The following is a 106735-nucleotide window of genomic DNA, read 5'->3' on the forward strand; positions in this document are numbered from 1 at the left end:
GCATCCAGGCGATCAAGGGCGTCGAGGTCGGCGACGGCTTCGAGCTGGCCCGGGTGCCCGGCTCGCAGGCGCACGACGAGATCGTCCCGACCCCCGAGGGCGTCAAGCGCACATCCGGCCGCTCCGGCGGCACCGAGGGCGGCCTGACCACGGGCGAGGTGCTGCGGGTGCGTGCCGCCATGAAGCCGATCGCCACCGTGCCGCGGGCGTTGCAGACCCTGGACGTGCGCACCGGCGAGCCGGCCAAGGCGCACCACCAGCGCTCGGACGTCTGCGCCGTGCCGGCCGCCGGGATCGTCGCCGAGGCGATGGTCGCGCTGGTGCTGGCCGACGCGGTGAACGAGAAGTTCGGCGGTGACCACGTCTCCGAGACCCGCCGCAACGTGCAGGGCTACCTCGACAACCTGATCATCCGATGACCGTTCCGGTCGTTGTGCTGGTCGGCCCGCCCGGCAGTGGCAAGTCCACCGTCGGGCGGGCCCTGGCCGAGCGCCTGGGCGTCGGCTTCCGGGACACCGACGCCGACATCGAGGCGCTGGCCGGCAAGCCCATCCCGGAGATCTTCATCGACGAGGGCGAGCCGCACTTCCGCGAGCTGGAGGTCCGGGCCGTGCGCACGGGCGCCACGGAGCACGACGGCGTGCTGGCACTCGGCGGCGGCGCGGTGATGGCCGAGGCCACCCGCGCCCTGCTGCGCGAGCTGCCGGTCGTCTTCCTGGAGGTCCCGCTGGCGGACGCGGTCAAGCGGGTCGGCCTGGACGCCCCGCGCCCGCTGCTGGCCATCAACCCGCGGGCCCGCTGGCGCGAGCTGATGGAGGCCCGCCGGCCCCTCTACCTGGAGGTGGCCACCGCCGTCGTCGACACCGCCGGCCGCACCCCCGAGCAGGTCGCGGACGCCGTACTGGAAGCACTGGAGCTGAAGACCCCCCATGACTGACCCCATCGTCAGGATTCACGTCGGCGGCAGCGCCGGCCACGACCCGTACGACGTGCTGATCGGGCACCAGCTGCTCGGCGAGCTGTCGGCGCTGATCAGTCCCCCCAGTCTGGGGACAAGAGGCGCCAAGCGGGTCGCGATCATCCACCCCGAGGCGCTGGCCGCCACCGCCGACGCCATCCGCGAGGACCTGCTCGGCGAGGGCTACGAGGCGATCGCGCTCCAGGTGCCCAACGCCGAGGACGCCAAGAGCGCCGAGGTCGCCGCGTACTGCTGGTCGGTGCTCGGGCAGACCGGCTTCACCCGCAGCGACGTCGTCGTCGGCCTCGGCGGCGGCGCCACCACCGACCTGGCCGGCTTCGTCGCCGCGACCTGGCTGCGCGGCGTCCGCTGGATCTCCATGCCCACCACGCTGCTCGGCATGGTCGACGCGGCCGTCGGCGGCAAGACCGGCATCAACATCGCCGAGGGCAAGAACATGGTCGGCGCCTTCCACCCGCCGGTGGGCGTGCTGGCCGACCTCGACACCCTGGCGACCGTGCCCAAGCACGACTACGTCTCCGGCCTCGCCGAGGTCATCAAGTGCGGCTTCATCGCCGACCCGGCCATCCTCGACCTGATCGAGGCCGACCCGGAGGGCGCCAAGACCCCGGACGGCACGCACACCGTCGAGCTGATCCGCCGCGCCATCCAGGTCAAGGCCGACGTGGTCTCCGGGGACCTCAAGGAGTCCGGCCGGCGCGAGATCCTCAACTACGGCCACACCCTCGGCCACGCCATCGAGCGCAACGAGCGCTACAAGTGGCGGCACGGCGCCGCGATCTCCATCGGCATGGTCTTCGCCGCCGAACTCGGCCGCCTGGCGGGCCGGTTGGACGACGAGACGGCGGACCGGCACCGCACCGTGCTGGCCTCCGTCGGCCTGCCGCTGCGCTACCAGGCGGACGCCTGGCCGAAGCTGCTGGACGCCATGAAGATCGACAAGAAGTCGCGCGGCGACCTGATCCGCTTCATCGTCCTGGACGGCCTCGGCAAGACCTCCGTCCTGGAGGGCCCCGACCCGTCCCTGCTGGTCGCCGCCTACGCGGAGGTCTCGGCGTGACCAGGGTCATGGTGCTCAACGGCCCCAACCTCGGGCGGCTCGGCAGCCGCGAGCCGGACGTCTACGGCGCCACCTCCTACGCCGGGCTGGTCGAGCGCTGCACCGCGCTCGGCAAGGAGTTCGGCTTCGAGGTCGAGGTGCACGAGACCAACTCCGAGCAGCAGATGGTGGAGTGGCTGCACGAGGCGGCCGACGGCAAGGTGCCCGTGGTGATCAACCCGGGCGCGTTCACGCACTACTCGTACGCGATGCGGGACGCCGCCTCGCAGCGCACCGCGCCGCTGATCGAGGTGCACATCTCCAACCCGTACGCCCGGGAGACCTTCCGGCACACCTCGGTGATCGCCGCGGTGGCCTCCGGCACCATCGCGGGGTTCGGGCTCGGCTCGTACGAGCTGGCCCTGCGCGCCCTGGCCGAGCAACTCACCACGCGCTGACGCCTGGTCAGCGGCCCGGCGGCGGACTGTGCCCGCCGCCGGGCCGCCGTGTAGTCTCCCCGCTGAGAGGTGTCGGGAGGTGACCGTGACGCAGTACGCCGGGGGTGGGCAGGTCCCGCCGCGTCCCGTCGCTCCGCCGGGGCCGCAGCCGTCGGGGGCCGCCGTGCCGCCGCCGGTGCCGCCCGCTCCGGCTCCTGTTCCCGCCGCCGCGCCGCCGGTTCCGGCCGCTCCGGTGCCGCCCGCTCCCGCTCCTGTTGCCGCGCCCGCCCCGGCCGCACCCGCGCCCGGCGCGCCGGTCCCCGTCGGGTCCACCGGGCACTTCGTGCTGCCCTCCGGCACGCCCGTGCAACTCCCCGCCCACCCGCCGCAGCGGCACGCGCCCACCAGTCCGATCGCCGTCCTGCTGATCGGCCCGGCCGGGGCCGGCAAGACCACCGTCGCCCGGTACTGGGCCGAGCGCCGGCCCAGCCCGACCGCGCACATCAGCCTGGACGACGTCCGCGAGTGGGTGCAGTCCGGCTTCGCCAACCCGCAGTCCGGCTGGAACAACGCCTCCGAGGCGCAGTACCGGCTGGCCCGCCGCACCTGCGGCTTCGCCTGCCGCAACTACCTCGCCAACGGCATCTCCTGCATCATCGACGACGCCGTCTTCCCGGACCGCCCGGCCATCGGCCTCGGCGGCTGGAAGCGGCACATCGGCCCCGGCATGATCCCGGTCGTGCTGCTGCCCAGCCTGGACTCCGTGCTGCACCGCAACGCCCGGCGCGGCGGCACCCGGCGGCTCGGTGACGAGGAGGTGGCGCGGATCCACGGCCGGATGGCCGGCTGGTACAACTCCGGGCTGCCGATCATCGACAACTCGTACCTGGACGTGGCTGGCACCGCCGCCGAGCTGGACCGCGTCATCCTGGCCCGGCTGATGGGCATGCCGGTGCGCTGACCTGCGACGATCCGGCGGTGTCGGTGCCGGCTGCGATGATGTGCGGGTCCTGTCGAACCACCCCGGGGGAGCTGACGCCCGTGCCGGAAGGCCACATCATCCACCGCCTCGCCGCCGAGAACCGGAAGGCCTTCGGCGGCCGTCCGGTCGAGGTGTCCAGCCCGCAGGGCCGGTTCGCCGACGAGGCCAAGGCCATCGACGGGCAGCTGCTCACCGCGGCCGAAGCCGTCGGCAAGCACCTGTTCCTCGGCTTCGAGGAGGGCGCCTGGGTGCACGTCCACCTCGGCCTCTACGGCGGCTTCGCCTTCGGTACCGGGCCCGCGCCCGAGCCGGTCGGCCTGGTCCGGCTGCGGCTGGCCAACGACGACGGCTACGCGGACCTGCGCGGCCCCAACACCTGCGCGCTGGTCACCGGCGCGGAGAAGGACGCCGTCGCCGCCCGGCTGGGCCCCGACCCGCTGCGCGCCGACGCCGACCCGCAGGCCGCCTGGCGCCGGATATCGGCCAGCCGGACGACCGTCGCCGCGCTGCTGATGGACCAGAAGGTGCTGGCCGGGGTGGGCAACGTCTACCGGGCCGAGGTGCTGTTCCGCCACGGGATCAACCCGCACCGCGCCGGCCGCGACCTCACCCGGGGCGAGTGGGACGCGATCTGGGCCGACCTGGTCGCCCTGATGCACGAGGGCGTCGGCGCGGGCCGGATCGACACCGTCCGCCCCGAGCACACCCCCGAGGCGATGGGCCGCCCGCCGCGCGTCGACGACCACGGCGGCGAGGTGTACGTCTACCGGCGGGCCGCGATGCCCTGCCTGGTCTGTGGCACCGAGGTCCGGACGGAGCAGCACGCCGCGCGCAACCTCTTCTGGTGCCCCGCCTGCCAGGCGGCCTGACCGCGTTCGAGGGTTGCTCCGGCCGGGCCCCGGCGCGTCCTCCGGAGGAGCCGGTCAGACGACGGCCGCGCTGGGCTCGTGGTGTTCGGCGGCGGCGCACGCGTCGAGGAGGGGGCGCAGGGCCTCGTCCACGAGCCGGTAGCGCACGATCCGCCCGTCCTTGTCCCCGGTGACCACGCCCGCGGTGCGGAGCAGCCGCAGGGCCTGGGACACGGCGGGGTCGCGCATGCCGGTGGCGACGGCGAGGTCGGAGACGGCGAGCGGGCCGGCCCGGTGGAGGGCGAGCAGGAGGGCGAGCCGCCCGGGGTCGGCGAGCAGGGAGAACCGCTCGGCCCAGGTGCGGACGTGCGCGGGGTCGCCGATCGCGGCGATGGCCTCGCAGACCCGGTGTCCGTCGATGGTGCGGTGGCCCGCGCGGTCGGCCGGTACGAGATGCATGCGCACATTGTTGCAGGAGGGGGCCTGTGATCCTGGACACCTGCGCAGGTGCGCAGCCTTGCAAGGGTGGGTCCTGGCCCCTACGGTGTTCCCCGCCGTGGTGCTCGGGAAGACCGGTGACGGATCCTCAGGGGTCCCAGTCCGGAGCGGCCCTCGCCACTGTGATCGGGCCATCGTGATCGTCGACGATGGAGAGACGTCCGTACCCACGACGCCACTGGGAGCCTCGCGCACCTGGGAAGGCGGGTACGGGACCCCCGTAAGCCAGGAGACCGGCCACGGCATCTCACGAAGTGTTTCCACGAGGTGCTGGAGCGTGACCCGAATGACCCTGCCCGAAACCGCCGCCGCCGAGGCGCCGGCGACACCGTCCGTGCTGCCCACGTTCCGCTGGAAGCGCGAGGACACCGTCCGCACGGCCGGGTTGATGGGGGTGATCCTGGCCATGCACGTGGTGGCCTTCGGGACGCTCGTCTTCCTGGTCGCGCCCCACAACTACGCGGTCGGCACCCAGGTCTTCGGGGTGGGCCTCGGGATCACCGCGTACACCCTCGGCATGCGGCACGCCTTCGACGCCGACCACATCGCGGTGATCGACAACACCACCCGCAAGCTGATGGCGGACGGCAAGCGGCCGGTCTCGGTCGGCTTCTGGTTCGCCCTCGGGCACTCCTCGATGGTGGTGCTGATGGCCGCCCTGGTGGCGGGCGGCGCGCAGCTGGCCAGCACGCTGATGGACGACGACTCGGCCACCCACAAGTGGCTCGGGATGGTCGGCACGACGGCCTCCGGCGCGTTCCTCTACCTGATCGGCGCGCTCAACCTGGCCGCGCTGCTCGGCATACTCAAGGTGTTCCGGGCGATGCGGGCCGGGTCGTACGACGAGGCGCAGCTGGAGGAGCACCTCAACTCGCGCGGCTTCATGGCCCGGGTGCTGAACCGGGCGACCCGGTCGATCACCCGGCCCGGGCAGATGTTCCCGGTGGGCATGGTGCTGGGGCTGGGCTTCGACACCGCGACCGAGGTCACCCTGATGGTGATGGCCGGGTCGGGCGCGGCGGCCGGGCTGCCCTGGTACGCGATCGTCTGCCTGCCGCTGCTGTTCGCGGCCGGGATGAGCCTGTTCGACACCCTGGACGGGACGTTCATGAACTTCGCGTACCAGTGGGCCTTCGCGAACCCGGTCCGGAAGGTGTACTACAACCTGACGATCACTGGGCTGTCGATCGCGGTGGCCTTCGTCATCGGCACCATCGAACTGGTCGGCGTGCTGCACGAGAAGCTCGATCTGACCGACCCGGTCACCGGCTGGATCGCGGGCATCTCGCTGGACAACGTCGGCTACGCGATCGCCGGGCTGTTCGTGGTGGTCTGGGCCGCGGCGATCGCCTACTGGAAGCTGGCCCGGGTGGAGAAGCGCTGGGTGGCCGCCGAGTAGCGACGGCTGCGATCAGCGACGGCAGCGATCAGCGACGGCGCCTCCCCCGGGATCCCGGGGGGAGGCGCCGTTTCGTCGCTGCGGGCCGGTGCCGGTCGTCGGGCGGGCGGGGTTCAGCGCTCTTCGCGGAAGTCGACGTGCCGGCGCGCGACCGGGTCGTACTTGCGCAGGACCATCCGGTCCGGGTCGTTGCGGCGGTTCTTGCGGGTCACGTACGTGTAGCCGGTGTCGGCGGTGGAGCGGAGCTTGATGACGGGGCGCAGTTCGCTGCGGGCCATGGGTGTCCTCCCGGGTTGGCGGGGTGTTCGGGGCTGAGGCGAAACCGTACACCGAAATGGAAGTCATTTTCATCTGGTGTAACGTGAGCTCCGTCCCGCCCATTCCCGGACGCCAGGGAGCACCCATGTCCGCCCACTGCCAACTCACCGGCCGCCAACCCGGATTCGGCAACGCGATCTCGCACTCGCACCGCCGCACCCGCCGTCGCTTCGACCCCAACATCCAGCACAAGCGCTACTGGCTGCCCGGTGAGGGCCGGTACGTCCGGCTCACCCTCAGCGCCAAGGGCATCCGCACCATCGACACGATCGGCATCGAGGCCGCCGTCGCCCGCATCCGCGCCCGAGGGGGGAAGGTCTGATGGCCAAGCAGAGCAAGATCGCCAAGAACGAGCAGCGCCGCGCCGTCGTGGCCCGGTACGCCGAGCGCCGCGCCGAGCTCAAGCGGATCATCGCCCACCCCGGCACCGCCCCCGCCGAACGCGCGGACGCCCAGGCCGAACTCGCCCGCCAGCCTCGCGACGCCAGCGCCACCCGGATCCGCAACCGCGACGCCGTCGACGGCCGCCCCCGTGGCTACCTGCGCGCCTTCGGCCTCTCCCGGGTCAACCTCCGCGTTCACGCCCACGCCGGCCACCTGCCCGGCGTCCGCAAGGCCAGCTGGTGAGCGGCGTGGACGGGATCAAACTGCCCGTGGTGGTCGTCGCCGGACTGCACGCCGACGAACGCCGCGCCGCCGTCCGGGAGTTGGCGGCGGCAGCGGTGGACGCGGTGGTCCTCCACCATGACCTGCGGGAGGCCTCGCAGGGCGTCGTCCACCGTGAACTGCGCGACGCGGGAGGCGGGTTCGACGCCGCCGACGTCCCGCTGGTGAACGACTGCCCCTGCTGCGCCCTGCGCGAGGACCTGCTGCCGCGACTGCTGCGGATCGCCGACGAAGGCCGGTACGGGCTCGCGATCGTCGAACTGTGGGGCGGTAGCGACCCGCACCCGGCCGTCGAGGTGATCGCCGGGGGAGAGGCGGACGGCCGCCACCTGGAGGACGCCGTCGAACTCGCGGGCGTGGTCACGGCCGTCGACCCGGACCGGCTGATCGGCGAACTCTCCGTCTCCGACGACCTGGTGGAGCACGGCGAGCACACCGCCGTCCAGGACCAGCGGACCCGCGCGGAGGCGCTCGCCCACCAGGTCGAGTACGCCACCACCCTCGCCGTCCCGCGCGCGACGGCGCACGCGCCCGGGCTCGCGTTGCTCCGCCAGCTCCACCCCACCGCCCGGGTCGTCCGGCTCGGCACCGGGGCGCTCACCCGGGCCGCCCTCGGCGGCTTCGACGTCGCCGCCGCCCGCGACCGGGTCAACCCGGCGATCGCGCTGCTCCCGCAGGAGAGCGACGAGGCCGGCGTCACCACGCTGGTCTGGGAGCGCCGACGCCCGCTGCACCCCGAGCGGCTGCACCGGGCGCTGGAACTGCTCGTCCCCGCCGCCCAGCGCAGCCGCGGCCGCTTCTGGCTGGCCAACCGGCCCGACCTGATGCTCGCCTGGGACGCCGCCGGGGCCAACCTCGCCGTCGAGGAGTGCGGCCCCTGGCTCACCTCCCTGCCCGACGCCGCCTGGGAGCTCTACCCGCCCGCCCGCCGGGCCGCCGCCGCCCTCGACTGGCACCCTCTGCACGGCGACCGGGTGCAGCAGCTCAGCTTCACCGCGGAGGGCCTCGACGTCGACGGCGTCACCGGGCTGCTCGACTCCTGTCTGCTCACCGACGCCGAACTCGCGGCGGGCGAACCCGGCTGGAAGGCCCTGCCGGACGCCTTCCGGGACCTGCTCGACCCCGTTCACTGAGGAGCCGTCACTGTGCGTAAGCGACCGAACCCGCCCAAGGCCCGGCCGAACCCGTTGTTCACGGCCGGCATCGAGTACATCGACTACAAGGACACCGACCTGCTGCGGCGCTTCGTCTCCGACCGCGGCAAGATCCGGAGCCGCCGCGTCACCCGGCTCACCGTCCAGCAGCAGCGCGCCGTGGCCAGGGCCGTCAAGAACGCCCGCGAGATGGCCCTCCTCCCGTACGCCGCCGGCACCACCCGGTAACCGGACCACCGTCACCACCGCCACCACCGTCACCACCCGACAAGGAGCCCCCGATGGCCGTCCCCAAGCGCAAGACGTCCCGCAGCAACACCCGGCACCGCCGGGCCCAGTGGAAGGGCAAGGCCCCGAAGCTCGTCCCGATCACCCTCAACGGCCGCGAACTGCTCGTCCCCCAGAACCTGGTCCCCGCCTACCGCCGCGGCCTGATCGACCCGGAGGGGGCGTAGCGACCACGGAGGGGGCGTGCGGGGGTGGGGGCGCGCCCTGTCGGGGGTGCTCGGCGGGCGGATCGGAGTGGGGGTTCGTAGGCTCGACGCATGTCTGATGCGTACGCGGGTCGGCGGGAGCGGGTGAGGGAGCACTGCAGTGCGGCCGGGGCCGATGCGGCGCTGATCACCCGGGCGGCGAACGTGCGGTATCTGACGGGCTGCGCGCCCTGCGGGGCGACGCTGCTGCTGACCCGGGAGCGGGTGCTGCTGGCAGTGCCGGACGATCTGCCGGCGGACGACACCGGGGAACACCTGATCGCGCCGGACGTCACCCAGGTACCGGTGGCGGCCTCGGCGGACACCGCCCTGGCGGCGGCCGCCGCCGCCGTGCGACTGGGCGTGGCGGACCTGGCGGTGGAGGAGCACGACCTGACCGTCAGCCGCCACCGCGCGGTGGCGGGCCTGGCGGAGGGGGCCCGGCTGGCCGACCTGGGGCAGGTGGTCGAGCGGCTGCGGGTGGTCAAGGACGAGCACGAGATCGCCGACCTGCGGATCGCCGCCGAGATCGCCGACCAGGCGCTCGGCGAACTGCTGGAGTCGATCCTGGTCGGCCGCACCGAACGGCACCTGGCGATGGAGCTGGAACGCCGGATGATCGACCACGGCGCGGACCGGGCGGCCTACCCGGTGTCCGTCGGCACCGGCAGCCACTCCGGCCAGCCCGCCCACCAGCCGACCGACCGCCGGGTGGAGGAGGGCGACTTCCTCACCGTGGTGATGGGCGCCCAGTACCGGGGCTACGGCGTCTCCACCGCCCGGACCTTCGTGATCGGCGCCGCGCCCGCGCCCTGGCAGGTGGAGCTGCACCGGTTGGTGTTCCGGGCCCAGCGGGCCGCCCGGGAGGCACTCGGGCCGGGCGTGGAGCAGTACGTGCCCGACCGGGCCGCGCGGCAGATCCTGGAGGCGGCCGGCCACACCGAGACCTCCCCGCACCCGGTGGGCCACGGCATCGGGCTGGAGATCCGGGAGGCGCCGCGCCTCGGTCCGTCGGACATGGGTAAACTGGACAGCCGCGTGCCGGTCACCGTCGGCCCAGGGGTCCACCTCCCGGGCAAGGGCGGTGTCCGGATCGAGGACACGCTCGTGGTGCGTCCCCCAGAGGAGGGCGGGCCCGAGCTGCTCACCATCACCACCAAGGAGCTCCTCGCCCTGTGACCGCGGCCGCCCGTCGGCCGTCGGCGGCAGGACGCAAGCCTTGGTTCCTTGACAGCTATATCCAGGAGTAAGTGCGCCCGTGGCTTCCACGAACGATCTCAAGAACGGCATGGTCCTCAAGCTGGAGGGCGGCAAGCTCTGGTCCGTCGTCGAGTTCCAGCACGTCAAGCCCGGCAAGGGCCCGGCCTTCGTGCGCACGAAGCTCAAGGAGGTCCTGACCGGCAAGGTCGTCGACAAGACCTTCAACGCCGGCACCAAGGTCGAGACCGCCAACGTCGACAAGCGCGGCATGCAGTTCTCGTACAAGGACGGCGAGAACTTCGTGTTCATGGACACGGACACCTACGACCAGATCGTGGTCGAGCCGGCCGTCGTCGGCGACGCCTCCAAGTACCTGCTGGAGGGCTTCGAGGCCCTGGTCGCCATGTACGAGGGCTCCCCGCTGTACATCGAGCTCCCGGCCTCCGTCGAGCTGCTGATCTCCCACACCGAGCCGGGCGTCCAGGGCGACCGCTCCACCGGCGGCTCCAAGCCGGCCACGCTGGAGACCGGTGCCGAGATCGCCGTGCCGCTCTTCATCGTCACCGGTGAGAAGATCAAGGTCGACACCCGCGACGGCAGCTACCTCGGCCGGGTGAAGTAAGTCCGTGTCGGCCGCACGTAGCAAGGCCCGCACCCGGGCCTTCCAGATCCTCTTCGAGGCCGACCACCGCGGGGTCGACCCGCAGCGGGTCCTCGCGGACTGGGTGGCCCGCGCCCGCGAGCCGAAGCCCGACGAGGGCACCCCGCAGGTCGGCGAGTACACCATGGAGCTGATCGAGGGGTACGTCCAGCACGCTCGCCGGATCGACGACCTGATCTCGCAGTACGCGGTGGGCTGGACCCTCGACCGGATGCCGATCGTGGACCGCAACGTCCTGCGGCTCGGCGCCTACGAGCTGATCTGGGAGGACGGCGTCCCGGACGCGGTCGTCCTGGACGAGGCCGTGGAGATCGCCAAGGAGTTCTCCACGGACGACTCCCCGGCCTTCGTCAACGGCCTGCTCGCCCGCTTCCTGGAGCTGAAGCCGAGCATCCGCCGGTAGGTCCCGACCACCGGCGGTGGTGAGACCCGCAGAACGGCCGCTGGACCCGGATTCCGGGTCCGGCGGCCGTCGCGCGTTTCACCCGGGCGGCGTAAGGTGGTGCCCTACTCGCCAGTAACTTGGCGTTCGGAAACCCGCAGTGAAGGGCAGGCCACCCCCATGACCACCGCGACCCGCAGCGAGTTCGACCAGGGCATCGCCCTGACCCGGCACCCTGACGAGCCCGGCCGCTACGAGGCCGAACTCGGTGCCGGCTGGCAGATCGGCGGCGGGGTCAACGGCGGGCTGCTGCTCGCCGTCGCCGGACACGCGCTGTCGCTGGAGCACGGCGACCACCCCGACCCGGTGTCGATCAGTGGTTACTACCTGTCCGCCTCCACGCCCGGCCCGGCCACCGTCCGCACCGAGGTGCTGCGCACCGGCCGCGGGCTCTCCACCGGCACCGCCTCGCTCAGCCAGGACGGCGTGGAGCGGCTGCGGGTGGTCGCCAGCCACGGCGACCTCTCCACCGCCGACGGCGAGGTGCGCACCAGCGCCGTGCCGCCGCAGCTGCCGCCGCCGGACCAGTGCGTCGGCGTCGAGCACGCGCCCCGGGAGCTGATCGCCCAGGCCGAGCTGCTGGAGCGCTTCGACCTGCGGCTGGACCCGGCCACCATCGGCTGGGCGCTCGGGCAGCCGTCCGGCAACGGGCGGATCCAGGGCTGGTTCCGGCTCGCCGACGGCCGCGATCCCGACCCGCTGCTGCTCCTGCTGGTCGCCGACGCGCTGCCGCCGGTGACCTTCGACCTGGGCCTGCCCGGGTGGGCCCCGACCGTCGAACTGACCGTCCACCTGCGGGCCAGGCCGGTCCCGGGCTGGCTGCGGGTCACCCACGCCACCCGCAACGTGGCCGGCGGGTACTTCGAGGAGGACGCCGAGGTCTGGGACGAGTCCGGCCGCCTGGTCGCGCAGTCCCGCCAGCTCGCCCGGGTGCCGCGGACGGCGTGAATCACATCGTCTTACCGTCGGTTACATTCCTGTGACACGCCGTACGTGTGCGGCGCGCGCGGATGGGGAGATAGACGGTCAGCGGCGAGCCGGCCGCTGACCGTCACCCGCCGACGGTACCCGTCGATGCCAGGAGCCATCCCGTGAGCGAGCGCAGCGAGCGAACCACCGAGAGGCGCGCAGGGGCGCATGCCCGTGCCGAGCGCAGCGAGGTGGGCGCATGAGCCGCAACGGCCGCGCCCGCCGCAACTCCGACTGCACCGCCGGCGGCCCGCGACCCACGGTGCGGGCGCCGCACCAGCGGCGGCGGGTCGAGGGGGCCGAGCAGGCGTTCGTCATCGGGATCCTGACCAGCGCGGCCGACTTCGCCCGGGCCCGTGCCTGGGGGCTGTCGAACGCCGCCGACCACGAGCACTACCTGGCCGAGACCGCCGAGCTGCTGGCCGACGCCCTGGAGCGCTTCGACACCGTGCGGGCCCGGATGTTCCACCCGCAGGACTTCGCGGAGTTCTGCGTGCTGCACGGGCTGGACCCGGCCGAGCCGCTCGCCCGCGACCGCTACCTGGTCAATCCGCCGTTGCAGACCCAGCTGTTGGCCTATCAGGGCGAGGAACTGGCCGGGGACTTCGTGCCGCGCCTGGTCCGGGCCCGGGAGAACGGGCTGACGCTCTGCCACGCCGACCTGCTGCTGGACGGCGGCCTGTCCGGGGCCGCGGGCGAGGTCGACGAGGAGCACGCCCGCTGGGTGCGCGCCGCCCGCCAGCGCGGCGCCGAGGTGTTCCGCCGGATGCTGGTCGGCGCGGGCGCCGGGGTGTACGAGCTGCGGCTGCGGGTGGACGCGCCGGGCGGGCGGCTGACCGCGGCGGCCCGGGTGCTGCAGTGGGAGGACGGCGTGGTCCGGATCAACGACGAGGACCTGGAGCTGGTCTGCGCGGTGCTGTGCGCCGGATTGGCGCTGGAGCTGCCGGGGGTGGCGGTGCTGCACGGCTCGCAGGGCTCGGTGGCGGCGGGCGGTGCCCGTGGCGGAGCCGCCGACGAGCACTTCCTGCCGGCCTCCTGGGCCTGGTCGAGCGGCGGGCAGGACTGGGCGCCGGCTGCCGGGCCGGTGCGGCTGGACGGCGTGGCGGCGCAGCCCGGCTACAGCCTGGGGACGGTCTGCTGAGCCGGCCGTGGACGCGCGACGGCGCGGCCCCCGGGATGCGGGGTGCCGCGCCGTGACGTTTCTGCACGGCCCGGGGCGTGGCCCGGACCGCGGACCGAGCCGGCGGGAGCCGGTGCGGCGAGCGTCAGCTCGCCTCCTCCTCGCGCACCGCGCGGCGCGCGTCGGGGTTCAGCACGCCCCAGGAGATCAGCTGCTCGGTGAGGATCGACGGCGACTGGTCGTAGATGACCGCCAGGGTGCGCAGGTCGTCCTGGCGGATCGACAGCACCTTGCCGTTGTAGTCGCCGCGCTGGCTCTGGATCGTCGCCGCGTAGCGCTGCAGCGGGCCGGCCTTCTCGGACGGGACCTGGGTCAGTCTCTCCAGGTCGAGCACCAGGCGCGGCGGCGGCTCGGCCGCGCCGCCGGGGGTGCCGCCGGGCAGCAGCTCCTGCACCGGGACGCCGTAGAACTCCGCCAGCTCGGCCAGCCGCTGCACGGTGACCGCACGGTCGCCGCGCTCGTACGAGCCGACGACGACTGCCTTCCAGCGCCCCTGGGACTTCTCCTCGACACCGTGCAGGGAGAGACCCTGCTGAGTGCGGATCGCTCGGAGCTTGCCTCCGAGTTGCTTCGCGTAGTCGCTGGACATTGATCTCCCCGGACGAGATTGCTTCGCGTTCAGTGGTGGGTCACGGACGATTGCCGACGCCGTTACCGGTGGGTTCGACGTCCGTCTCGTAACTCACTGTGAGGTTACGTAGAGTAAGGTAGCTGCGTCAAGCCGAATGGGGCAGTCGTGCGAATGGCCCGCATCCGCGGCGCGTCCGGGGCGTGAACCCGGCGAAGCGGAATGGTGCGTGTCCGGTTGCCTCCCGGCCCGCTGCTAGGATGGCTCGAAGCCCGCGCCCGGTCGGCGGGGGCAGTCCCAGACATCCTTTAAGGCCCGTCCAGTGAGGCGGGGAAGGAGGTCCGCTTCGGCATGACCACACACCAAGATTCGACGCCGCGACCGCCGCACCAGGTGCTGGACGGCACGGACATCGCCCGGGTCGTCACCCGGATAGCGCACGAGATCGTCGAGCGCGCCAAGGGCGCCGAGGACGTCGTGCTGCTCGGCATCCACACCAGGGGCGTCCACCTCGCCCGCCGCCTGCACGGCCGGCTGGCCCAGATCACCGGGCGCGAGATCCCGCTCGGTGCCCTGGACATCACCATGTACCGGGACGACCTGCGGCTCAAGCCCGCCCGCGCCCTGGAGCACACCGAGATCCCGTCCGGCGGCATCGACGGCAAGCTCGTCATCCTCGTCGACGACGTGCTCTTCTCCGGCCGCACCATCCGGGCCGCGCTCGACGCGCTGAACGACATCGGCCGCCCGCGCGCCGTCCAGCTCGCCGTCCTGGTCGACCGCGGCCACCGCGAGCTGCCGATCCGGGCCGACTACGTGGGCAAGAACCTCCCCACCTCGCTGCGCGAGGCCGTGCAGGTGCGCCTGTCCGACAGCGACGGCGTGGACGCCGTGCTGGTCGGCGACCGCGACTACACCGATGCGTCGCGCTCCGCGCGCGATGAACAGGGTTCGCAGGCCCTGGCCTCCCAGCCGTCCGAACCGCACCTTTCGGAGTAACCCGCGTGAAGCGCCACCTCGTCTCCGCCGCCGATCTCACCCGCGACGACGCGCTGCTGATCCTGGACACCGCCGAGGAGCTGGCCCAGCTCTCCGGACGGGCCGTCAAGAAGCTGCCCACGCTGCGCGGCCGGACCGTCGTCAACCTCTTCTTCGAGGACTCGACCCGCACCAAGACCTCCTTCGAGGTCGCCGAGAAGCGGCTCTCCGCCGACGTCATCAACTTCTCCGCCAAGGGCTCCTCGGTCTCCAAGGGCGAGAGCCTCAAGGACACCGCGCTCACCCTCCAGGCGATGGGCGCCGACGCGGTCGTCGTCCGGCACCACGCCTCGGGCGCGCCGGCCCGTCTCGCCCAGTCCGACTGGCTGCACGGCAGTGTGATCAACGCCGGTGACGGCACCCACGAGCACCCCACCCAGGCGCTGCTCGACGCCTTCACCATGCGCCGCCACCTCAACGCCGGGCTGGGCCACGACCTCGCCGGGCGCCGGGTGACCATCGTCGGCGACATCCTGCACAGCCGGGTCGCCCGTTCCAACGTGCACCTGCTGACCACCCTCGGTGCCCAGGTGACCTTCGTCGCCCCGCCGACGCTGCTGCCGATCGGCATCGAGAACTGGCCCTGCGAGGTCAGCTACGACCTGGACCGCGTGCTCCCCAAGACGGACGCGGTGATGATGCTGCGGGTGCAGCGCGAGCGGATGAACGCCGCGTTCTTCCCGACCGAGCGCGAGTACAGCCGCCGCTACGGCCTGAACGGCACCCGGATGTCCCAGCTGCCCGAGCACGCCATCGTGATGCACCCCGGCCCGATGGTGCGCGGCATGGAGATCACCGCCGAGGTCGCCGACTCGCCGCGCTGCACCGTGGTCGAGCAGGTCGCCAACGGCGTGTCGGTCCGGATGGCCGTCCTGTACCTGCTGCTCGGGGGAGCCACCCTCAACGACGCCCGCACCGACTCCGTGGAGACCGCTCAGTGACCACCTACCTGATCCGCAACGCCCAGATCCTCGGCGGTGCCCCGCAGGACCTCCACCTCGCCGACGGTGTGATCAAGGCGATCGGCACCGACCTGGCGGTCGAGGCGGACATCGAGATCGACGCCGGCGGCCTGATCGTGCTGCCCGGTCTCGTCGACCTGCACACCCACCTGCGCGAGCCCGGCCGCGAGGACGCCGAGACCGTGCTCACCGGCACCCGGGCCGCCGCGATGGGCGGCTTCACCGCCGTGCACGCGATGGCCAACACCACCCCGGTGGCCGACACCGCCGGCGTGGTCGAGCAGGTCTGGCGGCTCGGCCAGGAGGCCGGCTACTGCGACGTGCAGCCGGTCGGCGCCGTCACCGTCGGCCTGGAGGGCAACAAGCTCGCCGAGCTGGGCGCGATGCACGAGTCCGCCGCGAACGTGCGGGTCTTCTCCGACGACGGCAAGTGCGTGGACGACGCGGTGCTGATGCGCCGCGCCCTGGAGTACGTCAAGGCCTTCGACGGCGTCGTCGCCCAGCACGCCCAGGAGCCGCGGCTCACCGAAGGCGCCCAGATGAACGAGGGCCAGGTCTCCGGCGAGCTCGGGCTCGGCGGCTGGCCGGCCGTCGCCGAGGAGTCGATCATCGCGCGGGACGTGCTGCTCGCCGCGCACGTCGGCTCCCGGCTGCACGTCTGCCACGTCTCCACCGCCGGTTCGGTCGAGATCATCCGCTGGGCCAAGGCCAAGGGCTGGGACGTCACCGCCGAGGTCACCCCGCACCACCTGCTGCTCACCGACGAGCTGGTCCGCTCCTACGACCCGGTCTACAAGGTCAACCCGCCGCTGCGCACCGCCGAGGACGTCCAGGCGCTGCGCAAGGCGCTCGCGGACGGCACCATCGACGCCGTCGCCACCGACCACGCGCCGCACCCGGACGAGGACAAGGACTGCGAGTGGGCCGTCGCCGCGATGGGCATGGTCGGCCTGGAGACCGCGCTGTCGGTCGTGCAGCAGACCATGGTGGACACCGGCCTGCTGAACTGGGAGGGCGTCGCCGACCGCATGTCGCACCGCCCGGCCCGGATCGGCCGTCTCGCCGGACAGGGCCGTCCCGTCTCGGTCGGTGAGCCGGCCAACCTGGTGCTGTTCGATCCCGCGTACCGTGGTGCCGTGAACCCGGACAGCTTCGCCACCCGTAGCCGCAACACCCCCTACAAGGGCCTTGACCTGCCCGGACGGGTGCACGCCACCTTCCTGCGCGGGCGCGCCACCGTGCTGGCCGGCGAGCTGGCCGAGCAGGGTGGGGCGGCGTGACCGGCCCGGCCGCGCTCGCCCAGGAGCAGGCCAAGGTCACCAACTGGCCCGGGTACATCGGCTGGGCCGTCGGCCTGCTGATCGTCATCGGGCTCGTCTACTGGCTGATGCGGCAGGGCTGGAACTGGCGGCGCACCCTCCAGTCCGGCATCCCGCCGCTGCCCGCCGTGCCGGCCGGCGCCGGGCGGACCATCCTGGAGACCAGCGGGCGGTACCACGGCTCCACCACCGCCGGGAACTGGCTCGACCGCGTCGTCGCGCACGGCCTGGGCACCCGCAGCCGCGCCGACCTCACCCTCGGCGAGGACGGCCTGCTGGTGCGGCGCCCCGGTGACGTCGACCTCTGGATCCCGGCCGGACACCTGACCGGTGCCCGCACGGACTCCGGGATCGCCGGCAAGGTCGTCCCGGCCGGGCTGCTCGTCGTCACCTGGACGCACGAGGGCACCGAGCTGGACTCGGGCTTCCGGGCCGACCACCCGGACGAGCACGCCGCCTGGGTCGAGGCGATCGCCCAACTCGCAACACGTACGAAGACGAAGACGGAAGAGGCCGCTCAATGACCGCACCTGCCCCCACCACGCAGCGCCGACGGCGGGAGCGCACCCCCGCCGTGCTCGTCCTGGAGGACGGCCGGACCTTCCGCGGCGAGGCCTACGGCGCGACCGGCGAGACCTTCGGCGAGGCCGTCTTCAACACCGGCATGTCCGGCTACCAGGAGACCCTCACCGACCCGTCGTACCACCGCCAGGTGGTCGTGATGACCGCCCCGCAGATCGGCAACACCGGCTGGAACGACGAGGACGACGAGTCCAAGCGGATCTGGGTCGCCGGGTACGTCGTGCGCGACCCCGCCCGGGTGGCGTCGAACTGGCGCTCCACCCGCTCGCTGGACGAGGAACTCGTCCGCCAGGGCGTCGTCGGCATCAGCGGCATCGACACCCGGGCGCTCACCCGCCACCTGCGCGAGCGCGGCGCGATGCGCTGCGGCATCTTCTCCGGCGAGGCGCTGACCGACCAGGCCGAACTGCTCGCCCGGGTGCAGCGGTCGCCCGAGATGAAGGGCGCCGACCTGTGCGCCGAGGTGGCCACCACCGAGGCGTACGTCGTGCCCGCGATCGGTCCCGGCGGCGAAGCCCTGCCCATCGGCACTGCGGAGTTCACCGTCGCCGCGCTGGACCTCGGCATCAAGGGGATGACCCCGCAGCGGATGGCCGAGCGCGGCATCGAGGTGCACGTGCTGCCGGCCAACTCCACCCTGGAGGACCTCTACGCGGTCCAGCCGGACGGCGTGTTCTTCTCCAACGGCCCGGGCGACCCGGCCACCGCCGACCACCAGGTCGCCGTCGCGCAGGGCGTGCTGGAGCGCGGGACCCCGTTCTTCGGGATCTGCTTCGGCAACCAGATCCTCGGCCGCGCGCTGGGCTTCGGCACCTACAAGCTCAAGTACGGCCACCGCGGCATCAACCAGCCGGTGCAGGACCGCACCACCGGCAAGGTCGAGGTGACCGCGCACAACCACGGCTTCGCCGTGGACGCACCGCTGGACCGGGTGAGCGACACCCCCTTCGGGCGGGTCGAGGTCTCCCACGTCTGCCTCAACGACGACGTGGTCGAGGGCCTCCAGGCGCTCGACGTCCCCGCCTTCAGCGTGCAGTACCACCCCGAAGCGGCGGCCGGCCCGCACGACGCGGCCTACCTCTTCGACCGGTTCGTCGAGCTCATGCGAGGCGACGACAAGCACAGCGTGAAGCTCATGGAGGGCCAGCGTGCCTAAGCGCACTGACATCAAGTCCGTCCTGGTGATCGGGTCCGGCCCGATCGTGATCGGCCAGGCCGCCGAGTTCGACTACTCGGGCACGCAGGCCTGCCGCGTCCTCAAGGCCGAGGGCCTGCGGGTCGTGCTGGTCAACTCCAACCCGGCCACGATCATGACCGACCCGGAGATCGCCGACGCCACCTACGTCGAGCCGATCACCCCGGAGTTCGTCGAGCGGATCATCGCCAAGGAGCGCCCCGACGCGCTGCTGCCGACCCTCGGCGGGCAGACCGCGCTCAACACCGCGATCTCCCTGCACTCGGCCGGCACGCTGGAGAAGTACGGCGTCGAGCTGATCGGCGCCGACGTGGTGGCGATCAACAAGGGCGAGGACCGCCAGCTGTTCAAGGGCGTCGTCGAGGCGGTCAACGCCAAGATCGGCCACGGCGAGTCCGCCCGCTCGGTCATCTGCCACTCGATGGACGACGTGCTGGCCGGCGTCGACACGCTCGGCGGCTACCCGGTCGTCGTGCGCCCCTCCTTCACCATGGGCGGCGCCGGCTCCGGCTTCGCCCACGACGAGGAGGACCTGCGCCGCATCGCCGGCCAGGGCCTGGCCCTCTCGCCGACCACCGAGGTGCTCCTGGAGGAGTCCATCCTCGGCTGGAAGGAGTACGAGCTGGAGCTGATGCGCGACAAGAACGACAACGTCGTGGTCGTCTGCTCCATCGAGAACTTCGACCCGATGGGCGTGCACACCGGTGACTCGATCACCGTCGCCCCGGCGATGACCCTCACCGACCGTGAGTACCAGATCCTGCGCGACATCGGCATCGCCGTGATCCGCGAGGTCGGCGTCGACACCGGCGGCTGCAACATCCAGTTCGCCGTCAACCCCGACGACGGCCGGGTCATCGTCATCGAGATGAACCCGCGGGTGTCGCGCTCCTCCGCGCTGGCCTCGAAGGCGACCGGCTTCCCGATCGCCAAGATCGCCGCCAAGCTGGCCGTCGGCTACACGCTCGACGAGATCCCCAACGACATCACCGAGCAGACCCCGGCCTCCTTCGAGCCGGCCCTCGACTACGTCGTGGTGAAGGTCCCCCGGTTCGCGTTCGAGAAGTTCCCGAGCGCCGACGCCACGCTGACCACCACCATGAAGTCGGTCGGCGAGGCCATGGCCATGGGCCGCAACTTCCCCGAGGCGCTGCAGAAGGCGCTGCGCTCGCTGGAGAAGAAGGGCTCCCAGTTCTCCTGGACCGGCCCGGTCGGCGACAAGGCCGAGCTGCTGGTCAAGGCAGTCGTGCCGACCGACGGCCGGATCAACACCGTGATGCAGGCCATCCGGGCCGGCGCCACCCCGGAGGAGGTGTTCGAGGCCACCAAGATCGACCCGTGGTTCGTCGACCAGCTCTTCCTGCTCGACGAGATCGCCGGCGAGCTGACCGAGGCCGCCGAGCTCACCCCCGAGCTGCTGCGCCACGCCAAGCGGCACGGCTTCTCCGACCAGCAGATCGGCGAGATCCGCGGTCTGAAGCCGGACGTCGTCCGCGAGGTCCGGCACGCGCTCGGCATCCGCCCGGTGTTCAAGACCGTCGACACCTGCGCCGCCGAGTTCGCCGCCAAGACCCCGTACTTCTACTCGTCCTACGACGAGGAGAACGAGGTCGCCCCGCGCACCAAGCCGGCCGTGATCATCCTCGGCTCCGGCCCGAACCGCATCGGCCAGGGCATCGAGTTCGACTACTCCTGCGTGCACGCCTCCTTCGCGCTGGCCGACGCCGGGTACGAGACCGTGATGGTCAACTGCAACCCGGAGACCGTCTCCACCGACTACGACACCTCCGACCGGCTCTACTTCGAGCCGCTCACCCTGGAGGACGTGCTGGAGATCGTCCACGCCGAGCAGCAGGCCGGCCCGCTGGCCGGCGTGATCGTCCAGCTCGGCGGCCAGACCCCGCTCGGCCTGGCCCAGGCGCTCAAGGACAACGGCGTGCCGATCGTCGGCACCCAGCCCGAGGCGATCGACCTCGCCGAGGAGCGCGGCGCCTTCGGCCGCGTGCTGCGCGACGCCGGCCTGCCCGCCCCCAAGCACGGCACCGCCTTCTCCTTCGCCGAGGCCAAGGCCATCGCCGACGAGATCGGCTACCCGGTGCTCGCCCGCCCGTCGTACGTGCTCGGCGGCCGCGGCATGGAGATCGTCTACGACGAGGCCTCGCTCGCCTCCTACCTGGAGCGCCACGCCGGCCTGATCTCCGAGCACCCGGTGCTCATCGACCGCTTCCTCGACGACGCGGTGGAGATCGACGTCGACGCGCTCTACGACGGCACCGAGCTCTACCTCGGCGGCGTCATGGAGCACATCGAGGAGGCCGGCATCCACTCCGGCGACTCCGCCTGCGCGCTGCCCCCGATCACCCTCGGCGGCTACGACATCAAGCGCCTGCGCACCTCCACCGAGGCCATCGCGCGCGGCGTCGGCGTCCGCGGCCTGATCAACATCCAGTTCGCACTGGCCGGGGACATCCTGTACGTGCTGGAGGCCAACCCGCGCGCCTCCCGCACCGTGCCGTTCACCTCCAAGGCGACCGCCGTGCCGCTGGCCAAGGCCGCCGCCCGGATCTCGCTCGGCGCCACCATCGCCGAACTGCGGGCCGAGGGCCTGCTCCCGGCCGAGGGCGACGGCGGCACGCTGCCGGCCGACGCGCCGATCGCGGTCAAGGAGGCCGTGATGCCGTGGAGCCGCTTCCGCGACATCCACGGCCGCGGCGTGGACACCGTGCTCGGTCCGGAGATGCGCTCGACCGGCGAGGTCATGGGCATCGACAAGGTCTTCGGCACGGCCTACGCCAAGGCCCAGGCCGGCGCCTACGGCGCGCTGCCGACCAAGGGCAAGGTCTTCGTCTCGGTCGCCAACCGTGACAAGCGCAACCTGGTCTTCCCGGCCCGCGCGCTGGTCGGCCTCGGCTTCGAGGTGCTCGCCACCGCCGGCACCGCCGAGGTGCTGCACCGCGGCGGCATCCCGTCCACGCTGGTGCGCAAGCACAGCGAGGGCGAGGGCCCCAACGGCGAGCGGACCATCGTCCAGCTGATCCACGACGGTGAGGTCGACCTCATCATCAACACGCCGTACGGCACCGGCGGGCGCCTCGACGGCTACGAGATCCGCACCGCCGCCGTGTCCCGCGGCGTGCCCTGCCTGACCACGGTCCAGGCGATGGGCGCGGCCGTCCAGGGCATGGACGCGCTGCTGCGCGACGAGGTCGGGGTGATGTCGCTCCAGGAGCACGCCGCGCTGATCAACGCCGGCCGCAAGTAGCACCACCGCAGTGGGGGGCACCGAGGCCGGCCGGGTGCCCCCCACTTCCATGCCCTGATCCGGGTGCTCACGCCCAGATCCGGGCCCTGATCCGGGAGTTGGGTTTTTGTACAAGCTGCTGTTCGACCTCGTCTTCAAGAAGATGGACCCCGAGAAGGCCCACCACCTCGCCTTCTTCTGGATCCGGCTCGCCTCCTCGGTGCCCGGCCTGCGCACGCTGGTGCGGCTGGTGCTCGCCCCGCGTGACCGGGCGCTGCACACCACCGCCCTCGGCCTCGACCTGCCGGGGCCGTTCGGCCTGGCGGCCGGCTTCGACAAGAACGGCGTCGGCATCGACGGCCTGGCGATGCTCGGCTTCGACTACGTCGAGATCGGCACCATCACCGGCGAGCCCCAGCCGGGCAACCCGACGCCCCGGCTGTTCCGCCTGGTCGAGGACCGCGCGCTGATCAACCGGATGGGCTTCAACAACCAGGGCTCGGCCCGGGTCGCCGCGCGCCTCGCCGCCCGCCCGCACACCAGCTCCACCCCGGTGATCGGCGTCAACATCGGCAAGACCAAGGTGGTCGAGGAGGCCGACGCCGTCGCCGACTACGTCAAGTCCACCGAGCGGCTGGCCAAGTACGCCGACTACCTGGTCGTCAACGTCAGTTCGCCGAACACCCCCGGGCTGCGCAACCTCCAGGCCGTGGACCACCTGCGCCCGCTGCTCTCCGCCGTCCGCGAGGCCGCCGACCGCACCACCGCGCACCACGTCCCGCTGCTGGTCAAGATCGCCCCCGACCTGGCCGACGAGGACGTCGACGCGGTCGCCGACCTCGCCCTGGAACTGGGCCTGGACGGCATCATCGCCACCAACACCACGATCGGCCGCGAGGGCCTGCGCGCCGACGCCGCCCGGGTCGAGGAGATCGGCATGGGCGGCCTGTCCGGCGCCCCGCTCAAGGCCCGCGCCCTGGAGGTGCTCCAGCGCCTGCGCGCCCGGACCGGGGGCCGGCTGACGCTGGTCTCGGTCGGCGGCGTCGAGACCGCCGAGGACGCCTGGCAGCGGATCGTCCACGGCGCGGACCTCGTCCAGGGCTACAGCGCCTTCATCTACGAGGGCCCGTTCTGGTGCCGCCGGATCCACCGGGGCCTCTCCGCCCGGATCCGGGCCGCGGGCTTCCGCGACCTGGCCGCCGCCGTCGGCAGTGCCGTCGACGGCACCAGGGCCGCCTCCTGAACCACCGTGCGGCCCCGGCTCGTACGACGCCCCGTACGAGCCGCGCACGACCTCCCGTACGGCCTCCGTGCGGCCTCCCCACGACCTTCCGGAAGGACGACATGACCCTCGCCCCGTTCGGCGCCCGGCTGCGCCAGGCCCTCGACACCCGCGGCCAGCTCTGCGTCGGCATCGACCCGCACGCCTCCCTGCTCGCCGCCTGGGGGCTCGGCGACGACCTTGCCGGCCTGGAGACCTTCAGCCGCACCGTCGTCGAGGCGCTGGCCGACCGGGTGGCCGTGCTCAAGCCGCAGGCCGCCTTCTTCGAGCGCTTCGGCAGCAAGGGCGTCGCGGTGCTGGAGAAGTCGGTCGAGGAGGCCAGGGCGGCCGGCGCGCTGGTCCTGATGGACGCCAAGCGCGGCGACATCGGTTCCACCATGGCCGCCTACGCGGAGGCCTTCCTGTCGCCCGGCAGCCCGCTGTTCTCGGACGCCGTCACGGTCAGCCCGTACCTGGGCTTCGGCTCGCTGCGCCCGGCCCTCGACCTGGCCCGCGCGCAGGGCTGCGGCGTGTTCGCGCTGGCGCTCACCTCCAACCCGGAGGGCCACGAGGTGCAGCGGGCGGTCGGCGCGGACGGCGAGTCGGTCGCGGCCTCGGTGCTGCGGCAGCTGGCGGCGGAGAACGGCGACGCCGCCCCGCTGGGCTCCTTCGGCGCGGTCGTCGGCGCGACGCTCGCCGACGCGGGCGTGGAACTGGCCATCAACGGCCCGCTGCTGGCCCCCGGGATCGGCGCCCAGGGCGCGACGATGGCCGACCTGCCGCGGGTGTTCGGCGCCGCGGTGATCAACGTGGTGCCGAGCGTCAGCCGGGACGTGCTCAAGCACGGTCCGTCGGTGGCGGCCCTGCGCTCGGCGGCCGAGCGGTTCGTCGGCGAGTACGCGGACGCGGTGAAGTAGCGGCGATCGAGGGCGCGAGCGCGTAGCGGGGCGATGACCCTGCGCAGTGTGCGCAGCCCGGCGAGGGTCCCCGGACCTCCCCGGAGTTGACGTGAGCGCCGTCACATTGGCGGTGTCAAAGTTTCGCAATCGCGGTCATTTTGCCCTGGAAAGTCCTGGTCGGCCTTGGCTGACCAGGACTTTTCGTGTTCTTTTCCTGACGTGGCGCCGCAATCCGGGTAGTGTCCGGCGATAGGTCATCGGCGAGCCGCGAAACCCGTAGCTCCCGCAGGTCAAGGGCCCTCTGGTTCCCCTTGCGGACGGTGTCCTGGGATCCAAACCAGTCATAGCTCAATCCCTTCCTTCCACACCCTGAGGTGAACGGCGTGGCTCTTCCGCCCCTTACCCCTGAACAGCGCACCGCCGCGCTCGCCAAGGCCGCCGAGGCTCGCCGGGAGCGCGCCGAGGTCAAGAACCGGCTCAAGCACTCCGGCGCCTCCCTGCACGAGGTGATCAAGGCCGGAAAGGCCGAGAACGACGTCATCGGCAAGATGAAGGTCTCCGCACTGCTGGAGTCCCTTCCCGGCGTCGGCAAGGTCCGTGCCAAGCAGATCATGGAACGCCTCGGCATCAGCGAGAGCCGGCGCGTCCGCGGCCTCGGTACGAACCAGATCGCCTCCCTGGAGCGGGAGTTCGGCGGCGGTGCCGCCTGACCGTGCCCCGTGGTCCCGGGACCGTCCGCGATCCGGGATAATCGGTGCATGAGTGAGCGTCCGCGGCTGACCGTGCTCTCCGGCCCTTCGGGGGTCGGCAAGAGCACGGTCGTCGCTCATATGAGGAAGCAGCACCCCGAGGTCTGGCTCTCGGTGTCGGCGACGACCCGGCACCCGAGGCCGGGCGAGCAGAACGGGGTCCAGTACCACTTCGTCGACAACGACGAGTTCGACAAGCTGATCGCCAACGGCGAGCTGCTGGAGTGGGCCGTCTTCGCCGGCAACCGCTACGGCACCCCGCGCTCGGCGGTGCTGGAGAAGCTGGAGCGCGGCGAGCCCGTCCTGCTGGAGATCGACCTCCAGGGCGCCCGCCAGGTGCGCGAGTCGATGCCCGAGGCGCAGCTGGTCTTCCTGGCCCCGCCGAGCTGGGACGAGCTGGTCCGACGGCTGACCGGTCGGGGCACGGAGTCGCAGGACGTGATCGCGAAGCGGCTGGAGGCGGCCAAGGTCGAGCTCGCGGCCGAGCCCGAGTTCGACACGACCCTTGTCAACACCTCCGTCGAGCAGGTAGCGGCCGAACTGCTAGCCTTGCTCGGTGTAGCCTGACCTGTCTGTCTTTTCCACCCTTTCGGAAGGTTTTCGCGTGTCCTCTTCCATGACCGCGCCCGAGGGCATCATCAACCCGCCGATCGACGAGCTGCTTGAGGCCACCGACTCCAAGTACAGCCTCGTGATCTACGCCGCCAAGCGCGCGCGCCAGATCAACGCGTACTACTCCCAGCTCGGTGAGGGCCTGCTCGAGTACGTCGGCCCGCTGGTCGACACCCACGTGCACGAGAAGCCGCTGTCGATCGCGCTGCGCGAGATCAACGCGGGCATGCTGACCGCCGAGGCGATCGAAGCCGCCTGAGGCGGTCTCCGAAGCTTGTGGAAGGGCCCGGCGGAATCGTTTCCGCCGGGCCCTTCGGCGTTCCCGGGGGCTGTGGGATCGACCACGGTGCGCGCGGTGGCTGAGGGGCCGTAGGGTGTGCACGTCCCAGGAGTGGAGGAGAGCGGGAGTATGAGCGCGACTTCGGACCGGAGCGGGTCGGCGGACGCGCCGCGCGTCGCCCTCGGCGTCAGCGGCGGCATCGCCGCCTACAAGGCGTGCGAGCTGCTCCGCCGGTTCACCGAGTCCGGCCACCAGGTCACCGTGGTGCCCACCGAGGCCGCGCTGCACTTCGTCGGCGAAGCCACCTGGGCCGCGCTCTCCGGCCGCCCGGCCGCCACCGAGACCTGGGAGCGCGTGCACGAGGTGCCGCACGTGCGGATCGGCCAGCAGGCCGACCTGGTCGTGGTCGCCCCCGCCACCGCCGACCTGATCGCCAAGGCCGCCCACGGCCTCGCCGACGACCTGCTCACCAACACCCTGCTCACCGCCCGCTGTCCGGTCGTCCTGGCGCCCGCCATGCACACCGAGATGTGGGAGCACCCCGCCACCCGGGACAACGTCGCCACGCTGCGCCGCCGGGGCGTGATCGTGCTGGAGCCGGCCGTCGGGCGGCTCACCGGCAAGGACACCGGCAAGGGGCGGCTGCCCGAGCCGTCCGCGATCTTCGACGCCTGCCGGGCCGTGCTGCGCCGGGGCGGGGCCGCCCCGACCGACCTGGCGGGCCGACACGTGGTGGTCTCGGCCGGCGGCACCCGCGAGCCGCTGGACCCGGTGCGCTTCCTGGGCAACCGCTCCTCCGGCAAGCAGGGCTACGCGCTCGCCGTGACGGCCGCGGCCCGTGGGGCGCGCGTGACGTTGGTCTCGGCCAACGCGGAGCTCGCCGACCCGGCCGGGGTCGACGTGGTGCACGTCTCGACCGCGCTGGAGCTGCGCGAGGCGGCGCTGAAGGCGGCCGCGTCGGCCGACGCCGTGGTCATGGCCGCGGCCGTGGCGGACTTCCGGCCCGCCGAGTACGCCAGCGGCAAGATCAAGAAGGTCGAGGGGGTCGAGCCGGCGCCGGTCGCCCTCGTCCGCAACCCCGACGTCCTGGCCGAGCTGGCGGCGCACCGCGCCCGTTCGGGCCAACTCGTGGTGGGTTTCGCGGCGGAGACCGACGACGTGCTCGCCAACGGCCACGCCAAGCTCGCCCGCAAGGGCTGCGACCTGTTGGTCGTCAACGAGGTGGGCAACGGCAAGGCCTTCGGGACGGACGTCAACGAGGCCGTGGTACTGGGCTCGGACGGCAGTGAGACGGCCGTTCCGGTGGGCCCGAAGGAGGCGTTGGCGGACGTGGTCTGGGACCTGGTCGTCAAGCGGCTGGAAACGATCGGCGGCTGATCAAGCCCTGCTGGAGATCGGTCGCGATTTCCGGAAGCGGGTGACGTTCGGCGGAGGCATCCCGTTAGACTCCAGGAATCAAGTCTTTCCGGATGTCCCCGGTTCGCCGGGGGCCTTCAGTCAGCAGCCGCTGCAACCCCAGGGAGCGCTGTGTCTCGCCGCCTGTTCACCTCGGAGTCCGTCACCGAGGGACACCCCGACAAGATCGCTGACCAGATCAGCGACACCATCCTTGACGCTCTCCTCCGGGAGGACCCGACCTCCCGGGTCGCCGTGGAGACGCTCATCACCACCGGCCAGGTGCACGTGGCCGGCGAGGTGACCACCAAGGCGTACGCGCCGATCGCCCAGCTCGTCCGGGACAAGATCCTGGAGATCGGCTACGACAGCTCCAAGAAGGGCTTCGACGGCGCCTCCTGCGGCGTGTCGGTGTCCATCGGCGCGCAGTCGCCCGACATCGCCCAGGGCGTCGACACCGCGTACGAGGCTCGGGTCGAAGGCGACGAGGACGACCTGGACAAGCAGGGCGCCGGCGACCAGGGCCTGATGTTCGGCTACGCGTCCGACGAGACGCCCGAGCTGATGCCGCTGCCGATCACCCTCGCGCACCGCCTCTCGCGCCGCCTGACCGAGGTCCGCAAGAACGGGACCATCCCGTACCTGCGCCCCGACGGCAAGACCCAGGTCACCATCGAGTACGACGGCGACAAGGCCGTCCGCCTCGACACCGTGGTGGTCTCCACCCAGCACGCCAGTGACATCGACCTGGAGTCGCTGCTCACCCCGGACATCCGCGAGTTCGTGGTCGAGCCCGAGCTGAAGGCGCTCGCCGAGCAGGGCATCAAGCTGGTCACCGAGGGCTACCGCCTGCTGGTGAACCCGACCGGCCGCTTCGAGATCGGCGGCCCGATGGGCGACGCCGGCCTCACCGGCCGCAAGATCATCATCGACACCTACGGCGGCATGGCCCGCCACGGTGGCGGCGCCTTCTCCGGCAAGGACCCGTCCAAGGTCGACCGCTCGGCCGCGTACGCGATGCGCTGGGTGGCGAAGAACATCGTCGCCGCCGGCCTCGCCCGCCGCGCCGAGGTGCAGGTCGCGTACGCGATCGGCAAGGCCGAGCCCGTGGGCCTGTTCGTCGAGACCTTCGGCACCGAGACCGTGCCGGTGCTGACCATCCAGAAGGCCGTCACCGACGTCTTCGACCTGCGCCCGGCCGCGATCATCCGCGACCTGGACCTGCTGCGCCCGATCTACTCCCAGACCGCGGCGTACGGCCACTTCGGCCGTGAGCTGCCCGAGTTCACCTGGGAGCGCACCGACCGGGTGGAGCAGCTGAAGGCGGCCGTGAAGGACTGAACGGCCTGATCGTCCGGAAGCGGCGCCTACCCCCGGGCGGGGTGGGCGCCGCTTCTGTGCGTTCTGTCGGTGTGACCTGGTAGTACTGGGGGCGATGAGCAGCACAGGGGAGACGGAGAACACGGAGAACGGGGCCGAGCCGGAGCAGCTGGCGTTCATCCGGGAGACGGTCAAGCGGGCCAAACCCCGGACGTGGCGCGGCGCCAAGCGGGCCGAGCACCTGCCGGTGGCCCGGGTCGTGGTGGACAAGGGCGTGCTCACCATCGACAAGTTCTTCGACTACGAGGTGCCGGCCGCGATGGCCGAGGAGGCCCGCCCGGGCGCCCGGGTGCGGGTGCGCTTCGGCGCGCGCGTGGTGAAGGGCCAGCGCGAGGGCGGGGAACTGCACGACGGGTTCATCGTCGCCCGACTGGAGAAGAGCGACTTCCCCGGCCCGCTCGCCCCGCTCGCCCAGGTGCTGTCGCCCGAGCCCGTGCTCACCCCCCAGCTGCTCCGGCTCTGCCGGACCGTCGCCGACCGCTACGCCGGCACCCTCGCCGACGTCCTCCAACTGGCCGTCCCGCCCCGCCACGCCAAGGCCGAGGCCGAGGCCTCGCCGCCGGCGCTCCCGCGCCCCCCGGCCCCCGCCCCCGGGGGCTGGCAGCGCTACCCGGCCGGGCCCGACTTCCTCGCCGCGCTGGCCGACGGCGGCTCGCCGCGCGCCGTCTGGGCGGCGCTGCCCGGCCCCGGCTGGCCGTACGAGATCGCGCGCGCCGTCGCCGCCACGCTGGCGGGCGGGCGCGGCGCGCTCGTCGTGCTGCCCGAGGGGCGGTCGGTGGCCCGGGTCGACCAGGCGCTCACCGAACTGCTCGGCGCGGGCCGGCACGTGGCCCTGGAGGCCGACCTCGGCCCGCGCGAGCGCTACCGGCGCTGGCTGGCGGTGAGCCGCGGCTCGGTGCACGCCGTGATCGGCACCCGCGCCACCATGTTCGCGCCGGTGCGCGACCTCGGGCTGGTCGTCGTCTGGTCCGACGGCGACAACAGCCACAGCGACCCGCGCGCCCCGCACCCGCACGTGCGCGAGGTCGCGCTGCTGCGCGCCGCCGACGAGGGCGCGGCCGTGCTGCTCGGCGGCCACGCCGTCACGGTGGAGGGCGCGCAGCTGGTCAGCACCGGGTGGGCCCGCCCGCTGACCGCCGACCGGGAGACCGTGCGCCGGATCGCGCCGCGGGTGCGGACCGTCACCGACCAGGACCAGCACCGCGACGGCGCCGCCCAGGCCGCCCGGCTGCCCTCGGTGGCCTGGGAGGCCGCCCGGGAGTCGCTGGCCGCCGGGCGCCCGGTGCTCATCCAGGTGCCCCGGCGCGGCTACGTGCCCCGGCTGTCCTGCGGGCGCTGCCGCACCCCCGCCCGGTGCCGGCGGTGCGAGGGCCCGCTGGAGGCGCCCGCGGCCGACGCCGCGCTGAACTGCGGCTGGTGCGGGGAGGCGGAGACGGACTGGCACTGCCCCGAGTGCGGCTCGTTCCGGCTGCGCGCCCAGGTGGTCGGCGCCCGGCGCACGGCGGAGGAACTGGGCAAGGCGTTCCCGCGCATCCCGGTGCGCACCTCCGGGCGGGACGCGGTGCTGGCCACCGTCCCGGACGAGCCGTCGCTGGTGATCTCCACGCCCGGTGCGGAGCCGGTGGTGGACGGTGGTACCGGGTACGGGGCCGCGCTGCTGCTGGACGGCTGGGCGCTGCTCGGCCGGCCCGACCTGCGGGCCGGGGAGGAGACGCTGCGGCTCTGGTTGACGGCCGCCGCGCTGGTCCGGTCCGCCGAGGAGGGCGGCTCGGTGGTCGTGGTCGCCGAGCCGTCGGCGCGGCCGGTGCAGGCCCTGGTCCGCTGGGACCCGCTGGGCCACGCCGGGCTGGAACGCGACGAGCGGGCGCAGCTGCACTTCCCGCCGGTGTCGCGGATGGCGTCGGTCAGCGGCAGCCCGGCGGCCGTGGCCGACCTGCTGGGGCTGATCCGGCTGCCCTCGGAGGCGGACGTGCTCGGGCCGGTACCGGCCCCGGCCCTGCGCGGGGAGGAACAGGAGCGCGCGCTGCTGAGGGTGCCGCCCGGGCAGGGGGCGGCGCTGGCGGCGGCCCTCAAGGCGGCGCAGATCGCGCGGATCGCGCTGCGGACGCCGGAGGCGGTACGGGTGCGGGTGGATCCGACCGACATCGGGTGAGGCCGGCGGGGGCGGGGTGAGTGGCCACCCCGCCCCGGATGGCGCTGGTCGGACGGCGGCGTCAGCCGCGCAGCGGGATGCCGGTGCGGTCGACCGGGGTGCGCTCGGGGGTGGTGCGGTCGACCGGGGGGCGGTCGAGGGTGCCGCGCTCCGGGGTGGTGCGGTCGAGCGCGGTGCGCTCCAGGGTGCCGCGCTCCAGGGCGGTGCGGTCGAGGTTGCCGCGCTCCAGGGCGGTGCGGTCGAGGCTGCTGCGGTCCAGGCCGCCCTGGCGGGCCGCCGGGACGGTCGCCGCCAGGCCGCCGGACGGCGCGGCGGGCAGCTCCTCCGAGCGGTCCGGGCGGCTCTGGCCCGGGACGGCGCCGCTGGCGGCGAGGAGTTCGCTGGTCGGGCGGCGCATCCCGTACCGGCGGTGCACGGCCTGCTTGGTGACCCCGAGGGCCGAGCCCACCGAGTCCCAGGAGAAGCCCAGGGCCCGGTCGAACTCGACCGCCGCCGCGACCAGGGTCTCCACGCTCTCCCTCAGCTCCTGCGCCAGGCGCACGGTCGGCGCGGGCGCCCGCCCGTACACGACGAAGCCGGCCGACGTGCTGGGCCGGCGCGGACGGTAGACGTTGCCCAACTGGGCGGTGAGCGTCCGCAGCGCGTCGACCTGCCGCCTCACCCGCTCGATGTCCCGCACCAGCAGGTGCAGGCTCGCCCGCGCCCGGGCGTCGTGGTTGATCTGCTCGGCCATGGCCTACGTGCCACCTTCCGTACGGTTCGGCTCGGCCGGGGCGCGGTGTCCCGTGCGCCCGGCCCCGGTCAATCTCACTTGACCAACGCCGAAGCGGGGGCCGGGGTAACGCCGCCGGGCACACTCGGGATATGCCAGAAGCCGGTGCCGGGGTGGGGGAGGGGCGTTCGGGGCGGTGTGAGGAGCCGGGTGAGGGCATGGGCGGCGGGCGCGGTGCGTTGCATAGACTTGCCGGGAACCCGTAGTTGCCCGCAGCCCCGCACCCTCGACGGACAGGAGCCCGTACCCGTGGCGATCCAGCCGATCCGGCTCTTCGGAGACCCCGTCCTGCGGGCCACCGCCCAGCCGGTGACCACGTTCGACAAGGAACTGCGCACCCTGGTCGGCGACCTCACCGAAACCATGCTCAACGCCCCCGGCGCCGGCCTCGCCGCGCCCCAACTCGGCGTCTCCCTGCGGGTGTTCACCTACCACGTGGACGGTGTCACCGGGCACCTGATCAACCCGGACCTGTCGCTGACCGAGGAGGAGCAGGACGGCCCCGAGGGCTGCCTCTCGCTGCCCGGACTGCGCTACGACACCAAGCGCGCCTACGGCGTGGTCGCCAAGGGCTTCACCATGTACGGGGATCCGGTCACCCTGGAGGGCACCCAGCTGCTCGCCCGCTGCATCCAGCACGAGACCGACCACCTCGACGGCATCATCTTCATCGACCGGCTCGACCGCGAGCAGCGCAAGGCCGCGCTGAAGGCGATCCGTGACACCGACTGGGGCGGCGCGCCCGCGCCGGTCGTCAAGGTCTCCCCGCACAGCACGTTCGGCGCCGCGCGCTGAACCCTCTGATCTCCAACGTTCTTTTGCAGAAAGGCACTTGATGCGTCTCGTCTTCGCCGGCACCCCCGAGGTCGCCGTTCCCGCCCTGGACGCCCTGCTCGCCTCCGACCGGCACGAGGTCGTCGCGGTGGTCACCCGCCCCGACGCCCCCGCCGGGCGAGGGCGCAAGCTGGTCGCCAGCCCCGTCGCCCAGCGCGCCGAGGAGGCCGGGATCGAGGTCCTCAAGCCGGCGAAGCCCAGCGACCCGGAGTTCGTCGCCCGGCTCACCGAACTCGCCCCCGACTGCTGCCCGGTGGTCGCCTACGGCGCGCTCCTGCGCCCCGGCACCCTGGAGATCCCCAAGCACGGCTGGGTCAACCTGCACTTCTCGCTGCTGCCCGCCTGGCGCGGCGCGGCCCCCGTCCAGCACGCCGTGCTGGCCGGCGACGAGGTCACCGGCGCGGCCACCTTCCTGATCGAGCAGGGCCTGGACTCCGGTCCGGTCTACGGCGTGATCACCGAGGAGATCCGCCCGACCGACACCAGCGGCGAACTGCTCACCCGCCTCTCGGTGTCCGGCGCGCGCCTGCTCACCGCCACCATGGACGGCATCGAGGACGGCTCCCTGCACGCCCTCCCGCAGCCGGCCGAGGGCGTCACGCTCGCCCCGAAGATCACCGTCGAGGACGCGCGCGTCGAGTGGAGCCACCCCGCCCTGCGGATCGACCGCGTGGTGCGCGGCTGCGCCCCGGCGCCCGGCGCCTGGACGGAGTTCCGCGGCGAGCGGCTGAAGATCACCGGGCCGGTGAAGCTGCTGACCGACTCGTCCGCCCTGGCGCCCGGGGAGCTGGCCGTGGTCGGCAAGAACAGCGTGCGGGTCGGGACGGGCAGCCACGAGGTCGAACTCGGGGAGGTCCGCCCGCAGGGGAAGAAGGAGATGCGGGCGGCGGACTGGGCGCGCGGGGCGCGGCTGGAGTCCGGGGAGCGCTTCGGCTCCGAGGGCTGAGGCTCAGGTTTAGCGTTACTGTTCGTCCAATAACCACTGATAATCCTCTGATAACCACCGATAACCACCGCAGCACCTTGAGGCACCCTGTGACCACCCCCAGCGCCCAGCGCGCCCCCCGCCCGCACCGCCGCCCGAAGAAGGACCCGGCCCGGATCGTCGCGTTCCGCGCGCTGCGCGCCGTCGACGAGCGCGACGCGTACGCCAACCTGATCCTGCCGTCGCTGCTCCGCGAAGCCGAGCAGAAGGGCATGGACCGGCGCGACGCCGCCCTCGCCACCGAGCTCGTCTACGGCACCCTGCGCCTTCAGGGCACCTACGACGCGATCATCGCCGCCTGCATCGACCGGCCGCTCGGCAAGGTCGACCCGCCGGTCCTGGACGTGCTCTCGCTCGGCGCCCACCAGCTGCTCACCACCCGCATCCCCAGCCACGCGGCGGTCTCGGCCACCGTCGAGCTGGCCCGGGTGGTGCTCGGCGACGGCAAGGCCAAGTTCGTCAACGCCGTCCTGCGCCGGATCAGCGCCCACGACCTGGACGCCTGGATCGAGAAGGTCGCCCCGCCGTACGAGAAGGACGCCGAGGACCACCTCGCCGTCGTCCACTCGCACCCGCGCTGGGTCGTCTCCGCGCTCTGGGACTCGCTCGGCCGCTGGCAGCCCGACGCCTCCGGGCGCAGCGCCCTGGAGGACCTGCTGCGCGCCGACAACGCCCGGCCCGAGGTGACCCTCGTCGCCCGCCCCGGCCGGGTCGACGTCGGCGAACTCGCCGACGCGCTGCCCGAGGCCGAGCCCGGCCGCTGGTCCCCGTTCGCGCTGCGGCTCGCCGAAGGCGGCGACCCGGGCTCGCTGGAGGCCGTCCGGGACAACCGGGCGGGCGTCCAGGACGAAGGCAGCCAGCTGGTCGCCCTCGCCCTGGCCAACGCCCCGCTGGACGGCCCGGACCGGCTCTGGCTGGACGGCTGTGCCGGCCCCGGCGGCAAGGCCGCGCTGCTCGCGGCGCTGGCCGCCGAACGCGGCGCCGGGCTGGTCGCGAGCGAGAAGCAGCCGCACCGCGCGCGGCTGGTCGCCCGGGCGCTGGAGGGCAACCCCGGCCCGTACGCGGTGATCACCGCGGACGGCACCCGCCCGGCCTGGCGCTCCGGAGGCTTCGACCGGGTGCTGGTCGACGTGCCGTGCTCCGGCCTGGGCGCCCTGCGCCGCCGCCCGGAGGCGCGCTGGCGCCGCCGCCCCGCCGACGTCGCGGCCTTCGGCCCGCTCCAGCGGGACCTGCTGCGCTCGGCGATCGACGCCGCCCGGGTCGGCGGGGTGGTCGGGTACGCGACCTGCTCGCCGCACCTCGCGGAGACCCGGGCCGTCGTGGACGACGTGCTGCGGGCCGAGGGCGGCCGGGTCGAGTGGATCGACGCGCGCCCGCTGCTGCCCGGCGTCCCCGCGCTCGGGGACGGGCCGGACGTGCAGCTCTGGCCGCACCTGCACGGGACGGACGCGATGTACCTGGCGCTGCTGCGGCGGACGGCGTGATCCGGTGATCCCGTGATCCGGTGATCCGGTGATCCCGTGATCCGGGGGGACTGGGGAGGGCGGTGCGCTCAGCCGGGTGAGGGGGGCTGCGGCCGGGCGGGCGTGGGCCCGGGGAGGTCGGTGAGGAGGGCGTGGGCCTGGGCGCGGAGGCAGTCGACCGGGGGGTCCTCGCAGATCACCTCCAGGCCGAGCCCGCTCGCCTGCCCGAAGTGGTAGTACGACTGGTAGGCGAGGTAGGGGCGGTGGCCGTCGGTGGGGTCCAGCCCGACGGCGAGCGTCGCGAAGTGGGTGCGCTCGTTCTCGGTGCGCTCGAACTCCGTCCGGGAGAGCCGCCATTCGAACTCGTACGGCTCCGGATCGGACGGCAGGTCCAGCAGCGCCTGGGCGAGCCGGCGGACGTCGTCCGGCCCGGCGAACGGGAGCGACTCGGACCAGCGGGGCGCGGCGGCGAGCAGCTCCCAGCCGTCGCCGTTGCGGCTGACGGACAGTGCCCACTCGCCGTCCTGGTCGTGCCAGTGGCAGCTGAGGATCGGATCCATGGTGGTCAACCTCCCTGTGAGGCTTGGCCGTTCGGCTCTCCCCATCGTGGCACACCGGACCGCCGAAGGGAGCCGGGCGGCCGGCGGTGGGCGGGGGCGCGCGGGGCTTTCGGGCCGAGGGCGGGGGCCGGGGTGGTCAGTCGGTGGCCGGGGTCGGCGCGGGGTGCCAGGGGCGGTCGGCGCGGGTCGGGCGGGCCGCGGCGGTGAGGCGCAGGGCGTACACCTCGCGGTCGGTGGCCGGGTGCGGGACGGGGCCGAGGTAGTCGTGGCCGGTCAGGTGGCACCAGGCGGGCAGGTCGAGGGGGGCGGCAGGGTCGGTGGTGTGGATGTGCACCACCGCGCCGGCGGGCAGGTCGGCGATCCGGGCGCGCAGTCGCAGCAGCAGTTGGACGCAGAGCAGGCCGGTGCCGTCGACGGTCAGGTCGGGGGCGGGTTCCTGGCCGGGCTGCTGTCCGGGGGTGTGGGTCATGGGGTTGCTGCCCTTCGCGGTGGTGCGGCGGTGCCGGGGTGCAGGGGTGCCGGGCTCAGCCTAGGCGCCGGGACGGTGCGGTACGCGGCGCCGTTCGGGATCTGGCGGTTTCGTAGTCCGACAGTCCGACAGTCCGACGGTTCAACAGTCCGTTAGTCGCGGGCTGTGGCCGCCCCCGGCCGCTGGTCGGGGGCGGTGCCGCCGAGGCGGGTGAGCAGGACGGCGAGGCGGTCGAGGTCGTCGGGGCTCCACTGGTCGGCCGCGAAGAGGTCGGCGGCGACCTTCCGGGCCGTGTACAGCATCTCGGCGAGCCGGTCGCGGCCGGTCGGCGTCAGGGCCGCGTAGGCGACCCGGGCGTCGCGGGCCGCCGCCTCCCGGCTCACCAGGCCGATCCGCTCCAGCGGTGCCAGTCCGCGGGTGACGCCCGAGGCGGTGAGGCCGAGGGCCTCGGCGAGGTCGACCCGGCGCATCCGGCCGCCGGGGGCGTGGCCGAGGTGGAGCAGCAGGGTGAAGTCGGACAGGCTCACGCCGTGCAGGCCGCCGAGGCTCGCGTCGAAGCGCTTGGCCACGGCCGCCTGGGCGCGGACCAGCCGCAGGGCGGTGTCCAGCGGGTCGGGTCGGGTGCCCGGGTCGGCCTGTTGGTCGACCTGTGGGTTCGTGTGCGGGTCGGCGTGCGGATCTGTCATTGCTACCTCCTTGACTACTCAAGCATACCGGTGCGGCGAGCCGTCAAGGAGGTAGCGGGAGGGGGGAGGGGGCTAGCCGGCGTTGGCGGCGCGGCGCTGCCGCTTGCCGAGCGGTGCCTGCGAGAGGTCCTCGGCCTGGGACCGCAGGTTCTTGTAGCCGTAGCCGCGCTCGGCCAGCCAGGCCCGTGCCGCCTGCTCGGCCCGCTCGGCCGCCGCCAGGATGTCCTCCTCCGCCTCGCCCGAGTCGAGGAAGCGGAAGGTGAAGGCGGCCCGCGCGCCGAGGTCGTAGCTGAGGTGTCCCTCGCGGGTGAAGGCCGCGCGCAGCACGTCGTGTTCGGGCGCGCGGGCGAGGAGTTCGGCGTGCTGCTCGACGCTGAGGTCGTCGAAGACGCCGCGCACCATGATGCGGAAGGTTCGAGTGGTCATCCCCCGACCATAGGCAGGACGGACGGCCGACCGCCAACCCGATTTCGTGCCGCTCGCTGGTCGACAGTGGGTTCCCGGGCGGACCTAGGCGCGTCTGCCGGGCAGGCGGGTGCAGACGGTGCCGGAGGCGAGCGGGGCCGGTTCGGCCTTGAGGGCGTCGAGGGTGAAGTCCGTGGTGAGGGCGCTGATGTCGGCGGTCTGCCGGATGAGGTAGTGGTTGGCGCCGGGGGCTTCGTAGCGGGCGAGGTCGGGGACGACCGGGCGGGCCCGCAGGGCGTATTCGAGGGACTGGTTGGCGTTGGCGGCGCTGTGGTCGCCGGTGCCGTGGACGATCAGGACGCGTCGGCCGGCGAGGTGGTCGACGGGGTCGCCGCTGGGCAGCCAGGGCGCGATGCCGGCGACGCCGACGACGTTCGGGTGCCCGGCGCACCAGAAGGCGGCGCGCCCGCCGAGGGAGTTGCCGATGAGGACGACGGGTACGTCGCCGTAGCGGCGGGCGAGTTCGTCGAGGGCCCAGCGGGTGTCGACGGCGGTGTCGGCGTCGGCGCCGTTCCAGCCGCTGTAGCGGTAGCGCAGCAGGTGGACGGCGAGGCCGTGCGGGCGGCCGCGGTCGGCGAGTTCGGCGGTGAGGTTGCGCAGGCCCAGTTCGGCGACCTTCAGCGGTCCGCGCCGGCTGCGCAGGAACCCGCCGGGCAGTAGCAGGGCGACGCCGTCGACCCGCCCCGTCCCGTCGTCGCCGAGTCGTGGGGTCAGTTGTGCGGTGCGCGGCCGCTGCGCCTGGAACACGCGAAATCCCTCCCTGGTGTCTACCTCCGGATTCTACGGTTCGGCGGGCGGGTCGCGGTGCGCGTGCAGGGGCCGCAGGGCCCAGCCGGTGGCGCGGGTGCGGGGCCCCCGTGGGCCCGGCCTGGCGGGCGGGGGGAGGGCGTTGGGTGGGCGGGCCAACTCGCCTGCGGGTGCGAGGCGTTGGGGCGAGGTCAGGAGCGGCGGCCCGGCTGGTCGCCGCCGCCGGTGGAGCGGCTCCGGCCGGAGAGCAGTTCCTGCATGCTCGGGAGCTTCCGGCGCTGCGAGCCGGTCTGCGAGCCGGTCTGCGGGCCGCTCTGAAAGCCGGTTTGCGTGCCGGCGGGCGGGGCGATCGAGCGGCGGGGTTCGGGGGCCGGGCCGAGGCCGGCCTTGGCGGCCGCGTCGGCGAGGAAGTCGGAGGCCTGGCGGCGGGCGTTGTCGACCGTGCGGCGCAGGCTCTCGGCGTCGTTGCGCAGCTTGTCGGTCTGCCGGCGCAGCAGGTCGGTGCGCTGTTCGGCCTCGGTGAGCTGCTTGAGGCTGGCCGCCGCCCGGGCGGCGGCCTCCCGTTCGAGCTCCTCGCCACGTTGCTGGGCTTCGGCGACGATCTGTTGTGCCCGGGCCTCGGCGCGGGCCCGCTGGTCGGCGAGGTCCTGGTCGAGCCGGCGGCGCCGCTGGGCGATGCTGGTCTCGAATTGCAGCGCGACCTGGGCGGCCTGGTCGCGGGTGCGCTGGAACAGCGCGTCCGCTTCCTGCCGGCGGGCGAGGACGTACGGGTCCTCCTCGGCGGCGGGGACGTCCCGGACGGTGGCGTGGTAGCCGGCCGGGGGTCGTTCGGCCTGCTCGGCGAGGTGGATCAGGCGTTCGGCGACCTGGTCGGCGTGCGGCGGCCGTCGGTCGGGGTCCTTGGCGAGCAGTTCGAGGACGAGGGTGTCGACGTCGGCGGGCAGGCCGGGCCGGAGGGTGCCGGGGGCGGCCGGGTGGACCTCGCCGTGCTGGCGGATGAGTTCGTAGAGGGTGCCGCGGAACGGGGTGCGGCCGGTGAGGAGTTCGTACAGGAGGCAGCCGAAGGCGTAGAGGTCGGAGCGGGCGTCGAGGCCGCCGCTGTCGAAGCGTTCGGGGGCCATGTAGGCGGGGGTGCCGACGATGACGTTGGTGCTGGTGATGCCGTCGTCGGCGGTGCCGACCCGGGCGATGCCGAAGTCGACGACCTTGACCTCCCCGGACGACTGGATCATCACGTTGGCCGGCTTGACGTCCCGGTGGACGACGCCGGCCCGGTGCGCGGTGGCGAGGGCCTGGGAGATCTGGACGGCCCAGGTGAGGGCCTGGCGCAGGGGCAGCGGTCCGTCGCCGAGGTGGCGGCTGAGCGGGGCGCCGTCGAGCAGTTCCATGACCAGGAAGTAGAGCGGCCGGCCGGCCTCGTCGTGCCGGCCGAAGTCGTGCACGGTGACGATGGACGGGTGGTTGAGCGCGCCGGCGGTGGCCACCTCGCGGACGAACCGGGCCGCGTCCTTGGGGGTGTTGTTGCTGCCCGGGAGCATCACCTTGACGGCGACGAGCCGTTGGATCCGCGCGTCGCGGGCCTTCCAGACCGCGCCGAAGGCGCCCTCGCCGATCTGCTCGACCAGCTCGTACCGCCCGTCGAGTACGTCGCCCGGCTGCATCCCCGCCCCTTTCACGCCCCCGGTGCCGCGCCCCGGCCCCCGGGTCAACCTACCGTCCGTCGCCGGGGCCGGGAGTTTTCCGTTGTCTTTGTTCAGGATCGAGCCAGGCTCTGCGATCATCCGATGATCGTCGTTCGTGCGTGGGCGGCGCTTGACGGGGGAGTGACCGACATGGCCGAGGGGCCCGTGGACAGTGCCGCCGGGGCCGGGCGGGCCCGCAGGTCCGTCCGCCTCGCCAGGGGCGGGTTCGCCATGGACAAGGAGGCCTGGATGGTGGTCTCCGGCGGGGTGCTGGGGGCCATGTTCGCGAGCATGGGCCTGGCCGTGCTGATCGGGCCGTCCCAGGGGTACGGCGGCGAGAGCCTCGACATCATGGGCATCGTCAGCATCCTCGGCCTGATGCCCTGCGGGGCCGGCCTGCTGTGGGCGCTGCTCCACCCCCGGCGCGGCTTCCCCGCGGTCGCCGTCGGGATCCTGTTCGGGCTTGCCGCGTTCGTCTCCTTCGCCGGGACCGGCCTCAACGACGCCTGGGAGGCGCCGCTGGACCGGCCGTCGTCGATCCGCGCCGTCGGCAGCTGGACCAGCGGGGACGTGGTGGTGCGGGTCCGGCCCGACCAGGTGGTGGCCTACCGCGGCACCACCGGGCAGGTCGCGTGGCGGTGGACGCCGCCGGGCGAGGACTCCGTCTGCGCCATGAGCCGCGGGACGGGCCACGGCCTCGGACTGCTCGGCCACTCCCCGCACGACCGGCCGTGCGCGGCGGTGACGGCGCTCAACCTCGCCGACGGCAAGGCCGCCTGGACCGCCGCGGCGGACGCGCCCGGCCGCGTCGGGGACACGGCGGCGCCCGATCTGCTCGCCGTCGCCGGGGACGAGGCCGTCCTCCAGGAGCGGACCGGCTGGCGCGCGGTGCACCTGGCCGACGGGCGCGCTTCCTGGCGCGGCGACGCGGACGCCGGCTGCTCGCCGTTGCAGGTGGCGGGCGGGGCGGCGGAGGTGGTGACGGTCGCGCAGTGCGGCGACGCCGCGCCGGTGCTGCGGTCGCTGGCCCCGGCGGACGGGCGGGAGCGGACCCGGGTCGCCCTGCCGGTCACGGGCGGGCTGAAGGACGTCGCGGTGGTCTCCACCGAGCCCCTCGCGGTCTGGGTCGACGCGCAGGGCGAGCGCGGGACGCACGCCGTGCTCAGCTTCGACGGGGCGGGGCGGCAGCGGGCGTCGATCCCGGTCGCGGGGGACGAGTACGACCTCGACGTCATGCTGGGCGGCGCCCACGCGTACGACGCGTTCGCCGCCCGCCCGCTGTTCGGCGGGGTGGTCGTCGGCGACCAGCTGATCGTCCCCGGCGAGAAGCCGGACGACGTCCGGATCAGCGGGGGGAAGAACCCCAGCCGCATCGCCACCGGGCGCCTGGTCGCCTACTCGCTCGCCGACGGCGGTAAGCGCTGGACGTCCGGGCTGGACGACCAGGTGACGGGGCTGCTGGTGGACGGCGCGTCGGTGTGGGCGCTGACCCGGGACAAGCTGACCCGGGTCGACGCCGCGACCGGGCGGAAGAGCAGTGAACTGGACGTCAACGACTCCAAGTCCGTCCACCCGGTGGACCTGTCGGTCTCCGGGCCCGGCCGGTTCACGGTGGTGGCGGAGGACGGCACGCGGGACGAGCCGCCGGCCCGGGGCATGGGCTGAGCCGGCTCGGGGCCTGAGCTGAGCCTGCGGGGCGCTTGACCGCCCGTTGTTCGTCACGCTCAGTCACGGCCACGGCCCGGGGGTGCCGCCCCGAGCGGCTGTGTCAGGCTGGTGGGGGAGCACCGCCGAGATCGGGAGGCTCGTGATGGCCGAGATCAGGGTGAACGGGGTGTCGCTGCACTACGAGGCCCGTGGCGAGGGGCCCGGCGTCGTCCTGGTGCACGGCTCGTGGAGCGACGCCGACAGCTGGGCGCGCGTGATGCCGGGCCTGGCCGAGTCGACCACCGTCGTCGCCTACGACCGGCGGGGCCACAGCCGCAGTGAGGACCCGCTCACCCAGGGTTCGGTCCACGAGGACGCGGCCGACCTGGCCGGGCTGATCGACGGGCTCGGACTCGCGCCGGCGTTCGTCTGCGGGAACTCGTACGGTTCGCTGATCACGCTGCGGCTCGCCGCCGCCCGGCCCGACCTGCTGCGGGGGATCGCCGTGCACGAGCCGCCCGGCGCCGGCATCCTGCTCGCCGACCCCGAGCTGAGGCCGGTCGCCACCGCGCTCGCCGACCGGATCACCGCCGTCCGGGAGCTGCTGGAGCAGGCCGAGTCGGCCGCGGCGGCGGAGCTGTTCGTGGAGACGGTCACCTTCGGGCCGGGGGCCTGGGCGCAGCTGCCCGCGCCGGTGCGGCACACGTACGTGCGCAACGCGCCGACCTACCTGGACGAGCTGCGGGACCCGGACGCCCTGGACCTCGACCTGAACGCGTTGGCCCGCTTCACGGAACCGGCTCTACTCACGCAGAGTGACAACAGTCCGCCGATGTACGGCGAGGTGCTGGACATCATCGACCTCACCCTGTCGAAGGTGGAACGACACCTGTACCGGGGTGCCGGTCACGCACCGCACCTGTCGCAGCCGGAGGAGTGGGTGCGGGTGGTGCTGCCGCGCGCCCTGGCGTGAGCCCCCACTCCGGGAGCGCGCCCGGCCCGTTGCGTGTTGGGGCGTAACGGGCCGGGCGCAACGGGCCGACCGCACGCGTCAGTTGGGCGAGGCGCCCCAGCCGTCGTCCGGGAGGGTGCGGTCCGGCTCGGGGCAGTCGGTGTGGTCGTAGCCCCACAGCAGGGCCTTGTTCAGCAGCCAGTCCTCGGGCGGCGGCGCGTCATGGCCCTCGCGGTCCGCGTGGCCGTCGCGGGCCTGGTGACCGTCGTGGTCCGCGTGGCCGTCGCGGTCGGTGAGGACGAACGCCACCCGGACCTCCTCGGCCACCGCCACCTCCAGGGTGCGCTGATCGGGGACGTTCTCGTACGTCACGGTCTCCCAGCGGCAGCCGGCGGCGGTCAGCGCGGCGATCAGGGCCGACTCGGTGACGTGTGTGTCGAGTGTCACCAACCCGCCACCGGCCAGCGGGAGTTCGAGTTCACCGTGCCACACGGGCAGGGACAGCGACTGGAGCCGGCGGCAGTGGCAGAACACCGTCTGCACGTCGCCCCAGCTGAAGCCGTGCGGCCAGCGGGACTCGCGGTGGATCCGCCCGCCGTCCCAGGGATCGCCGTAGTGGGCGGCGAGTTCGGGCAGCGAGGCGTTGTAGCGCAGCCCGTCCGGACCGTCCAGGCCGCCGGTGGCCGCCAGCGCGGTGAGCCGCGCGAGGAAGTCCGTCACCCCAGGCATCCGCGCACCGCCTCGATCAGCCGGTTGGCGCGGGCGTCGCCGTGGCCGATCATCCGGTTGGCGACGTAGCCGAAGCCGACGCCGAACTCGTCGTCCCCGAAGGCGAACTGGCCGCCCGCGCCGTCGTTGCCGAAGCTGCGCGCGCCCAGCAGCGGGCGGAAGGCGGGGGAGTCGAGCAGCAGGCCGGAACCCCAGCGGGCGCCCATGTCGAAGCCCAGGAAGCCCGCGCCGGAGGAGACTTCGCGCACCGCGTCGGTGACGGTCTCGTGCGAGAGCAGGCGCGGGCCGCCGTCCAGGCCGGTGGCGGCCGCCGCGTACAGCCCCGCCAGCCCGGTGGCGGAGGCGACCGCGCCCGCGCCGGGCAGCTCGATCGCGTGCAGGGCCGGGTCGTTCCAGCCGTGCGGCACGTCCAGGCCGGGGAAGACCAGGGCGCCGTTCATCGTCACGATCCGGGTCAGCAGGTGCTCCGGGCCGGGCATCGGACGGCGGCCCTCCGCCTCCACCAGTCGGGCCAGGCGCGGGAGTTCACTCTCCGGCAGGCCGATCCGGACCGGCAGGCCGAGCGGCTCGGAGATCTCCTTGCGGAGGAACTCGCCCGGCGTGAGCCCGGTGATCCGGCGGATCACCTCGCCGACCGCGAAGCCCAGGACGTGGCCGTGGTACTCGTAGGCCGTGCCGGGCTCCCAGAGCGGCTCCTGCGCCTCGATCGCGCGGACGACGGGAGCCCAGCCGGCGATCTCCTCGAAGGACAGCACCGCGTCCAGGGCCGGGATGCCCGCGCGGTGGCCGAGGATCATGCGGGTGGTGATGTCCTGCTTGCCGTGGCGGGCGAACTCGGGCCAGTAGCGGGCGATCGGCGCGTCGAGGTCGAGGCGGCCCTGCTGGGCGAGCAGGTGGGCGCTGATGCTCACCGCGCCCTTGGCGCAGGAGAAGACCGGGACGACGGTGTCCTGCGTCCAGGCCCGGCCGGTGCGTTCGTCGGCCGTCCCGCCCCACAGCTCGACCACCTTGCGGCCGCCGGAGAACACCGTGACGGCGGCGCCGAGTTCGGGGAACTCGTCGAAGTTGCGGGCGAAGACGTCCGCCACGGCGCCGAACCGTTCGTCGGTCCAGCCCTGGTACTGCTGCATGGTGTTCCGCCCCGTTCCTTCGTTCACGTGGAGCCGCTGGCCCCAAGATCGTCGACCGGACCACGGTACGGCGTCGGGGCGGTCGGCACGACCGGTTTCCCACCCGGGCGGCGGTGGGGAGCCGGCGCCCGGGCGGTGGTCCGTCGCCCGCCGTCAGCTGCGGCCGGTGACGTAGAGGGGCTTCATGTCGACGACCGTCGCGGTGACGGTGTGCCCCAGGCCCTCGCGGGCGGCGTTGGTGAGCACGCCGGGGTCGGCCTCGGCGTGCTCGGCGAACAGGCCGCCGAGGCCCCGGGCGCGGGCGTACTCGGCCTTGGCGCGGACGGAGCGCGGGGTGTCGAGGGAGAGGAAGACGCCGGTGCTCGGGTTGTGGAGGTAGTCGGCGTCGGCGGAGATGTCCGTGTACAGCTCGAAGCCGTTGCGGCCCTCGCCCTGCTCCAGGTCGAGGTAGTTGCGCAGCACGTCGGCGTAGGTGCTCGTGCCGGGTGCGAAGGAGCCGACCGTCTGGCCCGACGCGGTGTCGTACGTGCCGCGCAGGGGCGAGCTGCGGGTGAGCCGGGCCTGCCTGGCGTTGCGGGTGGTGGTGGCGTAGCCGAGGTGGATGCGGTGGGGGGCCACGCCGGCGTGCTCGATCAGGTGGGTGACGGCGTTGTCGACGCAGTCCGTCTGGCTGCTGCTCGGGTCGCGGCGCAGCGAGGTGTGGTGCCCGAGCCCGGCGGACCAGGGGCTGCCGAAGAAGTCGAAGGACATCAGGTCCAGCCGGTCGGCGCCAGCCTCGACCAGGAGCGGGACGTTCATCGCGTCCAGTTGGGCGGCGGAGGCCGGCACCGCGACGGCGATCGTCGCGCTCCGGTCGGCGGCGGACAGCGCGGCCCTGGTCTCGCGGATGAGTTCGGCGAAGTTCCCGGCGTCCTCCGGGCCGTACCCCGCCTCCGGGGCGCCGGCCGAGCCGGGCCAGCGCCAGTCCAGGTGGAGGGTGGAGAACATCGGGAAGGCGCGGAAGATCCGTACCACGGACTGGGCGAACCGCCGCCGGGAGGCGGGCTCCTGCGCGATGGCGTGGAAGGCCTCGCTCAGGTCCCAGCCGCCGATGTGCAGTCCGACCGCGAGGTCCGGGTTGCGCTCCTTGAGGCGACGGGCGGCGCCCAGCAGGCCCTGGGCCTGCTGCTGGGTGAACAGGTCCTGGTAGTCGTTGGAGACCCAGCCGTCGAACCCGTAGCCGAGGTAGGCGGCCGCCGCGCTCCAGGCGTCGATGAAGGTCACGGCGCCGCGCTCGGAGGAGGCGATGCCGAAGTCCTGGGCGGCCTGGGCGGTGGCGGGCCCCAGGCTGCCCCGGCCGCCGACGAGGCCGACCAGGCCGACCACGATCTCGTCGAAGGCGCCGTTCGCGGCCTCCAGCCGGGTGACGTCCGCGCCCGGCCCGCCGGTGGGTCCGCCGGTGTCGTCGGTCAGGCGGCTGTCGTAGGCCCAGGTGGTGTCCAGGAAGCCGGACACGGTCTGCTCGCCGCTGCGCCGGTAGGTGTTGAAGGCGGGCTTGGCGACCCGGCAGGGGGTGAAGGAGAGCTTCGAGTCCTCCCGCGCCGGGTCGAAGCCGTTCATCTCGTACGTGCGCTCGGCCGCGTCCACCGCCTGGCCGTTGAGGCCGGGGTCGGACGGGTACACCAGCTCGCTCATGGCATGCGCTCCCTGTGGTGGGGATGACGGAATGCGCCCGGATCGACGCCGGGCGTGATCACGCTTGGGAGCGTAATGGCGGGAGCTGTGCGTGTGGGGCGGTTCGGACGAACTGGTTGACGGTCGATCAGATGAGCGGTAATGCCGACGCCGCTCACCGCAGGGCATGCGGTGAGCGGCGCAGGGTGGTGCGGGGCGGTGGCCAGTTAGGCGGTGAAGCGGGGGTCGCGGGCTTCGATGGCCTGGACGAAGGCGGTCCATTCGGCCTGGTCGAAGGCGAGGTGGGGGCGGCCGGGGTTCTTGTCGTCGCCGAGCCAGACGTCGCCGTTGGGGAAGCGGGCGATGATCACGCAGTTGCCATTGGAGTCGCCGGAGAAGGGGGACTTGGCCCAGTCGGCGTCGGCGGGGTTGTGGTTGTACGGGTCGCGCTTCTCGCTCACGTGATCTCTTCCAACTTGCGTTCAAGGGCGGCAATGGTGGCGGTCGGCGAAAGCGCGCACCGCTTCAGCCGAGCGAAGGCCCGCTCGGCCCGACGGACTTCACGTCCCGATTTACGCGGGAGCATACCGCCGACGGCTTCGACGAATGCGAAGCTCTCACCTGGCTCCCCAGGGAAGCGAAGAAGCGTAAGCCCCGACGCCAGAATCCCAGGTCGCCCAGCGCTGAGCGGAACCATGCGAAGGATGACGTTGGGGTACTGAGCCACCTTGAGAACGTGCCGGATCTGACCGGCAAGAACCTCTTCGTCGCCGCCGACGAGTAGGGCCACCTCGCCAAAGTAGGCGTCGAGATTGAGTAGTGGCGCTTTGGTGAGCCTGCGTTGGCGAAGAATGCGGATCTCGGCAGCAGCCTCGTTCTGGTCCTCGCTGAGACCGTCGAGACCGGCGGCGATCACCTCGCGTGCGTAATCCTCGGTCTGCAGCAGTCCAGGGAAGGCCGACAGGTAGTAGTCGAGCATCTGAGTGGCATCGGCCTCAAGACTGAGGTACTCGGCGAAAGCGGAGCTGATCGTGTCGGCAAACTCGTGATCCTGCCACCAGTGCCGTGAAGGGCCGTCAGTGGCCAACGCCTCGATCTCTGCCCTTTCCGGGCCGGTGATCCCGCAGTGGTCCATGAACGCGGCCAAGTCAGCTGCGGTCACCGGCAGCAGCGCCCTCTCGACCTTGCTGAGTCGAGCCGGGTTCCAGCCCTTCAGGCCGGCGGTCACGTCGGCGAGCGTCTTGTTGTTCTCTGTGCGCCATGCTCGTAGCTCGTCTCCGAGCCGGATCTGCCTGATCGCTGACGGGTCCTTGCTCAACGCGCCCCTCCCTTGGTCTGCGGCCCCAGTCTTGCTGGCCGTGCTACAGGGCTCAAGCCAAGTCCAAGATCAAATAATTTATTTTTCTCTTGGCATTGTTCGGGTTGCAAATTCGATTTTCGATGCCCCACACTCACTGTGACCGCACGAACACGCCACTGAAGGTGTGGGGTGACTCATGTCCACCTTGCGTAACCCGGTCCTCCGAACCTGGGAGACCACCCTCACCGAGCACGAGACCTCGGTCCGTACCGCCCGCCGCCTGGTCCGTGACCAGCTCACCTCCTGGGGCTGGGCCGGTGACCCGGTCGACGACCTCGTCCTCATCGCCTCCGAGTTCGTGACCAACGCCGTCGTCCACGCCTGTCACGGCGACGGCGAAGTCCGGCTCTACCTCCAGGAGTTCGACGGCGACTGCCGCCTCGAAGTCTGGGACCCCCGCAGTGACCTCCCGCTCCTGGAGCGGCGTCCGGGCCGTTTCAACGAGTGCGGCCGTGGGATCGAACTCGCCCGCCGGCTCGCCGTCGACTTCGGGGTGATCGCGCGGTGCGGCACGGGCAAGCGCGTCTGGGCGCGCGTCCTCCGTACCGCGAACAGCAACGTTCCCTCGCCCGAAAGTTGAGCGTCATCAAGCTTGCCACCACGGCTGCGATCACCGCCGCCAGCCTCGCCCTCGCCTGCTTCGCCTCGGACCTCGTTCCGCCGCGCGAGCCGGCCACCGCCGACGTCGTCTGGTGGACCACCCTGGCCGCCGCCCTGATGACCGGCATCAACCGCCACAGCGACAACTCCGACGACGACAACGACTGAACCGAGGCCGCTCACCCCATGACGACCATGCACCCCGCCGCCATCGCCTTCCGCGACCCGGCGGCCCTCCGCGCCCGCTGCGACATCGGCAACGTCCGCAGAGTCCACGGCGAGCCCGACTACGAGAACGGAGCCCTCGTCCCCGCCGGCGACTGGTCCCCGCTCCCCGAGGACCACCCCGAGCGCTACGCGCCAGGCCCCTTCACCAAGGACAGCGGCCTGGTCGAGTTCTTCCGCCTCCCCGGGACCGTCACCGACGTCCACACCGTCGCCGCGCTCGTCGGCCTCCTCGGCGATCCGCTGCACGTTGCCCTGGACGAGGCCGACGACCCGCCCGGCGAGTTGGTCACCCACCGGTTGCCCGAGAACGGCCTGTGCCTCGGCCTGCATGTCGACAACCACCAGAACCTGCCGTACCCGGACCGCGACACCGCCCGCCGCCGCCTCTGCGTCAACCTCGGCCCCGGCAGCCGCTACCTCCTGCTCGCGGACACCGACATCAAGTCCATCTGCCGTACCGTCCACGACCGTTACGAGACCCACTGCCCCCACACCGACGACCTGCGGATGTTCGTCGCCCTGCGCAAGCCGCTCAAGCTGCTGCGGGTCCGCATCGACCCGGGGGAGGGCTGGCTCGCCCCGACCGCCGTGCTGCCGTACGACGAGTCCACGGAAGGTGTGGAAGGTCAGGGCCGGTGGTCCACCACCGCGTCCTGGCTCGGCCACTGGGGGCGCGACCTCTTCGACCCGCTGATCTGATCGCGCGCCGATCACTCTCCGCACACACCCCGATCGGCGGGGCGGGCGCAGGCCGCACCGTTGCGCACTTTGGAGCGCGGCAAATCTGAGGGGCGCGCAAGAGGCACCACGCGCCTCTGTTCGCGCCCCTTTGAGGTCGAGAACCCTCGCACGCCCGGCCCCGACGATCCGGGGCTGCCAGCGACTATCTGACCGCGCGTTCGGGCAGGCTCGGGCGGACACCGATCGAAGGAGGCCGTGATGGCCGCAGTGCACGAATCCGTACTCGACGCGATCGGCGGGACACCGCTGTTCCGCCTCGCCCGGCTCGGCGCCGGACTGCCCGCGCCGATCTACGCCAAGGCCGAGTTCCTCAACATCGGCGGCAGCGTCAAGGACCGCGCCGCGCTGTCCATGGTGCTGGCCGCCGAGCGGGACGGCCTGCTGCGGCCGGGCGGGACGATCGTCGAGGCGACCTCCGGCAACACCGGCATCGGGCTGGCCATCGTCGGGCGGCAGCGCGGCTACCGGGTGATCGCCGGGGTGTCCGACAAGTCGGCGCCCGAGAAGTCCGACATCCTGCGGGCGTACGGCGCCGAGGTGGTGCTCGCCCCGACGGCCGTGCCCGCCGAGGACCCGGCGCACCTGTTCAACGTCGTGCAGCGGCTGGTGGAGGAGATCCCCGGCGCCTGGCTCGCCAACCAGTACGACAACCTGGCCAATCCTGACGCCCATGTGCGCACCACCGGTCCCGAGATCTGGGAGCAGACCGGCGGCCGGGTGACCCACTTCGTCGCGGGCGTCGGCACCGGCGGTACCGTCACCGGCACCGGCGGGTACCTCCAGCAGGTGTCCGGCGGCTCCGTGACCGTGATCGGCGCCGACCCGGAGTCCTCGATGTACGGGGGCGGGGACGGCAGCCCGTGGTTCGTCGAGAGCATCGGGCACTTCCTCCACCCCGGCACCGTCGAGGACCGCTGGCCGCAGGCCTACCGGTCGGAGGTGGTGGACGCCTTCGAACGCATCCCGGACCGCGAGTCGCTGCTGACGGCCCGTCGGCTCGCCCGCGAGGAGGGCATCCTGGCCGGTCCTTCCTCGGGCACGGCGGTGGCGGCGGCGCTGCGGGTCGCGCGGCGGCTCGGGCCGGACGACCTGGTGGTGGTGCTGCTGCCGGACTCCGGGCGCTCGTACCTGTCCAAGGTGCACAGCGACGACTGGATGCGGCAGTGGGGCTTCCTGGAGGAGTCGGAGGCGGAGGCGGAGTCGGAGGCGGCGAACAGCCTTCGGTCGCTGCTCGCCGGGGCCGGCCCGCTGGTCGCGGTCGACGCCGGCGCGACGGTCGGCGAGGCGCTGGAGGCGCTGCGCGCCGTGCCCGACGGGGTGGCGCCGGTGGTGCTGGCGCGGGCGGCGAGGCCGTACGGGGTGAGCGCGACGGAGGTGGTCGGCTCGGTGTCGCGGGCGGTGCTGGCGGCTGCGCTAGCGGACGGCGGCGCCAAGCCGGGCGATCCGTTGGGCGGTCCGTCGGGTGAATCGCCGGGTGATTCGCCGGGTGGTCCGTTGGGCGCACTGCTCGGGCCGGCGCTGCCGGCGGTGGGCGTCGGGCAGTCGCCGGCCGAGGCGCGGGCGGCGCTGGGGGGCGCGCACGAGGCCGTGTTGGTGCTGGTCGACGGGCGGGCGGTGGCGGTGCTGTCGCGGGCGCGGCTTGGGGGCGGGGCTTGAGGGCGCGGTTTGGGGGCGGGGCCTGAGGGCGGGGCCGTTCGGCGGGCTCAGCGGGCTCAGCGGGCTCAGCGGGGCGTCGGCGGGGCCAGGATGGCCGTGATCACCCGGTCCAGCGAGCGGTCGAAGGCGGCGTCCGGATCGGAGGGCGGTCCGGACGCCGCGAACGCCTGGGCCAGGTGCGGGTATTCGCCGCTCATGGCGGCCCGGGTGAGGTAACCGACCAGCTCCGCCTGCCACTTGGCGCCTGAGGCCGCCGTCTGCTCGTACTGGGCGTACTGGCAGACGAAGCCGTTGAACAGGGCCATGGCCTCCATCCGGGCGCCGCCGTCCAGGCCGGTGGAGGCGGTGACGGCGAGGAAGTGGTCGGTGTAGCGCAGGGCGTTGGGGCCGATGCCCGGGCGGGCGAGCACCAGGGCCGGCAGCCAGGGGTGGCGGCGGAAGATGGCGAGTTGCTGGCGGGCGAGCGCCGCCAGGTCGGCGCGGACGTCGCCGCTCGGCGCGGCCGGCAGCTCGTACTCGGCGGTGACGGCGTCGAGCATGAGGTCGAGCAGGTGCTCCTTCTTCGGCACGTAGTTGTAGAGCGACATGGTGCCCGCCCCGAGGGCGGCCGCGACCCGGCGCATGGAGGCGGCGTCCAGGCCCTCCGCGTCGGCGATCTCGACGGCCGCGGCGGCGATGGACGTCCGGCTGTGGGCCGGTTTCGGCCCGCGGCCGGTGCGTTCGGGGCGCAGCCAGATCAGTTCGGGCGCCTCGGGGGCGGCCGGGCGCTCGCTGGTGCTGGGGGGTTCGTTGGACGGCACTGGGTGATCACCTCGCCCCCCATCTTAGATACGTACGACGTACGTAGTAGCATCTGACCCACGCTTCTACGTACGCTGTACCTAGAGAAGGGGCAGAGCCATGTCCGACACCGCCCGACCCGCCATCGAGATGGCAGGCGTGGAGAAACGATTCGGGACCACCGAGGCCCTCCGCGGCCTCGACCTCGCCGTTCCCGCCGGCACCGTCTGCGGGTTGCTCGGCCCCAACGGCGCCGGCAAGACCACCGCCGTCCGCGTCCTCGCCACCCTCGTCGCCCCAGACCGGGGCACCGTCCGCGTCGCCGGCCACGACGTCGTCAGCGCCGCCGAGGGCGTCCGCCGGGCCATCGGCCTCGCCGGGCAGTACGCCGCCGTCGACGAGGGCATCACCGGGCGCGACAACCTCCACCTGTTCGGTCGGCTGCACCGCCTCGGCGCCCGCCGCGCCCGTGCCCGCGCCGACGAACTGCTCGAACGCTTCGACCTCACCGAGGCCGGCGACCGGCTCGTCCGCACCTACTCCGGCGGCATGCGCCGACGCCTCGACCTCATCGCCAGCCTGGTCACCAGCCCCCCGGTGCTCTTCCTCGACGAGCCGACCACCGGGCTCGACCCGCGCAGCCGTCAGGAAATCTGGGACACCGTCAAGGAGTTGGCCGACGGGGGCACCACCGTGCTGCTCACCACCCAGTACCTGGAAGAGGCCGACCGGCTCGCCGACGACATCGTCGTCGTCGATCACGGCGCCGCCATCGCCACCGGCCCACCGGCCCGGCTCAAGGCCGCGATCGGCAGTCAGCTGTCCGTCACCCTCGCCGACCCGGCCCAACTCGCCGCCGCCGCCGTGGTGCTGTCCACCCTCTCGGGCGGCGACGCGCACGTGGACGCGGCCGAACGGACCGTGACGGTGCTGACCCAGCCCGGCGTGTCCGTCCTGCTGCCCTCGCTGGTACGGGAGTTGGACACCGTCGGGATCACCGCCGAGGACGCCGCCGTACGGGCCCCCTCGCTGGACGACGTGTTCCTCGCGCTCACCCGCGAATCCGCCGAAACCCTGAGGAGGGCCGCCTGATGGCCGCCGTGTACGCCCCCGCGCCGATGCCGTCCCGCCCCGCCCGGCTGGCCGTCGACACCTGGACGTCGATGCTCCGCATCCTCCTCAACTACCGCCACTCGCCAGGCCTGTTGGCCGCCTCGCTGGGCGTCCCCGTGATCATGGTGGTGGTCTTCGGGTACGTCTTCGGCAGCGCCATGCGGATCCCGGGCGGCGGCGACTACCGCGAGTTCCTGATGCCCGGCCTGTTCGCCATGGTCGCCACCAACGGCGTCATGGTGACCATGGTCGGCGCCGCCCGCGACGTCGGCCGCGGCATCACCGACCGGCTGCGCTCCATGCCCGTCTCCCGCACCGGACTGCTGCTCGGGCAGACCCTCGCCGACCTGCTGGTCAGCGTCGTCGTCCTGACCCTCCTCGCGCTCGTCGGCCTCGCCGCCGGCTGGCGCGTGCGCGAGGGCGCCGGGGACGCGGCGGGCGCGTTCGCCCTGCTGCTGCTCTTCCGCTTCGTGATGACCTGGGTCGGCACCTGCCTCGGCCTGGCCATCGGCAAGGAGGACGCCGCCGGCCAACTCTCCGTCGCGGTCTTCCCGATCGCGATGGTCACCAACGCCTACGTCCCCACCGGCGGCATGCCCGGGTGGCTGCGGGTCGTCGCCGACTGGAACCCGGTGAGCGCCGTCGTCCAGGCCTGCCGCGAACTCTTCGGCAACCCCTCGGCGGCCGGCGACGCCTGGCCCATGCAGCACGCCGTCCTCGCCTCGGTGCTCTGGAGCGGTCTGCTGCTCGCGCTCTGCATGCCGCTCGCCGTACGGAAGTTCGCGACGCACGGGCGCTGATCGGGGCGGTCGGTCGTTCATCCGTCCGTCCGTCCGTCCGTAAGTCCGTCCGCTCACCCGTTTCGTCTGACGGAATGTGCTGGACACCGCTGCCGGTACGGTCGAAGGTGGGCGCCATGGAGTACACCCACCTCGGCCGCACCGGCCTGACCGTCTCCCGACTCTGCCTGGGCACCATGAACTTCGGCCCCCACACCGAGGAGTCCGAGGCCCACCGCATCATGGACACCGCCCACGAGCGGGGCATCAACTTCTTCGACACCGCCAACGCCTACGGCCGCGACAGCGAGGGCAACCTCAGGGGCCGGACCGAGGAGATCATCGGCCGCTGGTTCGCCCAGGGCGGCGGCCGCCGCGAACGCACCGTCCTCGCCACCAAGGTGTACGGGCCGATGGGTGACTGGCCCAACGAGGGCAAGCTCTCCGCCCTCGCCATCCGCCGCGCCGTCGAGGCCAGCCTGCGGCGCCTGAACACCGACCACATCGACCTCTACCAGATGCACCACATCGACCGGGACACGCCCTGGGAGGAGATCTGGCAGGCGATGGAGGTCCTGGTCGCCCAGGGCAAGATCATCTACGTCGGCTCCAGCAACTTCGCCGGCTGGCACCTCGCCCAGGCCCAGGAGGCCGCCCGCTCCCGGCACTTCCTCGGCCTGGTGAGCGAACAGTCGCTCTACAACCTCCTCGACCGCACCATCGAACTGGAGGTCATCCCCGCCCTCCAGCACTACGGCCTCGGCCTGCTGCCCTGGTCCCCGCTGCGCAGCGGCCTCCTCGGCGGCATCCTCCGCAAGGAACGCGAAGGCACCCGCGTCCGCGGCGCCCTGCCCCAGGCCGACGCACTCCTCGCCACCCACCGCGACCGCCTCCAGGCCTACGAGGACCTCGCCGCCGACCTCGGCACCGAGCCCGCCGACCTCGCCCTCGCCTGGCTCCTCACCCGCCCCGCCGTCACCGCCCCCATCATCGGCCCCCGCACCCCCGCCCACCTCGACGCCGCCGTCGCCGCCCTCGACCTGAAGCTCGACCAGAAGACCCTCGACCGCCTAGACGAACTCTTCCCCGGCCACCAGCCGGCCCCGGAGGACTACGCCTGGTAGCCGCGCACGGGCGCTGTCCTGCCCCGGCGGTACGGCCGGGGCAGGACAGCGGGGCAGGACATCGGCGAGGTCAACCGGCGCCGTTCGAGGAGGCGTCGGGCCAGTCGGTCAGGCCCAGCTGCGGCCATCTCGTCGCCGGTACCCTCCGGTTAGTCGATGGCCCGGGGCACGGCAGTGTGTGGACCGAACCCGAGTCGAGGACGCAGTACGACGACCAGCTCGCTGCCCGCGCCTCACCTGGGTCGACCAGCGTCACGGCCCAGAGCAGCACGCTGTCGTCCCCGGGCAGGCGGTCGACGGCGGATCCTGCGAGGAGGATGGCATTGGGCCCTCCGCCGGCGAACCCGGGATCGGTCAGTAGGAGGCCACCTGTGGACGGGTCGGTGAAGTCCAGATGGTGGCCGGTCCAGTGACCCCTGAGCGCCTCCGTGAGCCGGCGGCTTGGGACGGGCTGGGAGACCGGGTCGGCGAAGCGCCCGTACGCCGGCGGCCCGGCTTGGCTCCCCGGGTGATTGACGACGGTCGGCAGCGGGGCAGACCAGTCGACGCGCGGCACGCCGAACTCGGGTCGGGTGTAGTACTCCGCCAGGAAGCTGTGGCCCGGCCAGCTCTCCAGGGGCCGCAGCCGCCTCGGCACGCCGTCGCCCTGCGTCAACGCCCCGCTGAGTGCGCTCCGTGGCACCAGGTGTGACTCGACCCGCAGCACGGGAGGGATCCGGGGGATCCGGTGCGCGGGCGAGGCATGCCGCCAGGAGTCGGTGAGGCGGATGATGTGTGGCGGTAGATGCAGACGTGGCAGATCCTCCTTCGGCTGGTCCTCCTCGCTGCGCAGGTGGTGGAGGCCGTTGAGCAGCAGCCATGGTGCGCCGGTGGGATCGGAACGGATGAGCACCTCTGTCAGAGCTGCCGGAGGTCCGACCGTCGAGGCCCGCGCCTCGGCGGCCGAGAATGGCGGTGTCCACCAGTTCTCTGATCGTGCAAGGGTGTTGAGACGGGTTCTCCACCTTGCGCCAAGAGTCGGATCGACGGCGCGCCGACAGTATCGGGCCTCCTCCTGTTCTTCCGGATCCGGCGGGGACGCCGTCTGCAGGACACGGGTGGTTTGTTCGGCGAACCACTCCTGTTGAGCACGCTGGAGGGCCTTGGCCACGGCGGGGCTGGAGGTGTCGAACTCCCCGGCGTCGGTTCTGTGGAGAAGTCGGCTGGGCAGTCCGAGGGTGAGGAACCACGCCCGAGAGGCCAGCCAGGACTGACGGGGCCTCGGGCTTTCTTCCTCGAACGGACACCAGGAGAGCGTCGAGGCCGCCCGCGCGATGATTCGGCTGCCGAAGGGGAGGACCGCTACACGCGGGCGGCGCAGAGGGACCGCGGGGAAGGTGCTGTCTGCGATGGCGTCCGGGCGGAGCACCCCCCGGACGGAGAGGACCGCGTCGTGGATGCGCAGGTGCGGCCGAGCGATCGCACGCGTGATCGCAGCTGTGATCGGATCCGTGATCCGGTGGTCCGAGCCCGTGGGCGAGCTGCGGGCGAGGGCCCCGTATGCGGCGAGCCAAGTCGCCTCCGCCACGAGTTCGTCCCGGTGGTGGCCCGATCGGGTGAGCTGTCGGCCGATCAGTTCCGGCCGGTTCACCCAGAGGTCCGCCGCCGTGCGAATGCAGGCGTCGCGGAAGCTGTGGTGGCCGACGCCGGAGAGCCAGAGCAGCAGCGAGGTGACCTCTTCGACCACTGCGTCGCCCCGAGGGCCGATGGATTCGGCCCAGTGGACGAGCCTGCGGAGAAGGGCGATTCCGTTCGGATCGGCGAGGAGGTCGACGATGGGCCCCGCGAATCGGCGCTCAAACCGGCTACGGCGCCAGGCGGTCAGCTGATCCTGCAGGAACTCCACGCCCAGCGGGTGCTTGTGGCAGGTCGCGTTCACCAGGATGGAGTACAGCGCATTCGGGGCGGACCCGGGGTCGCGAAGCTGCCGGATCAGGAAGGCCCGGGATGAGCGGCCGGCCCGCTTCGGGTCCCGGCCCTCCAGTGACTCCAGAACCGCGCCGGCGACGAGGGACCGATGTCGACGGGGCACCAGGTCCGACAGCTCGGCGCCCTCGACGACATGCGGTGTCGCACCTGCCAGCGCCTCCAGCATCCTTTGGTGGTCGGCACGTTGGCCGGACTCCGGATCGCCGTCGCGCGCCCGGTGCGCCGTGTGAACGATCCGGGCGACGGCCCTGGAGGGACGTCGGCCACGAAGCAGGTTCACGGCTCGGACGTGTTCGGCGAACCGCTGGATCGCGAAGCGGACGTGCCGGGTGTTCGGATCCAGGGCCAGTACGCCCGCGTTCTCCAGCCAGCGCAGGAGCACGGCCGGATCGCTCAATCCGGGAGTGTCTGCCAGCACCTGGCAGGCTGCGCGGTATTCGAGGGTGCCCTCCTCTCCGACCCGCTCGGACAGGACCTCGCAGGCGAGGGTGACCAGGGGCGCCGGGGTCGGCGACGGACCGGCGCGGAGCGCGTGCGCCGCGTCCAGGTGTGCGGCGTAGTCGCCGTCGAGGATGAGCAGCCAGGACTGGAAGAGGTCGCCGACGGTCGGTGTGACGATCGGCCCAGGGGCCGGCTGAGGGGAGCGGTGCAGGCACCAGGCCAGCACGGCGAGCATCAGCGGTCGGCGCAGTTCGGAGACGTCCGGCGGGAGCAGCAGTTCCGGGAGCCCGTACATGTCCTGGTACACCCGCCAGGCCTGGCCTGGGCGGGAGATCCCGGGATTCCAGAGGAAGCCATGAACCCGGGTGACGGCCGCCTCCGAGGTGCCCACGGGGCCGGCCGGCCGGGTGTCCATCCGGACGGTGCCGACCAGAGTCACCAGTGGGTAGCGCCGCACCAGTTCGGCCAGGGAGGCGAACGCCGTCCGGACGTCCCCGTGCAGGTAGCGGACCTCGTTCAACGCGTCGATTGCGAGCACGGCGCGACGGCCGGTCAGCAGGGCCTGTTGTTGGAGGGCCGCGAGCAGGTCGCGCAGGCCGTGGGCCCGGGTGCCGGGTGAGACCCGATGGGGGAGTTGGGCCTCGAAAGCCTCGTCCGGACCGAACTCGTGTCCACAGACGAAGGCCGTGGGCGCGCCGTCCGTGATGCGTTCCTGGACCCAGCCGCCCAGCCCGTAGGACTTGCCGGTTCCCCAACCGCCGCCGACGAGGAGGGCGCCGGTCTGTCGGGCCGCGAGGGCGGGGTCGTCGCATACGGTCCGGAGCCGGTGCCCGCAGGTCTGGAGGTCGTCGAGCGCGGCGAGCAGACGGCCCACGGAAGCGCGTTGCACGTACGGGAGCGAGTCGAACGGTTTGGCGGCGCACACGGCGGCCAGCAGCTCGTCGTACATGGCGGTGATGCTCTCGGTCACCCGGCCGCAGAGTTGGAGCACCTGGTCGATCTGTCTGCGAACGGACTGCGGGTCGGTTCGGCTCTCCGTGTTGAGCAGGTTCGCGGTCGCGTCCAGCTGTTCGGCGCAGAGGGCGCGGTCGCTGTCGGAACGGGTCCATCTCCGGCCGGCCTGCGCTGCCGGACCGGCGGACGGTGCGGGCAGGTCGTCGAGCGCCGGGCGCCAGCCATCCCATACCCGAAGGACGGATGCGGTCTCGGCAAGCCGGTTCGCGAGTGCCGAAGGGTCGTCGAGCTCGGCGAGGGCGTCGGACAGGAAGGTGGCGAGCGGCGGAGGCTGGATGTCGACCCGTCCCCGATGGCGGCGAACGGTGCGGGCGGCGGCCGCGGCGTGCCGGTGAAGGTCGGACAGCCGCAGGTAGGCGGGGTCGAAGTACGCCGGAATGGCCTCCTCGGCGAGCGATACGAGGGCGCGCTCGATATCGCTTCTGGTGTAGGCGAGGAACCGCATGGGCGAACCGGGGCGCGCACGGTCGACCTGCGCCGCCCACCGCTCGGCCGCCGCCCGCCACTGCTTCGTGCCAGGTGCGGCGCCTCCCCCGGCGGTGAGGTCCTGCGGGAGGAAGACCAGGAGGTCGGTGAGGTCAGGGTGGTGGGTGAGGGCCGATTTGATGGACTCGTCCACGGCACCGAGCGCGGAGCTCAGTTTTCCGTGGTACTTCGCCTGGATCCCGACCATCCGACCGTCCGCGAGCCGCGCGCAGGCCTCCAGTCCGCCGTCCGGGGGCCGGAGAGCCAGCAGCGTCCCGGCGATGGCGGGGGCGAAGTCGCGTTCGAGGATCGCGGGGAAGAGATGGACGCAGAGCTTCTCGAACACCTGGGCCGGTGCGGCCCCGAGGTCGCTACGGAGCCGGGTGAGATCTACTCCGAGAGGCAATTCGCAGTCCTTTCCGCGGAGCTTGGCCTGTGGAGGGGGACGGCGCGGGGAACCGACGGCCCCCGCGCCTCAGGTCACGCCAGAGAACGGGCGATGCGGTCCCAGGTCTCGACCTGGGCCATGGCATCGGTGACGAGGTCGAGCGCGGCGGCGATGTCTCGGCCCGGCCCGTGGAGAGTGGGAGCGGTGGTGGTGAGCCAGTCCAGGGTGATGCGGAGGAGCCGGAGGGTTTCGAGAGCCTCGCGGGCGAACCGGGACATGTCGGTGAGCTGGCGTGCGACGTCACGGTTCTGGATGTTGTCGCGGGTCTGTGGATGGTGGTCGAGTCTGCTGAGCGCGGTGTGTACGGCGGCATCGATGTCGGGGATCAGTGCGGCGAACTCCGCAGCGCAGGACCTGAGTTCCACGGCGGGGCGGGCGATCGCGGTGCTGAGGCGTTCGGCTGCCGTGCCGTCCGGTGCGGTGGCCAGGTCCGGCACGAGCTCCTCGGCGAGCGCGGCGATGTCGTTCACCAGCCCGGTGACCGCCTTGAGGCCCTCGGTCAGTGGGGGCATGGTCGTCTGGAACGTGGCGAAGAGGTTGGTCGGGGTGGTGACGGCGGTCGGCGTCGGCTCCTGCCGGGGACGGAGGCCGAGCAGGATCCGCACGGGGAGGAACGGCGTGAAGCCGTCCCGGAGGGCTCGGACCAGTGCGCCCTGGAGATCCCGGCGGGCGTGTGCGAGACCGGTCTCGGATCGCTCGAACACGACCCTGCCAGTGCGTGGAAGGCCGGGCGGTTGCCGATTGCGTTCACCGATCTGGAGGGTGGGCCGCCCGGTGGTGTGGCGCAGGCCGAGCTCGTACATGACGGACGGCCTGCCGTCGGTCACGTCGGCGATGACGATGTCGGCCCCGAGTACCTGCCGGTAGCGCAGCTCGTCCGGTTGGGCAGGGTCCGAGCGGAGTGGCCGGAGACCGAGGGTGGCACAGGCGGGGCGGACGATCCGCTGGTAGACCTCCAGGCCAGCGTCGTACGCGTTGCGGTCCCCGGCGGGACCGATCACGACACAGGTCAGGTGGCCCTGGGAAGGCTCCGGGACACTGGGCTTGGGTACCGTGGCCGCAGCGATCATGCGAGGTCCTTCCAGCTGAGCCCCGGGAGCGGTGGCGCAATTGTCAGGTGGGACAAGTCATCCTCATAGATGGGGAGTTCATCGATGCCGAGGGCGCTGAGCAGTCCGACGGTGGGCACCCGGTAGCGGTGCCCGGCGCGGACCACCGGGCAGGGGAAGACTCCGCGGTGAACGAGGTTGTAAGCGGTGCCCAGACAGATGCCGAACGCGCGTGCGGCGGTCCGCAGGTCGACGGCCAGCGGGAGCCCGAACAGCTCGGGGAAGGTGAGTGCCCCCTGGGCGTGGGTGGTCATCGGTCGGCCCCCGCCGGGCGGAGGGGGAGCGTCCCGAGCCGCGGGCCCCGGCGGCGCCGATGGGCGTGCTGGACGACCTCGCGCAGACCGAGATGGTCGGCGAGTTCGCCGAGCCGCGCGCCCTCGATCGCCGAGCGGGAGGAGAGGCGCAGCGGTGCGGTCAGGCCGTCTGGGCGGTCCGGCGGGGTGATCGCGAGATCCCACAGGTCCTCGGCCGACTCCGAGGTGCGGGCGTCGGCCACCGCGACGATGTCCTCGACCGGCCGTCCGCCCGAGGCCGAGCGGCGGGCGAAGTCCCATCCCCGGCGGCCCGCAGCCTTGAGCAGCTGCGGGCCGACGTCGGGGTCGTCCGGGGAGACCTCGGCCAGCCGTTCGATCAGGGCGAGCATGACCTCGGATTCGACATCGCGCCGGTCCGCGCCCAGCCGGGCGGAGGCCTGGCGGGCGACCCGCTGAAGCCGAGGCAGGGCGAGCCAGACCACGGCCTCGACCCACCCGGCTACCTCCGTCGAGCCGATGGCCATGGCCAGCGAGTCGTGCTGAGCGAGTGCGACGGCACGACGCCAGATCTCGCGGCGCAGCGACTCGTCAACCGGCTGCTCGTACAGGGCTGCGCGCGCCTGCGGCAGCTCGAGGAGGCGGGTTGTTCCGCCGACCTCGACCTGGAGAGCGTTCGGCCGCAAATGGGCGGCGCTGGTCACCCGCTGGTGGATGACGTCGAGCACACTGTTGTACGTGATCAGAGCCATGGGGCGGTTCCTCCAGTCGAACGGTGCGGGTCGATGTAGGGCTTGAGCGCCGAGTGAAAGCGGTTGATCGCTCGGGAAAGCCTTCCGACTTCCCTGGGCGGCTGGTGTGGGGCGCTGTCGGGGGCGATGAGGAGGTTGCCTGAGGGGGTGGGGATGTACAGCCACGCCCGACGGGCGAACTCCTTGTCGGGGACGGTCGCCAGGATGCGGCGGAACCGGTCGGGGTGCAGGCCGGTGTGCCGGGACACGACCGCGTCCTCGTACACCCGGTCGGAGACGATCGCCACCAGGTGCGTCGTCTCCTCGCTGGCCTTGGCCAGGACGGCCTTGACCTCCTGGGAGTCGAGCAGTCGGTGCAGTTCGTTCCTCGCGGGCCCGTTCCCCTCGCCGGGTACGCCTTCGGGCGCCACGTGGCCGGAGTGGACGCTGACCCGCATCCGCAGTCGGACGTGGCCCGAATCGGCGTTGTGCTTGGCGAGTTTCTCGTCGAGGCGGTCGAGGAAGGGGTGGACGACGAATCCCAGCAGTGTGGGATCGAAGCCGAACGTGACCCCGTCGCCGGAGTTGACGGGGAACCGCTTTGTGGTCCGGAGGTCGTCGAGGCCGGCTGCGGTGAGGGCGGCGTCCAGGATCTCCTCAAGGTAGGCACTGACCGGCGCGTGGACGGCGCCGGGCAAACTGGTGAAGCCCTTCAGGTCGACGCAGAGCAGGCCGGAGAGCGGCGGCAGGGGCCGACTGACGATGCCGGGGAGTGACGGGGGTTCGGGCATGGCGGTCTCCAGGAACGCAAGGTTCGGCGGTCGCCGGGCTGACGACGAAGAGTCTGCGGTCGGCCGGCGAGGATTAGGGGGCCCGCGACCCCTTAGCGGTGTGTCCTGCGCCACACCTGGTTCGTGGCCGGCGAAGGGGCGCGGCAGGGTAGCAGCCGGTGCCGGGCGGATCGCGCCTCATGCGCCAACTCGTCCTACCCGGGCCTTGGTTGGCGATCGCTCCCCTAATCTCCCGCCATGAACTTGTGCAACAACTCCTCGTCGGGGCTGCTCATGGGCCCGAACCGGACCTTTCAGGCGCTCGTGGGCCCGGCCGCGTGGAACGGCGTCCTCAAGGGCACCGAGCGGAGGAAGCTTCCGGCGGGCCGGAAGCTGGTGGGGCAGGGCGACGTGGGCGCCTTCGTGATCGTCGTGATCAGAGGTGTGGTGAGGGTCGACCAGATCGGGGGTCGTGCCGGTGCGGGTAAGCGGCTGCTTGCCTTCCGGCGTGGCGGCGACCTCATCGGGGATCTCGCGGTGCTCGGTTTCGGCGTGCGGACGGCCACGGTGACGGCGTACACCGACTGTGAGGTGGCGATCGTGCCCGGGGAGACGTTTCGGAGCCCCGGTTTCCAGCGCGACTACGGCTTGGCGATCTCGTCGTACATCGCCGGCCGACACTGGGAGGCCCAGATGCTGGCGCAGCCCGGCGACAACCGGGCCCGGGTCGCATGGGTCCTTGTGCCGCTGCTCGACCACGAGGAGGGGATTACGCGGAGTGTGGCGAATGACGTCCAACTTCCGGTTGTCCAAAGGGATCTCGCAAGTTGCCTGGGCATCGGCGCCAAGCAGGTACGGCAGGTCGTGTCGGTGACGCCGTTCGGCGGGACGCTGGCCGGTCGGCGGGGGCGGCTCGTGGTCGAGGACCCCGAGGGTCTGCGCGCCGCCGCCGCGCGGCTCGGCGGACTGTCGTGAGCGGTGGACGGCCGTTGTCACGTCGCGGCGATCAGGGCGGCGCCGGTCTCGAACACGTGGTGCCAGGCCTGGTCCAGGAGGTAGGCGCCGTTCATGCCGTGGTCGGCGAGCCGCACGAAGTCTCCCCGCCGGGTGAAGTCGGCCGCCCGGCGGAGGGGTTCGCGGCGGTCGGCGAGGTAGTGGGTGGCGGCGGACAGCGCGAGGGCGGCGAGGAGGCGGCGGGGTTTGGGGCGGAGGCCGAGGGCGCGGGTGCCGAGGAGGAGGGCGGCGGCCTGGGTGGCGGTGTAGGCGGCGACGTGTGCGGTGCAGGCGCGGCGGCCGGCCGGGGTGGGCCGGCCCTTGGTGCCGGCCTGGTGGTCGGTCTGGATCCAGTGGTCGGCGAGGGTGGCGGAGGCGCGGAGGAGGGCGTAGGCGGCGGCGAAGGCGGCGGCGCGGGAGGCGGGTTGGGGGGCGGAGGCCGGCGTGGGCATAGGCATGGGCGTAGGTGCGGGCGTGGGCATGGGGCTCCGATCGGTGGGGTGACGGTTTCCTGGTGGGGCGGCCTGCTGTGGTAGCAAGGCAGGCATGACGGAACGGCCTGGCGGGCGCAGCTCGTACCACCACGGATCGCTGCCGGAGGCGCTGGTCGCCGCGGCGTTCGAGCTGCTGGACGAGTACGGGCAGGAGAAGGTGAGCATGCGGGAGGTGGCGCGGCGGGCCGGGGTGTCGGCGGGGGCGCCGTTTCGCCACTTCGCGGACCGGCAGGCGTTGTTGACGGCGCTGGCGGACCGGGTGCTGGCGGACTTCGCGCGGTGCCAGGAGGCCGAGGTGGCGGCGGTGGATCCGGCCGGGGGGTCGGCCGGGGGGTCGGTGATGCGGGCGGTCGGGCTCGGGTTCGTCCGGTACGCGCTGCACCATCCGCACCGGTTCGATCTGGTGCGTTCGCGGGTGTTCGTGGCCTCGCGGGAGCCGGAGCTGCGGGATCAACTGGACGGCATGGACAGGGCGTTCACCGGTCTGATCGTGGCGGACCAGGAGGCGGGCCGGTTGCGCCCGGGGGATCCGGGGCTGATGGGGCTGGCCGGGCAGGCGCTGGTGTTCGGGCTGGCGCAGATGATCGTGGACGGCTACCTGCCGGAGGAGGAGGCGGAGGAGCTGGCCGGGAAGGTGCTCGACACCTTCGGCCAGGGAATCGCCAACCTTCCTTCGCAGTAACCGATTTGTGCGTGCAGTGAGCCTTGACCGGGTTTCCCGGCCCTGATGTAATCACCGATTACATGGGGTGCGGGAGGCTGAGATGTCCATGGGAACGACGTTCGTCCGATCGATGTTCGCCAAGCCGACGCCGGGCTACACCACCGCGGGCGCCACCGGCGACACCGTGGTGCTGCTGATCGGCATGCGGATCAACCGCTTCTGGGCCGTCCACCACTGGGGCCCGGTGATGTTCGCGATGTTCCGGATGCTGTACGAACTGGGGCGCAGCCCCGAGCGCGGCCTGCGCGGGCGGATCCTGCTCACCGCCTCGCCGCGCACGTACTACGTCGTCCAGTACTGGGAGTCGAAGGAGAAGCTGTACGGCTACGCGAGCGCGCCGGACGGCTTCCACCACAGCGTCTGGGGCATCGTCAACCGCAAACTGCGGGAGGGGAAGGCCCGTCGGCACGTCGGGCTGTGGCACGAGACGTACGTGGTGCCGGAGGGCGGGTACGAGTCGATCTACTTCGACATGCCGCCGTTCGGTCTCGCGGGCGCCACCGGCTCCCTGCCGCTCGAGGCGCGCGGGCGCCGCGCGTCGCAGCGGCTGGCCTACCGGTCGGGGGAGGGCCCGCAGGACGGCTCGAAGGAGGGCCGGCGGGAGGGCTCGAAGGAGGGCCGGCAGGAGGGCTTGAAGGAGGGTGCGAAGGAGGTCTCGGGGGAGCGGGTGCCCGAGTAGGGGTGCTCACCGGGCGCTCAGGGAGTGTCGCGGGTCGGCCCGGGCGCTGCGGCGTGAGAGCGTCGGGGGATGGCGGAGGAGCAGGGCGGGATGCCGGCGGGCGCGCCGAGAGGTGTACGGGCGGGCGCGCCGACCGGCGCATCGACCGGGGCACCGGCGGGCGCACAGGCGGGCGGCGCACCCACGGGCGGGCCGGTGGTGCACGAGGTGCCGTACCACGCGCAGTGGGAGTCGGCCGAACTGGTGCGGGTGATCATCGACGGGCAGGTCGACGCGGCCGAGGACCCTCGGTGGGGGCAGTCCGGTGCGGCCACCCCGGAGGAGTACGCGTGGTGGTCGTGGCGGCTGTGCGGGGTGGCCTGCCTGCGGATGGCGCTCGACCACTGGTGGGGCCTGGCGCCGCCGGCGCTCACGCTGGCCGGGGAGTGCGTGGCGGCGGGGGCCTACGTCCGGGACGGCGAGAGCCTGCGCGGACTGATCCACACGCCGTTCGCCGACTACGTCCGGCGGCGGTGGGGACTGGCCGCGCAGGCACGGGAGTTGGCGCCCGCGGAGCTGGCGGCCGAGGTGGCCGGCGGGCGGCTGGTGATGGTGTCGGTGCATCCCGCGATCCGGGAGCCGGCCGGTCCGGCACCGGTGCGGCGGGGCGGACACCTGGTGCTGGTGGTGGGCGCCACGGACACGGCGGTGGTGATCCACAACCCGTCCGGATTCCCGGGGGAGTCGCAGTCCTTCGCGCACGTGCCGTGGCGGTCGTTCGAGCGCTTCTACGCCGGGCGGGGGATCGTCCTCGGCCCGCCGGGCGCGGGTGGCGCGGGTGGCGCCCGATCGGTTCCCGACCAGCAACCGGTCGGGAGCTGACCGGCGGCTGGTCGGGACCTGATCAGCCCCTGATCAGGAGCTGATCGGGGGCTGATCAGGGGTTGTCCGGCAGGCCGGCCGGGTTGACCGGGAGCTGGCTGCGACAGAGCGCCGATATCGGCTTCAACGCGGCGGCCAGGCGGTCGAGTTCGGCGCGCGGGTAGTCCTCCCAGACCCGCGCGGCGGCCAGGTCGGTGGCGGCCTCCAGGGACTGGTGCCGGATCCGGCCGAGTTCGGTCACCGAGCCCGCCGTGGTCAGCCAGCCCCGCTCGACCAGGCGCGCCGCGGCCGCGTCCCACTCCTCGTCCGTCCAGCCGCGCATCGGCTGGAGCATCTCGCGCCGGACATCCATCGCGCACCGGACCACCAGCGCCTCGCACCCGTCCAGGCCGGCCGCCACCAGGGCCGCCACGTGGCCGTCCCCGCGGTGCTCGCGCATCACCGTGGCGGCCTGCCACAGCCGTTCGTACAGGCCGGAGGGGCGGGGCAGCGCGGCGTTGGCGGCGGCCAGCACCCGGCCGACGCAGTCGAGCCGGCCAGCGGCCCGCTCCAGGGCCTCCACCACCAGTTCGACCTGCGCCGGGTCCACGTGCTCCAGCAGCCGGGCCAGCGCCCCCGCCGAGCCCTTCAGCCGGGCGGCCAGCGCCTCCTCCGGGCTGGCGTGCGTCCACACCTCCGGCAGCGCGCGCTCGACCATCGCCGGGGAGAAGCTGAAGAACGCGGCGATCACCGGCGGCGCGTCCACCGCACCCAGCGGCGCCGACCGGCTGGCGAAGTAGCCGCGCCAGCCGCCGTGCAGTCCGGCCGCCTCGTAGGCCTCGCGGCTCTCGGGCAGGAAGTAGGTGACGGAGTGCACCGGTTCGAAGAGCCACCACAGGGCACGGGCGGGGTGGACGAGATCGGCCATCGAAGGACCTTCCTCGGAGAGGGGCGGGGCGAACCCGGCCGGACGGGGCGGCTCGGCGGGCGCCGACGGATCGGGCGCGCGCGGGCCGCTTCAGTGCTGATGACCACGGCGGCGGCCACGGTAATCCCGGACCGGGTGTGATGACGGTCACGGGGAGGTCCCGGTGTGCGCCCGGCGGGGCGGCGGCGCGAGATGATGGGACGAGGTGCCCGCTCCCGGGACGCCGCAGCCCTCCAGTGAACCCTCGTGTGAAGGTAGTCGGTAATGGCGCAGATCAACCCCAGCATCCTGTCCGCGGACTTCGCCCGGCTCGCCGACGAGGCCGAGGCCGTCAGGGGCTCGGACTGGCTGCACGTCGACGTGATGGACAACCACTTCGTCCCCAACCTCACCCTCGGCATCCCGATCGTCGAGTCGCTCGCCCGCGCCACCGACATCCCGCTCGACTGCCACCTGATGATCGAGGACCCGGACCGCTGGGCCCCCCAGTACGTCGAGGCCGGCGCCGGCTCCGTCACCTTCCACGTCGAGGCCGCCGCCGCGCCCGTCCGCCTCGCCCGCGAGATCCGCGCCAAGGGCGCCCGCGCCTCCATGGCCCTCAAGCCGGGCACGCCCATCGAGCCGTACGAGGACCTGCTGCCCGAGCTCGACATGCTGCTGATCATGACCGTCGAGCCCGGCTTCGGCGGCCAGGCGTTCCTCGACATCATGCTGCCGAAGATCCGCCGCACCCGGGAGCTGATCGCCAAGCACGACCTGGAACTGTGGCTCCAGGTCGACGGCGGCGTCTCCGCCGGCACCATCGAGCGCTGCGCCGAGGCCGGCGCCGACGTGTTCGTGGCCGGCTCGGCGGTGTACGGGGCCGAGGACCCGGCCGAGGCCGTGCGCAAGCTGCGGGAGCTCGCGACCAAGGCCTCGGCGGACGCCTGGTGGGCCTGCGGGCACTGAGCCCGGGCGGAGCCGTTCAGAGACGGAGCCGTTCAGGGGCCGGGCCGTTCAGAGACGGGGCTGTTCAGGGGCCGGGCCGGCCGTCATCCAGGGGCCCGGCCGGCCTGGCCCGCCCGGCGAGGGGTGGAGGATCCAGCGGTCGTCAGGGATGATCGTTGGCGAACGCCCCTCGCCCGGCCCCTCTCCGCACGGTGGTGGAACCGCACATGAGCAACTTCGACCGCAAGCCCTCCCCGACCACCTGCGGCCGCGAGGCCGACACCGGACCGGTCAAGGATCTGTTGACCGGACGTCAGGTCCAGCTCGGCGAGAGCACGATGGTCCGCCGACTGCTCCCCAACCTGGGCCGCCGGATGGTCGGCGCCTGGTGCTTCGTCGACCACTACGGACCCGACGACATCGCCGACGAACCCGGCATGCAGGTCCCGCCCCACCCCCACATGGGCCTCCAGACGGTCAGCTGGCTCCACCAGGGCGAGGTGCTGCACCGCGACAGCCTCGGCAGCCTCCAGACCGTCCGCCCGTACGAACTGGGCCTGATGACCTCCGGCCGGGCGATCTCCCACTCCGAGGAATCCCCGCGCCCGCACGCCCGCTACCTGCACGGCGCCCAGCTCTGGGTCGCCCTCCCGGACGCCCACCGGCACACCGCCCCCACCTTCGAGCACCACGGCGACCTGCCCGTCGTCACCGCCCCCGGCCTGCACGGCACCGTCATCCTCGGCACCCTCGACACCGCCACCTCGCCCGGCACCGCCTACACCCCCCTCGTCGGCGCCGACCTCGCCCTCACCGAGGGCGCCGACCTCAAGCTCCCGCTCGTCCCCGACTTCGAGTACGCCGTCCTCTCCATGTCCGGCAGCGTCGACGTCGACGGCGTCCGCGTCGAACCCGGCTCCATGCTCTACCTCGGCTGCGGCCGCCCCGAACTCCCCCTCCACGCCCGCACCGACGCCGCCGTCCTCCTCCTCGGCGGCGAACCCTTCGACGAGCAGATCCTCATGTGGTGGAACTTCATCGGCCGGTCCGGCGAGGAGATCAGGCAGGCGCGCGAGGAGTGGATGAACGGGACGAGGTTCGGCGAGGTGCACGGTTACGACGGCGCCCGGCTGGCTGCTCCGGAGGTACCCCAACTGCCCCTGAAGCCACGGGGGCGGGCGCGCTGACCTGGGCTTAGGTCCCTATGAGGCGAGGTGCTCAGTCGCGGTGGATCGCGGTCCGGGTTGCCTGCGATCCACCGCCCTGGAAGGGCGCTCGTGGTGCTGAACGATGCGTCTGGCGGTCGGCCGTGAGTCTCAGGTGTGGGCATCTGTAGCCGGGTTTAGTCAGACCAATGCTGACTCAATGCTGACTTAGCTGATGGAGTGTCAGATGTCAGCTTGAAGATCGCGCGCCCGCCGCGGCGTCGTCTCGGTCGAGGTGGGCGCCGGCTGACAAGTGCTCGGGAGGGGCTGTTGTCGCAGAGTCGCACGCGGTGGAGGAGGTGCGGATGAGGGCGGCTGGTGCCATATGGCGCACTTGTCAGTTGCCCACAACTCGCGCGCACGAGACGGCACGGGCGAGGTCTTCTCCGTAGAGAGCGCCTCGGCGTACTCCGAGTGGCAGATCCCGTGACGGAGCGATCACCAGGTCGAAGGACGACAGGATCGTGGCGCCGCTATGTGGGACTTTCAGTCAGCGCCGGCATCGCCCATGCGTACGGTTGACCCAGGTTCCGGCGAGGCTGAACCCTTGTCCATCCTGGCCGCCGGCGCCCTCGCCGAGTGCGATCGGACGGAGTTGGTGGAGCCGTTGTTGTCGGCGGCGAAGGTGGGGCCGACGGCTGCGGGCCGAGCCGAGCGCGGGCCTGGTCGATGCCCAGCCCCGTCTGCACCTCCCGAAGAGCCCAGGCCGGGAACCATCCCCGACCTGGGCTTCGGAGTCTTCGGTGTGCTGCTGTCAGTGGAAGGTGGTCTTCGAGATCCGCGTGAGCGCTGCCGTCGCCTGTACCGGGTCGGCGCGGAGCCAGGCGGTCAGGTGCTCTCGCACGGCTTCGGCGACGCAGGCGCGGACGGGCCCGTTGCCCAGGCGGTCGCGGGTGGCACCTTCGAACTCGGGGTGATCGAGCTTGACCGACACGACCGCCGTCAGGCCCATTCCGAGTTGGGCGGGGGTGAGATCGGGGTCGGACGGGGTGAGCAACTGCTGCTCCCGGGCGTAGGTGTTGAGCGCGGCCGTCAGGCCGTCGCGGAAACCGAGCTCGTGCGTGCCGCCGCCGCTGGTCTGCCGGCTGTTGGCGTAGCTTGCGATGCGTTCCTCGCGGGAGTCGCACCAGCGGAGGGCCACCTCGACGGTTCCCTCGATGTCGGGGTACTCGCGTTCGAAGCTGATCACATCCGGGTGGAGGGGGGTGCCCTGCTCGGCGATGTGGTCCCTGGGGCCGCCTGGGAAGCGGAAGCGGACGGCCCGGGGTGCCGCGGGGTTTCGGTCATCGGTCAGGGTGATGTCCAAGTCCCGGTTCAGGAAAGCCAGTTCCCTGAGGCGTTCGGCCAGCGCGTCGAACGAGAACTCCAGCGTCTCGAAGATCTCGGCATCGGGCTGGAAGGTGATCGCGGTTCCGCTGCCGTCGGCCGGTCCGGCGTGGGCGGGCGGCGCGACGGCTACGCCCTGCTCGTACTCCAGTGTCCAGCGGGCGCCGTCGCGTCGTACCTCGGCCGTCAGACGGCTCGACAGTGCGTTGACGACGGCCAGGCCCACGCCGAAGGAGCCACCGAACAGCGAGCGCCGGTTGGCAAGCTGTGCCCCGCAGCAGAGGACGGTCAACAGGCGCTCCAGTGACGGGTCGTCGCTGTGGCCCGCGTGACCGACTGGGAGGCCTGTGCCGTCGTCGGCGACGCGGATGCCGCCGTCGGCGGTGAGGGTGATCTCGACACGGCTCGCGGTGCCGCCGAGGATCTCCTCCAGCGCCCGCTCGGCGGCCTCGAACACCAGGTGGTGCAGGCCGCGTTCACCGACCGATCCGATGTACATTCCGGGTCGCTTCCGGACGGCCTCCAGGCCCTCCAGAACCACGATCGCGCTGGCGTCGTACGGGTTGGATTCCTCGTTCATGATGCCCCCTCCGAGGGTGTCCGACAGAGCTCCCCAGCCTACGAGATTTCCGGGAAAAGACCAGGTCAGCGCCGGTTTGATGAGGTCGTGGACGGGCTACTGCGGGGCGATCCGGAGCTTCCGGTCGTAGGGGGTGCGCACTGCTGCCGCACTGCCGCCGCGGCCCCCTGGAGACCGTCTGCGGCACTGTTGTGGGAGGCTGCGGGGGCGCGAATTTGAAGAACTTTTCGAGTCGGCCCGGTGTGCTCGTGGATGACGGGTCAGCGTCCGCGGTCGTAGATCGCCCGCAGCCACGGCTCCCTGACTGCGGGCATCCTTGCGAGCGTGTACCGGAACGCCTCCCAGGACGGCTGGACCGGGTACCACGGGTGCGGCGGCAGCGGGTCGTCCCGCTCCACGCCTTTCGGTAGCCCGCCGACCACCGGCAGTCGGGTCTGGTGCGGCGGGAAGGCGAGCTCGGCCCAGAGCGCGGCATCCATGGGTACCGGCACCGCCCTGGCGCGCGGCTGCCACACCTCCCCGGTCTGCGGATGGACCGGCACCAGCGCCAGGTCGGCAGCCGGCTCGCCGAACCCAGGTCCCGCCAGATCCAGCCGCTTCCGACCTTCCCCGGCGGGCAGCAACTCGCCGAGTGCGCGGCCGAGGAGCAAAGCGACCGGCCCGGGTGCAACCTCGACCGGCCCACCCTCGGCGGCCGCCACGACCTGGGCGAGAGCCACGCCCGCCGGGATGTCCCGGTAGTCGCTCAGGCGGTGCCACAGTGCACCGCTGGCCAGCAGCTCCGCCCAGTCCATGACCGGCCGCTCCAGCGGGCCGGGCAGCCGCACCACCGCCTGTGGGACAAGCCGGACAACCTGCCAGCACCCGCAGTCATCCATTCTCGTTCCGACCGGCAGATCACAGCCCAGGCAGGCAAGGTTCGGCCCGTCCCTCCCGTCGATCCCCATGCAGTAGCCCCCGGCCCGCTCGAGAATCAACCTGATGCCGCGCATGTCGCCGGGCGCGAGGAGGACGGTGCCAGACGGTCCGTCGGACAGCGCGCCGAACGATGCGAAGCGCCCCCGATCCGCCGCCTCGCGCGCCCCGACCTCGTCCCATTGCCGCCACGGCGGCCCGTACGGCGCGGGATCCACGGCGTACGACCCGGCCGCCAGCAGGGGTGGGTGCAGCTTCTCCCAGTGGGTATCGGCCAGGTGGATCGGCAACGCCACCTCCGACGCAGCCGCCGTCAGGACCGAACCGCAGCCCGCACATCCGAACACCGCCAAGCTGTCCCCTCACGCCGTCGAGCCCCTGCATCCCACCAAGCAGGCGGACGGGGAGCAAGGGGTTTTCAGGCGACGCCAATCGCCCTACCCATAAAGGAGAGCGGGCCTCGCTACCTGCAGGGGTGGCGGGTGGTCACGCGGTCGCTGCTCATTTTCGTGGTGGCGACGAGATGGGTGGGACGCAGCTGGGGCGGCATCTGATGCGTTACTCGGCCCCTGGCGAGGGCCAGTCCAGCGGGACGAACAGCGGGCCGGCCTCCAGGTAGCCGGCGAGCGCCCCGGCCGTACTGGGGAACATCGGCGTCGGCAGATCCCTGATGGGCGACCAGCGGACCTCCAGGTGCTTGTGTGGCTCCCGGTTGGTCAGCTCGCCGTGCCACCGCTCGGCGGCGAACAGGAAGTGGACGTACTGGCCGTGGCCGTCCCAGCCCTGGGCGACGTGCAGGACCCGGTCGAGGCGCAGGTCGGCCGGGGCCACGACCAAGCCGGTCTCCTCGTGCAGTTCACGCGCTGCCGCCCGGTCCGCGCTCTCGCCTGGGTCGACCTTGCCACCGGGCAGCGTCCAGGCCGGCTGAGGATGCCAGCTGCGCGAGCCGTAGTGGACGGTGACGATCCGGTCGAGTTCGCGGTCGTGGACCACGACACTGACCGTCAGTCGACTGGACACAAGGCCTCCTGATAGCACGGGCGTTGACGACGAACGCCCGTCGGAACTGGCCTGGAGTGACGATCCTGGCAGGGCCAGCCGACAACGGGCGGCGTGTCGCCGGACGCTTCACTCGATCGGGGCGACATCAGTTCGATCCCGGCGTGGTGCCGTGCCTTGCAGCCCTCGGGATCGCCGGCGGCGGATGCCGTGTGGGCTCACACCGGCGTGGAGTGGCGGTAGTCGAACGTTGGGTGGCGCTCCAGGCCGGCGAGCAACTCGTCTGAGTCCCATACGGAGTAGGTCAGCGCGTGGTCGGAGAACGGCAGCGGCACGACCGTGAAGGATCGCAGCGCGGGCAGCAGGGCTCGGGAGACGCGCTGCTGGTCGATGCGCTGGCGCGGGCCCTGGCGCCGGGTGATCTCGGGATGGAGGCTGGCGGTGGGGGCAAGGGCGTCCAGTTGCCCGAGGTGGCGCGCGGCGTGCACGGCGACGTCGTCCAGACCCACAGCGGTGAGGATGCGGTCCGGCTCGGTATCGGTCTCCACACCACCCCGGGTGCGGTGCTCCTGGTGGCCGCGGTCGAGCAGGTCCGGCCAACTGGGGAACGCCTGCAACTCGATGCCCGAGTTGCTGTAGGAGTTGAAGTCGCCGCCCATGATCACCGCCAGGTTGCGACGGTTCCAGGTCGTGATGCTGCGGGCCTCAATCTGCCGGCGCTCGGGGGCACGGGATCCCAGGTGTACGGAGGCGCGATGGATCGGCGTGGAGTGCTCAGCGAACTTCACCTGGATCGCGCAGGGCGCGTGCCACCAGTCGTTCTCCTGCGGCCACTCGCCGATGACGCGAAAGGTGTCGGGGCGGATGAAGATGCCCGGCGGGTTGGGAGACTCCTTCGTCTCGCTGGGAGCAAGGAAACCCCGCATGGCGAGCATACGTTCGGCCTCGAACAGCAGCCGCTTCCCGTTCTCCCGGGAGTGCGTCATCTCCTGACGGAACAGGATGTCGAAGGGGATCTTGCCGAGCTCCTCGTGCGCGGCATACCACTTGTCGAGGTGGCCGCCGCCCCTGCCGTCCGATGTCCAGCCGTCGTGTTCCACGTTGTAGGAGCCGATGGTGATGACGCTCATGAACTGGCCTCCGCGAGTGGGATGGTGGCGAGTGCTGTCGGTCTGTTGAGGTCAGGTGAGCTTGAGGGCGGCGGTGATGACATCCCGGGCGGCAGGCGCGCCCTGGGCGCTGTCGCGCAGCAACTCGAAGGCCCGCTGGAAGACGGCGACGCGGTCCGGGTCGGTGATGGTGTGGGGGCCGGCGTAGCCCTCGACCTCGACGCGGATCCCGTCGTAGATCGTGAAGGATCCGCCCGGGTAGACGCGCAGTTGGGCGCGTGCGGGGATGACGCTCACGCTCAGCCCGGGCGTTCCTAGGAGGCCGAGCAGGTAGCGGAGTTGGGCGCGCATCACCGCGGGCTCGGCGATGGCCGTCAGCAGGGCTTGCTCGCCGAGCACGACGTCGTAGGTGCGGCCGTCCGCACCGAGGTAGCCGGCCCGGGCGGTGCGGGCGCTGACGCCCTGCTCGACGTTGGCGGGCAGCTGATGGAGGCCTACGACGCTGCTCAGGACCGCGCGGGCGTAGTCAGGGGTCTGGAGGGTGCCGCTGATGAGTTCGGGGCAGTAGGCGGCCTGCGTCCGGGTTTCGCGCGCGAGGCCGAGGAAGCCTTGCTGGGTTGGGCCGGTGCCGTGCTTCAGCAGATCGTCGGTGCTGGCCGGGGCACGGGGCGGTTCGAGGGTCACGGATGGCTCCTGATGCTGGTGGGTAGAGGGGATTCAGCCGGCGGGCGGGGCTGACGGGCAGTGAGGGCCGGAGCTGCATCGACCCCGGGGACGGGTACCAGGCCTGCCCGTGCCGCGAGCACGACGGCGCGGTGGCGGCGCTGGGCGCCGAGCTTCTGGAAGATCGTGCGGGTGTGGCCCTTGACGGTGTCGATGCTGATGCCCAGCTGCGAGGCGATGCCACTGGTGGGCAGGTCGCGGGCCATGAGAAGCAGCACGGACAGCTGCGGGCCGGTCAGCTGCGGCGGGTCGGTGATCGGGCCGGGCCTGGTGCTGTCGATCTTGATGATGCCAGCGGCGAGCGCCAGCAGGATCGCGGAGGTCCGGCTGGTCGCGCCCAGCAGCGCTTACGTCCGCGTCAGGTGGCTCTTGATGGTGTTGGCGCTCAAGAACAGCTTCGCGGCGATCTGCGCGTCCGCGTCTCCGTCGGCCGCGAGCTGCAGTACCTCGAGCAGGCGCGGTGCGAGGTCCGGCGGTTCCTCAGGCCGGGTCAGGAGCCAGGCGAGGTGTTGTCGTGCCCAGTCGTCTCGGTGCGCGTCCCGGTCCCCGCACGGCATCGGTGAGGTCGGTTCGGCCTCAGCGGTGTCGGCCGCTCGGAGTTCCTCCTCGTCGTCGCGGGAGTGTGCGCTGTTGCCCGGTCCGGCGGTGGTCCGACCGGCTGGCAGGACGAGGGGCAGGCGGGGCACTTGGCCGGGCCGCTCGTCCTCGGCCTCGGTGACGACGAGGAGGTGCCGGCCCTCGCGCGCGGTGGCGCGCGCCACCAGGCTGGCCGCCCGGTGGTGGCAGGCCAACACCAGACTGCCGTCGATCGACAGGTGAGAGTCCCAGATGTCCGGCTCGTTGGTGCCCGGCCACTCAGGCAGCGCGCCGCGCAGGGCAGCGGTGGGACCAGCGGGGTGGTCGGGGTGGCCGGGGGCGGTCACTTCGGTTCGCACGTTCGTTCCCGGCCAGCGGGCCACCAGGCGGGTGTAGCGCAGCCCCCGCCCTCGGAGCGATGGACGGTGCCGGTGACCGTGGGAGTGCGGTCCCGGTCGTCGGCGAACTGCAGCAGCGCCACGGGGATGCCTGCGCGCTCGGCCCACTGCCGAGGAGTGAGGACGCCGCTGGGGCCGCCGCCGCGCGCCGGGGTGGTCATGCGCACTCCGGCTCGAACGGCCCGTCAGTGGAGTACGGCAGGCCCTGGGACAGGTCTCGGTTGTAGCGGGGCGAGGCCGCGGTGCGGGCGGTAAAGAAGTCGCGGTCGGCGGCCACGAGGTGCGGGTCGGGCCGGTGGGCACCGGGCGTGCGCACCGGCAGGGGCCGGATCGCGGACGCCTCCGAAATGGCTTCGCTGATCGGCCGCCACCTGCTGGTCTGGTCGGTCATGTCCTTCTCTCATCTGAACTGGCCCGTAGGCGAGGGGCAGTCGGGTACGGGCGCCCTACAGGTCCTTCGGTATCGGGAACTGGGGTGCGCCGAGGTGGAAGAGCAGGCGCCGGGCGAGGCGGGCGGCGCGGCCGGTGCCCATGATCAGGACGAGGTCGCCGGAGGCCGCGAGTGAGGCGATCAGCTGCTCCGCCCCGGTTGCCGCCCTGTCCTCCACGACGTGGACGTGCTTGGCCTCCAGGCCGTGGATGGTGATGGCGCGGGCGATGGCGGTGGTGCCGGCCCCGGCGTCGGGGTGTGCCTGCGATTGGGGGGTGTGCACCGGCAGGAGCACCACCTCGTCGGCCGGGGACAGCCGGGCCCCGATCTCCGCGCCGAGGGCGATGGTGGTGGCCCAGCCGGCGGGTTCCAGGACGGCGATGACGCTGCCCTCGGTGAGCATCCGGGCCGCGCGCAGGTCGTGCTCGATTTCGGCGGGGTGGGTGGCGAGGGAGTCGACCACGGTGATCCCGCCCTGCCGGTGGAGCGGTGTCAGGGACCGCTCGGCGCCGCGGAAGTTCTCGCTGATGCCGGCCGCCAGGTCCTCGCCTCGGGAGCCCAGCACGCGGCCGGCCGCGAAGACGAGGGCCGCGGCCTTCGCGTTGTGCCGGCCCGCGACCGCCACGATGATGGTGTGCCAAGATCCGTCGTTGTCCTGGACGGTCACTCTGCTGTGGGTCCCGTCCCAGGTGATCCCCATGACCCGCACGTCCGCTTCGTGGCACTCCCCGACCCGGATGACCCGTGGGCCCGAGCGCTCGGCCAGCCGCGTCGCCAGCGTGCACGCATGCGGGTCTCCGGTGGGAAGGACCACGGTGGAGCTGCGCCGGGCGGCGGCCTCCAGCTGGGCCAGCGCGGCGTCCTGGTCCCGGTGGCGGGGAGGGGCTTGGGCCGCGTTGAGGATGATCGTGACGGTGGGCCGCAGTGCCGGGACGGCGTTGTCCTGGTCTTCGTCCTGCGCGGCGGCGATCAGCAGGCTGCTGGCGCCGTGGTGTCCGTAGTCGCCGCCGAGCGGCGCGTCGTTGAGCAGGTAGGACGGGTTGCGGTGGTCGAGCGCGGCGACCAGCATCACGGCGGCGGTGGCGATGCTGTGGCTGCCCGTCACCACGACGGAGGCCGGGGCCTCGTCGGTGAGCAGCGCCAGGGCCTGCGCGTGGTGCAGGATGGCAAGCCGCATCTCCTCGGCGCGGCCGAGCTCCCGTTCCTGCCCGATGCCGCCTTCGGACCAGAGGACAGCGGAGCGGTCGGCCCGGACGTTCGCGCGGTCGAAGCTGTAGCTGATGCGTGCTCCGGCTTTCGCCAGTGCGGTGGTGATCTTGCTCTCCGCTGCGGCGGAGCCGGTGACGCGGGCGCCGCGTTGTAGGAGCAGTTGCGCCAGAGCCGGCATGCCCATCTCGTCGATCCCGACGAGGTGCGGTGCGCTGAGTCTGCCTGGTCCGTCGTAGCGGTAGGGGTGGTCCATCGGTCAGTTCCGTGAGGTTAAGGGCTCGGGGGTGGTCGGGTCGGCCGGGGGCTGGGGGCCGGCACGGGCAACGGCCAGCTCCAGGAGCGCCACCAGGACGCTCAGTGCAGCGGCGCGGTCGTGGACGTCGAGCACGACGAGCACCGTGTCCGTCCCCTCGCCCAGGCGAAGGCGGGCGCGGATCTGCCGGGCGCCAACCGGCTGCCCGCCGTGGCCGTTGACCGCGATGACGCACGGGATGCCGTGCTCCGTCAGGGCATGGATCGCGGTGCGCCCGTCGGCGGGGCGGTGGGCGTCGACCACGACGACGGCGCCGATCGCGCCGTGCAGCAGCTCCTCCCAGCGCCGCCACAGCCGGGCGTCGGCCGGGGTGCTGAGCAGCAGGACGGCGGCGTCCTCCAGGATGATCCGCCCGACGGCCAGGTTCAGGGTCGCGCCCGGCCCCGCCGGGTGGCCGGGCGCCGTGACGCTGACGTACTTCTCGGCCAGCCGGGGAGGGGTGTCGCTGAGCACGGCCAGCAGCGCGGACTTGCCGACGCCGCCTGCGCCCGCGACGAGGACCTTGGCCAGCGCAGGCGGGTCGCTCGGGCCAGCGGCTGCGCCGTCGGCCGGGCCGGGCCCGGCCGGGTCGCCGATCCCGATCGGGTGCGGGGCTGGCGGGGGTGCAGAGTCGGCATGGTCGCGGGAGCCCATGGTCAGCTGCTCCTCTGCTGCGGCAGCGCGGCGGCCGGGGCAGCCACCAAGGCGTGGGCGTGTTCGACGAGCGTGATCAGGGAGCGCAGCGCGGGGCTGTGCTCGGCGATGTCGGCCGTCACGAGGGGGATGCGCGGGTCGGCCAGGTACAGAGCCCGGCGGACGGTCGCCGCTGCGCCCAGCCAGGCGGGACCGGGCTGGTTGATGACCACGGCCAGGGGGATGCGGCGCCGGTAGAGGTATTCGGTCGTGGCCAGGGATGACCCCGGATCGTGGGGGTCGGCAATCACTAGCGCGGCGTCGGCTGCGGCCAGCAGTTCCTCCCAGCGGAACCACAGCCTCTCCTCGTCCGGGACGGCGAAGAGCGTGACGGTGGCCTGCTCCAGGGCGATGCTGCCCAGGCCGAGCGTCACCGTCGCCTCGGGGTCCTCGCCCAGGCCGCTACCGGGGGCGGTGACGCTCAGCGGCTCGGTGATCTGTCGCAGCGGGTCATCGCTCAGGACTGCGGCCAGGGCTGCGGCTGTGCCGTGCGGCCCGGCCACGAGAACGGTCAGGGACGGGCACGGGTCGAGCAGCAGACAGTCCTCGGCGGAGGGGTGGAGGGATCTCAACAGGTGTCTTCCTGCGTCGGGTCGGACAGGGATGGTCGGCGGCGAAGTCAGGCTTGGTCGAAGCCGCGCGTGACTTCGAGGTCGCTGACGTGCCGCTCATGGAAGTGAAGTTCGGCATCCGCGGCCATCGCGTAGTGCGCGACGAGCTTCTCGCCGAACAGGCTCCCGGCCAGGGCGCTTTGCTCGAAGGCCCCAACCGCTTCGGTGAGCGACAGCGGTACCAGCGGGGCGGTGGTCTGCCGGTAGGCGTCACCGGCAACCGGCGCCGGCGGCGCCAGGTGCTCCTCGATCCCCCAGCGAGCTGCCGCCGCGGCGGCAGCCACCAACAGATAGGGGTTGGCGTCCGCGCCGGGCAGCCGCACCTCCAGGTGGAGGCCGGGGCCGTGCCCGACCACCCGCACCGCGCAACCACGGTTGTCGTGACCCCACGCGAATCGCGTCGGGGCGAAGCTGTGATCGCGGTACCGCTTGTAGGAGTTGACGTACGGCGCGAGGAGCGGCATGAGGTCCGGGAGCGCGCCGAGCAGGCCGGCCACCACATGCTCGCCCAGCGGCGAAAGCTCCTCGGGCTGGTCGGGGTGGACGAGCAGCGGCCTGCCGTCGCGCCACAGCGATAGGTGCAGGTGCAGCCCCGAGCCCGTCGAGTCGTCGGGCGCCGCCATGAACGTTGCAGCCATGTGGTGGCGTTCAGCGACCGAGCGTGCGGCTTCCTTGAACAGCACGTGCTGCTCGCACGCCGCCATCGCGTCGCCGTGGGGGAAGGTGATCTCCAGCTGGCCCGGCGCGCCTTCCGACTTGACCGCCTCCACCGGCAGCCCGGCGTTGGACAGCGCCGACGTCAGGCGCGCCAGGTACTGGGCCACCTTCTCCGGCAGGTCGAAGGCGTAGTCCCGGCCCGGTCCGGTCACCGGCCGCCGAGTGAGCGCACCCGCGCCCTGCCGCGGCGCTTGGTCCTCGTCCGGCCAGTGGTAGACGACGAACTCGCTCTCCAGCCCGACCCTGATTTCCAGGCCGAGAGCCGCCAGGTCGGCGAGTTGCTCACGCAGCACCGTGCCCGGCGCGACCGGCAGGCGCTGCCCGGCGGTGTCCAGCGGATCGGCGAGCACCAGCGCGGTGTGCGGCACCCACGGCACCACCCGCACCGACCGGGTGTCGGGGGCCAGGCGTATGTCCCCGTAGCCGTCGCGCCACCAGCTCTCGGTCGGCACCATGCCCAGGTCGGTGGCCAGCAGATACCCGCAGCCCTCCATGCGCATCGTCCCGTTTAGCAGCTGTTCCAGGACGTATTCCGCTGGGAAGGTCTTGCCGCGCAGCCGGCCCTGCAGGTCGATGGTTGCGATCCGCACTTGGCGCACCTCGCCGATCCGTACCGCCTCACGGAACTGGGTCGGTGTCAGCGGGCCGCGCAACTGCGGGCCCCTGCCCGGTGTGGGCATCGGTGCGGTGGTCATCACACGACCTCGGCTTCAAGCTCGGCCATCGCCCGGTCGGCGACTGGGACGCTGTAGCGAGGGCCGGCCACCCGATAGCTGACCTCCGCGCCGACCAGAACCACCACCAAGGCGATACCGGCGTAGTTGAAGGAGTCGACTGTCACTGGGGATACCTGCGGCAGGCAGAACAGCAGCGTCACGCAGGCGACCCACACCACGGCCACGACACCGATCGGCTTGCTCCAGCGGCCCAGGCTTCACGGCCCGGGCCGAAAGCGCCGTCCCGCACGCAGGCGTAGGAACACCGGAATCGCGATCGCCGGCGTGATCCCGACGACGTTGATCGAGGTGACCGCCGCGTAGGCGCTCGGCGAGTACAGCACCGGCAGGGTGAGCACCAGGGCCACGCCCACCGACAGCCAGACCGCGGCCACCGGCGTCGCGGTCCTCGGCGAGACCCTGCGCCACCAGGCGGAGCCCGGCAGCGCACCGTCACGCGAGAAGGCGAACGCCATCCGGGCGGCGGCCGCCACCTCGGCCGCACCGCAGAACAGCTGGGCGCCGATCACGATCAGCAGCAGGAGCTTCGCGCCGGTCGAGCCGACCGCGTCCAGGAAGATCTGCGCGGGCGGCACCCCGGTCGCGGTGCCGACGGTCCCGGCGTAGTCCTGGATGGCGAAGGTCAGGCCGGCCAACAGGACCAGGCCAGCGATCCAGGACACCCAGATCGAGCGGACGATCCCGCGCGGCGCCGCCACCGACGCCTGCGTGGTCTCCTCCGACAGGTGCGCGGAGGCGTCGTAGCCGGAGAACGTGTACTGCGCCATCAGCAAGCCAATCGCCGCGACGTACACCGGGCTGTGCCAACCGGTCTGGTTGGCGAAGTGCCCGAACACGAAGGCTGCGGGCTGGTGGTGGGCCGGAAGCAGGGCGAGGACGGTCACGATCACGCCCACCCCCACCAGGTGCCACACCACGGATACGCTGTTCAGGACGCTGACCAGCTGCACCCCGCGCAGGTTCACCAGCGCGTGCAGCAGCAGGAACAGCGCAAAGATGACGAACAGCTTCCCGGGCGTCGGGGCGAAGGAGAACTGCATCTGCAGCAGAGCGCCTGTGAACTGCGCGGCGCCGTAGTCGATTCCGGCGATCGCCCCAAGCAGCCCAAGGAGGTTGAGCCAGCCGGTGTACCAGCCCCACTTGGGCCCGCCGAGCGTGTGCGCCTGGTAGTACAAGGCGCCCGATGTCGGATAGGCCGAAGTGACCTCGGCGAACGCCAGGCCCAGGAGCAGCACCATGAAGCCCACCCCGACCCAGCCCCACAGCATCACGGCCGGGCCGCCGGTGGTCAGGCCGAACCCGTAGAGCGTCATGCAGCCGGACAGGATCGAGATCACCGAGAAGGACACCGCGAAATTCCCGAAAGGCCCCATCCGGCGTACCAGGACAGGGGTGTACCCCAGGGACTTCAGGTGGGAGTCGTCATCGCTGGCGCTCAACGGAGCGGCGCGGTGTATGCGGGACACAATTCCTCCAACGAGGTTTCAGGAAAAGAGAATCGGGCGGCGCGGTGCTTTGGGCGCTTCGGGATCAGATGCGGGAGGCTGCCCTGGCGGCCTGGCGTCGAGCGTCCAGAAGCAGGGCATGACCGCTACCGGGCCGGTTCACCACGCTCTCCCAGGGCTGGTGGGAGCCCAGCGGCCCCAGGACCTCGAACACCTGGGCCGCTTGGTCCTTCTTGTTGCCGGCCCACAGGGCGTGGGCGAGGTGGCTCAGGTCAGGCACTGACCGCGCCTCGCTCGCCTGGCCCAGGAACCATTCCGCCCAGACCCACTCGGTGTCCCGGGTGCACGGCTCCTGCATCCACTGGTTGCGCAGCAGTGCCTCCCGCTTCGGGGCGTTGCGGTAACGCTCCACGTGCAGGTAGAGCGGCAGGAGCCGCAGGGGCGAGCCTGCCGGGGCGTGGCCCATCAGCCAGCTCACGAAGCCTTGTCCGAACCCCGGACGGCCGTGGTGCAGCCACCAGCGCAGCATTCGGTGATGCCCTTCGCGGCTGTACGGGTCGCGCCGCTGGAGCTGCGAGAGCAACCACCACGGGCCGGCAGGCAGCAGAGCATCCGGCGGCTGCCCGCCGTGCTCCTGAAGTACCTGGCTCGGGTCGAGGACGGCCAGTTCCAGTAGCGCCACCCACGGAACCGGATCGGCCGGTGCGACCCGCGTCGCGTGCCAGCACGCCTCACGGGCCGTCTCGTGCATCGCGCCGGCCTCGGGGCAGCGCGCTTGTGCGGCGGCCAGCGTTCGCAGTACCGCCACCCGCGCCCGCAGCACGGCGAGGTCGGCGCTGCCCGGGTCCTCACGGGCCCAGTGCTCCAGCACATCTGAGCGGGCCGCCGCCCCCGCGAGAACCTGGCTGCGTGCGGTTCGCAGAGGCCAGTCACTCCCGGTGCGGGCCAGCAGCTCGCGGGTGGACATCCACCGCCCCGCCTGGAGGTCCGTCACCGCCCCACGTAGGTGGGCGTCCAGCCCGGCCGGGTGGAACACCACGTCGTCCACTCGGACAGCCATCACCGCACCTCGCCCGCACCCGGCAGGCCCGGCCGGCCGATCGCCCCGTACCGCGACACCGCGGCATCGCCCAACTTGGCAAGTACCAGCGGATCCGGGCACCATCGATTGAGCGTCACCAGGCCCGGGGCGGCGAGCAGCATACGGTCGAGGAAGCCCGCGATCTGCTCCGTGCGCCGGGGGAAGATCTTGATCCCATGGGAGTGGTAGATCGTGGTGATCGTTTGCCACATCGCCGGCGCGAAGTCCGCCGTGGGGTGGGAGAGCACCAGCCAAGAGCCGTGCGGCAGCCCCTTCATCAACTCCGTGACCAATCGTCGCGGATCTTCCTCGTCCGGGATAAATTCCAGGACCGACTCCAGCACCACGGCCACCGGCCTCCCGGCGGCGAGCAGCGAGCGCACCGCGCTGGAGCCAAGGAGTTGCTGCGGATCGCGAATGTGTCCGCGGGCCACCGCCAGCCGGCCCGGCGGAGGGCAGGTCAGCTCGGCCCGCAGGTGGCTCAGCACGATCGGATCGTGATCGATATGCACTACCCGTGCCTGCGGAGCCTCCGCCTGGACCACCCCGTGCAGGTGCGGGAGGGACGGCAGCCCGGCTCCCAGGATCAGTACCTCCCTTACCTGTTCGTCCTGGGCCAGGTGCCGCAGCGCGCGTTCCACGAACTGACGACGAGCCTCCACGGCTTGGGCGAAACCGGGCACCGCCCTGGCCAACTGCTCCGCTACGGTGCGGTCAGCGCGAAAGCCGTCCTTCCCGCCGAGCAGCTGGTGGTCGATCCGCGCCGGGAGCGCTCGGTCGATGTCCAGCGCGGCGCCGGGCGCCCAGCCGCGCAGGTAGGCCGGCATCCGGGCACCGGCCGGAGCATCGCCGGAAGCCGACTGCCGTCTGGCCTGGGATGGTGTCTGCTGCGGGTTCTGAAGGGCGGCCATGGTGTCCTCGGCGGTATCTGGAACTGCGGGTCGGCTGGGTAGTGCACCCGCACGCCGCGACGGGGGTAGCACGGCGAGCGGGCGGTCAAAGGGATGGGGCCGCGCCCGTGAAACGACGAGCGCGGCCCGTACTCCTCGCTGCGGCGTCGAGTTGAATGACGCAACCGCCGCAGGAGAGCTTCGGGATCATCCATCGGCGTCGAGTTCATGCTGACTGTCGGGCGATGGACGGTGTCACCACGGAGACGGACGCCTTCGGGACGTCCCGGGACATTCCATAGACTGCTGAACGGGGGATGGATGAGCCGTCGTGCGAGGATCGGCTGAACGACATGGTCTGCGCTCGATCGCAGTTCGTTGCGGCGGATCACAGAGAACCACTGCCAAGTCGGTGGAAACAGAGCAAACTTGCTGCATACATGCGGTGTCCGTGCGACAAAGCTGCCCCTTGGCTGCGGCGTTGCCGGAATCAAGAAGTTGGGGAGGCAGCCGATGGTGGTCAAGAGAAGGCCAGCCCTGGTTGCCCAAAGGGAGTTGGTCGGCCACACACAGGAGTCCATCGCGGCTGCCCTCCATGTGGATCGCTCAACGGTTCACCGTTGGGAGACCGGGAAGGGCGACCCGCGGCCGTGGCTTCGGCCACGGCTGGCGGCAGAACTGGGCATTTCCGTAACCCAGTTGCACGGACTACTGACGGTCGATCAAGAACCAAGCACCGATGGAGATCGACACGGGTCGGCTCCGGCTGTGGACACCGCCCGTCCTGCTGAACCGCCGGCATCCGAGCCGCTCGACGAGCCGACGCACTCCGTTGCGGGCGAGCTCCGACTGACCGACGGTGATGCCCACGTGAGGGACTGGGCGTCCGGCTTCAGTTCCCCAGCAACATTGCTGACGGATGCCCATCTGTGGGTGACCGACGACGATGTCACGGTGGCAGAGGGCATGCTCACGATGTTCCGCCAGCTCGACCACACGCACGGCGCCGGCCCGTTCGCCGCTCAGTTGACCACCTACATCGACACCGAACTCGCGATGCTGCTCGCCCGCCCCGCAGCGAGCGACGACACCGTGCACGCCAGGGCCCGCGTAGCCACCGGCTTCCTTGAGCTGGCCGGCTACCAGGCCGTCGACGCCGGAGATCCGAACCGGGCTCAGGCCTACTACATGCGCGCGCTGGCATTGACCAGTGCGACCCACAACCACGCCTATGGGGCCTACCTCGTCGCGGTGAACCTCGGCCACCTGGCTTTGCACAGCCGCCAGCCGCGCCACGCCCTGCGCTGGGCCCAGTCCGCTGCCGCAGCGGTGAGCACAGCGGCGAGCCCCGCGACGCGGGCAGCCATCACCGCGGTCCAAGCCCGGGCCCACGCCCGGATGGGTCAGGAGCAGGAAGCCACCGCCCTGATCTTCCAGGCGGAGCGGCTGCTCGATTCGTCCGTTCCCGCGGACGAACCGTCGTGGATCAGGTACTTCACACCGGCCTATCTGGCGGACGAGGTCGCGCACTGCCTGCACGACCTCGACCGCTCCCCAGCCGCCAGGGGCCACCTGGCGGACGCCATCGAGGGCGTGGGGCGCGACAAGGTGCGACGTCTTGCGATCGACGCTGCCTTACTCGCCTCGACATGGCTGCGCACGGGTGACGTCGACCAGGCGTGTGCCGCCGGCCGCGATGCCGTGAACTACGCGGCCAGGACCTCGTCCGGGCGCTGCGTCCAGCGCGTCGCTGGCGTTCTGGCGGGGCTCGATACCCACGCCCGCTACGCGCCGGTGGTTGAGCTTCGTGAGTACGCGCGCCTTGTCCTACCGGCGGCGGACCGAGCCGCGACGGCTACGGCTCGCAGAGCATGAGCCTGTAGAAGTCGAGCTCGGCCAGCAGCGCACGCTCCAGGGCTGCCGGCGCGGACAGGTAGTGGCCGACGCCCTCCAGGAACAGGGCCTCGCAGGGGCGGCCGAGTGCCGCGAGGTCGTTGGAGAGTCGGCGGGTGTCGTCGGCTGCGGCGATCTCGTCAGCCGTTCCGTGGATCAGCAGGACCGGCATGCGGACAGCCTCCGCGCGGACCTCCCCGGCCGGGCCTGCCAGGATCGCCGCGTGGGGCCGTTGGAACCGCGGCACGGCTTTTTCCCAGCGCGTCGGGTCGATGATCGCGGAGGTGGCGGTCGCCGCGGTGAACGGGCCCTGGCGGCAGGCGGCCTGCAGTGCGGTGTATCCGCCGGCGCTGGCTCCGGTGATGAAGACGGCGTCTCGGCGCACCTGACCGCTCTCCAACAGGTGTCGGGCGACCGTCGCGCAGTCCTCGACGTCGTACTCGCCCCAGTGGCCGTGCAGGGACTGCCGGAAGGCCCGGCCCTGTCCGGTGCTGCCGCGATAGGCCACCTCCGCGACGGCGAAGCCGCGGCTGACGAAGAACTGCACGGCCCAGTCCAGGCGCAGGGGGACGTCGTCGGTGGGTCCTGGGTGGGCTCGGACGATCAGGGGAGCGGGGAGCCCTCCGTCGGGTTGGTGCAGCAGGTAGTGGATGGAGAGTTCACCCGAGTGGGCGGTGTGGATGGCCGGGTTCGAGGCGGACTGGGCAGGGACGCCGTCGATGCTGGGCTCGATCGGCAGCGCTGGAGGCCCGCCCGGTTCGCTGAGATCGATCACGCGCACGGACGGGCGGCTGGTGGGGGTTGATCCGATCAGGAACACCTGATTGCCGAGAGCGGCGACGTAGGGCTTGATCGAGGTCAGGTTCGTGGCGTGCCGGGTCAGCAGCCCGTCGCGGCCGACGGTCACCAGCTGGGTGCGGATGCCGTCGTGGACGGTCAGCACGATCTGCCCGGAGTCGGTGAAGGCGTACGACCTGTACCCGCCCTCCCACGGGGCGGGCGCGCAATCGGCCTCCATCGGCGCTACCGGCTCCACGGTTTCGCCTGTCCAGCGGTAGAGGTTCCACCATCCGGTGCGGTCGGACATGAAGTACAGCTGCCCGTCGGGGCCCCAGAGCGGCTGGACCACGGCTTCCTGATCGCTGCCTGCGACCAGGTGCCCCGGGCCCTTCCGGTCGGGCAGCACGTCGGTCAGCAGAAGTCGGGTGGAGTCCCACGGCATCCGGTCGGCGTCCCATTCCAGGTACGCGAGCGCCCCGCAGTGCAGCTGCGGGGCGGCGAGGAAGCCGGTCGAGCTGACCAGCACCCGGGCCTCGCCCTGCGGGGTGATCTCGACGATCTGGTCGCCCTCGTCGGTGCCCCGGACGGCAAGCAGGGTGTCCTCAGCGTGGTGCAGCTCGCCGTACTGGTACCCGTCGGCCACAGCGACGGCCGACTCCGGCTCGACGCCAGGCCGGAGCCGGTAGACCTTACTGTCCTCGGCGATCACCCACTGGGTGTCGGCGGCGACCGCGAAGGAGCCGCCGCCGTAGGCGTGAAGCCAGCCGCCCACTGATACTCCGGGCGGCGTCTGCGCCAGGGCCGGGCCGGATGGGCTCGCGCGCATCAACCGGCGGGCCCCGCCCAGGTCCGGGTCGGACTGGAGCCACCACAGCGCCCCGTCCGCGGTGAGCAGTTCATCATGCGACACCTGTTTGCGCGCCACGCACTTCGCTGCGAGCGGCCCGCCGTTCTCCCCGGTCATCCGTTCCCCTCGGCCGTCGATGTGCCCGGGCTCGAAGGCTACCCGTCCCAGCCGGTACTACCGCGGAGAAGGGCCTAAGCATCCCCCGTAACCGGCCGACCGTCGAACGGTCGACACCGGAGGCCTCGGCTGGGGATTCCGGTGTGAAGCCCATGCTCTTCCCGTGCTGGATGAACCACTCGCGGCTGCGCCCCATCGGCCACCACCCCCAGTGCGCCAAATCGTCCGTCGGCAGAACATGCCAGGCTGCGCCCGGGTTTCCCGCAGCGATGCCACATCAATGCATCAATTCTGCTCTGTTCCATCCTGGTTGGAGGCGCTTTGGTGGAGACCTGCCGCAGCCGGTCGGCTCGGCAGGCGCGAAGGCTGGGCCTCGGCTTGGTTCATCGCGCTCCACAGACCGGCACGTCCTGGGACGTCTCCAGGATGTCCCGAGATGGGGTCGTGCCGTCCCGGTACCGATCGCCAGCATCAACGGAGACCGGGAGAAGGCACAGGGCCGCAGCACAGTGCCTGCCAGAGCTGTCCGGAGTGAGCTGGCCGGGCGGTCGTCGGACGCGGTCACTCAAGACTTCCCGCTGGAACCCCGGCGGGATTACCCGATATGGAAGGAGCACAACAGTGCCCGAGAATACGCCATCCCCCACCAGGGGTGGCCTTCTGGTGGCCGTGGAAGTGCTGGCAAGCGTCCACGACCGGCATGACAGCGACCGCTCCGACCCGGGGACGGGCGGTTCGGGAGACGGCCCCTGGCCCGACGGTGATGGCCTGAACAACCCCGCCTGACAGGCCGGCGTCCTGGGGTGGAGGGTCCCGTCGACCAACTCGGCGGGATCCTCCGTCCCCTCGCGCTTCTGACTCGAAGGAAGAGAGAGACTGTGAAGCACCGTCTGGTACGTGCTGTTGAGGGAGCTCTGGGCTGGGAGGGCCCCGGGCAACTCGGGAAGCAGTTCGCTCGGGGCAGCCTCAGCGACACCGAGCTGGTGGGGCGAATGCTCACGCCCCAGGGACTTCTCGACATGGTGATGCGCCGGAGCCTGGCGAACCCTCAGTTCCGTTGCTTCCGTGGCGGCGAGGAGTTGCACCCCAAGGCCTACCTGAGCTCGCAGATCTCGCTCAGGGGCCAGAGTATTCCGATGGCGGATATGCGCCGACTGGGCAAACTCCTCCGCGAGGGCGCGACGATCGTTCTGGATCAGGCGAACGTCTTCGACCCCACGATGGAGGTGGCGTGTCGGGCTATGCAGTGGTGGTCCCGGGAGAACGTCCAGGTCAATGTCTACCTGACCACCAACGACGCCGCCGGCTTCGACCTGCACTGGGATGACCACGATGTCCTGATCATTCAATTGGCCGGTGAGAAGGACTGGGAGGTGCGCGGCGCCTCACGCCAAGTTCCGCTGTACCGCGATGCCGACCGGAACAACACGCCCAGCGACGAGGTCGTCTGGACGGGTGCGATGAAAACCGGTGACGTCATGCACATTCCGCGCGGCTACTGGCACAAGGCGTCCCGCGTCGGCCGCGGTCCGGGACAGAGCATGCACATGACGCTCGGCTTCGCCAAACGGACGGGAGTGAACTGGCTTACCTGGCTGGCAGACTGGTCCCGCGAGACCGAACTCTTCCGACATGACCTCGACCGCTGGGGCACCCCCGAAGAGCGAGAGAAGCAGCAACGGGAACTGGCCGCTGCTGCCGCACGCATCGTCGCCTCGCGGAGCCCGGCAGACTTCCTCGCTGCCCGCGAACGGGAGGCCATCGCACCCAGGCACGTGCCGCTCCTGGAGATCTTCGGGCCGCTGGAAGCCGCGGTGTGCATCACCGACTTCCAGCCCGTGATCGAGGAGAACGGCGAGACGGTCGACGTTCGTGCGGCCGGGAAGAAGCTCACCTTCACCGCCGAGGCCCTGCCCGCTCTGCGCATGCTTCTCGGTGGCCAGCCTGTGAGGCTGGACGAGGCAGCACGCCTTGTGGGCAGCGAAGTTGGGGACGTGGCGAAGATCCTGACGGAGGAAGAACTGTGCGCGAGCCTCACCCCCGAGTTGTTCTCGGGTTACACCGGTCTCGTTACGAACGCCGACTGCTGACGAGCGCCCTGGAACTGGGTATCACGGCGATTGACACGAGCTTCAACTACCGGGACTTCGGGGCGCACCGGAGGCTGACGGAGATCGGCGGCGACCTCCTTCCGCGCTTCACGTTGTCGACCAAGGTTGGATTCTTCCAGGGGACTGGCAGAGTCGAACACTCTCTCGACCCCGGCCGGTTACGGCTCGCCCTTGAGCAGTCGAATCGGGACCTTCAGCGAGTTCCGGACCTCGTCTTTCTGCACAACCCGGAACGCTCGCTACGCGAAGCCCCAGACGCCCGCGACACGCTGGCACAGGCATGCGCCACCCTCGACGACGCCACGGCGCAGGGACTGTGCGGATCTTGGGGCATCTCGTCATGGGATCCGTCCTCGCTGCCCGACCTGGTAGACCCCACGATGCTGAAGCCGTCCGTGCTCATGGTCCGGGTCGGCCTGCTGGTCGGGATCAGAACGCTGGACTCTGCCGACGACCTCGCCACCCGGTGGGGCTTGCAAGCCGATTCGATGTGGGGGATGAGCCCCTTCGGAGGCGATGCCAGAGACCCCGTGTGGGACATGCTCGATCCTCGTATATTCCTCCGGCACCAGGGGAGTTCGCTGTCCCGTCCGCAGGCAGCGTTCAGGGCCGCCTACCACCTCCCACAGGTCGGGACGTTGGCCGTCGGCTCGGACAATCCCGCGCACCTTCGCGAGCTGCTTGATGCCTTGGACAGCGCTGCGGACGAGCAGGTGATGCTCGAGTACCGGGATCTCCTGCGTGACCGGGCGAGCCGTCAACCCGCTTGAAGTTCCTCCATGATCCGGGCGGCCATGTGCCGGGCCGGCTGCACCCGGGGATCTTCCGGATGGGCGTCAGGTCCGATGATCTTCGAGCAGACGAACAGCGTCATCAGCCTGCCGTCCCGGCTCTCCAACTCGTCTCGGCGCTCTCGGCGTACGCGGTCGGCCAGTGCTGGGACAGCAAGCGAATTGGCCCACAGCGACGCCGAGTCCAGACCCCGCGGCGCGTTTCCCCAGTCCTCCCAGTCGAACAAGCAGAATCGCGGGCCGGTGACGTTCGCCCAGTTCAGGTCCGCGTGGGCAGGTGCCCACCGCGTGATGGTCGTCTCGAAGATGCTGGGAAAGGCGGTGCGAATGGCCTCGGTGACCACAGCTTGGGTGATGGTGACGGTGTCGGGGGTGGCCAGCCGCGTCGTGTGTTGCCCAGCCAACGCGTCCAGCGCGGAGTTCAGCGCTTGCCACCAGCTTTCAGGAAGATCCGGATCGACTGCGAGCACGCTGCTACCGACCGGGTTTCCCGGTAGGAGGCTGGTCTCGTCGGCCCGCCACATCGCCGTGTTCGATTCATCCCGCCAAGCCAGTCCCGCGTACCACGTGGGCTTGTCGATCACTGTCAGGGTCGCCGCGCATTCGGTGCCGTTCCAGCCCTGGCCATCGATCCTGTCGAGCCGGCGCCGTTCGATCCGGACCCAGGTATCACGCCCCGTCCGCGCGCCGACGGAGCGGCGCTTGCGCAGCACCGTGTCCCGCTCCAGGCGAACCTGGAGAGCCTGCTCAACGCGGTCGAGAACATCGTCAACCGGCTCAACCCGCAAGTCGACAGCACGGGCGGAGGACATCGGGAGCGTCATGCGTGTGACCGTAGCAGCGGGTCAAGCTCGGCTCCAGCTCTTGAACGAATAGGGCCTGGAACACCTCGCCAATTGTTGGCTTTCCAGAGGTCAGATGGGCTTCCCGTTCGCCGACGGCCAGGCGCGCTGCTGGAACAGATTTTGGATTCATAGACGGCCGCGCCGCGCTTCCGGTCCGCGGGCAGGTTTGGCTGACCAACCGGTGAAATGGGGGCTTTTCATGCCTGAGCACGCGCTCGACCTTCCGATGCCCGTGAGGGACCTCCGGCGCCGGATCGGTGATCTGTCCCTGCGGCTGCGCACGTCCGGATTGCAGGCGAAGCCGGGCGAGCCGCGGTTCGTCGACTTCGACAAGATCCGACTGCCGAGCGGTGAGGTGGTCGGTCGCAAGAAGGTGATCGTCATGTCCGGCGGTTGCTCGGTGCCGACGTGCACGATGTGCCCCTTCACCAACCTGAACAACTACGGCATCGAGGGCGGTAGGTCGGGGAAGAGCCTGCTGGAGCAGGTGCGGCTCACTGTGGTGCGGACCGAGGACGAGCCGTCGTACGAGGTGCTCTCCCTCTACAACGACGGCAGCTTCTTCGCGCCGAAGGAGATCCCCCGGGACGTCCAGGTGGAGATCGCTCACCTGGTCGCGGCGGCTGGGGTGAAGCGGCTGGTGGTGGAGTCGCTGCCGCAGTTCGTCACCGAGCCGGTGCTGCGCCCGTTCGTCCAGGCGCTGGGCGAGGTGCGACTGGAGATCGGCATCGGTCTGCAGTCCGCGGACATCCTGGTGCGCGAGACGCTGGTGAACACCCGGATCACCCAGAAGTCCTTCGAGCGGGCACTCGCGGTGATGGCCGACCTGGGGGTGGACCCGAAGATCTACCTGATGGTCAAGCCGCCGTTCCTGACCGACGGCGAGGCGGTGACCGACGTCGTGGAGTCGGTGAACTACCTGACGGGGCTCGGTGTGAGCGGGATGACGCTGTGTCCGACGCGGGTGTCGCGCAACACCGTGGCGTGGGAGCTGTGGCAGGCCGGGCAGTACACCCCGCCGAACCTGTGGACGGTGGTGGAGGCGATCCGTCGGGTCCACGAGCGGCTCGCAGTGTGGGTGGCGTGCGTGAATCTGAGGGGGTCGGATTTCGAGTCGGTGTTCCCCGACGCCTGCTCGGCGTGCGGCGCCGAGCAGCAGCGCGGCACCCGCGCTGACCAGCACGCCCTTCTTGCCGTTGGCCTCGGCCTGGTGACCGCCACTGTGGTGACCCCAGGCCCACACCCCGGCGCTGACCGCGAGCGCTCCAACCACGGCGATGAGCCCGAACAAGTTGATGCTGCCCATCACCTGCTTGAGGACCGCCAGGCCGGGCAGGCCGCCTTCGTTCGGGGTGATCCCGGGGTCGTACGCGAGCTGTACGGCCTTGTCAGCAAGAAACACTGCGAACTCCAGTTCGAATTTGGGCACGCAAAGGTGCGCCGTGAGGAAAGAAGAAAGGGAGGGGAGGGGAGAAGCGCCGGTCAGACGACTCGGCGGGCAGCGACGATCTGCGACTGCCAAGAGGCGAGCGTGTCGACGGAGACGACCGCGCCTGTATGCGGGGCGTTGATGATCAGCCCGGAGCCCATGAACATGCCCACGTGACCGGGGCTCGCGGCACTGCCGTCGCTTCCCGCGGTGAACACGAGATCCCCTGCCTGAAGTGCGTCGACCGCGACCGGCTTGCCCTCCGCGACCTGGGTGAAGGTCGTCCGGGTCAGGCTCATTCCGGCCGCCTTGTAGGCCATCTGCATCAGCGAGGAGCAGTCACAGCGCCCCATCGGATCCGGGCCGTGGGAATCCTTGCAGGAGCCGCCCCACTGGTACTGGGTACCGAGCTGGCCCATCGCCCAGCGGAGCGCGGTCTGGACCTGCGGCGGGGCGTCGGCCGGGATGGTGTACCCGGCCGGCGCCGAGCCAGGCGGGATGGTCCCGAAGTCCGTGCCGTTCCCACTGCTCGTACAGCTGCCCGGGTTGCTCGGCTCGGTGCTGCCGCTTCCACCGGAGCCGGACGGCGAAGGACTGGGTGACGCAGTGCTTGTCTTCGTCAGCAGCGGCTCGATTGCCTTCTGCAGCGCGGTCGCCAGCGGCTCCCACTTCGCGTAGGCGTCCGGCAGGCCCGACTTTTGCACGGCCTGGGCGGCCTGGGTGACGGTCATCGACTGCCACCCCGAAACCTGCTGGAGCGCCGCGTAGAACTCGGTGCTGGCGTGCACCGGGTCGAGGATCTCCGTTGCGGTGCCCCAACCCTGCGACGGCCGCTGCTGGAACAGCCCCAGGCTGTCGCGGTCGCCGTAGGTCAGGTTCCGAAGGCCGCTCTCCTGCGACGCGGTCGCCAGGGCCACGATCTGCCCGCGCGCCGGGATGTTCATCGCCACCCCGGTGGCCTGGATGGTCTTGGCGTTGGGCACCTGCTCGTCCGGATCGTCCAGGCCCGGATCGGAGACCGTCCCCGTGGCACCGCCGTCCAGAATCGACTTCACCTGCGTAGCGACGGCTGCGGTATCCACAGCTTGTGCGCCGTTGGGAGAGCATGCGGCTGAGGCGCTGCCAGCTGAGAAGGCAAGGATCGGAACGGCCAGCAGAAGCGGGCCGGAGGCCATGAGCCCGACGATGGCTCCCGCCGAGTTCTTCAATGCCGCCGCCGTTCGGCGGGGCGAACAGCCAGATTGGGCAGCGGGGTTGGACCTGGACGTGGATGTATCAGGGCATGCTGCATGGCAGCGGCTCCTCGCTGGTCGTAGGAGGCGCGGTGCCGGCTCCTCGTCGAAAGCCGCCGGCACCGCACTGTTGTGAATCCGCCCGTGAAGGGCGGCCCCGGGTCAGAGGAGTTGGTAGCTCCCGGACGCCGGTCTCGAATATCGCGCGGCAGCCAGCCGCGCTCGTAATCTCAGGTGGTACACAGAAGTCCTCACGGCAAGCCAGCGATCAGATGAGTGAATTCGGCTGCGCGGAAGTCCCGTTGGGACACGGCAGCACGGGTCGGCACGAGTGGGGCGAAGGCCTTTCCTCGGTGACACGGCGAGACATTAGACGGAGATTCCGGTCGCACCAAACGGCCGAGAAGTTGATCTCTAATCTGGCTGGCCACTCATTTGGTGCGACCGGAAATCGCGGCTAACGTCCGCCTCATCCCCATCCCGAGTGGCCGACCGCGCAGCCGTTCGGGGCGGGCCAGCCTCCGTCGTACTCAGGAGAGACCCAGCTATGAGCTGCAACGAATACCGAGATGACCTCCCAGCCCTGCCCGGGTCGGGCGCCTGTAACCTGCCCCGACCGGCAAGTCCATCGAGCCAAGCTGCCTCGACGCCACCCCATGCAGAGCTGACCCAGGGTGACTTCGATTTAGCCGGGCCCGAGGCGTGAACTGCGAAGAGCGTTGGCTGATCGAAAAATAGCGGGGCGGCGACTGCGCCAAGTTGACGGTGCAGTCACCGCCCCTGATGCGTGGCCGACTCGCTGTCAGATTCACCGGTCGGCGGAAATGCGATCTCTGGTGCTCTGTATGGGGAGTGCCATCACTCCGCTGGAGCGGGTGCCTGCTGTGGGAATGGCTCCTCAGTTCCCGGGGCATGAGTCGCTGTTGTTGGCGTGTTCGCAAGGAATGTTTGGGTGACGACTCCTGCGATCTCGCGGTTGCCGAGTCGATCGAGCAGGATGGCGATACGGAGGCAGTCTCGGAGTCGAGGATCCTCCAGCTTTGCGATTTCGCCTTCGACCTGTTTTGTCTCCTCGCTGCGCAACACGTCTGTTCGGAGCTTGTCGAGGTAGTTGTCCGCCCGCCTCTTGGCCTCGGTGTTCATACGGAGGAAGAGGAGCGTGATCGGCTGGATTCCGAGCCCCACCAGCAGGGAGAGCTCGGATCCGGCGCCAATATTTCCGACTGTGAGCGCATGGATGGATGCCGCGAGGATGATCAAGAGTCCCAGCGAAGACGAGCCAAGCGCGAACACATGGTTCGCATACGCTTGCGCCCTGGCTTGCGCGTAATACCGGCAGAGCACCTCGGTGCCAGAGGGGTGAGGTGGTGGCACCGGGATGAGCCGTCGAAACCGACGCCTGCGGCGGATGAGGTTGGCGCGCTCCAGCTCCGCCATGGTCGTGGCATAGGACGCCGCATGGACCGTTCCGTAACCCGCAGCCGAGAGCGCGATGGCCATTAGCAGGGCAAGCTCCTCCTGCCCCGCCGGCTGTGCTGCTGCGAGTTCCACGGCGATTTGAAGCACTGGACCGCTCCTCCCTCGGCGCCAGCGGCACGCTGGACACAAGGCGTCACGGTACTGCCTCAAAAAGTAGTCGCCAGCTGAGTGGTGCCACCGGATTCCCCCAGACGCGCCCATCACGCTGGCGTGCTTCCTGGCTGTGTGGCCGTCAGGCGGCGACACCGAGCGCTCCCTGAGGCCGATCAGCTCGGTTTGGCCCCGTCCAGCACAAGATCACGGAACCCGGCCGTCCTCGTCGTAATCACTCGTTCGGGGGATGTGTGGTGGCAGCGCGTGGACCGGGCCGCTTACCTCTCCGGTGGCAGTGCGAAGTCGGGGGGCAAAGTACTCGGCGTAGTCGGTGCCGCCCTCATTGGGTGCCCTGCCGCGTGGGTCGGTGAATAGCCTGCGGCATGGTCTACTGGACAGTAGGAACGATGGTAGGCGCGCTGGATGCGCCCGAGGCGGTGAATACCACCCGGTTCTCGCCGAAGTAGTCCCTCCTCCTGTCGGGACGAGTGTTGCGCAACCACCGCGGGGCTCCGATGAGGATGCGGCTGGCACCCTCCATCTCTCTCGCCGACGGGTGAAACGAGGTTCTGGATCACTTTCCGTGCCAGGGCCACGGACGGCGGATCAAAAGAGGGGCACCCTGCGATCTCTTGATCATCCTGACTACGGCTCGCGCTCGAACACGAGCAACAGCTGGGTGACGGCCGGTGTCTCAGCTGCTTGGGCCTGGACGCGGTACAGGCCCGGCTGGAGAAGGGTCACCGTGGCGAAGAGGTCGTTCTCACCGGCCGACAGGCGCGGCCCGGCCACACGGGCCTCTGTCTCGGTGTTCACGATCTCGCAGGTGACCGTGACGGGACTGTCGCGTCCGGTGATCCGCAACCGCCATGGCCGACCGGCGATCACGCACTCGTCCGGCAGGTCCAGACCGAGTTCGCCGGGGCCCATCGGCGGGCCCGCGTAGCCGTCGTCCTCGGTCAGCACGCCGTGGACGTAGCGCAGGGCGACATCACCCTTGCCCAGGGCGCCGTGCTGGAGGGGCAGGTACACCGGCCTGTCGGCGCCACCGCTGGCCGCGTCGCGGTACACCGTGCCGTCGCCCCAGCGGTCCAACCGCTGCGGGATGCCGTGCACGGTCCGCTTCAGGTCCCCGTGCTCGCCGGCCTTGAACGCCCAGTGCTGCGGATAGACCAGGCCGTTCTCGACGCGGATGCTCTGCACAGTCGGCTGCGCGACACCGACGACCGCTCGATGGCCCGGCAGAGCGGCGCTGCCGTCGGAGCGCATCGTCAACTGGAAGGCCATAGCGGCCCTGGCGAGGTCCGGATCGCCTCCGATGCCGGCCACCGCCTCAGGGGTGAGGCGCGAGACCTCCAAGCCCTCGTCGACGCAGCGGTAGTCCGGCAGCAGGTCGTGCACGCCGGGGAGGGTCACTGCCAGGGCCTGCAGGCGGTCCAGGACGCGGCCGCTGAGGCCGCCGCTCCGACGCCCGCCGTTGAGCATCAGGGCGGCGTTCGCCGAGCCTAGGAACGGTGTTCCCAAGGTGATGACGGTCCGGGTGTCCGCCCGCAGGTCCCCGTGCCGGCCGAGCGCGGCCCGGGTGACCAGGCCGCCCATCGAGTGCGCCACGAACACTAGTTGCGGCATCCGGTCCTCGCACAGCGCACGCAGATCAGGCGTGGCCCCGACGGTCGCGGTCCACGCCTCCAGGTGCCGGCGCGCCGCATCGGCGAGCAACCGCCCGTTGTGCTCGACCGACAGACGCCAGTCGTACGGGAACGGCAGGACCGCTTCCGGCCAGGCAACCGTGTCGCGCACCATCGTGAGGAGCTCGTGGTAGGGCTCGATGCCGTTCAGCAGGGGAACCCAGGCCGGCAGGCGCAGCAGGGCGGACGGCCGCACCCGTGTCCCCTTGCCCTCCCGTTCGGCTTCGGTGACCTGCAACGCCTCCAGACCGTCCGTGCGGCTGAACGCCCGGCGCAGCATGGCCGGTTTCAGCCCCCACAGCAGGCGGCCGCTCTCCCCGTCGACGAGTTCGCTGCCCATGATGCCGGGCACCACGACGACCGCGTCCTGGGTGACGTCCCGGCTCCGCGGTGCTCCCGGTTGCCAGATACTGCCGACGGCTTCGCGCATCCTCTGCTCCCCCTCGTTCCGCTCTCCGGCACACTAGCGCCCATGGACAGTGGGAGGGGGGCCGTTCCCTCGGCAGCCGACGGAGCGCGTCGCAGGCTGCTGACCGTCGTGGTGCCGGGCTACCAGGACGAGGACCCGGACTTCGCCGACGGGGTGAAGGAGCAGCTCCAGGTACTCGACACGTGGTGGTGCGATCCGGCCCTCGGCATACGGGCTTTCACGCATGAACCGGCGCCCGACCTCCAGGAGCGCCGGCAGGTGGAGGCGTTCCTGGAGGAGACCGAACTGCGGGAGGCCCCTCGGGAGGACGCCATCGTGCTGTTCATATCGGGGCACGGTGAGGCCAGTGGCTCCGGGAGCCACTTCCTCCTGCTGCCGTCGACCGACCGCAAGCGGCTGCTCGCCACTGCCTACCGCACCTCCGACCTGATCGCCGCGGCCCTGGACTCCCACGCCCAGCACGTGTTCGTCATCGTCAACACGTGCTACTCCCGCGGCGCCGACATCAACCTTGCACAGGTGACCCGTGATCTGAACCGGCAGCGGTCCAACAGCCCGACGCTGGCGGTGCTGGCGGCCACCGACTTCGGAACCACCGTCGGCGTCCGCGAGTTGAGCGCGCTCCTGACGCAGGTACACAAGCAGCTGAGTACGTCGGCCGAACTCACTTCCGAGTACCTGAGTTTCGCCGAGTTCATGGAGCAACTCCGCGACGCCGCCCGGGCCACCGGGTACCAGGCGCCGTTTCCGTTACTCGGCCTGGACGGTGCCAGCACGCCGCACCTGTGCCTTCCCAACCCCGGCTACCGGCCCACCACGCATCTGGTGGCTCCCCAGCGCAGCCAAGTCGCCGCCACCGAGGAGGACATGCGCTACTGGATCAGTCGAGCCAGCGGACGGCCGAACCGGAAGGATCCGGGCTGGTACTTCTCCGGCCGCCGGCCCCTCACCCGTGCCCTGGCGAGCTTTCTCACTGACGGGCCACCAGCAGGTCACAGTCCGTCGTTGATCGTCACGGGCACGGCCGGCAGCGGCAAGTCCGCGGTGATTGCCCGCGCCGTGACGTTGAGCGACCCGGGTCTCCGTGCCAACCCGGCCTACGCCGGCGCCATCGCGGACTCCCCGGCCGACACGCTTCCCCCGGAGGGTTCCATCGACGTCGCGGTCCTGGCCCGCCAACGCACCGCCGAGCAGGTCGTCACCGCCCTCCTCGAAGGCATCGGTCACAAGGCACCACGGCCCGACTCCCTCACGGATCAGCTCACCGCCATGCGCGGACACTTGACGGAAACCCTGCGCAGGTTGGCGGTCATCGGCCGCACCGCCACCTTCGTCATCGACGGTCTCGACGAGGCCGACGACCCCTACCTCCTGGTGAGCCAGGTCATCGCACCCCTGGCCCAAGCAGGCCAGGCCGCACCTAGGTTGGTGATCGGCGTCCGCAGCCACCACACCGACGACGCACAAAGTGTCCCGGACAGTACGGAGCCCGCCCCGGACACGGCTCTCCTCGACCACATCAGACGGGCCCTCACCCTGGCCACCGACTTCTCCCGGTCGCAGCTCCCGCCCGTGGAGCTGCGGACCGACGGACCGGAGACGGTCGACGACATCCAGGCGTACCTGCAAGCCCTGCTCGACGACAGCCCCGACAGGCCGTTCGACCCCGCGGCCACGGCACGCCAGATCACCGAGCGGATCCCGGCCGTCTCCTTCCTCGACGCCCGCATCGCCGCCAACCAGCTCCGCGAACACGACTCGCCCGCTGACCTGCTGGACGACCCGCAGTGGTGGGACTCCCTCGGCGACGGGCTGGTCGGGATGCTCCGTCGGGACCTGCGTGCCCTGAACACACCGCAGCTGACCCCCGACACGGCCCTAGGCCTGCTGAGGGCGGCCGCGTTCGCCCAGGGCGCCGGCGTGCCTTGGGGCCCGATCTGGCCGGCCCTCGCCGAAGCCGTCCTGGATCGGCCGCTGCCCGATGCCGAGGCCGCGATCAGCGCCCTGCGGAGCAGCCGACTGATCGGCTACCTGGCGCAGGACACCGAGGACGGCCGCACCGTCCACCGCCTCGCGCACGAACGCCTGGCCGAGGTCCTGCGGACCGAGCCCCACCGCCTGCACACCGCCCCGAAGGAGCCGCAGTCGTGACCCCAGCGCCGCAGCCGGACTCGCCTGCCGACATCCACCGCCGCATCGCCCACCGCCTCACCGGGCTGGCCGACACCGCGGACGGCGTCCCACCGCACCCCTACGTCCGGCGCCACCTCGCCCAACACGCGGATCTCGGCCACGTCCTGGACGACGCGACCCTCCCAGCCGCGTTCCTGCCCTGGGACACCGACGGCAAGCTCCGCGGCCGCCTCGGCCTGCCCAGCACCCCCGGTGACGACCAGACCGCAGTGGCCGCCTGGGCCGAGATCGAGCCCTTCCTGCACGACGCCGACCACCGGACCCGCCAGGTCAGCCTCGACTTCGCCCTCGCCACCAGGGCTGCGCCCCCCAGGGCGCGCACGGCGGTCTGGCCTCGGCATGCCCGCTGGCAGACGCCGAACAACGTGGTGGTGGACGCCGGTGCGGTGCTGACCAGCCTCGCCCTGTTCCGCTCGCCGGACGGCCGCCCGCACCTCGCCGCCGGCGGCCGGGACGGCGTTCTGGTGGTGGATCCGGCGCAGGGTGCGCAGGTCGGTGAACCACTCCGCGTCGAAGGAGGAGTCCGGGCCGTGGTGGCGTTCACCGCGCCGGAGGGGCGGCCTCTGCTCGCCACCGGCGGCCGAGACGGGGTGGTGCGGATCTGGGATCCGCTGACCGGCGCCGAGACCGGTGAGCCTCTGCACGGTCACGAGGGAGCCGTGTCAACGATGGTGGCGTTCACCGCGCCGGAGGGGCGGCCTCTGCTCGCCACCGGCGGCCGAGACGGGGTGGTGCGGATCTGGGATCCACTGAACAGCACCGAAGTCGGTGAGAGGTTGCAGAGTCACAAGTTCGAGGTACGCGCTGTCGCGGCGTTCCAAGGCCTCGGAGGCCGACCCCTGCTCGCCACCGGCGGCCGAGACGGGGTGGTGCGGATCTGGGATCCACTGACCGGCGCCGAGGCTAGTGCACCGCTGCACGGCCCTGGGGGTTACGCATCGACGATGGCGGCGTTCAACGGGCCAGAGGACGGGCCGCTGCTGGCCACCGGCGGCCGAGACGGGGTGGTGCGGGTCTGGGATCCATTGGCGGGCCGGCACGTCGGGGAACTGATGCACGGTTACGAGGGCGCCGTGTTGGCGCTGGTGGCGCTCCCCGGGCCGCAGGGCCGGCCGCTGCTGGCCACCGGCGGCAGGGACAAGGTGGTGCGGGTCTGGGATCCGCTGAAGACCGGAGCGGGTGCGTCATGGCCCGGCCACAAGGCCGGGGTACGGGCGGTGGCGGTGTTCGATGGGCCGGATGGCCGGCCGCTGCTGGCCACCGGCGGTGGTGACGAGGTGGTGCGGATCTGGGATCCGCTGACCGGCGGCGAGGCAGGCGCTCCGCTCCGCAGCGCCGACGGCGTGGTACAGGCTGTGGCGGTGTTCGATGGGCCGGATGGCCGGCCGCTGCTGGCCACCGGCGGCAGCGACGGGGTGGTGCGGATCTGGGATCCGCTGACCGGCTCAGCGGTTGGCCAGTTGCTGCACACCCACGGGAGCTCGGCAGCAGCTGTGGTGTCGTTCGGCGGCCCCGAAAGTCGGCCGCTGCTGGCCGTCGGCCACCTCAACGGGGTGGTGCGGGTGTGGGATCCACGGACCGCCTCCGAGATCTGCGAGCCGGTTCGAGGGCCCAGGTCCACAGTGGCGGTGCTGGTGGCCTTTGCCGGACCAGGAGACCAGCCGCTGCTCGCCACCGGGGGTGAGGACGGGGCGGTGCGGGTCTGGAATCCGCTGACCGGCGACCCGGTCGGCCGGCCGCTCAGTACTCCTGAGAGTGCGGTGCGAGCCATGGCGGCGTTCGATGGACCGGATGGCCGGCCGCTGCTGGCCACCGGCGGCAGCGACGGGGTGGTGCGGATCTGGGATCCGCTGACCGGCGAAGCTGCCGGCCCGCCGCTGCAGGGCCACCAGGACTCGGTGGCTGCCGTGGTGGCGTTCGGCGGCCCGGGGGGCCGGCCGCTGCTGGCTAGTGGCAGCAAGGACCGCAGCGTGCGGGTGTGGGACCTCGATGGGGGCCAGTGCTTGCTCCGCATCGTCACCGCCAGCCCCATCCACGCTCTGCTCCCGGTAAAGGGGAACCGGACGGGCGCGTCAGGTCTGTTGGTCGGTGCCACGGCCGGATTCGCCTTCGTCGATGTTGCGATGCCCGAGCGCTGACCGCCGTTGGCCCCCATCCCAGCGGCGGCCCGGCATGCCCACCGCACCCCCCGAGCCGCCGGACCTCAGCCGCGAAGGCCCACCGAGTTCGCACGCGACCTCGAACAAGCCCCCACAACGCAAAGGTCCCGCCCGATCACATGGACCGGACGGGATCTCGTGACCATTCACGAGTCAGACTCGTGACCAGTCGACGTTTGCGGGAAGAGGGAGTTGAGGAAGCTTTGGGTCTCGCGGTCAGTGGAGTAGAGGCGGGTGGCGTGGATGCCGCGGGTGAGCAGGACGTGGTAGATGTTCAGCGCCAGGCGTAGGTAGTCGCCGGGCTGTACGTCCCGCATGGCTCGGTCGCGGCTGTACTGGGGCCTTGGCAGCCAGGCGTCGTCGCGGCGTACGAGGTCGGGGCCGATGATGACCCCGCTGTAGGCGTACTCCAGGCCTTGGGCGGTGTAGATGCAGCCGATCTGCCGGTGGCCGCCGGGGGCGGTGGCCCAGAAGTTACGGTGTGGGGCGGAGGCCGAGCGGATCTCCTGGAACGCGTTCCACGGTGCCTCCCAGAGCTGTTCGGTCCCATCGGCGTCCGTCCAGGGGATGGCGACCTCGGGTCGGAGCTGGGAGGTGTCGCGGGCCCAGGGCCAGCAGAAGCCGGCCGCGGTGCGGGCACGGCGCCCCTGCGCGGTGTGGTGGTCGATCCAGGCCTGCAGGTCTTCCGGGTTCGCGCTCAGCCGCAGGTCGTAGTCGGTGTCCTCCCAGCTGGTCGGTGTTCCGTAGAGCAGGTCGGTGACCCAGCCCATGTAGTCGGCGGAGGAGCTGGTGCGGAAGCAGCCGGCGAGGCTGTGGTGCTTGAACGCCGCCCCGCTGCGGGCGGCCAGCTCCTGGACCTCCTGCAGCGTGAGGCCCTCGTTGGGACAGACGATCTGTCGCTCGTCCAGGAACATGACCACGATGGGGACGCGGTCGACGATCTGCTGCACCAGCCCGTACCCGTCCGTCGGCCGGTGAAGGCGCTGCGCCTCGTCCAGGATGGTGATCCGAGAGCCCTTCAGTGCTGCCGCCGGGACATCGCCGGGCAGCATGAACAGGTCCCGGGCGCCGCGAATGGCTGAGGTGGCCTCGCGCAACTGAGCGACCAGGGTCCCGGACGGACTGACGTAGCGCGGCTGCAGGGCTGACTCGTTGCGCAGGTAGTGCCCCATCAGTCGGCTCGCGATGACGGTCTTGCCACTGCCTGGGCCACCGGTGACGGCTACCACGAGCCGTGTCCCGCGTTGCTTCGCAGCGGCGACGAGGCGTCGGACGCTCAGTAGCGCGTCCTGCTGGTCGCCGATCAGCTTGATGGAGGAGTGTGGCGAGAGCAGCAGGTCGCCGACGCTCTCCAGCAGCGTCTGCGACGGCGTCCACCGCATGCTCTGGAAGGCCCGTACCTGTTCGTCGTCCGGAGCGGCAAGGTCGGCCGCCAGCAGGAGTCGTGCCGTCTCGCGTGCGTCGAGGTCCGGTGCTAGATCGTCGCGGCACAGCACGGGGATGCCACTCAAGGGGCCGGTGTTGTGGTGCTCCCGAAGGGGCTGGGCCTGGGCGGTGGTCGCGTTGTGCAGGTAGGCCAGGCCGCGCACCTCGACCCCGGTGTCTCCCGCCTCGAACCACTGCTGGAGGAAGGCGGTGTAGCCGGCGACCTGGACGACCGGATGGGTGGGCTCGTCTCCGTCTGCGAGCTTCACCTCGGTGTCGGACAGGACGGTGAAACGGGTCCACTGCTTCAGCTCCACGACGACGAGCGCCGGGATGCCCTGCTCGGTGCGGCCCAGCAGCAGCGCGTCGAAGCGGTTGGCGCTGCCGGGAGTCGTGTACTCGAGGTAGATCCGCAGTCGGCCCAGGCCGGCGTGGACGAGCGCGTCGACGAGGTGCGGCCAGCTGCGCTCCCAACTGCGCCGCTCGGCCTCGCCGACCGTGCGGCGGCCGGCGGCCTCGAACCGGCGCACACACTCTCGGACGAAGGACGGCTCCTTCATGAGGTCGGCCAGCTCGGCTACTCCTCCCGCCCACACCCAGGGGCTGTTCGTGCTGTCCGCCGTGCCGTCGGTTGCGGGCAACTGCCTGGTGGCGGCTGTCATGCCGCCACCAGCGCGATGTTGCTGCGGTGCCAGGCGAAGTACGGCCCGCTGGCGTCGGTGAACTCGGTGCAGTGCCGTCCGCTGAGCGCGGTGAGTGCGGGCTTCAGGCCCGGGTCGTTGAGGGCGGCGGGTGTGGGGGTGACGATGCCCTGCTCCGACACGTACAGGTAGCCGTGCTCGAACAGGACGTCGCAGCCCAGCACGCAGGCGCCCATCACGTTGGCCAGGTCCCGGCGCTCGTAGATGTCGCAGTCGCGGCGACGCTTGATGTGCGCGGTGTGCACTACGCGGCCCGGCAGAGAGGTGCCGCACAGTGCGCAGGTGATGCGTTCGGCGAGCTTGAACTTCTCGCGCCGCAGGCGCTGCTGCTCGCGGCGGACCAGGGTCTGCGTGCGCTGGTCGAGTTCGCCGTCGATCTCCAGGTACCGGTCCGGGGTGCCCTGGTCGGTGTCGCCCGGGGCGGTCAGATCGGTCAGGGTGGTCGGGGTGTCCTGGACCAGTGCGTTGATGACATTGTCGATGACAGTCAGGTCCTGCAGGACGGGTGCGCCCTGTTTGTTGGCCGACAGGCGCAGGGCTTCCATCGCCTGCTCGCCGAGCAGTGAGCCGTCGACGTCCGTCTGGATGTCGAGGACGTCCAGACGGATGCGGTGCGGGTAGGTGTCGTCGGGCCAGACCGGTTCGGTGTCGACGAAGGCGTCACCGGCGATCCGGGCTACCACCAGCTGCTTGAGCGAGGCGTGTGCCCATCCGCCGGGCGCGACCCGGGCGTTGGGGCCACGGTGGCCCAGCAGCAGGAAGTCGCCAACGCTCAGGCCGGCCAGGACCTCGTCGGTGCGGCCTCGGGCGACGGTCTCGGCGCGCCAGCCCCACAGGGAGCGCTGGATGCCGATCTTCAGATTGGCCTGCGAGGGTGCGGGCACGTAGACCAGGGCAGTGGGCACTGCCGGCCTCCTTCACGATGCGACTCCGGAACGGAGTTCTGTGATGCCGCCCCCGCCAGGCTGCCGGGCATGCCCGGGTGCGCAGCAGGGGCTGCTGAGACCCCCCAACATCTACACCACGCCTCCGACAGGCCGCCCCGCCGGGGTGCTGAAAGGACGCGGCCTGGCCGTCGCTGGCACGGTGGCCCCTCGTCAGGCCGCTACGGACGCGGCAAAGCCGCTTGGGCGACCTCCTGCTCCTGCTCGCGGTAGGGCCTGAACCTGATCAGGCAGTGTGCCAGCAGGTCCTGCTTGCCAGTGGTCTGCGCGGTGCGAACCGCGTTGAGCAGGTCGTCGGCGCCGACGATGTGGAGGTTGGGCAGCGGGAGGCGGCCGCGGCGCACGGGCGGCCCGTGAATCACCATGATCGCCGTCGGAGTCACCGGAAGGTCCTCCCGAACGAACTTCAACTCCCAGAGGAACGTCTTGACCTGCTCGGTTCGGTCGTGCCGCCCGTACAGTAGGCGGCCATCGTTCAGCAGGCGGACCTCGGCGCCGGGCACAGGCGTCCAGTTCTTGGAGTCGATGACGACCAGCTGGTTCCTGGGGCCGATGGCAATGTGGTCGAGGTTCGCGGTTTTCCCGGGGATGCCGCGGTCGTGCAGGATGCGCCAGCCCTCCGCTTCCAGCGGCGCCAGGAGCCCGGCGGTGGTCCTCTCGCCGGCGGCGCCCAACTCCAGGCGCTCGGCCTTCGCCAAGTCGTCGCTGCTGGGCGGAATACGCTCGGTGCGGTGAGGGCCCACGCTCCGGTGTGGCCGCTTCCTGGCCAGCACGGCGGCGGTCAGCGCGAGAGCGACGGCTAGGACGTAGTAGTGGACCAGCGCCGCGAACCCGACCACGAGCACGAGGGCGACGATCCGAGGCGCGGTCCAGGGCCGGGAGCTCTCCTCGCCCTTGACGGTTCGTTTTCTGGGCGCCCGGAGCCTGCGGGCCTCACGAAGCGCGCTGTCGCCGGCAGGGTTGTTCATGGGGCTCCTTGCTCCTGGTTCCGTAGCGTCACCGCCGTTCGCAGTCTGTCAGATCGGGCTGACAAGGGACCGCGGCGGCCATGGCGCCGGCAGCCTGACGCGACGCCGCGCGAACTCTGTTGTCAGTAGCCACGGATACCGTGTCGCTGGACGATTTCATGGGCCGGGTCGACGGCTTTGGTTCGCAAGGGGCAGCAGTTGAAGAGCTCAGGAACGACGGGTTCCCGGCGTAAGCAGGTCATGACGCAGGCCCTGAAGGTGGCGAGGCTCTGCCTGGCGAACCTCGCGGAAGGGGATACCACGTTCCGGGAGATGAAGGCGGTGATCGAGGACCTGCTTACCGCTGAGTACAAGGGACGGGTCCTGGTTGAGCTGCTGCAGAACGCCCATGACGCGCACTTGGCCACGCGTAGTGACGGGCGAGTCGAGATCCTGCTCGACGAGGACGAAGGCGAGCATGGTGTCCTCTATGTCGCGAACGGCGGTCGAGCGCTGAAGCCGAAGGACTTCCAGGCGCTGTGCCGCGTCGCACTCTCCAGCAAGCGTCCGGACGAGGGCATCGGGCACAAGGGCGTGGGCTTCAAGAGCGTGCGCCAGCTGACCGAGGCGCCCGAGCTGTACAGCGTCTCGGACCCGGAGGCCAAGGCGTTCGACGGCTTCTGCTTCCGGTTCGCCCGGTCTGCGGACTTCGACTGGCTGGCCCAGCAGATCGCGCCTGATCAGACCGATGCGGCAGATCAACTGCGGGACAACCTCTCCACCCTGAAGGTTCCGCTGCCCCTCGACGAGGTGCCCGAGCCGGTGCAGCGGTTCCGACGCCGTGGGATCGTCACGGTGGTTCGCCTGCCGCTCCAGGATGCCGAGGCGCGACAGGCAGCTGTCGACCAGTTCAATGAACTCACCGACGACAGTGCTCCGTTCGAACTTTTTCTGGACCGGCTGGCAGTAGTGTCGGTGGTACACACGGCGGCGGGCAGCACGAAGCGCACGGTCTATCGGCGGCAGGTGACCTCGCTGTACAGCTCGCGCGACCTCAAGATCCAGGAGGTGGCACTCCGTCGGGGTCTGCGGTTGATCGTGGTCCGGAGCAAGGTCGCAGCGGAGCGGGCTCAAGAGGCCATCGCCGTCAGCGGGACCATGGGGGCGGCCTGGAAAGCATGGCAGGGCGCGGCAGAGGTGGCAGTTGCGGTCCCGGTGGACGAGCCACTCACTCGCGGGCGCCTTTACACCTTCCTGCCGATGAGCACCGAGACGCCCTCTCCGGTCAACGGCTATGTGAACGCGCCGTTCTTCTCCCACGTCAGTCGACGCACCTTCGCCACAGACATCCCGTGGAACGACCTGCTGCTGGACGAGGTGGCCGCCGCCTGCGCCCGGGCGGCGGTTCTGGCCGACGAAGGCCGGGTGGAGCTTCCGGGCAACGCCCTGGTCGACCTGCTCTGCCGTCAGGAGAGCGAACTTCCCCGCCTGGACGAGGCGTTCCGGAAGCTGGACGGGCAGCTCGACAAGGTCTCCTTCATTCCGGCGGTTCATCCGGTCGGCGGCCGGACCTCCTTCAGCGAGGGCTTCCTCTGGGACCAACCGGAGGGCGTTGCGGCCTTCACCCCGCACGCGATCGGGGAGACTGGGGTCGCCGAGATCATCGACCCCAGTCTGCATGCCGTGCGAGCCAATCGGTTGCGCACGATGGGGCACCTGCGCAGGCTGTCGCTGGAACCCGGCAGGGAACGGCTCTCCCAGTGGGCCGAAGCCGTTGCCGGGGTCCTAGGCAGTGTCGTCAAAGTGATCTTGGCTAGTGGATCATGGTGTGGTGATACGTCGCCATGAACTCTCCGATGCCGAGTGGGGCTTGGTGGAGC

The 106735-nt window shown here is 71.7% G+C and carries 99 protein-coding genes, 4 pseudogenes and 1 riboswitch (1 of these 104 cut by a window edge); of the genes and pseudogenes, 56 read left to right on the top strand and 47 right to left on the bottom strand.

Features of this window, described 5'->3' with window-relative positions; all coding sequences use genetic code 11:
- The 6 genes from aroC to AB0O82_RS13330 form a co-directional block, all read left to right on the top strand.
- Nucleotides 1-419 carry the 3' portion of a chorismate synthase gene (gene aroC, locus AB0O82_RS13305; protein ID WP_350877858.1) on the top strand. Its footprint begins 766 nt before the window's first position, so the window shows 419 of its 1185 coding nt (coding positions 767-1185); its start codon lies off the left edge, out of view; the stop codon is at nt 417-419.
- Nucleotides 416-937, top strand: a complete 522-nt coding sequence (locus tag AB0O82_RS13310; protein WP_063346780.1) for a shikimate kinase — start codon at nt 416-418, stop codon at nt 935-937. The genes aroC and AB0O82_RS13310 overlap by 4 nt, the downstream gene beginning before the upstream one ends.
- On the top strand, nt 930-2039 hold the full coding sequence (gene aroB, locus AB0O82_RS13315) for a 3-dehydroquinate synthase (protein WP_363583114.1): 1110 nt from the start codon (nt 930-932) through the stop codon (nt 2037-2039). Before AB0O82_RS13310 ends, aroB begins: the two co-directional genes overlap by 8 nt.
- 8 nt (nt 2040-2047) lie before the next feature.
- Nucleotides 2048-2476 carry a type II 3-dehydroquinate dehydratase gene (gene aroQ / locus AB0O82_RS13320; RefSeq protein ID WP_063350970.1) on the top strand — a complete coding sequence of 143 codons (429 nt, stop codon included), beginning with the start codon at nt 2048-2050 and terminating at the stop codon, nt 2474-2476.
- A gap of 79 nt (nt 2477-2555) precedes the next feature.
- Entirely contained in the window at nt 2556-3416 is an 861-nt protein-coding gene (locus AB0O82_RS13325; protein WP_363583116.1) for an AAA family ATPase, read from the top strand.
- 80 nt (nt 3417-3496) lie between these two features.
- Nucleotides 3497-4306, top strand: coding sequence for a DNA-formamidopyrimidine glycosylase family protein (locus tag AB0O82_RS13330; RefSeq protein ID WP_363583118.1), 810 nt, complete (start codon nt 3497-3499; stop codon nt 4304-4306).
- Between the two features lie 54 nt (nt 4307-4360).
- On the opposite strand, the gene AB0O82_RS13335 is transcribed toward AB0O82_RS13330, so the two are convergent.
- On the bottom strand, nt 4361-4744 hold the full coding sequence (locus AB0O82_RS13335) for a metalloregulator ArsR/SmtB family transcription factor (protein WP_363583120.1): 384 nt from the start codon (nt 4742-4744) through the stop codon (nt 4361-4363).
- An 81-nt stretch (nt 4745-4825) separates the two neighbouring features.
- Nucleotides 4826-5040: riboswitch (cobalamin riboswitch) on the top strand.
- Nucleotides 5041-5069: 29 nt separating this feature from the next.
- Between AB0O82_RS13335 and AB0O82_RS13340 the strand changes: the two genes are divergently transcribed.
- A complete protein-coding gene (locus AB0O82_RS13340; protein WP_363583272.1) occupies nt 5070-6182 on the top strand; it encodes a HoxN/HupN/NixA family nickel/cobalt transporter in 1113 nt (370 codons plus the stop codon).
- A gap of 113 nt (nt 6183-6295) precedes the next feature.
- On the opposite strand, the gene rpmG is transcribed toward AB0O82_RS13340, so the two are convergent.
- Nucleotides 6296-6460, bottom strand: a complete 165-nt coding sequence (gene rpmG, locus AB0O82_RS13345; RefSeq protein ID WP_363583122.1) for a 50S ribosomal protein L33 — start codon at nt 6458-6460, stop codon at nt 6296-6298.
- 125 nt (nt 6461-6585) lie between these two features.
- Here rpmG and rpmB point away from each other — a divergent pair, with 125 nt between their 5' ends.
- The 10 genes from rpmB to AB0O82_RS13395 all read left to right on the top strand — a co-directional run bounded on the left by rpmB (nt 6586) and on the right by AB0O82_RS13395 (nt 13206).
- Nucleotides 6586-6822: a 50S ribosomal protein L28 gene (gene rpmB / locus AB0O82_RS13350; protein WP_363583124.1), complete on the top strand. Its 237-nt coding sequence runs from the start codon at nt 6586-6588 to the stop codon at nt 6820-6822.
- Nucleotides 6822-7127, top strand: a complete 306-nt coding sequence (gene rpsN, locus AB0O82_RS13355; protein ID WP_363583126.1) for a 30S ribosomal protein S14 — start codon at nt 6822-6824, stop codon at nt 7125-7127. The genes rpmB and rpsN overlap by 1 nt, the downstream gene beginning before the upstream one ends.
- Nucleotides 7124-8299 carry a GTP-binding protein gene (locus AB0O82_RS13360; RefSeq protein WP_363583128.1) on the top strand — a complete coding sequence of 392 codons (1176 nt, stop codon included), beginning with the start codon at nt 7124-7126 and terminating at the stop codon, nt 8297-8299. The genes rpsN and AB0O82_RS13360 overlap by 4 nt, the downstream gene beginning before the upstream one ends.
- Nucleotides 8300-8311: 12 nt before the next feature.
- Nucleotides 8312-8548, top strand: coding sequence for a 30S ribosomal protein S18 (rpsR, locus tag AB0O82_RS13365; RefSeq protein WP_363583130.1), 237 nt, complete (start codon nt 8312-8314; stop codon nt 8546-8548).
- Nucleotides 8549-8601: 53 nt separating this feature from the next.
- A complete protein-coding gene (gene rpmF / locus AB0O82_RS13370) occupies nt 8602-8775 on the top strand; it encodes a 50S ribosomal protein L32 (RefSeq protein WP_063346769.1) in 174 nt (57 codons plus the stop codon).
- Between the two features lie 90 nt (nt 8776-8865).
- Nucleotides 8866-9972 carry an aminopeptidase P family protein gene (locus AB0O82_RS13375; RefSeq protein ID WP_363583132.1) on the top strand — a complete coding sequence of 369 codons (1107 nt, stop codon included), beginning with the start codon at nt 8866-8868 and terminating at the stop codon, nt 9970-9972.
- A 79-nt stretch (nt 9973-10051) separates the two neighbouring features.
- Nucleotides 10052-10615, top strand: a complete 564-nt coding sequence (efp, locus tag AB0O82_RS13380; RefSeq protein WP_350877845.1) for an elongation factor P — start codon at nt 10052-10054, stop codon at nt 10613-10615.
- A gap of 4 nt (nt 10616-10619) precedes the next feature.
- Complete coding sequence (nusB, locus tag AB0O82_RS13385; protein ID WP_063346766.1) at nt 10620-11057, top strand: transcription antitermination factor NusB; 438 nt, start codon at nt 10620-10622, stop codon at nt 11055-11057.
- Between the two features lie 159 nt (nt 11058-11216).
- Complete coding sequence (locus AB0O82_RS13390; RefSeq protein ID WP_363583134.1) at nt 11217-12044, top strand: thioesterase family protein; 828 nt, start codon at nt 11217-11219, stop codon at nt 12042-12044.
- A gap of 220 nt (nt 12045-12264) precedes the next feature.
- Complete coding sequence (locus AB0O82_RS13395; protein ID WP_363583136.1) at nt 12265-13206, top strand: hypothetical protein; 942 nt, start codon at nt 12265-12267, stop codon at nt 13204-13206.
- 124 nt (nt 13207-13330) lie between these two features.
- On the opposite strand, the gene AB0O82_RS13400 is transcribed toward AB0O82_RS13395, so the two are convergent.
- The gene (locus tag AB0O82_RS13400; protein WP_031072501.1) at nt 13331-13834 is read right to left on the bottom strand and encodes a transcriptional regulator; all 504 of its coding nucleotides are present in this window, start codon (nt 13832-13834) and stop codon (nt 13331-13333) included.
- Between the two features lie 330 nt (nt 13835-14164).
- Between AB0O82_RS13400 and pyrR the strand changes: the two genes are divergently transcribed.
- The 14 genes from pyrR to AB0O82_RS13470 all read left to right on the top strand — a co-directional run bounded on the left by pyrR (nt 14165) and on the right by AB0O82_RS13470 (nt 30878).
- Nucleotides 14165-14812 (top strand): bifunctional pyr operon transcriptional regulator/uracil phosphoribosyltransferase PyrR, encoded by a 648-nt coding sequence (gene pyrR / locus AB0O82_RS13405; protein WP_363583138.1) that lies wholly within the window; start codon nt 14165-14167, stop codon nt 14810-14812.
- A gap of 5 nt (nt 14813-14817) precedes the next feature.
- Nucleotides 14818-15792 carry an aspartate carbamoyltransferase catalytic subunit gene (locus tag AB0O82_RS13410; protein ID WP_363583140.1) on the top strand — a complete coding sequence of 325 codons (975 nt, stop codon included), beginning with the start codon at nt 14818-14820 and terminating at the stop codon, nt 15790-15792.
- Nucleotides 15789-17093: a dihydroorotase gene (locus AB0O82_RS13415; RefSeq protein ID WP_363372726.1), complete on the top strand. Its 1305-nt coding sequence runs from the start codon at nt 15789-15791 to the stop codon at nt 17091-17093. The genes AB0O82_RS13410 and AB0O82_RS13415 overlap by 4 nt, the downstream gene beginning before the upstream one ends.
- Nucleotides 17090-17656, top strand: coding sequence for a hypothetical protein (locus tag AB0O82_RS13420; RefSeq protein WP_363583142.1), 567 nt, complete (start codon nt 17090-17092; stop codon nt 17654-17656). The genes AB0O82_RS13415 and AB0O82_RS13420 overlap by 4 nt, the downstream gene beginning before the upstream one ends.
- Nucleotides 17653-18870, top strand: coding sequence for a glutamine-hydrolyzing carbamoyl-phosphate synthase small subunit (carA, locus tag AB0O82_RS13425; protein ID WP_363583144.1), 1218 nt, complete (start codon nt 17653-17655; stop codon nt 18868-18870). The genes AB0O82_RS13420 and carA overlap by 4 nt, the downstream gene beginning before the upstream one ends.
- Nucleotides 18863-22171: a carbamoyl-phosphate synthase large subunit gene (carB, locus tag AB0O82_RS13430; protein WP_363583146.1), complete on the top strand. Its 3309-nt coding sequence runs from the start codon at nt 18863-18865 to the stop codon at nt 22169-22171. Before carA ends, carB begins: the two co-directional genes overlap by 8 nt.
- Before the next feature lie 106 nt (nt 22172-22277).
- Nucleotides 22278-23393 (top strand): quinone-dependent dihydroorotate dehydrogenase, encoded by a 1116-nt coding sequence (locus tag AB0O82_RS13435; RefSeq protein WP_363583148.1) that lies wholly within the window; start codon nt 22278-22280, stop codon nt 23391-23393.
- A 101-nt stretch (nt 23394-23494) separates the two neighbouring features.
- A complete protein-coding gene (pyrF, locus tag AB0O82_RS13440) occupies nt 23495-24328 on the top strand; it encodes an orotidine-5'-phosphate decarboxylase (protein WP_350877835.1) in 834 nt (277 codons plus the stop codon).
- Between the two features lie 365 nt (nt 24329-24693).
- A complete protein-coding gene (gene mihF / locus AB0O82_RS13445) occupies nt 24694-25020 on the top strand; it encodes an integration host factor, actinobacterial type (protein ID WP_063346755.1) in 327 nt (108 codons plus the stop codon).
- A gap of 48 nt (nt 25021-25068) precedes the next feature.
- Nucleotides 25069-25626 carry a guanylate kinase gene (gene gmk, locus AB0O82_RS13450; RefSeq protein ID WP_350877834.1) on the top strand — a complete coding sequence of 186 codons (558 nt, stop codon included), beginning with the start codon at nt 25069-25071 and terminating at the stop codon, nt 25624-25626.
- Nucleotides 25627-25663: 37 nt separating this feature from the next.
- Nucleotides 25664-25930, top strand: coding sequence for a DNA-directed RNA polymerase subunit omega (gene rpoZ / locus AB0O82_RS13455; RefSeq protein ID WP_030240625.1), 267 nt, complete (start codon nt 25664-25666; stop codon nt 25928-25930).
- Between the two features lie 150 nt (nt 25931-26080).
- Nucleotides 26081-27328, top strand: a complete 1248-nt coding sequence (coaBC, locus tag AB0O82_RS13460) for a bifunctional phosphopantothenoylcysteine decarboxylase/phosphopantothenate--cysteine ligase CoaBC (RefSeq protein WP_363583150.1) — start codon at nt 26081-26083, stop codon at nt 27326-27328.
- Nucleotides 27329-27478: 150 nt separating this feature from the next.
- Nucleotides 27479-28687, top strand: a complete 1209-nt coding sequence (metK, locus tag AB0O82_RS13465; RefSeq protein ID WP_350877833.1) for a methionine adenosyltransferase — start codon at nt 27479-27481, stop codon at nt 28685-28687.
- Nucleotides 28688-28781: 94 nt separating this feature from the next.
- A complete protein-coding gene (locus AB0O82_RS13470; RefSeq protein WP_363583152.1) occupies nt 28782-30878 on the top strand; it encodes a primosomal protein N' in 2097 nt (698 codons plus the stop codon).
- A gap of 370 nt (nt 30879-31248) precedes the next feature.
- On the opposite strand, the pseudogene AB0O82_RS13475 reads toward AB0O82_RS13470, so the two are convergent.
- Nucleotides 31249-31611: pseudogene (locus AB0O82_RS13475) on the bottom strand (hypothetical protein); the annotation flags it as partial.
- A gap of 288 nt (nt 31612-31899) precedes the next feature.
- On the opposite strand from AB0O82_RS13475, the gene def reads away from it, so the two are divergent.
- The 3 genes from def (at nt 31900) to AB0O82_RS13490 (ending at nt 34953) form a co-directional block, all read left to right on the top strand.
- Complete coding sequence (gene def, locus AB0O82_RS13480; RefSeq protein ID WP_063346750.1) at nt 31900-32445, top strand: peptide deformylase; 546 nt, start codon at nt 31900-31902, stop codon at nt 32443-32445.
- A 40-nt stretch (nt 32446-32485) separates the two neighbouring features.
- Nucleotides 32486-33430 carry a methionyl-tRNA formyltransferase gene (fmt, locus tag AB0O82_RS13485; protein ID WP_363583154.1) on the top strand — a complete coding sequence of 315 codons (945 nt, stop codon included), beginning with the start codon at nt 32486-32488 and terminating at the stop codon, nt 33428-33430.
- Between the two features lie 89 nt (nt 33431-33519).
- A complete protein-coding gene (locus AB0O82_RS13490) occupies nt 33520-34953 on the top strand; it encodes a transcription antitermination factor NusB (protein WP_363583156.1) in 1434 nt (477 codons plus the stop codon).
- Nucleotides 34954-35021: 68 nt separating this feature from the next.
- On the opposite strand, the gene AB0O82_RS13495 is transcribed toward AB0O82_RS13490, so the two are convergent.
- The 6 genes from AB0O82_RS13495 to AB0O82_RS13520 all read right to left on the bottom strand — a co-directional run bounded on the left by AB0O82_RS13495 (nt 35022) and on the right by AB0O82_RS13520 (nt 39520).
- Nucleotides 35022-35492: a hypothetical protein gene (locus tag AB0O82_RS13495; RefSeq protein WP_363583158.1), complete on the bottom strand. Its 471-nt coding sequence runs from the start codon at nt 35490-35492 to the stop codon at nt 35022-35024.
- 136 nt (nt 35493-35628) lie between these two features.
- Nucleotides 35629-35961, bottom strand: a complete 333-nt coding sequence (locus AB0O82_RS13500; RefSeq protein WP_363583160.1) for a sulfurtransferase TusA family protein — start codon at nt 35959-35961, stop codon at nt 35629-35631.
- Nucleotides 35962-36113: 152 nt separating this feature from the next.
- Nucleotides 36114-36647 carry a MarR family winged helix-turn-helix transcriptional regulator gene (locus tag AB0O82_RS13505; RefSeq protein ID WP_363583162.1) on the bottom strand — a complete coding sequence of 178 codons (534 nt, stop codon included), beginning with the start codon at nt 36645-36647 and terminating at the stop codon, nt 36114-36116.
- Nucleotides 36648-36719: 72 nt separating this feature from the next.
- The gene (locus AB0O82_RS13510; RefSeq protein WP_363583164.1) at nt 36720-37073 is read right to left on the bottom strand and encodes a DUF6204 family protein; all 354 of its coding nucleotides are present in this window, start codon (nt 37071-37073) and stop codon (nt 36720-36722) included.
- Between the two features lie 84 nt (nt 37074-37157).
- The gene (locus tag AB0O82_RS13515; protein ID WP_363583166.1) at nt 37158-37859 is read right to left on the bottom strand and encodes an alpha/beta hydrolase; all 702 of its coding nucleotides are present in this window, start codon (nt 37857-37859) and stop codon (nt 37158-37160) included.
- Nucleotides 37860-38050: 191 nt separating this feature from the next.
- Nucleotides 38051-39520 (bottom strand): protein kinase, encoded by a 1470-nt coding sequence (locus AB0O82_RS13520; protein ID WP_363583168.1) that lies wholly within the window; start codon nt 39518-39520, stop codon nt 38051-38053.
- Nucleotides 39521-39691: 171 nt separating this feature from the next.
- On the opposite strand from AB0O82_RS13520, the gene AB0O82_RS13525 reads away from it, so the two are divergent.
- Both AB0O82_RS13525 and AB0O82_RS13530 read left to right on the top strand, forming a co-directional pair.
- The gene (locus tag AB0O82_RS13525) at nt 39692-41206 is read left to right on the top strand and encodes a PQQ-binding-like beta-propeller repeat protein (protein ID WP_363583170.1); all 1515 of its coding nucleotides are present in this window, start codon (nt 39692-39694) and stop codon (nt 41204-41206) included.
- 145 nt (nt 41207-41351) lie between these two features.
- Complete coding sequence (locus AB0O82_RS13530) at nt 41352-42161, top strand: alpha/beta hydrolase (protein WP_363583172.1); 810 nt, start codon at nt 41352-41354, stop codon at nt 42159-42161.
- A 78-nt stretch (nt 42162-42239) separates the two neighbouring features.
- Here AB0O82_RS13530 and AB0O82_RS13535 read toward each other — a convergent pair whose 3' ends face one another.
- The 5 genes from AB0O82_RS13535 to AB0O82_RS13555 form a co-directional block, all read right to left on the bottom strand.
- The gene (locus AB0O82_RS13535; protein WP_363583174.1) at nt 42240-42869 is read right to left on the bottom strand and encodes a hypothetical protein; all 630 of its coding nucleotides are present in this window, start codon (nt 42867-42869) and stop codon (nt 42240-42242) included.
- On the bottom strand, nt 42857-43999 hold the full coding sequence (locus AB0O82_RS13540) for a serine hydrolase domain-containing protein (RefSeq protein ID WP_363583176.1): 1143 nt from the start codon (nt 43997-43999) through the stop codon (nt 42857-42859). The genes AB0O82_RS13535 and AB0O82_RS13540 overlap by 13 nt, the downstream gene beginning before the upstream one ends.
- A gap of 153 nt (nt 44000-44152) precedes the next feature.
- Nucleotides 44153-45673, bottom strand: a complete 1521-nt coding sequence (locus AB0O82_RS13545) for a glycosyl hydrolase family 18 protein (RefSeq protein ID WP_363583178.1) — start codon at nt 45671-45673, stop codon at nt 44153-44155.
- 206 nt (nt 45674-45879) lie between these two features.
- Nucleotides 45880-46113: a DUF397 domain-containing protein gene (locus tag AB0O82_RS13550; protein ID WP_363583180.1), complete on the bottom strand. Its 234-nt coding sequence runs from the start codon at nt 46111-46113 to the stop codon at nt 45880-45882.
- Nucleotides 46110-46970, bottom strand: coding sequence for a helix-turn-helix transcriptional regulator (locus tag AB0O82_RS13555; RefSeq protein WP_363583182.1), 861 nt, complete (start codon nt 46968-46970; stop codon nt 46110-46112). The genes AB0O82_RS13550 and AB0O82_RS13555 overlap by 4 nt, the downstream gene beginning before the upstream one ends.
- A 178-nt stretch (nt 46971-47148) precedes the next feature.
- Between AB0O82_RS13555 and AB0O82_RS13560 the strand changes: the two genes are divergently transcribed.
- The 4 genes from AB0O82_RS13560 (at nt 47149) to AB0O82_RS13575 (ending at nt 50237) form a co-directional block, all read left to right on the top strand.
- Nucleotides 47149-47592 (top strand): ATP-binding protein, encoded by a 444-nt coding sequence (locus tag AB0O82_RS13560; protein ID WP_363583184.1) that lies wholly within the window; start codon nt 47149-47151, stop codon nt 47590-47592.
- Entirely contained in the window at nt 47589-47780 is a 192-nt protein-coding gene (locus AB0O82_RS13565) for a hypothetical protein (RefSeq protein ID WP_350887235.1), read from the top strand. Before AB0O82_RS13560 ends, AB0O82_RS13565 begins: the two co-directional genes overlap by 4 nt.
- A gap of 18 nt (nt 47781-47798) precedes the next feature.
- Nucleotides 47799-48539: a hypothetical protein gene (locus AB0O82_RS13570; RefSeq protein ID WP_363583186.1), complete on the top strand. Its 741-nt coding sequence runs from the start codon at nt 47799-47801 to the stop codon at nt 48537-48539.
- Nucleotides 48540-48779: 240 nt separating this feature from the next.
- Nucleotides 48780-50237: a pyridoxal-phosphate dependent enzyme gene (locus AB0O82_RS13575; protein WP_363583188.1), complete on the top strand. Its 1458-nt coding sequence runs from the start codon at nt 48780-48782 to the stop codon at nt 50235-50237.
- Nucleotides 50238-50302: 65 nt separating this feature from the next.
- Here AB0O82_RS13575 and AB0O82_RS13580 read toward each other — a convergent pair whose 3' ends face one another.
- Nucleotides 50303-51037, bottom strand: coding sequence for a TetR/AcrR family transcriptional regulator C-terminal domain-containing protein (locus tag AB0O82_RS13580; RefSeq protein WP_363583190.1), 735 nt, complete (start codon nt 51035-51037; stop codon nt 50303-50305).
- A 100-nt stretch (nt 51038-51137) separates the two neighbouring features.
- Here AB0O82_RS13580 and AB0O82_RS13585 point away from each other — a divergent pair, with 100 nt between their 5' ends.
- The 3 genes from AB0O82_RS13585 (at nt 51138) to AB0O82_RS13595 (ending at nt 54033) form a co-directional block, all read left to right on the top strand.
- Nucleotides 51138-52109, top strand: a complete 972-nt coding sequence (locus AB0O82_RS13585) for an ATP-binding cassette domain-containing protein (RefSeq protein ID WP_363583192.1) — start codon at nt 51138-51140, stop codon at nt 52107-52109.
- The gene (locus tag AB0O82_RS13590) at nt 52109-52930 is read left to right on the top strand and encodes an ABC transporter permease (RefSeq protein ID WP_363583194.1); all 822 of its coding nucleotides are present in this window, start codon (nt 52109-52111) and stop codon (nt 52928-52930) included. Before AB0O82_RS13585 ends, AB0O82_RS13590 begins: the two co-directional genes overlap by 1 nt.
- Nucleotides 52931-53046: 116 nt before the next feature.
- On the top strand, nt 53047-54033 hold the full coding sequence (locus AB0O82_RS13595) for an aldo/keto reductase (RefSeq protein ID WP_363583196.1): 987 nt from the start codon (nt 53047-53049) through the stop codon (nt 54031-54033).
- Nucleotides 54034-54103: 70 nt separating this feature from the next.
- Here AB0O82_RS13595 and AB0O82_RS13600 read toward each other — a convergent pair whose 3' ends face one another.
- From AB0O82_RS13600 to AB0O82_RS13620, 5 genes are all read right to left on the bottom strand, one after another.
- Nucleotides 54104-58327, bottom strand: coding sequence for a hypothetical protein (locus AB0O82_RS13600; RefSeq protein ID WP_363583198.1), 4224 nt, complete (start codon nt 58325-58327; stop codon nt 54104-54106).
- A 74-nt stretch (nt 58328-58401) separates the two neighbouring features.
- Entirely contained in the window at nt 58402-59439 is a 1038-nt protein-coding gene (locus AB0O82_RS13605) for a hypothetical protein (RefSeq protein WP_363583200.1), read from the bottom strand.
- Nucleotides 59436-59732, bottom strand: a complete 297-nt coding sequence (locus tag AB0O82_RS13610) for a DNA-binding protein (protein ID WP_363583201.1) — start codon at nt 59730-59732, stop codon at nt 59436-59438. The genes AB0O82_RS13605 and AB0O82_RS13610 overlap by 4 nt, the downstream gene beginning before the upstream one ends.
- A complete protein-coding gene (locus AB0O82_RS13615) occupies nt 59729-60481 on the bottom strand; it encodes a hypothetical protein (protein ID WP_363583203.1) in 753 nt (250 codons plus the stop codon). The genes AB0O82_RS13610 and AB0O82_RS13615 overlap by 4 nt, the downstream gene beginning before the upstream one ends.
- The gene (locus tag AB0O82_RS13620) at nt 60472-61251 is read right to left on the bottom strand and encodes a hypothetical protein (protein ID WP_363583205.1); all 780 of its coding nucleotides are present in this window, start codon (nt 61249-61251) and stop codon (nt 60472-60474) included. Before AB0O82_RS13620 ends, AB0O82_RS13615 begins: the two co-directional genes overlap by 10 nt.
- Nucleotides 61252-61488: 237 nt before the next feature.
- On the opposite strand from AB0O82_RS13620, the gene AB0O82_RS13625 reads away from it, so the two are divergent.
- Nucleotides 61489-62205 (top strand): cyclic nucleotide-binding domain-containing protein, encoded by a 717-nt coding sequence (locus AB0O82_RS13625; RefSeq protein ID WP_363583207.1) that lies wholly within the window; start codon nt 61489-61491, stop codon nt 62203-62205.
- A 17-nt stretch (nt 62206-62222) separates the two neighbouring features.
- Here AB0O82_RS13625 and AB0O82_RS13630 read toward each other — a convergent pair whose 3' ends face one another.
- Entirely contained in the window at nt 62223-62681 is a 459-nt protein-coding gene (locus AB0O82_RS13630; RefSeq protein ID WP_363583209.1) for a hypothetical protein, read from the bottom strand.
- Between the two features lie 88 nt (nt 62682-62769).
- On the opposite strand from AB0O82_RS13630, the gene AB0O82_RS13635 reads away from it, so the two are divergent.
- The 3 genes from AB0O82_RS13635 to AB0O82_RS13645 all read left to right on the top strand — a co-directional run bounded on the left by AB0O82_RS13635 (nt 62770) and on the right by AB0O82_RS13645 (nt 64981).
- Entirely contained in the window at nt 62770-63399 is a 630-nt protein-coding gene (locus tag AB0O82_RS13635; RefSeq protein WP_363583211.1) for a TetR/AcrR family transcriptional regulator, read from the top strand.
- 112 nt (nt 63400-63511) lie between these two features.
- Nucleotides 63512-64120: a DUF4188 domain-containing protein gene (locus AB0O82_RS13640; RefSeq protein WP_363583274.1), complete on the top strand. Its 609-nt coding sequence runs from the start codon at nt 63512-63514 to the stop codon at nt 64118-64120.
- A 69-nt stretch (nt 64121-64189) separates the two neighbouring features.
- The gene (locus AB0O82_RS13645) at nt 64190-64981 is read left to right on the top strand and encodes a C39 family peptidase (RefSeq protein ID WP_363583213.1); all 792 of its coding nucleotides are present in this window, start codon (nt 64190-64192) and stop codon (nt 64979-64981) included.
- Nucleotides 64982-65036: 55 nt separating this feature from the next.
- Here AB0O82_RS13645 and AB0O82_RS13650 read toward each other — a convergent pair whose 3' ends face one another.
- On the bottom strand, nt 65037-65888 hold the full coding sequence (locus AB0O82_RS13650; protein WP_363583215.1) for a hypothetical protein: 852 nt from the start codon (nt 65886-65888) through the stop codon (nt 65037-65039).
- Between the two features lie 264 nt (nt 65889-66152).
- Between AB0O82_RS13650 and rpe the strand changes: the two genes are divergently transcribed.
- Nucleotides 66153-66836: a ribulose-phosphate 3-epimerase gene (gene rpe / locus AB0O82_RS13655; RefSeq protein ID WP_363583217.1), complete on the top strand. Its 684-nt coding sequence runs from the start codon at nt 66153-66155 to the stop codon at nt 66834-66836.
- 206 nt (nt 66837-67042) lie between these two features.
- On the top strand, nt 67043-68002 hold the full coding sequence (locus AB0O82_RS13660; RefSeq protein WP_363583219.1) for a pirin family protein: 960 nt from the start codon (nt 67043-67045) through the stop codon (nt 68000-68002).
- 772 nt (nt 68003-68774) lie between these two features.
- Here AB0O82_RS13660 and AB0O82_RS13665 read toward each other — a convergent pair.
- From AB0O82_RS13665 to AB0O82_RS13735, 15 genes and pseudogenes are all read right to left on the bottom strand, one after another.
- A complete protein-coding gene (locus AB0O82_RS13665) occupies nt 68775-69926 on the bottom strand; it encodes an ATP-binding protein (protein WP_363583221.1) in 1152 nt (383 codons plus the stop codon).
- Nucleotides 69927-70186: 260 nt separating this feature from the next.
- Nucleotides 70187-71188, bottom strand: a complete 1002-nt coding sequence (locus tag AB0O82_RS13670) for a hypothetical protein (RefSeq protein ID WP_363583276.1) — start codon at nt 71186-71188, stop codon at nt 70187-70189.
- 211 nt (nt 71189-71399) lie between these two features.
- The gene (locus AB0O82_RS13675) at nt 71400-71861 is read right to left on the bottom strand and encodes an NUDIX domain-containing protein (protein WP_363583223.1); all 462 of its coding nucleotides are present in this window, start codon (nt 71859-71861) and stop codon (nt 71400-71402) included.
- Between the two features lie 197 nt (nt 71862-72058).
- Complete coding sequence (locus AB0O82_RS13680; protein WP_363583225.1) at nt 72059-72970, bottom strand: hypothetical protein; 912 nt, start codon at nt 72968-72970, stop codon at nt 72059-72061.
- Between the two features lie 51 nt (nt 72971-73021).
- Nucleotides 73022-73633 carry a DUF5753 domain-containing protein gene (locus AB0O82_RS13685; RefSeq protein ID WP_363583227.1) on the bottom strand — a complete coding sequence of 204 codons (612 nt, stop codon included), beginning with the start codon at nt 73631-73633 and terminating at the stop codon, nt 73022-73024.
- Nucleotides 73630-74016 (bottom strand): LuxR C-terminal-related transcriptional regulator, encoded by a 387-nt coding sequence (locus tag AB0O82_RS13690; RefSeq protein ID WP_363583278.1) that lies wholly within the window; start codon nt 74014-74016, stop codon nt 73630-73632. The genes AB0O82_RS13685 and AB0O82_RS13690 overlap by 4 nt, the downstream gene beginning before the upstream one ends.
- A gap of 3 nt (nt 74017-74019) precedes the next feature.
- Nucleotides 74020-74607 carry a helix-turn-helix transcriptional regulator gene (locus AB0O82_RS13695; protein WP_363583229.1) on the bottom strand — a complete coding sequence of 196 codons (588 nt, stop codon included), beginning with the start codon at nt 74605-74607 and terminating at the stop codon, nt 74020-74022.
- Nucleotides 74608-74803: 196 nt separating this feature from the next.
- A complete protein-coding gene (locus tag AB0O82_RS13700) occupies nt 74804-75037 on the bottom strand; it encodes a hypothetical protein (protein WP_363583231.1) in 234 nt (77 codons plus the stop codon).
- A 55-nt stretch (nt 75038-75092) separates the two neighbouring features.
- The gene (locus AB0O82_RS13705; RefSeq protein ID WP_363583233.1) at nt 75093-76538 is read right to left on the bottom strand and encodes a Mur ligase domain-containing protein; all 1446 of its coding nucleotides are present in this window, start codon (nt 76536-76538) and stop codon (nt 75093-75095) included.
- Nucleotides 76539-76541: 3 nt separating this feature from the next.
- Nucleotides 76542-77231, bottom strand: coding sequence for a hypothetical protein (locus tag AB0O82_RS13710; RefSeq protein ID WP_363583235.1), 690 nt, complete (start codon nt 77229-77231; stop codon nt 76542-76544).
- A 2-nt stretch (nt 77232-77233) separates the two neighbouring features.
- Nucleotides 77234-77842, bottom strand: a complete 609-nt coding sequence (locus AB0O82_RS13715) for a hypothetical protein (RefSeq protein ID WP_363583237.1) — start codon at nt 77840-77842, stop codon at nt 77234-77236.
- A gap of 47 nt (nt 77843-77889) precedes the next feature.
- Nucleotides 77890-79293 (bottom strand): glutamine synthetase family protein, encoded by a 1404-nt coding sequence (locus AB0O82_RS13720; RefSeq protein ID WP_363583239.1) that lies wholly within the window; start codon nt 79291-79293, stop codon nt 77890-77892.
- Nucleotides 79293-80804: pseudogene (locus tag AB0O82_RS13725) on the bottom strand (amino acid permease). Before AB0O82_RS13725 ends, AB0O82_RS13720 begins: the two are co-directional and overlap by 1 nt.
- Nucleotides 80805-80865: 61 nt before the next feature.
- The gene (locus AB0O82_RS13730) at nt 80866-81840 is read right to left on the bottom strand and encodes a hypothetical protein (protein ID WP_363583241.1); all 975 of its coding nucleotides are present in this window, start codon (nt 81838-81840) and stop codon (nt 80866-80868) included.
- A complete protein-coding gene (locus tag AB0O82_RS13735; RefSeq protein ID WP_363583243.1) occupies nt 81840-82772 on the bottom strand; it encodes an SAM-dependent methyltransferase in 933 nt (310 codons plus the stop codon). Before AB0O82_RS13735 ends, AB0O82_RS13730 begins: the two co-directional genes overlap by 1 nt.
- A gap of 492 nt (nt 82773-83264) precedes the next feature.
- Here AB0O82_RS13735 and AB0O82_RS13740 point away from each other — a divergent pair.
- Together AB0O82_RS13740 and AB0O82_RS13745 are read left to right on the top strand one after the other, a co-directional pair.
- A pseudogene (locus AB0O82_RS13740) lies at nt 83265-83432 on the top strand (helix-turn-helix transcriptional regulator); the annotation flags it as partial.
- Between the two features lie 87 nt (nt 83433-83519).
- Nucleotides 83520-84626, top strand: a complete 1107-nt coding sequence (locus tag AB0O82_RS13745) for a hypothetical protein (protein ID WP_363583280.1) — start codon at nt 83520-83522, stop codon at nt 84624-84626.
- Here the strand turns inward: AB0O82_RS13745 and AB0O82_RS13750 are convergent.
- A complete protein-coding gene (locus tag AB0O82_RS13750) occupies nt 84607-86388 on the bottom strand; it encodes a prolyl oligopeptidase family serine peptidase (RefSeq protein ID WP_363583245.1) in 1782 nt (593 codons plus the stop codon). The two genes, AB0O82_RS13745 and AB0O82_RS13750, sit on opposite strands and share 20 nt — an antisense overlap.
- An 878-nt stretch (nt 86389-87266) precedes the next feature.
- Here AB0O82_RS13750 and AB0O82_RS13755 point away from each other — a divergent pair.
- Both AB0O82_RS13755 and AB0O82_RS13760 read left to right on the top strand, forming a co-directional pair.
- The gene (locus AB0O82_RS13755; RefSeq protein ID WP_363583247.1) at nt 87267-88478 is read left to right on the top strand and encodes a cupin domain-containing protein; all 1212 of its coding nucleotides are present in this window, start codon (nt 87267-87269) and stop codon (nt 88476-88478) included.
- Nucleotides 88412-89269: an aldo/keto reductase gene (locus AB0O82_RS13760; RefSeq protein WP_363583249.1), complete on the top strand. Its 858-nt coding sequence runs from the start codon at nt 88412-88414 to the stop codon at nt 89267-89269. The genes AB0O82_RS13755 and AB0O82_RS13760 overlap by 67 nt, the downstream gene beginning before the upstream one ends.
- Here AB0O82_RS13760 and AB0O82_RS13765 read toward each other — a convergent pair.
- The 5 genes and pseudogenes from AB0O82_RS13765 to AB0O82_RS13785 all read right to left on the bottom strand — a co-directional run bounded on the left by AB0O82_RS13765 (nt 89257) and on the right by AB0O82_RS13785 (nt 96486).
- Entirely contained in the window at nt 89257-90114 is an 858-nt protein-coding gene (locus tag AB0O82_RS13765; RefSeq protein WP_363583251.1) for a hypothetical protein, read from the bottom strand. The genes AB0O82_RS13760 and AB0O82_RS13765 overlap by 13 nt on opposite strands.
- Nucleotides 90115-91276: 1162 nt before the next feature.
- Nucleotides 91277-91537: pseudogene (locus AB0O82_RS13770) on the bottom strand (DUF6112 family protein); the annotation flags it as partial.
- An 80-nt stretch (nt 91538-91617) separates the two neighbouring features.
- A complete protein-coding gene (locus tag AB0O82_RS13775; protein ID WP_363583253.1) occupies nt 91618-92772 on the bottom strand; it encodes a C40 family peptidase in 1155 nt (384 codons plus the stop codon).
- An 882-nt stretch (nt 92773-93654) separates the two neighbouring features.
- Nucleotides 93655-94362 carry a hypothetical protein gene (locus AB0O82_RS13780; protein ID WP_363583255.1) on the bottom strand — a complete coding sequence of 236 codons (708 nt, stop codon included), beginning with the start codon at nt 94360-94362 and terminating at the stop codon, nt 93655-93657.
- A 651-nt stretch (nt 94363-95013) separates the two neighbouring features.
- A complete protein-coding gene (locus AB0O82_RS13785; RefSeq protein ID WP_363583257.1) occupies nt 95014-96486 on the bottom strand; it encodes a hypothetical protein in 1473 nt (490 codons plus the stop codon).
- Nucleotides 96487-96528: 42 nt separating this feature from the next.
- Between AB0O82_RS13785 and AB0O82_RS13790 the strand changes: the two genes are divergently transcribed.
- Both AB0O82_RS13790 and AB0O82_RS13795 read left to right on the top strand, forming a co-directional pair.
- Nucleotides 96529-98637, top strand: coding sequence for an ATP-binding protein (locus AB0O82_RS13790; RefSeq protein ID WP_363583259.1), 2109 nt, complete (start codon nt 96529-96531; stop codon nt 98635-98637).
- The gene (locus AB0O82_RS13795) at nt 98634-100817 is read left to right on the top strand and encodes a WD40 repeat domain-containing protein (protein WP_363583261.1); all 2184 of its coding nucleotides are present in this window, start codon (nt 98634-98636) and stop codon (nt 100815-100817) included. Before AB0O82_RS13790 ends, AB0O82_RS13795 begins: the two co-directional genes overlap by 4 nt.
- 167 nt (nt 100818-100984) lie before the next feature.
- Here the strand turns inward: AB0O82_RS13795 and AB0O82_RS13800 are convergent, their stop codons facing one another.
- The 3 genes from AB0O82_RS13800 to AB0O82_RS13810 form a co-directional block, all read right to left on the bottom strand.
- Nucleotides 100985-102925 (bottom strand): DNA/RNA helicase domain-containing protein, encoded by a 1941-nt coding sequence (locus AB0O82_RS13800; protein ID WP_363583262.1) that lies wholly within the window; start codon nt 102923-102925, stop codon nt 100985-100987.
- Entirely contained in the window at nt 102922-103869 is a 948-nt protein-coding gene (locus AB0O82_RS13805) for a hypothetical protein (protein ID WP_363583264.1), read from the bottom strand. The genes AB0O82_RS13800 and AB0O82_RS13805 overlap by 4 nt, the downstream gene beginning before the upstream one ends.
- A 200-nt stretch (nt 103870-104069) precedes the next feature.
- Nucleotides 104070-104876, bottom strand: coding sequence for a nuclease-related domain-containing protein (locus tag AB0O82_RS13810; protein WP_363583266.1), 807 nt, complete (start codon nt 104874-104876; stop codon nt 104070-104072).
- Between the two features lie 240 nt (nt 104877-105116).
- Between AB0O82_RS13810 and AB0O82_RS13815 the strand changes: the two genes are divergently transcribed.
- Complete coding sequence (locus tag AB0O82_RS13815) at nt 105117-106703, top strand: hypothetical protein (protein ID WP_363583268.1); 1587 nt, start codon at nt 105117-105119, stop codon at nt 106701-106703.
- Nucleotides 106704-106735: the final 32 nt, after the last annotated feature.

This window comes from Kitasatospora sp. NPDC088264, from assembly GCF_040685715.1.
Taxonomy (GTDB): Bacteria; Actinomycetota; Actinomycetes; order Streptomycetales; family Streptomycetaceae; genus Kitasatospora.

Excerpts from the sequence above, each read along its gene's own strand:
- AB0O82_RS13310 (WP_063346780.1), top strand. The coding sequence starts at position 416 with ATGACCGTTCCGGTCGTTGTGCTGGTCGGCCCGCCCGGCAGTGGCAAG.
- aroB (WP_363583114.1), top strand. The coding sequence starts at position 930 with ATGACTGACCCCATCGTCAGGATTCACGTCGGCGGCAGCGCCGGCCAC.
- aroQ (WP_063350970.1), top strand. The coding sequence starts at position 2,048 with ATGGTGCTCAACGGCCCCAACCTCGGGCGGCTCGGCAGCCGCGAGCCG.
- AB0O82_RS13335 (WP_363583120.1), bottom strand. The coding sequence starts at position 4,744 with ATGCATCTCGTACCGGCCGACCGCGCGGGCCACCGCACCATCGACGGA.
- AB0O82_RS13340 (WP_363583272.1), top strand. The coding sequence starts at position 5,070 with ATGACCCTGCCCGAAACCGCCGCCGCCGAGGCGCCGGCGACACCGTCC.
- rpmG (WP_363583122.1), bottom strand. The coding sequence starts at position 6,460 with ATGGCCCGCAGCGAACTGCGCCCCGTCATCAAGCTCCGCTCCACCGCC.
- rpmB (WP_363583124.1), top strand. The coding sequence starts at position 6,586 with ATGTCCGCCCACTGCCAACTCACCGGCCGCCAACCCGGATTCGGCAAC.
- rpsN (WP_363583126.1), top strand. The coding sequence starts at position 6,822 with ATGGCCAAGCAGAGCAAGATCGCCAAGAACGAGCAGCGCCGCGCCGTC.
- rpmF (WP_063346769.1), top strand. The coding sequence starts at position 8,602 with ATGGCCGTCCCCAAGCGCAAGACGTCCCGCAGCAACACCCGGCACCGC.
- AB0O82_RS13375 (WP_363583132.1), top strand. The coding sequence starts at position 8,866 with ATGTCTGATGCGTACGCGGGTCGGCGGGAGCGGGTGAGGGAGCACTGC.
- AB0O82_RS13390 (WP_363583134.1), top strand. The coding sequence starts at position 11,217 with ATGACCACCGCGACCCGCAGCGAGTTCGACCAGGGCATCGCCCTGACC.
- AB0O82_RS13395 (WP_363583136.1), top strand. The coding sequence starts at position 12,265 with ATGAGCCGCAACGGCCGCGCCCGCCGCAACTCCGACTGCACCGCCGGC.
- AB0O82_RS13400 (WP_031072501.1), bottom strand. The coding sequence starts at position 13,834 with ATGTCCAGCGACTACGCGAAGCAACTCGGAGGCAAGCTCCGAGCGATC.
- pyrR (WP_363583138.1), top strand. The coding sequence starts at position 14,165 with ATGACCACACACCAAGATTCGACGCCGCGACCGCCGCACCAGGTGCTG.
- carA (WP_363583144.1), top strand. The coding sequence starts at position 17,653 with ATGACCGCACCTGCCCCCACCACGCAGCGCCGACGGCGGGAGCGCACC.
- pyrF (WP_350877835.1), top strand. The coding sequence starts at position 23,495 with ATGACCCTCGCCCCGTTCGGCGCCCGGCTGCGCCAGGCCCTCGACACC.
- gmk (WP_350877834.1), top strand. The coding sequence starts at position 25,069 with ATGAGTGAGCGTCCGCGGCTGACCGTGCTCTCCGGCCCTTCGGGGGTC.
- coaBC (WP_363583150.1), top strand. The coding sequence starts at position 26,081 with ATGAGCGCGACTTCGGACCGGAGCGGGTCGGCGGACGCGCCGCGCGTC.
- AB0O82_RS13470 (WP_363583152.1), top strand. The coding sequence starts at position 28,782 with ATGAGCAGCACAGGGGAGACGGAGAACACGGAGAACGGGGCCGAGCCG.
- fmt (WP_363583154.1), top strand. The coding sequence starts at position 32,486 with ATGCGTCTCGTCTTCGCCGGCACCCCCGAGGTCGCCGTTCCCGCCCTG.
- AB0O82_RS13495 (WP_363583158.1), bottom strand. The coding sequence starts at position 35,492 with ATGGATCCGATCCTCAGCTGCCACTGGCACGACCAGGACGGCGAGTGG.
- AB0O82_RS13500 (WP_363583160.1), bottom strand. The coding sequence starts at position 35,961 with ATGACCCACACCCCCGGACAGCAGCCCGGCCAGGAACCCGCCCCCGAC.
- AB0O82_RS13505 (WP_363583162.1), bottom strand. The coding sequence starts at position 36,647 with ATGACAGATCCGCACGCCGACCCGCACACGAACCCACAGGTCGACCAA.
- AB0O82_RS13510 (WP_363583164.1), bottom strand. The coding sequence starts at position 37,073 with ATGACCACTCGAACCTTCCGCATCATGGTGCGCGGCGTCTTCGACGAC.
- AB0O82_RS13520 (WP_363583168.1), bottom strand. The coding sequence starts at position 39,520 with ATGCAGCCGGGCGACGTACTCGACGGGCGGTACGAGCTGGTCGAGCAG.
- AB0O82_RS13525 (WP_363583170.1), top strand. The coding sequence starts at position 39,692 with ATGGCCGAGGGGCCCGTGGACAGTGCCGCCGGGGCCGGGCGGGCCCGC.
- AB0O82_RS13530 (WP_363583172.1), top strand. The coding sequence starts at position 41,352 with ATGGCCGAGATCAGGGTGAACGGGGTGTCGCTGCACTACGAGGCCCGT.
- AB0O82_RS13535 (WP_363583174.1), bottom strand. The coding sequence starts at position 42,869 with ATGCCTGGGGTGACGGACTTCCTCGCGCGGCTCACCGCGCTGGCGGCC.
- AB0O82_RS13540 (WP_363583176.1), bottom strand. The coding sequence starts at position 43,999 with ATGCAGCAGTACCAGGGCTGGACCGACGAACGGTTCGGCGCCGTGGCG.
- AB0O82_RS13545 (WP_363583178.1), bottom strand. The coding sequence starts at position 45,673 with ATGAGCGAGCTGGTGTACCCGTCCGACCCCGGCCTCAACGGCCAGGCG.
- AB0O82_RS13560 (WP_363583184.1), top strand. The coding sequence starts at position 47,149 with ATGTCCACCTTGCGTAACCCGGTCCTCCGAACCTGGGAGACCACCCTC.
- AB0O82_RS13570 (WP_363583186.1), top strand. The coding sequence starts at position 47,799 with ATGACGACCATGCACCCCGCCGCCATCGCCTTCCGCGACCCGGCGGCC.
- AB0O82_RS13575 (WP_363583188.1), top strand. The coding sequence starts at position 48,780 with ATGGCCGCAGTGCACGAATCCGTACTCGACGCGATCGGCGGGACACCG.
- AB0O82_RS13585 (WP_363583192.1), top strand. The coding sequence starts at position 51,138 with ATGTCCGACACCGCCCGACCCGCCATCGAGATGGCAGGCGTGGAGAAA.
- AB0O82_RS13590 (WP_363583194.1), top strand. The coding sequence starts at position 52,109 with ATGGCCGCCGTGTACGCCCCCGCGCCGATGCCGTCCCGCCCCGCCCGG.
- AB0O82_RS13595 (WP_363583196.1), top strand. The coding sequence starts at position 53,047 with ATGGAGTACACCCACCTCGGCCGCACCGGCCTGACCGTCTCCCGACTC.
- AB0O82_RS13605 (WP_363583200.1), bottom strand. The coding sequence starts at position 59,439 with ATGATCGCTGCGGCCACGGTACCCAAGCCCAGTGTCCCGGAGCCTTCC.
- AB0O82_RS13610 (WP_363583201.1), bottom strand. The coding sequence starts at position 59,732 with ATGACCACCCACGCCCAGGGGGCACTCACCTTCCCCGAGCTGTTCGGG.
- AB0O82_RS13615 (WP_363583203.1), bottom strand. The coding sequence starts at position 60,481 with ATGGCTCTGATCACGTACAACAGTGTGCTCGACGTCATCCACCAGCGG.
- AB0O82_RS13620 (WP_363583205.1), bottom strand. The coding sequence starts at position 61,251 with ATGCCCGAACCCCCGTCACTCCCCGGCATCGTCAGTCGGCCCCTGCCG.
- AB0O82_RS13625 (WP_363583207.1), top strand. The coding sequence starts at position 61,489 with ATGAACTTGTGCAACAACTCCTCGTCGGGGCTGCTCATGGGCCCGAAC.
- AB0O82_RS13630 (WP_363583209.1), bottom strand. The coding sequence starts at position 62,681 with ATGCCTATGCCCACGCCGGCCTCCGCCCCCCAACCCGCCTCCCGCGCC.
- AB0O82_RS13635 (WP_363583211.1), top strand. The coding sequence starts at position 62,770 with ATGACGGAACGGCCTGGCGGGCGCAGCTCGTACCACCACGGATCGCTG.
- AB0O82_RS13640 (WP_363583274.1), top strand. The coding sequence starts at position 63,512 with ATGTTCGCCAAGCCGACGCCGGGCTACACCACCGCGGGCGCCACCGGC.
- AB0O82_RS13645 (WP_363583213.1), top strand. The coding sequence starts at position 64,190 with ATGGCGGAGGAGCAGGGCGGGATGCCGGCGGGCGCGCCGAGAGGTGTA.
- AB0O82_RS13650 (WP_363583215.1), bottom strand. The coding sequence starts at position 65,888 with ATGGCCGATCTCGTCCACCCCGCCCGTGCCCTGTGGTGGCTCTTCGAA.
- rpe (WP_363583217.1), top strand. The coding sequence starts at position 66,153 with ATGGCGCAGATCAACCCCAGCATCCTGTCCGCGGACTTCGCCCGGCTC.
- AB0O82_RS13660 (WP_363583219.1), top strand. The coding sequence starts at position 67,043 with ATGAGCAACTTCGACCGCAAGCCCTCCCCGACCACCTGCGGCCGCGAG.
- AB0O82_RS13665 (WP_363583221.1), bottom strand. The coding sequence starts at position 69,926 with ATGAACGAGGAATCCAACCCGTACGACGCCAGCGCGATCGTGGTTCTG.
- AB0O82_RS13680 (WP_363583225.1), bottom strand. The coding sequence starts at position 72,970 with ATGAGCGTCATCACCATCGGCTCCTACAACGTGGAACACGACGGCTGG.
- AB0O82_RS13700 (WP_363583231.1), bottom strand. The coding sequence starts at position 75,037 with ATGACCGACCAGACCAGCAGGTGGCGGCCGATCAGCGAAGCCATTTCG.
- AB0O82_RS13705 (WP_363583233.1), bottom strand. The coding sequence starts at position 76,538 with ATGGACCACCCCTACCGCTACGACGGACCAGGCAGACTCAGCGCACCG.
- AB0O82_RS13710 (WP_363583235.1), bottom strand. The coding sequence starts at position 77,231 with ATGGGCTCCCGCGACCATGCCGACTCTGCACCCCCGCCAGCCCCGCAC.
- AB0O82_RS13720 (WP_363583239.1), bottom strand. The coding sequence starts at position 79,293 with ATGACCACCGCACCGATGCCCACACCGGGCAGGGGCCCGCAGTTGCGC.
- AB0O82_RS13730 (WP_363583241.1), bottom strand. The coding sequence starts at position 81,840 with ATGGCTGTCCGAGTGGACGACGTGGTGTTCCACCCGGCCGGGCTGGAC.
- AB0O82_RS13735 (WP_363583243.1), bottom strand. The coding sequence starts at position 82,772 with ATGGCCGCCCTTCAGAACCCGCAGCAGACACCATCCCAGGCCAGACGG.
- AB0O82_RS13750 (WP_363583245.1), bottom strand. The coding sequence starts at position 86,388 with ATGACCGGGGAGAACGGCGGGCCGCTCGCAGCGAAGTGCGTGGCGCGC.
- AB0O82_RS13765 (WP_363583251.1), bottom strand. The coding sequence starts at position 90,114 with ATGACGCTCCCGATGTCCTCCGCCCGTGCTGTCGACTTGCGGGTTGAG.
- AB0O82_RS13785 (WP_363583257.1), bottom strand. The coding sequence starts at position 96,486 with ATGCGCGAAGCCGTCGGCAGTATCTGGCAACCGGGAGCACCGCGGAGC.
- AB0O82_RS13790 (WP_363583259.1), top strand. The coding sequence starts at position 96,529 with ATGGACAGTGGGAGGGGGGCCGTTCCCTCGGCAGCCGACGGAGCGCGT.
- AB0O82_RS13800 (WP_363583262.1), bottom strand. The coding sequence starts at position 102,925 with ATGACAGCCGCCACCAGGCAGTTGCCCGCAACCGACGGCACGGCGGAC.
- AB0O82_RS13810 (WP_363583266.1), bottom strand. The coding sequence starts at position 104,876 with ATGAACAACCCTGCCGGCGACAGCGCGCTTCGTGAGGCCCGCAGGCTC.
- AB0O82_RS13815 (WP_363583268.1), top strand. The coding sequence starts at position 105,117 with ATGACGCAGGCCCTGAAGGTGGCGAGGCTCTGCCTGGCGAACCTCGCG.